The following is a 115,343-nucleotide window of genomic DNA, read 5'->3' as shown; positions in this document are numbered from 1 at the left end:
ACGATCCGTCGCTGTCGCCGATGCAGCTGTGGTGCAACGAGTCGCAGGAGCGCTACGTGCTGGGCGTGGCCCAGGAGCGCCTGGCCGAGTTCGCCGCGCTGTGTGCCCGCGAGCGCTGCCCGTTCGCCGCGGTTGGCGTGGCCACCGCCGAGGAACACCTGGTGGTGGCCTACGGCGCCGTGCCGGGCCACACCCCGGCCGATGCGCCGATCGACCTGCCGATGGACGTGCTGTTCGGCAAGCCGCCGAAGATGCACCGCGACACCGCGCACCCGCCGGCCCCGCGCTGGCCGGCGCTGAAGACCGGCGGCCTGGACCTGCAGGAAGCGGGCCTGCGCGTGCTCGCGCACCCGACCGTCGCCTCGAAGAACTTCCTGGTCACCATCGGTGACCGCAGCGTCGGCGGCCTGACCGCGCGCGAGCAGATGGTCGGCCCGTGGCAGCTGCCGGTGGCCGACGTGGCGATCACCCTGGCCGACTTCGATGGCGTGGCCGGTGAAGCGATGTCGATCGGCGAGCGCACCCCGCTGGCCCTGCTCGACGCCGCTGCGTCGGCACGCATGGCGGTGGGCGAAGCGCTGACCAACCTGTGCGCGGCCCCGGTCGATGCGCTGGATGAGATCAAGCTGTCGGCGAACTGGATGGCCGCGGCCGGCCACCCGGGCGAAGACGCGCTGCTGTACGACGCGGTGAAGGCGGTGGGCATGGAACTGTGCCCGCAGCTGGACATCAGCATCCCGGTCGGCAAGGACTCGCTGTCGATGCAGGCGCAGTGGCACGACCAGGGCGAAGCGCACAAGAGCGTGTCGCCGGTGTCGCTGGTGATCTCGGCGTTCGCGCCGGTGGCCGACGTGCGCCAGCAACTGACCCCGCTGCTCGACCGCGACGTGGACAGCGAGCTGTGGCTGATCGGCCTCGGCGCCGGCAAGCAGCGCCTGGGTGGTTCGATCCTGGCCCAGGTGCATGCCGACCACGGCGAGCTGCCAGCCTTCGCCGGTGCCGCTCCGGACCTGGACGACCCGCAGCGCCTGCGTGGCTTCTTCGAACTGATCCGCGATGCACGCCAGTCCGGCCTGCTGCTGGCCTACCACGACCGCAGCGACGGTGGTGCCTTCGCCGCCCTGTGCGAAATGGCGTTCACCTCGCGCCTGGGCCTGGACATCACCCTTGATGCCTGGGGCGATGATCCGTTCCGCAGCCTGTTCAATGAAGAACTGGGGGCGGTGGTGCAGATCGCGCGCGAAGACCGCGCTGCCTTCGCCGACCTGGTCGAGCGCCACGCACTGACCGAATGCGCACAGCGCATCGCCAAGCCGACCACCGCGCCGGTGGTGCGCGTGTCGCTGGGCGGCGAGAACCTGGCCGAATGGCGTTGGGACGCGCTGTTCGACGCCTGGTGGTCGGTCACCCACGCGATGCAGAAGCGCCGCGACAACCCGGCCAACGCCGATGCCGAGCGCGAGGTCGCCCGTGCCTTCACTGCGCCGGGCCTGAAGCCCAGGCTCAGCTTCGACCTCAACGAAGACGTGGCTGCACCCTTCATCAGCACCGGTGCGCGCCCGCGCGTGGCCGTGCTGCGCGAACAGGGCGTCAATGGCCAGATCGAAATGGCCAACGCCTTCGAACGTGCCGGCTTCCGCGCCTTCGACGTGCACATGAGCGACCTGATCGAAGGCCGCGTGGCGCTGCAGGAGTTCACTGGCCTGGTCGCCTGCGGCGGCTTCAGCTACGGCGACGTGCTCGGTGCCGGCCGTGGCTGGGCCACCTCGATCCTGGAGCGCAGCGCGCTGCGTGATGCCTTCGCCGCGTTCTTCGCGCGCGAAGACAGCTTTGCGCTGGGCGTGTGCAATGGCTGCCAGATGATGAGCCAGCTGAAGAACATCATCCCGGGTGCCGAGCACTGGCCGCAGTTCCGCCGCAACGCCAGCGAGCAGTTCGAAGCCCGCACCGCACTGCTGGAAGTGGTGGAATCGCCGTCGATCCTGCTGCGTGGCATGGCCGGCTCGCGCCTGCAGGTAGCGGTGGCGCACGGCGAAGGCCAGGCCGTGTTCGACAACGCCGTCGACCAGGCTGCCGCCCGCGTCTCGCTGCGCTACATCGATGGCCATGGCAACATCGCCAGCCAGTATCCGCTGAACCCGAACGGTTCGCCCGACGGCATCACCGGCCTGACCAGCAGCGACGGCCGCGTCACCATCATGATGCCGCACCCGGAGCGCACCCCGCGCGCGCTCAACCTGAGCTGGGCACCGGCTGAATGGCAGGGTGATTCGCCGTGGATGCGCATGTTCCGCAACGCGCGGGTGTGGTGCGGTTGATCGCATCGTTCCGCGCAGGCCGCAATGCCATCGCGTATGGAGAAACCCGCCGCTGTGTCGGCGGGTTTTTCTTTGCGTGCGTGAAATTCCTGTTCTGCCCGCTAGTTACATCCGTTTTCATGCGCCAACAGTTCGTCACGTATACCTAACAAAATACTTTTATAAACACGTGAAATAGTGAACTGCTTCACGGCAATAGGATTTGTCGTGTCAAAGTCTTGACGATCTGCAAAGTTGCCGTTAACACTTGAACCCCGTTTCAGAATCATTCATTTCGCAGTAACCGGTTGGCGCACGCGCTCGGTTTTCTGTCGCTGCGCGCCGTTCGGCAATACCCCGCAGTAAATCACGCGAATAAACGCCCCCAGGGGACGTTGGGCCGGAAAGCCCAGCGGTGGCGTTGCTTTGCCCAAAACCAGTCCAATCAGGAGCCGTACCGATGAATCGGATTTATCGCAAGGTCTGGAACAAAGCATTGGGTCAGTTGGTGGTGGCCTCGGAACTGGCCTCCTCCGACAGCAGCAGTGGCGGGGTCGTCGACCAGCGCCGCGATGCGACACAGGCCACGCCCGCACTGCTGGCGGTGGCACTGGGCCTGGTATTGGGATTGGGCATGAGCGGCAGCGCGACGGCACAGTCGGTGCAGATCGGCGGCAGCGCCACCTGCGTTGCATTCAGCGGCAAGCTGCTGGAAAAGTGCCTGATCGAAGGCTCGGCCACGGCCAAGGGCAGCAACGCGGTGGCGATCGGCAGCAACAGCAGTGCCAGCGCCGCCAACAGCGTGGCGCTGGGCGCTGGCTCCAAGGCCACGCGGGCCAACACCGTATCCGTCGGCGATGCCGGCAAGGAACGGCAGATCACCAACGTGGCCGCGGGTACCCAGGGCACTGATGCGGTCAACAAGGCGCAGCTGGATGCGCAGGCGCGCGCCACGCAGGCCGCGCTGGCGGATGTCGCCGCAGATGGAAACCGCTATTTCAAGGCCGACGGCGCAGGCGATGACAGCGACGCGGCGAAGATCGAGGGGCAGGGCGCAGTCGCGGCCGGCGCCGGTGCACAGTCGCTGGCCAACGCCACCACCGCCATTGGCACGCAGGCCATTGCCGCCGGTCTCGGTGCCAGTGCCTTCGGCCAGGGTGCCTTGGCCATCGGCGACGCCAGCGTGGTGGTCGGGCAGAGCGCGGCGGCATTCGGTCTCGGCGACACCGCGGTCGGCGCAAGCGCTACCGCAGCCAGCGAGAACGGCGCGGCCACCGCACTCGGTGCGCTGTCCGAAGCCACTGCTGATGGCGCGACGGCTGTCGGCGGCGGTGCCGTGGCGATGGGCCCGGGCAGCACCGCACTGGGTCGCGGCGCTACCGCCGCCAACGAAGCATCGATCGCGGTGGGTGCGTTCAGCACCGCCGTCGGTGAGTACACCACCGCGCTGGGTTCGAACTCGGCCGCGGTTGCTACCGGCAGCGTGGCGCTGGGCGCCGGCTCGCTGGCCGACCGCGTCGATACCGTCTCTGTCGGCGCCGCCGAATACGGCCTGACCCGGCAGATCACCAGCGTCGCTGCGGGTACTGAAGATACCGACGCGGTCAACGTCGGCCAGTTGAAGGGCGTCGCCGCCGTGGCCGATGCCACCGCCAAGCGTTTCCAGGCCAACGGCAGCAGCAACAGTGATGCGGGTGCACTGGCCGAGGGCGACGAGGCGCTGGCGGCCGGCGAGGCCGCCAATGCGATCGGCAAGGGCGCGACGGCCGTGGGCGCCGGTGCTACCGCCGTCGCGCAGAACGCCACCGCCGTTGGCAACAACGCGCTGGCCACGGGCCAGAACAGTGCCGCGTTCGGCAACAACGCGCAGGCCAACGGCCCGGGTAGTGTCGCCGTGGGTGGTGCTGCGGTGGATGCCAATGGCAATCCGCTGATCACCAGTGGCGGCGTGCCGGTGGAAACCGGCGCCACCAGTGCCGGTGTCGGCGGTACGGCCGTGGGTGCGAGTGCCGAGGCCGGTGGATTCGCCGCGTCGGCCTATGGCGTTGGTGCGTATGCCGCCGGCGCGCAGTCGTCCGCGTTCGGTGCGGTTGCCAATGCCATCGGTGATTACTCCACCGCGCTGGGCACGCAGAGCAACGCCACCGGCACCAGCAGCGTGGCCATCGGCGGCCCGGCCGATCTGATTCCGGGCCTGGGCTTCTTCGTGCAGACCCAGGCCAGCGGCGAAGCGGCCACCGCCGTCGGCGCCGGCGCCATCGCCAGCGGTGATCGCGCGGTGGCCAACGGCAGCCTGACCGAAGCGTCCGGTGCGGAATCCACCGCCGTCGGCTACTTCGCCTACGCGCCGGGTGAGAACGCCAGCGCGCTCGGCGCGCAGACCTGGGCCAGCGGCGCGCAGAGCACCGCCGTGGGCTACTACGCCACCGCACGCGGTGCCAACAGCGTTGCACTGGGCGCGAACTCCGAAGCCGTCCGCGCCAACAGCGTGGCGGTGGGCAGCGCCGGCAACGAACGGCAGATCACCAGCGTTGCCGCTGGCAGCGAAGCGACGGATGCAGTGAACAAGGCCCAGCTCGATGCCGTGGCCAGCACCGCCGACAGCACCGCGCGCTTCTTCCAGGCGCAGCCGGAAGCAGGCAGCGATGCCGGTGCATTGGCCGAGGGCGAAGGTGCGGTTGCGGCGGGTTCGTCGAGCAATGCGATCGGCGCCGGCGCGGTCGCGCATGGCGCAGCGGCCTCGGCCATCGGTGATGACGCCGTGGCGGTGGGTCGCAACAGCAACGCCACCGGCAATGGCGGGGTCGCCATCGGTGGCCTCGGCCAGGCCTACGACGAATACAACCAGCCGATCATCGGTGCCGACGGCACGGCGCAGCAGGTGGGTACCACCGCCGTTGCCGACGCCACGGCGGTCGGCAGCGGTGCGCAGGCGACCGGCGCTGCCAGTAGTGCGTTCGGCAATGCCGCCAAGGCCAGCGGAGACAACAGCTTCGCGGCCGGTGGCAAATCGCGTGCGACCGGGAGCTACGCGGTCGCGGTCGGCGACAGCGCTTTCGCCAGCAGTGACGACAGCACCGCCGTCGGCGGCTACAGCTGGGCCACCGCCAGCGGCGCGAGTGCGTTCGGTTCCGGCGCATGGGCGACGGCCACCAATGCCTCGGCATTCGGCAACGCGGCCTGGGCCAGTGGCAGTGGTGCGACCTCCATCGGTTACAACAGCTGGGCCAACGGCGCCAGCTCCACCGCCGTCGGTCGCGGCGCATTCGGTTATGGCGACAACAGCGTGGCGCTTGGCTTCCAGGCGCTGGGCAACAGCCTCAACAGCATCGCCATCGGCACCAACACGGTGGCTGGCGGTGAAAGCGCGATCGCACTCGGTGCCGGCAGCAACGCCAGCGCCAGCAACGCCGTCGCACTGGGCGCCGGCTCGGTCGCCAACCGTGCGCGCACGGTGTCGGTGGGCAGCACTGGCAACGAACGCCAGGTGACCAATGTCGCTGCCGGTACCCAGGCTACCGATGCGGTGAACAAGGCGCAGCTGGATGCCGTGGCAGGCGCAGCAGCCACCACCAGCCGCTTCTTCCAGGCCAGCGGCAACGGCGGTGATGTGGCCGGTGCACTGGTGGACGGTGATAACGCGCTGGCCGCCGGTGATGCAGCCAACGCCATCGGCAACGGGGCCACCGCACTCGGCAGCGGCGCCAACGCGCTGGCCAACAACGCGCAGGCATTGGGCTTCAACGCCCTGGCCAGCGGCGCCAACGCCAGCGCGGTCGGTGCCAACGCACAGGCGACCGGTGAATATGCGACCGCGCAGGGTGCGGAAAGCGAGGCCAGTGGCGAGCAGAGTGCGGCGTTCGGTGCGGCCAGCATCGCCAGCGGCGCAGGCAGCACCGCTACCGGCGTGCTGTCCGAAGCCTCCGGCGAGGAGGCCGTGGCGGTGGGTTACTTCAGCAACGCCAGTGGCAGTGGCGCCACTGCGGTCGGCAGCGAGAGCGTGGCCAGTGGCACCGCGTCGGCAGCGTTCGGCATCGGCGCCGAAGCGACCGGCGGCTACAGCACCGCCATCGGTGGCTATGCACAGGCATCGGCCTTCAACGCCACCGCCTTCGGCAACTTCGCCAATGCCTCCGGCTCCAACAGCGTGGCGCTGGGTGGCGACTCGGAAGCGTCGGGCGCCTACAGCACGGCCACCGGCCAGGGCAGCCTGGCCACCGGCACCAACAGCGTCGCCGTCGGTGGTTCGTTGTTCGGCGTGCTGGCCACCGAGGCATCGGGCAACTACTCCACTGCCGTCGGTGGCGGCGCCTGGTCCGGCGGCATCAACAGCACCGCGCTGGGCAACGCCGCTGAATCGCGCGGTGCCAACAGCGTGGCGCTGGGTGCGGATTCGATCGCCGACCGCGACAACACCGTATCGGTAGGCGGTGGTGGCAACACCCGCCAGATCACCAACGTGGCCGATGGCACGCAGGGCAACGACGCGGTCAACAAGAACCAGCTCGACGCGGTGGCCGCCACGGCGCAGAAGACCAGCAGGCAGTTCCAGGCCAGCGGCAATGCCGATGGCGAAACGGGAGCACTGGTCGAGGGTGACAACGCGCTGGCGGCCGGTGATGCGGCCAACGCCATCGGCAACGGTGCCACCGCACTTGGCAGCGGTGCCAACGCGCTGGCTGCCAACGCCACGGCCGTGGGCATCGATGCATTGGCCACCGGCAACAACGCGGCGGCGCTGGGCAGCACGGCACAGGCCACCGGTGAAGACAGCCTTGCGCTCGGCACTGGCGCCAGCGCCAGTGAACTGGGCGCAAGCGCGGTAGGTGCGCGTGCACAGGCCAGCGGTGCGTACAGCACGGCAACCGGCACCGAATCCAACGCCAGCGGCACGCAGGCACTGGCCAGCGGCTTCCGTAGTGCCGCCTCCGCCGATGGCACCACTGCCGTCGGTGGCTATGCCGAGGCCAGTGGACGCCTCGGCACCGCATTGGGCTACGGCTCGGCGGCCAGCGGTGCCAACACGACCGCCGTCGGCTTCGGTGCTGCTGCAGCCGGTACCGGTGCCGTGGCGGTGGGCCAGTCCAGCGAGGCCAGCGGCGAGGAGAGCGTGGCCATCGGTGGCAGCACCTTCTTCGGCCTGATCCCGTCGCGTGCCAGCGGCACCGGTGCCGCTGCCTTTGGTGCCGGCGCATGGGCGACCGAAGACTACGCCACGGCAATCGGCTGGAACTCGTGGGCCGCCGGCAGCAATGCCACGGCCCTGGGGGCCAATGCCACCGCCAACGGCAGCAACAGCGTCGCCCTCGGTGCCGGCTCCAAGGCCGACCGTGACAACACCGTGGCCGTCGGCAAAGCCGGTGGCGAACGCCAGGTAACTCATGTGGCAGCCGGTACCGACGCTACCGACGCGGTGAACAAGGGCCAGCTCGATGCCGTTGCCAGCGTCGCCGACAAGACCAGCCGCCAGTTCCAGGCCAGCGGCAACGCCGATGGCGAGGCCGGTGCCCTGGTGGACGGTGACAACGCACTGGCCGCCGGCAACGCGGCCAACGCCATCGGCAATGGCGCCACCGCGCTGGGCAGTGGTGCCAACGCGATGGCCGCCAACGCCACGGCGGTAGGCGTCGATGCCCTGGCGACCGGCAACAACGCGGCGGCACTGGGCACCAACGCACAGGCCAGTGGTGTCGACAGCGTGGCGGTGGGCAGCGGCGCCAGCGCCAGCGAACTCGGTTCCAGCGCCAGTGGTGCTGGCGCCCAGGCCAAGGGCGCCTACAGCACGGCAAGCGGTGCGCAGGCCACGGCCAGCGGCACGCAGTCGCAGGCCAGTGGTTTCCGCGCCACTGCCTCGGCCGATGGCGCTTCGGCGCTGGGCAGCTATGCCGAAGCCAGTGGCCGCCTCGGTACGGCGGTCGGCTACGGCAGCAAGGCCACCGGCGCGAATGCCACCGCAGTGGGTGTCAGTGCCAATGCGTCTGCGGCCGGCAGCATCGCACTGGGCGCTGGCTCGGTGGCCGACCGTGCCAATACCGTGTCGGTGGGCAGCAGCACCAGTGATCGTCAGATCACCCGTGTCGCCGCCGGTACCGAGCGCACCGATGCGGTCAACCGCGGCCAGCTTGATGCGGTTGCCGCAACGGCTGATGGCACGGCGCGTTACATCAAGGCCACCGGCAGTGGTACCGCCAGTGCCAGCGGCAGTGATGCCGCCGCGATCGGTTCGGCCGCGAGTGCCAGCGGCGCACGCAGCAATGCGCTGGGTGCCAACGCGATGGCCATCGGTAATGGTGCGCTTGCACTGGGCAACAGTGCCGGCGCGTCCGGTGCGAACTCGGTGGCGCTGGGTGCGGGCTCGCGAGCGCTCGATGCCAACGTGGTGTCGGTCGGTGGTGGCAACGGCACCGACGGCCCGGCCACGCGCCGCATCGTCAATGTGGCCGATGGCCGCATCGCCGCCGGCAGCAGCGATGCCATCACCGGTTCGCAGCTCAACGTCACCAACCAGCGCGTGGGCGCAGTGGAAACCCGCGTCGGTGATTTCGACTCGCGCATCGCCACGGTCGAGACCACGGCGGCCAGTGCAGTCGGCTATGACGACGCCAGCCGTGACCGCCTGACCCTGTCCGGCTTCCAGGGCACCACCATCGACAACGTCGGCGCGGGCAACATTGCCGCCGGCAGCCGCCAGGCGATCAATGGCGGGCAGCTGTTCCAGTCGCTCAGCGATGCCGCCAGCTTCCTCGGCGGTGGCGCCAGCGTCGGCATGCAGGGTGTGTTCGTGGCGCCGAACTACGTGATCCAGGGCGCCACCTACGGCAACGTCGGCGATGCGCTGGGGGCGCTGGACCGCAAGGTCAGCGAGATTGACCGTCGTACTGCGGGTGGCACCCGCGCAGGCGCGTCCAGCCTGCGTGCAATGAGTGCGTCGCTGGATGAAAGCCCGCTGGCCAGCGTGGCCGACGCACCGGCAACGGCCGATGCCGCACCGGCCAGTACCGCACGCGTGCAGGGCACGCCGACGGTGGCCGCGGCGGGGGCGGGCATTCCGGTTGGCACCCCGGCCACCGGCTTCAACGCCGTGGCCATGGGCGATGGCGCAGTGGCCAGCGGCGCTTCGTCCACGGCCATCGGCCAGGGCGCCAATGCGACTGCGGCAAATGCCGTTGCGCTGGGACAGGGCTCGGTTGCCGATCGTGCCAACACGGTCTCGGTGGGCAGCGAAGGCAACGAACGCCAGGTCACCAACGTCGCCGCTGGCACCACCGCCACCGACGCCGTCAACAAGGGCCAGCTGGACCGCGGCATGGCAACGGCGAACAGCTACACCGACAGCCGCGTCAAAGCCGTTGCTGACAGCTTCGATGTGTTCAAGGGCGAGATCGATGGACGCCTGCGCCACATGGACCGCCGCATCGACCGCCAGGGCGCGATGAGCGCAGCGATGCTCAACATGGCCACCAGTGCCGCCGGTATCCGCACCCAGAACCGTGTTGGTGTCGGCATCGGTTTCCAGGGCGGCGAATCGGCGCTGTCGCTGGGTTACCAGCGTGCGATCAGCGATCGCGCCACGGTCACCTTCGGCGGTGCCTTCAGCAGCGACGACAGTTCGGTCGGCGTCGGTGCTGGCTTCGGCTGGTAAGCCACTCCATTGCGCCGGCGGCCACCCACGCCGGCGCCGTACCTGCAGTGAGGGCCTGGGGGGAGGTCACGGCAATCCCGGCTGGGCCGGCCGGGAGTCGTCAAGGAATGATGGCCGCAGTGTTGGTTCGATCCATGACCCAGAAGAGGAATTCGACGTGATCAAGAAGCAGAACCTTCGCATCAATGTGCTTGCCGCCGCCGTGCTGTCGATGACGGCGGTCGGTGCCGTCCACGCCGCCGGGTTGCCGACCCGTGAACCGGTGCGCCAGGCCAGCACCGCCGAGCCGGGCACCCAGCGCATCATCGTCAAGTACCGGGCTGGTGCTGCTGCCGCCACCGACCGCTCGGCGAAGCTGTCCACCGTGCAGTCCGCACTGAGCCGTGCCAGCCTCTCCGGCGGTACGTCCCGCGCCAGCACGCTCGGCCCGCAGGTGGTCCGCAAGCTGTCTACCGGTGCGGACCTCATCCGTGTGCAGGGCCGCCTGGCGCCTGCCGAACTGCAGCGTGTGCTGAAGGAACTGAAGGCCGATCCGTCGGTGCAGTACGCCGAAGCCGACGTGAAGCTGCGCCGCACCGAACTGCGTGCCGGTGACGTGCAGCCGGCGCTGGTGCCGAACGACCCGCTGTACCAGCAGTACCAGTGGCACTACTACAACGCCACCGGTGGCATCAACGCGCCGTCGGCGTGGGATGTCTCCAAGGGCGAGGGCATCGTGGTGGCGGTGATCGACACCGGCATCCTGCCGCAGCACCCCGACCTGGTCGGCAACCTGCTGGAAGGCTACGACTTCATCAGCGATGCGGAGACCTCGCGGCGCCCGACCAACGATCGCGTGCCGGGCGCACAGGACTACGGTGACTGGGTCGAGAACGACAACGAGTGCTATGACGGCTCGCTGGCCGAGGAAAGCTCCTGGCACGGTACCCACGTGGCCGGCACTGTCGCCGAGCAGACCAACAACGGTGTCGGCATGGCCGGTGTCGCGCACAAGGCCAAGGTGTTGCCGGTCCGTGTGCTCGGCAAGTGCGGTGGCTACCTCTCCGACATCGCCGACGCCGTGACCTGGGCCTCCGGCGGCACCGTATCGGGCATCCCGGCCAACACCAATCCGGCCGAGATCATCAACATGAGCCTGGGTGGCGGTGGCGCCTGCGCCAGCACCTACCAGGATGCGATCAGCGGCGCGATCTCGCGCGGTACCACGGTGGTGGTGGCCGCCGGCAATGAAACCGACAACGCGTCCAAGTACCAGCCGGCCAGCTGCGACGGCGTGGTGACCGTCGGTGCCACCCGCATCACCGGCGGCATCACCTACTACTCCAACTACGGCACCCGCGTGGACCTGTCCGGTCCGGGCGGTGGCGGCAGCGTCGACGGCAATCCGGGCGGCTACATCTGGCAGGCTGGCTCCAACGCCGCCACCACGCCGGAGTCGGGTACGCCCAGCTACATGGGCCTGGGCGGCACCTCGATGGCGTCGCCGCATGTCGCGGCCGTCGCTTCACTGGTGCAGAGCGCGCTGATCGCCAAGGGCAAGGATCCGCTGACCCCGGCCGCGATGCGTACCCTGCTGAAGGAAACCGCGCGTCCGTTCCCGGTCGCGATCCCGGCCGCCACCCCGATCGGCACCGGTATCGTCGATGCCAAGGCCGCGCTGGCCAAGGCACTGGAAGAGCCCTGCACCGAGAACTGCGGGCCGGTGGCCACGCCGCTGACCAACAAGGCCGCGGTCGGTGGCCTGAACGGCGCCGCCGGCAGCAGCAAGCTGTACAGCTTCGAAGCCGTCGCCGGCAAGCAGCTCAGCGTGATCACCTACGGTGGTACCGGCAACGTGTCGGTGTATCTGGCCAAGGGCCGCGAGCCGAGCGCCACTGACAGCGACGCCCGCTCGACGCGTCCGGGCACCTCGGAAACGGTGCGGGTGACGGCACCGACCGCCGGCACCTACTACATCAAGGTGGTGGGCGAAGCCGCCTACAACGGTGTGAGCATTCTCGCCACGCAGTAAGTACCTTGTGTCGTAGTTGAATGGCCGAAGCCCGTCATCCTGTGTGACGGGCTTCGTCTTTTTACGAAAGGTGGCCGCAGGGCGGCGGAAATCACGGCTTAACTGCTAAAGTCGGGCCGATTGACAGGAGAGTCACGTGAACGCGCTCGCTGCAACCGTTACCGACGACGCCGAAGGCCGCATCCTGGATGCGCTGCTGGCGCGCGGCCGGCTCAAGGAAGGAGACCTGGCACGCGCGCGGCCGTTGCACGCCGAGGCCGGTGGCAGCCTGCTGGGCCTGCTGGTGCGCCTGGGCCTGGTGTCTGAACGCGACCAGGCACAGGCCAGCGCCGAGGTGCTGGGCCTGCCGCTGCTGGAAGGCAAGCAGGTGCCGGAGGCCCCGCCGCAGGCGCTGGCCGAGGGACTGCCGCTGTCGCTGCGCTTCCTGAAGCAGTTCCATGTGTGCCCGCTGGAGTTGGATGAACACGGGGTGCGGCTGTGGCTGGCCGATGCCCACGATGCCTATCCACAGCAGGCCGTGCAGTTGGCGCTTGGGGTTCCGGTGACGCCGGTGCTGGGCATGCGCGCGGAGATCGATGACCTGGTCGAGCGCTGGTTCGGCCAGGGCCGCAGCGCGATGGGCGCGATCGTGGAAACCGCGGATGGCGAGGGCGGTGCGGTCGACGATATCGAGCACCTGCGCGACCTTGCTTCGGAAGCGCCGGTGATCCGCCTGGTCAACCTGGTGATCCAGCGTGCGGTGGAGCTGCGCGCTTCGGATATCCATGTCGAACCGTTCGAGAGCCGGCTGAAGGTCCGTTACCGCGTCGATGGCGTGCTGGTGGAGGGCGAAAGCCCGCCGGCCAACCTCACCGCCGCGGTGATCAGCCGCATCAAGATCATGGCCAGGCTCAACATTGCCGAGCGCCGCCTGCCGCAGGACGGCCGCATCATGCTGCGCGTGCAGGGCAAGGAGCTGGACCTGCGCGTGAGTACCGTGCCGACCGCGCACGGCGAAAGCGTGGTGATGCGCCTGCTCGACCGCGAAACGGTGGTGTTCGATTTCCACCGGCTCGGCTTCACCGACGCTTTCCTGCCGCAGTTCCGCAAGGTGCTGGAGCAGCCGCACGGCATCCTGCTGGTGACCGGCCCGACCGGCTCGGGCAAGACCACCACGCTGTACACCGCGCTGAGCCAGCTCAACACCGCCGACGTCAAGATCATCACGGTCGAGGACCCGGTCGAGTACCAGATCGAGGGCATCAACCAGATCCAGGCGAAGCCGCAGATCGGCCTGGACTTCGCCAACGCGCTGCGCAGCATCGTCCGCCAGGATCCGGACATCATCATGATCGGCGAAATGCGCGACCTGGAAACCGCGCGCATCGCCATCCAGTCGGCGCTGACCGGCCACCTGGTGCTGTCCACCCTGCACACCAACAATGCCGCCGGTGGCATCACCCGCCTGCTCGACATGGGCGTGGAAGACTACCTGCTCACCTCCACCATCAACGGCATCCTGGCGCAGCGCCTGGTACGCCGGCTGGAACCGACCCACGCCGAGCGCTACGAAGCCTCGCCGGAAGAGATCGAGCGGTTCGAACTGCGCCGCCTGCAGCCGGAAGGGCCGATCCACCTGTACCGCCCGAAGCCGTCGGCACTGGCGCCGACCGGCTATCTGGGGCGTACCACCATCATGGAATTCCTGGTGATGAACGATGCGCTGCGCCGCGCGGTGATGCGTCGCGATGGCATGGGCGAGATCGAGCGCATCGCCCGCGAGGCTGGCATGCGCACCATGTACGAGGATGGCCTGTCCAAGGCGTTGAGCGGGCAGACCACCATCGAGGAAGTACTGCGCGTGACCGAGGAAAGCTGATGCGCGCAGGACGCCGGGGCTGACATGCCGAACTATCGCTACAAGGCGCTCAATCCGCATGGCGAGGTCTTCGATGGGCAGATGGAAGCGGCCAGCGAGGCCGAGCTGATCGCGCGCCTGCAGGACCAGGGCCACCTGCCGATGGAGACGCAGCTGGCCGATGCCGGCGCGATCGGTGGCAGCAGCTGGCGCAACCTGCTGCAGCAGCGCCCGCTGCAGGGTGCTGCGTTGCTGCAGTTCACCCAGCAGCTGGCGACCCTGCTCGGTGCCGGCCAGCCGCTGGATCGCGCGCTGTCGATCCTGCTGGGCCTGCCCGAGGACGAACGATCACGCCGCGCGATCACCGACATCCGCGACGTAGTGCGCGGCGGTGCACCGCTGTCCACCGCGCTGGAACGCCAGCATGGGCTGTTCTCGCGCCTGTACGTGAACATGGTGCGCGCCGGCGAGGCCGGTGGCAGCCTGCATGAAACCCTGCAGCGCCTGGCCGACTACCTCGAGCGCAGCCGCGCGCTGCAGGGCAAAGTCATCAACGCACTGGTCTACCCGGCGATCCTGCTGGTGGTGGTCGGTGGTGCGCTGTTGTTCCTGCTCGGCTATGTGGTGCCGCAGTTCGCGCAGATGTACGAGAGCCTGGACGTGGCGCTGCCGTGGTTCACCAACGCCGTGCTGCAGCTGGGCCTGTTCGTGCGCGACTGGTGGGTGCTGCTGCTGGTGGTGCCGGCGCTGGTGGTGTTGTTCTTCGAGCGCAAGGCGCGGCAACCCGCGTTCCGGCTGGCGCTGGATGGCTGGCTGCTGCAGCGGCGTGGCATCGGCCGCCTCGTCGGCGAGCTGGAAACCGCGCGGCTGGCGCGTACGCTGGGGACGCTGCTGCGCAATGGCGTGCCGCTGCTGGGTGCGCTGGGCATCGCCCGCAACGTGCTGGGCAACCGCGCACTCGCCGCCGACGTGGAAACGGCCGCCGATGAAGTGAAAAACGGTGCCGGCCTGTCGCTGGCACTGTCGCGCGGCAAGCGGTTCCCGCGCCTGGCCCTGCAGATGATCCAGGTCGGCGAGGAATCCGGCGCGCTCGATACCATGCTGCTGAAAGCCGCCGATACGTTCGAACAGGACAGCGCCCGGCGCATCGACCGCATGCTGGCGGCGATGGTGCCGGCGATCACCCTGGTGCTGGCCTCGGTGGTCGGCGCGGTGATCGTGGCCGTGCTGGTGCCGCTGTACGACCTGACCAACGCCATCGGTTGACGATGGCACTCCCTGCAACCCCGACACTCCGCAACTGAAAGGACCGTCCATGATTGCCCGTCGCCGACCGATCCGCCTTTCCTTCACCGCCGCGCGCAACCAGTCGGGCATGAGCCTGCTGGAAATCATCATCGTCATCGTGCTGATCGGCGCGGTACTGACCCTGGTCGCCAGCCGCGTGCTGGGCGGCGCCGACCGTGGCAAGGCCAACATCGCCAAGGCGCAGGTGCAGACCGTCGCGTCCAAGATCGACAACTACCAGATCGATACCGGCAAGCTGCCGGGCACGCTCAACGACCTGGTGACGGCGCCGGCCGGTGTCGGCGGCTGGCTCGGCCCGTACGCCAAGCCGGCCGACCTGAATGACCCGTGGGGCCACGCGCTGGAATACCGCGCGCCGGGCGAAGGCCAGCCGTATGAGCTGGTCAGCCTGGGCAAGGATGGCAAGGCCGGCGGCAGCAGCGTCGACGCTGACATCCGCTACCAGCCGTAACCACGCATGACGTATTTCCTGCCGCGCCGGTTGCCACGCCCGCGCCTGCACGGCAGGCGCGCGGCTGGACTGTCGCTGCTGGAAATGCTGCTGGTGATCGCCCTGATCGCGGCGATCGGCCTGATCACCGCCGCCGGCCTGTCGCGCGGGTTCGCCGGCATGCAGCTGCGCAGCGCCGGCAAGGACATCGCCAACCAGCTGCGCATGGTGCGCGCGCAGGCAATCGCCCGCGGCGAACCGCAGCGCTTCGTGATCGAACCGGCACGGCGGCGCTGGGAGGGTGCCAACCAGCGCCACGGTGAGGTGCCGGCACAGCTGCAGGTGCAGTTCGAAGGTGCCGCCCAGCTGGCCACCGCGCCGGGGCAGGGGGTGATCGAATTCCATCCCGATGGCGGCTCCAGCGGTGGCCGCATCCGGTTGCAGCGCGACGGTGCCGAATGGCGCGTCGACGTTGGCTGGCTCACCGGCGAGGTCCGCTCCGGCCCCTGGCGGGCGCAATGAAGCGGCGCGCGCGTGGCTTCACCCTGCTGGAAGTGATCATCGCCTTCGCCCTGCTGGGCCTGGCGTTGACCCTGCTGCTGGGCAGCCTGTCCGGCGGCGCAAAACAGGTACGTGATGCCGAGCTGCGCACGCGCGCGGTGCTGCATGCACAGTCGTTGCTGGCCGAGGCCGGCATCGACGCACCGCTGCAGGTGGGTAGCCAGCAGGGTGACTGGGAACAGGGGCGCTATCACTGGGAACTGCAGGTTCAGCCGTGGGTGGAGCCACGCGCCGGCAATGTCGTGCAGGCCACGTCACCGGGCACACCATGGCTGGCAGAGCTGCAATTGCAGGTGCGCTGGGGTGACAGCGAGCGCGAGCAGCTGCGCTGGCGCAGCCTGCGCCTGTTGCCGCCCGACCTGGAGAATGCTCGGTGAGGCGCCGCACCGCAGGTTTCACCCTGGTCGAAGTGATGCTGGCCACCGTGCTGCTGGCCGGCGGCCTGGCATTGGCCTTTGCCAGCGTGCGCTCGGCGATGGCGGTCAGCCAGCGCGGCGAGCAGATCGCCGCCGAGAGCGAACGCATGCGCGCGGTCGAGTCCTTGCTGCGCAGGCAGCTGGCGGGCGCGTTGCGCACCCCGCTGGAGGTTCCGGACCCCACCCGCGAACCGATCTTCTTCCAGGGGGAGGAGCAACGGATGTTGTTCGCCGCCGACCTGCCCGGATACCTCGGCCGTGGCGGCCCCTACCTGCACGCGCTGCAGGTCGACGGACGCGATGGCCAACAGCGCCTGCTGCTGGACCTGGTGCTGCTGCAGGAAGGCGAGCGCATCGCCGAGAATCCGCCGCGCCCGCCCGAGGTGCTGGTGGAGAACCTGAAGTCGGTGCAGCTGCGCTATCGCGGCATCGATGCCAGCACCGGGCAGGTGACCGACTGGCTGCCGCGCTGGGATGACACCCGCCGCCTGCCGATGCTGGTGGAAATCCAGATCGTGCCGTCCCGCGGCGCGCCGTGGCCGCCGCTGGTGGTAGCGCCGCGTGCCGGTGGCAGTGGAGGCGCACGATGAGCCGTCAGCGTGGGGCGGCCTTGGTGCTGGTGCTGTGGCTGATCGCGTTGATGACGGCGCTGGTCGGTGCGTTCGCGCTGAGTGCACGGGTCGAGCACCTGCAGCAGCGCGTGCTGGACGACGATGCACGCGGGCAGGAACGTGCGCGCGCCGGCCTCGAATACGCCCTCCTGCGTCTGTCAGCCGATCCGCAACGGGCGCCCTGGCGTGCCGATGGCCGTACCTACCGCTGGCAGTTCGACGACGCCAGCATCGAGATCAAGGTGCTGGACGAGAACGGCAAGATCAACCTGAACCTGGCCGATGCGGCGCTGCTGACCGCCTTTCTCAAGGCGCTTGGCGAAGACGATGCACAGGCCCGGCAGTTGGCCGGGGCCATCATCGACTGGCGCGACGAGGACAGCCTGCTGCAGCCGGGCGGTGGCGCCGAAGCGCAGGACTACGCCGCAGCCGGATTGCCCTACGGCCCGCGCAACAAGCGGTTCGAGACCCTGGGCGAGCTGCAGCGGGTACTGGGCATGCGCGGCCCGCTGTACCGGGCGATGCTGCCGCACCTGACCCTGTACAGCCGCCAGGCACGGCCGGATCCGCAGTTCGCCAGCGCGCCGGTGCTGACCGCGCTGGGCCTGGATGCGGACATGGTGATGGCGCAGCGCGCACAGCAGGAGCGTGATGCAGATTCCGCTGGTGGCACGACAACGCTTGCCAGCAGCAGCGGCACCTATAGTATCGAGTCCGGTGCCATCGACAGCAGTGGACGCAGGTCGGTGTTGCAGGCAGTGGTACGCAGTGGCTCGGGCGGGGTTCCCGGGCGGACCTACACAGTGCTTCGCTGGGAGCAGGGAATGACGGCAAGATGACGGCGTGGCAGGACAGTCTGCGGCAGGTGCAGGGCCGGATCGGCCCGGGCGCTGGCCGTTTCCTGCGCTGGTGGCGGCAGTCGCTGCTGGCCTGGGTGCCGGTGCGCTGGCAATGGGCATTGGGCTGGGGCCAGGCACGCCTGCTGCTGCAGCACGAGGGCGACCAGCTGCAGGTCTGGCGTGAAGCCGGCGAACGCCGCGAAGCGGTGGCGCGCCTGCCGTGGCCGCTGTCACCGGCGGACCTGGACCGCGTGCTGGAGCCTCGCCTGCGCACTCTGCCGCGGGTGTGGCTGCTGCCGGCGGCGGATGTCCTGCGGCGTAGCCTGCGCCTGCCCGCTGCAGCGGCCGACCGCCTGCGTGCCGTGGTCGGTTTCGAGATCGACCGGCAGACCCCGTTCGAATCGTCCCAGGTCAGTTATGACGTGCGTGAACTCGGCGCGGGCGGCGAAGGCCAGCTGCAGGTCGAACTGGTGGCGTGGCCATTGCGGCAACTGGAAGCATGGCGCACCGGCGTGGGCCCATGGGCCGATGCGCTGGCGGGCGTCGATGCCATCGATGCGCAGGGCAACGTGCTGCAGGTGAACCTGCTGCCGCCCCCGCAGCGCCAACTGCGGCCAGACCCGATGCGGCGCTGGAACCTGCTGCTGGCAGTGGCTGCCGTCGTGATGCTGGTACTGGCCGCGGTGCAGCTGCTCGACAACCGCCAGGCCGCGGCCGACGAGCTGCGTGCACAGGTCGAGCGCAGCGCGCGCAGTGCGCGTGGCGTGGCCAGCGAACGCGCGCAGCTGCAGGCGCTGATCGATGGCGCCGCATTCCTGGAGAAGCAGCGCAGCCAGCGCGCCGGTACCGTCGAGATCTGGAACGAACTGACCCGGCGCCTGCCGGAAGGTACCTACCTGGAAAAGCTGGCGATCGAGAACAACAACCTGCAGCTGATCGGCCTGAGCCGCGAGGCATCGCAGCTGGTGCAGCTGCTGCAGGACGCACCGCAGTGGCGAAAGGTCAACCTGACCGGGGTGCTGCAGGCCGATGGCGCCGCCAGTGGCCGCGACCGCTTCACCATGACCGCCGAACTGCAGCCGTTGCCGGCCGCCGCACCGACCCCGGAGGCGGCCGATGCCGATGCCAAGCGCACGCCGTGACCGCTGGCTGGCGCTGGCACTGCTGCTGGCAGTGCTGGGCCTGGCCTATCTGCTGCTGGTGCACCCCTGGTTCACCCAGCCGCTGCGTGCGATCGATGCCGATGTCGCCGCCCTGCGCGAACGCGAGTCGCGCGTGCAGGCGCAGCTGCAGCAGCAGCCGCAGATCGAACAGCGCCTTCGCGCTACCCGCGAGGCACTGCAGCAGCGGCCGGGCTTCCTGCGCGAAGCCACTGCCGAAGCTGCCGCCGCTGCATTGGGCGCCCGGCTGCAGGATGCGGTGGCGATGGCCAGCCCGGGCAACCGCAGCTGCACCATCAGCAACCGCACGCCGCTGACCGACAACCGGCGCGATGCCGAGTTCGTGCGCGTCGCCATGCAGGTGCGCCTGCGCTGTGGCGTGGCCGAACTGGCCACCGTGCTGCACAGCCTGGAAACCGGCAGCCCACGCCTGTTCGTCGACAACCTCAACCTGATCGCGCAGCGCTTCCAGCAATCGCCGAACGAATCGGGGCTGGGCCTGGACGTGTCCTTCGAGCTGGCCGGCTACCTGCTGCCAGGCGCCGCCGCCGATGGCACGGTACCGGCACCCGCTGCGGCACCGGTACCGGCACCGGCACCGCCTGCGTCGCCGGCCGAGGCCGCACCTGCGCCACACCCGGCGCCCCCGTCCGAAGGACAGGAGGTGGCCGATGAAGCTTGAGCAGATCAGCCTGCGTACCGGCTTCCTGCTGGCGCTGGCCGGTTGGGCGGCCGCCGTCTGGCTGGCGACCGGCTTCGGGCTGGGCAGCCATCTGCCGGGTGCCGGCGGTGATGCCGATGCCGCGCCATCGCTGCCATCGCTGCCGCCGCTGGCGGCCGAGCGCATGGCCAGCGCCGACAGCTACAGCGCCATCGGTGAGCGCCCGCTGTTCGCCGAAGACCGCAGGCCGCGGCCCTATCTGCTGGGTGGCAGCGAACCGGCGGCCAGCGCCGCGTTGCGCCTGACCGGTGTGCTGCTGACCGGCGATTTCGGCATGGCCACGTTCACCACCGAACAGAACCGCTCGCTGCGCCTGCGCCTCAACGGCGAAGCCGTGGATGGCTGGCAGCTGGTGGCGCTGCAGCCGCGCCAGGCCACGGTGATCGGCCCCGGTGGCAACCAGGTCCTCGAACTGGCGGTGTTCAACGGCCAGGGCGGTGAGCCGCCGACGGTGCTGCGCGGAGCAAATGGTGCACCGCCTGCAGGCGCGATTGTTGTGCCGCCCTCGGCGGGCGCTCCGCCGGCGCCGCCACCGGCCGCCGCAATCCCATCGCCGTCGCCCGCTGGCAATGCACCAGCGCCTGCGGCGGCCGCTGCAAAAACACCACCGGCCAACAACAACGGTCCCAGCGAAGCGCAGATGCAGGCCATCCGCGAACGCATCCAGGCCCGTCGCCGCCAGCTGCAGCAACAGCAGCAACAACCGTCGCCGCCCCCGGGCGATGGCACCAACCGATAGAGTGAATGCATGAACCTGCGTTTTCTTCCCTGGTCCTTTGCCCTCGCGCTGCTGGTCGGCTGCAGTACGGTGTCCGCGCCGCACGTGCAGCGCAACGGCAACCTGTCGCCCAGCGCCGACGCCGGCCAGGCGGCCGACGTCGCTGCCGATGCCGCCCGTGAAAGCCAGGGGGCACCGCAGGCGGTGATCCGTCGCGGTACCGGCACGATGATCAACCGCGAGGCCGCGCGTGCGCCGGCACCGGCGCTGCACGGTGCCAGTACCGGCGAGGCGACCTTCAACTTCGAAGGCGAATCGCTGCATGCGGTGGTCAAGGCCATCCTTGGTGACATGCTTGGCCAGAACTACGTGATCGCACCGGGCGTGCAGGGCACGGTCACCCTGGCCACGCCCAAGCCGGTCTCGCCGGCGCAGGCACTGAACCTGCTGGAGATGGTGCTGGGCTGGAACAACGCGCGCATGGTCTACAGCGGTGGGCGCTACAACATTGTCGCCGCCGACCAGGCGCTGGCCGGCACGGTCGCGCCGAGCACCGCGCCGGCAGCCAGCGCGCGCGGCTTCGAAGTCCGCGTGGTCCCGCTGCAGTTCATCTCCGCCACCGAAATGAAGAAGGTGCTGGAGCCGTACGCGCGTCCCAACGCCATCGTCAACGTGGACAGCGGCCGCAACGTGATCACCCTGGGTGGTACCCGCGCCGAACTGGAAAACTACCTGCGCACCGTCGAGATCTTCGATGTCGACTGGTTGTCCGGCATGTCGGTGGGCGTGTTCCCGATCCAGTCGGGCAAGGCCGAGCAGGTCGCGGCCGACCTGGAAAAGGTGTTCGGTGAAGAGAGCAAGACGCCCAGCGCCGGCATGTTCCGTTTCCTGCCGCTGGAGAATGCCAACGCCGTGTTGGTGATCACGCCGCAGGTGCGCTACCTGGACCAGATCCAGCAGTGGCTGGATCGCATCGACACCGCTGGTGGCAGCGCCCGCCTGTTCTCCTACGAGCTGCGCTACATCAAGGCACGTGACCTGGCCGAGCGCCTCAGCGAGGCCTTCGCCAGCAGTGGCAACCGCGGCGGCTCCAGCCCGGCCTCGCTGGCACCGGGCGCCATCCCGTCGCAGCTGGGCGGTGACAGCGATCGTGGAATGGACAACGCCAACAGCAACCTGGGGTCGACGCTGGGCGGAAGCAGTGGCAGTGGCAGCAGCAATGGCAGCCTGAACCTGCCGCAGCGCCAGCCCGGCAACGTCAGTGTCAGCCTGGAAGTGGAAGGTGACCGCGTCGGCGTGTCGGCGGTGGAGGAAACCAACACCCTGCTGGTGCGCTCGACGCCGCAGGCCTGGCGCTCGATCCGCGAGGTGATCGAGAAGCTGGACGTGATGCCGCTGCAGGTGCACATCGAGGCACAGGTGGCCGAAGTGGCGCTGACCGGTGACCTGAAGTACGGCGTGAACTGGTTCTTCGACAATGCCGTGGCCGGTCGCACACTGACCGGCGCGCTCAGCGGCCTGACCCTGCCGCCGGCCGCTGCGGGTGCCTGGAATACCTTCGCGGGTGGCGTGACCGGCAATGACGGTGTGGGCTGGGCATTCACCGGCCACAACGCCGCCGCCGTGGTCAGCGCACTGGACAAGGTGACCGACCTGCGCCTGCTGCAGACGCCATCGGTGTTCGTGCGCAACAATGCCGAAGCCACGCTCAACGTCGGCGACAAGGTGCCGATCAACACCACCACGGTGAACACCGGTGTGGGCACCAGCACCTACAGCTCGGTGCAGTACATCGACACCGGCGTGATCCTCAAGGTGCGCCCGCGCGTGACCCGCGACGGCACCGTGTTCCTGGACATCGTGCAGGAAGTCAGCAGCGCCTCGGACGTGCCGGAAGCCTGCAACCCGACCGAGCGCAACTGCAACCCGCGCATTTCGACCAAGAAGCTGTCCACCGAAGCGGCGGTGCAGAGCGGCGACACCATCATGCTGGCGGGCCTGATCACCGATTCGGCCACCGACGGCAGCAGCGGTATCCCGGGGCTGAGCAAGATTCCGGTGGTCGGTGCGTTGTTCGGTCAGAAGACCCGCACCAGCCGTCGTTCGGAAGTGATCGTGCTGCTGACCCCGACCATCGTCCGCAACAGCCAGGAATCGCGCAACCTGACCGACGAGTACAGCAAGCGCTTCCGCGCGATGGAGCCGCTGAACCAGCCGCGCGCGAAGAAGTAAGGGGTTTACGGCCGGGCTGCGCCCGGCACCCGCAGAGGCCCGAGCTGGAGCAACAGCAACAGCAACAGCGGGTTTACTGAGGGAGGGCAGGGCGGTGTGGGTTGTCAGGACACGCCGTAAACCCGTCTTTGGGGGCTCGATGGCGCCATCCATGGCGCCAACGGTCCTGCCAACCCACACCGCCCCGCCTCTGACAGATTCCCGCGGCTGTTGGTAGGTGTCGACCTTGGTCGACACGGTAGATCCACGCCATGCGTGGATGCTTTTCGATTCCAGTTCGAAATATTCGATTCCGATGGAGATTCATCCACGCATGGCGTGGATCTACTGCAGATCGCGGAGATCTGTCGAAGGCGGGGTGGGTCCGGTTGCGGGGGTGTCCGCGGCATGGATGCCGCGGCCAAGCCCCCAGGGATGGGTTTACGGCGTCCCCCGCAACCGGACCCACCCCGCCATTCCCCAGGAACCCGCTCTCGCTCTTGCTTCGGCTCTGGCCTCTGCAGGTGCCGGGTGCAACCCGGCCGATACCCTCCCGGTGCTACGCTGTGGCCACCGACAACCACGGAGGCGGGATGGGGGCGATCGTGTTGTTGCCGCTGTGCGTGGACGATGCCGCGCTCGACCGCTGCCTGGCCGCACTGGATGCCGGCACGGCGCCAGGGACCGCGGTCTGGTTGGCCGATGACGCGCAGACCGGGCCGCGCGCGCAGGCGGTGGTGGAACACTGGTTGGCGCATACGCCGCTGCAGGCCGAGTACACCCGGCGCGCGCGGCCACTGGGCGAAGTCGCCCATCTGGACGAGATGCTGCGCGCCTGCGATGGCCTGGACGTGGCCGTGCTGGCGCCGGACAGCGTGCCATCACCCGGCTGGTTGCAGCAGTTGCAGGATGCCTTCGCCCGCGATGCCGCGATCGCCACCGCAACCCCCTGGTGCAATGCCGGCGAGACCGCCGCGTGGCCACGGCTGGGCGAGATCAATCCCGAGCCCCAGGACCCGGCCCTGCTGGCGCACACCTGCGCCACGTTGCCGACGCTGCACCCGGAGCTGCCATCGGCGGTCACCCACGCGGTGCTGGTGCGCGGCAACGCGCGCCGTCGTGCCGGTGGCCTGGACGTGGACAGCTATGCCGGCTGGAACGCGGCACTGGTCGACCTCAGCCTGCGCATGGCCGGCCTGGGGTGGCGCAACGTGCTGTGCGAGACCGCCTTCGTCAGCCGGGCAGGGGAGGCGATCAGTCGCGATGGCGATCTGGAGGCCCTGGCCGCGCGCTGGCCGGCCTGGGTCCCGCGGCTGGCCGATTTCCTGATGCACGACCCGCTGCACGGGCTGCGCGCCGACCTGCAGCAGCGCATGCGGCAGGCGATAATGCCGAAGGAACAGGGCGACCTGTTCGTCCCGTCCGCGCCGGAGCCATCCGTTTGAATGTTGCCATTGCCGCCATCGTCGTCACCTACCAGAGTGGCAGCACCATCGATGCCTGCCTCTCGCGCCTGCGCCAGGCGCAGGATGTCGCCGAGATCCGGGTGATCGACAATGGTTCGCTGGATGGCACGCTGGACATCGTGCAGCGGCATGCCAGCCACGATCCACGCGTGCGCTTCGTCGGCAACCCGGACAATCCCGGCTTCGCCGCCGCCAACAACCAGGGCGTGGCCGACTCGCACAGCCCGTGGCTGGCCTTCATCAACCCGGACCTGATGGTCGAGCCGGACACACTGGCCGAACTGCGCTCCCGCGCCGAAGCGCTGGGCGACTGCCTGCTGGGCGTTGAACAGGTGGACGAGCATGGTCATGCCGACGAGGCGGTGCGCCGCCGCGACCCGGATTTCCTGATGATGCTGCGTTCGCCCGGAAAGGGCTCGAAGCTGGCGGTTCCGCGAGAACCGCACCAGCCGCTGCAGCGGGTCCCTGCGCTGTCCGGCGCACTGCTGATGATGCCGCGCGCGCTGTTCGACCGTATCGGTGGCTGGGACGCGGGCTATCGCCTGCACGCCGAGGACCTGGACCTGTGCCGGCGCGCACGCGAGGCCGGTGCGGTGGTGGCGATCGCCAACGACCTGCAGGTCACCCATGTGCGCGGTGTCTCCAGCCGCTCACGGCCGTTCTTCGTGGAATGGCACAAGCACAGGGGCCTGTGGCGTTACTTCCAGAAGTTCGAGGCCGGGCAGCGTTCGCTGCCGGTGCGCGCGGCGGTATGGGCTGCGATCTGGGCGCATGCGCTGATGCTGGTGCCGAGGCTGCTGCGCAGGTCGCTGTAGCGCCCAGGAGCATCCATGCATGGCGTGGATCTACCAATGCTGTTCCCCGTGAGCCGAGCGTGGCCGCAGCCACCCCGGTTCACCCTGCCGGGCGCATAATCCGCCCCATGCCTATCATCCAGTCCCTGCTCGACACCGACCTGTACAAGTTCACCATGATGCAGGCGGTGCTCCACCAGCACCCCGGCGCCCAGGTGCAGTACCGGTTCAAGTGCCGTACGCCCGGTATCGACCTGGCAAGCTACATCGACCAGATCGACGAAGAAATCGACCACCTGTGCAACCTGCGTTTCAGCGACGCAGAGCTGGACTACATGCGTGGCCTGCGCTTCGTGAAGCCGGACTTCGCCGATTTCCTCGGCCTGTTCCACCTCGACCGCAAGTACATCCAGCTGCGCGCGTCGAAGGCCGTGCCCGGTGAGATCGAACTGGACATCACCGGCCCCTGGCTGCACACCATCCTGTTCGAAGTGCCGCTGCTGGCGATCATCAACGAAGTCTGGTTCCGCAACACCACCACGGCCGATTTTGCCGAAGGCGAGCGCCGCCTGCAGGCCAAGGCTGCACTGCTGCGCGATACCCCCGGCTTCGAACAGTGCCGCATCGCCGACTACGGCAGCCGCCGCCGCTACTCGCGGGATTGGCATGCCCGTCTGCTGCCGCTGCTGCGCGACGCGCTCGGCCCGCAGCTGGTCGGTACCAGCAACGTTCACTTCGCGCGCCTGTACGGCATGACGCCGCACGGCACCATGGCCCATGAGTACCTGCAGGCGTTCCAGGCCCTCGGTCCGCGCCTGCGTGATTCGCAGGTGGCGGCACTGGAATCGTGGGCGCGCGAGTATCGCGGCGATCTGGGCATCGCGCTGTCCGACGTGGTCGGCCTGGACGCGTTCCTGCGCGACTTCGACATGTACTTCTGCAAGCTGTTCGACGGCGTGCGCCATGACTCCGGCGATCCGTTCGACTGGGGCGACCGCATGCTGGCGCATTTCCAGCAGCGCCGGGTCGATCCGCGCAGCAAGGTGCTGGTGTTCAGCGATGGGCTCGACATCGCCAAGGTGATGCGCCTGTACGACTACTTCCGCGGTCGCTGCCAGGTCGCGTTCGGCGTCGGCACCCACCTGACCAATGATCTGGGCCCGACGCCGCTCAACATCGTCATCAAGATGGTCCGCTGCAACGGCCAGCCGGTGGCCAAGCTCAGCGATTCGCCGGGCAAGAGCATGTGCGACGACCCGGGTTACCTGGCCTACCTGCGCCAGGTCTTCGAGTTGCCGCAGCCGGAGTAGGACCGGCCTGCAGGGCTTACAGGTAGTCGACGACCACCAGGTAAGCGCCCTGCAGCGGCTGCTGCTTCGAAGCCTGCACGCTGTAGCGCTCGGAGAAGGCGATATCGCCGGCACGCATCGCGCTGGCCGACACCGACAGCTTCTGGCCCTGGCGCTTGCCATCGCGCAGCGTCGCGGCCTGGCCATCGGCCAGCGCCGTTACGGCCACCGTCGAGCCCTTGGCCGACGGCGGGCAGGCCGCCAGGCTCAGCTCACCCTGGGACAGGTTCGTCGTGCAGCCCGGCTCGGCGATGCGGCCGCTGAAACGGATGCTGCCGCTGCTGGCCTGGGCCAGCGCACTGACGGACATCAGGGCCACGCACAGCAGAATGGAATTCCTCATGACACGTTCTCTGGTTCGGTGTGTCCTAGTTAGCGACAGGTTCGATCCGCCTTTAATAGGACAAATCCGAATCTGCTAGGGCCATCACCAAGAAAGAGTGATGCGCATCAAATAAGCTGATTTCCACCTGAAAAAGGCCTGTTTCCGCGCCTGCCGAACGCGCCGCTCAACGCGTCATCCACGGTCGTCTGTGACCTGGCCGCCCCGCCGTCAAATCGTCCACGCGCCTCTGACTCCGATTCCGCCTACCACGTCACATTTAGGGCGTCAATGAATTGGCGTTCAGAAAAATAATGAGACTTTCATCACAGTTGTGCATATACTTGCGTCACGGATTCAGGGGAAGGTATGTCCGAGTCCGGCCACAGGTGAGACGCAAGGATGGGTCTTGTTAGCCCGGCAGTGCTCCTTGCTTCCTCCTCTACTTCTCATCTCTTCAGTAGGGTTAGGTAAAAGCGAATGCACAAGATCAATCTCATTGCCGCTCTGATGCTGGCCGCCGCTCCGCTGGCCGCCAACGCCGCCGACGGCACCATCACCTTCAATGGCAAGGTGACCGACAAGACCTGCACCATCTCGACCCCGGGCGGCAAGGACTTCGCCGTCAACCTGCCGACCGTGTCCAAGAACACCCTGGCCACCGCCGGTGCCGTTGCGGGCCGTACCCCGTTCGCCATCAACCTGACCAAGTGCAGCGCCGGCAACGTCGCCACCTACTTCGAGCCGGGTTCGACCGTCGACTTCAACAGCGGCCGCCTGGTCAACCAGGCCTCGGCCAACGCTGCCACCAACGTGCAGCTGCAGCTGCTGGGCTCGAACAACCAGTTCCTGCCGATCAAGGCTGCCGGCGCTGGCCTGGCCCAGACCAACTCGCAGTGGGTCACCGTCGGCACCGACGGCTCGGCCGATCTGAACTACTACGCTGAGTACTACGCCACTGCCGCCGCCACCCCGGGCGACGTCACCAGCAGCGTCAAGTACACGATCATCTACAACTGATCGTCGTCGTACCCGCATTGGCCGGCGTACGCGCCGGCCAGTGCTTCGCGGCCCCTGGCCACACCCCTCGAGCGTAGTACTTCCGATGAAAGCAATCTTTCCCCGGGCGCTGCTGCTGGCAGCGTTCACGCTGCCCTTCTGCCAGAACGCTCTGGCCGGCGTGGTGGTCAACGGCACGCGAGTGATCTATCCGGCGCAGGCGCGCGAAGTCACCGTGCAGGTCGACAACGTGGGCGATTCGCCGGCGCTGGTCCAGGCCTGGATCGACAGTGGCGACGCCAACCAGACCGCCGACAACAGCGATGCCCCGTTCGTACTGACGCCGCCGATCGCGCGCGTCGAACCGGGCCGCAGCCAGGCGCTGCGCGTGATCTTCTCCGGTGCGCAGCTGCCGACCGACCGTGAGTCGGTGTTCTGGCTCAACGTGCTGGATGTGCCGCCGTCGCCCGACAACGCCGACAGCGGCGACCAGAATTACCTGCAGGTCGCGTTCCGTTCGCGCCTGAAACTGTTCTACCGGCCGCAGGGCCTGAAGGGCGTCGCCAACGACGCGCCGGCAGCGCTGCGCTGGACCCGCACTGGCGATCGCCTGCGGGTGGAAAACCCCAGCCCCTTCCACGTCACGCTGGCCGAAGTGCATGCCGTGACCGGCAGCAGTGAAAAGACCGTCGAGGACAAGGGCGCCATGGTCGCGCCGAAGCAGAGCCTGGAGTTCACCGCACCGGCGGGCTCAGACCAGGTGCGCTTCATCACCATCAACGATTACGGCGGTCGGGTGGAGCACAAGGTCCGCCTCGGCAGTACCGGGGGCTGAACGCGCCGCGCCGGCCATGGGCCTGCGCATCCCGCCACCGCCGCCGTGCGGCGAATTGAAGGAATGTCAGTGTGATCGGAAACAGATTGACATTGTCGATCCACCAGGCGATCTGCCTGCTGGTTGCTGGCGTGGCCTGCCCAGGATGGGCGCTGGCTGCGCCGGCCAATCTCGGCGAACAGGCGCTGATGGCGCAGAGCGGTGCGGCCAATGCGCGTGCACCCGAGTCGGCCCAGTTCAACTCCAGCTTCCTCTCCGGCCAGGCCAAGCAGGTCGATCTGGCGTCCTTCACCAATGGCAACCCGATGGTGGCCGGCACCTACCGCGTCGACGTCTACGTCAACGGTGGCTGGCAGGGCCGTCGCGATCTGCAGTTCAAGGCCGATGAGCAGGGCCGCGTCGACGCCTGCCTGCCGCTGCCGATGCTGGAAGAAATGGGTGTGGACAGCGAGGCCGTGCTGCTGCAGCAGGACCCGACGCTGCCGACCGACAAGACCAGCTGCGTGCCGGTGCAGCAGCGCATGGCCAATGCCTACGGCATCTATGACAGCGGCAACCTGCGCTACGACCTCAGCATCCCGCAGGTGTTCCTGCGCCGCGAGGCGCGCGGCTACGTCAATCCGTCGCTGTGGGACCGCGGCATCAATGCGGGCTTCGTCGGCTACAGCTTCAATGCCATCGACAGCGACAGCCGCGTCGAAGGTGGCCAGCGCAACCGCAGCGCCTACCTCGGCCTCAACGCCGGCCTCAACCTGGGGGGCTGGCAGTTCCGCCACGATTCCAACCTGACCTGGTCCGAAGGCAACGGCCGCCACTGGCAGAGCATTGCCACCTATGCGCAGCGCGGCATCCCGCAGGTGCGCGGCATGCTCACCATTGGTGAGGCCTACACCACTGGCGAACTGTTCGATTCGATCGGCTACCGTGGTGCCAGCCTGGCCAGCGACGACCGCATGCTGCCCGACTCGCTGCGCGGTTACGCGCCGGTCGTGCGCGGCATTGCCGAAACCAACGCGCGCATCGAAGTGCGCCAGAACCAGCAGCTGATCTACTCCTCCACCGTATCGCCGGGCAGCTTCGTCATCGACGACCTGTACCCGACCGGCTACGGCGGCGACCTGGAAGTGAGCGTGATCGAGGCCGACGGCCGCCGCCGCGAATTCAAGGTGCCGTTCGGTTCGGTGCCGCAGATGCTGCGCGAAGGCGTGTCGCGCTACTCGTTGACCGCCGGCCAGGTGCGCAACAAGCTGCTGGCCGATGAGCCGTGGCTGGTGCAGGGCACCTACCAGCGTGGCATCGGCAACCAGTTGACCCTGTACGGCGGCAGTGCGCTGAGCGAAGGCTACCTGTCGCTGCTGTACGGCGTGGGCCTGTCCACGCGCATCGGTGCTTTCGCCGCCGACGTCACCCACGCACGGACCTCGTTCGACCACTACGGCGACCATACCGGCGCCAGCGTGCGGTTGAGCTACAGCAACATGATCGGCGAGACCGGGACCAACCTGACCTTGGCCGCCTACCGCTATTCGACCGAAGGCTTCTACAGCCTGCAGGACGCGCTGTATGGCCGTGATTCGGACAAGCGCGGCATCGATCCGACCACCCGTGGCCGTCAGCGCAGCCAGTTCCAGGTGACCCTGAACCAGCCGCTGGGCCGCCGTGGCGGTGCGCTGTACGTGACCGGTTCGGTGCGTGACTTCTACGACCGTTCCGGCACCTCCAAGCAGTACCAGGTGGGCTACAACAACGCCTGGCGCTCGGTGAACTACGGCTTCTCGGCGCTGCGCACCGAAGAAGGCGTGCTCGGCCGTTCCGACACCCAGTACCTGCTGTCGATGAGCGTGCCGCTGGGCCGTGGCACCCACCCGGTGTCGTTCAGCGCCGACCTCGGCGCGCGCGACCGCGGTGGCTACGACAACAGCCGCGTCGGCATCACCGGTTCGGCCGGCATCGACAACAACTTCAGCTACGGCGCAGCCCTGTCCGATTCCCGCGAGGGTGGCACCACCGCGATCGCCAATGCCGAATACCGCAGCCGCTACTCCGCGCTGAACGCCACCTACAGCCACTCGCGTGATTTCCGCCAAGCGTCGGTCGGCGCCAACGGCAGCGTGGTGGTGCATCCGGGTGGCTTCACCTTCACCCCGCAGCGTGGCGACACCATGGTGCTGGTCGAAGCGCCGGGCGCGCGCGATGCGATCGTCAGCAACGCGCCGGGCCTGCGCGTCGATGGCCGCGGCTACGCCGTGGTGCCGTACGTGTCTCCGTACCGTCTCAACACCGTCACCCTCGATCCGCAGGGCATGGCCCACGACGTCGAACTGGAGAGCACCAGCCAGTCGATCGCGCCGTTCGCCGGTGCCATCAGCTACCTGCGCTTCGATACCCGCAAGGGCAACGCGCTGCTGATCCAGGTGCGCAACGCCGATGGCCGCAGCATGCCGTTCGGTGCGCAGGTCAAGGATGAGCAGGGCCAGCCGGTGGGCATGGTCAGCCAGGGCGGCCGCCTGTACGTGCGCAGCGAGCACACCCAGGGCCGCCTGCTGGTGGAGTGGGGCGCCGGTGCCGACCAGCGCTGCACCATCGATTACCAGGTTCCGGCGGGCGCTGATGCGTCCAAGACCGGCTTCATCCCGCTGGAGGCAGCATGCCGATGATTTCTTCCCGTGGCCGCAAGGCGCTGGCCGCGCTGGCCGTACTGGGCGGCGTGCTGCTGGCACAGCAGGCGAGCGCCGCCTGCCGCATCCAGAACAGCTGGTTCATCGCCCAGGACGTGACCATGGACATGGGCCAGATCGTGATCCTGCCCAGCACCCCGGTCGGTGGCGTGATCAAGGAAATCAGCGAACCGATCACCCAGCAGAACAGCGTTGCCCGCTGCGATTCCTGGACCGGCGGTCGTTCGATCGGTGAGTACGTCAATGCAGCGCAGAAGCGCCCGGTGGCCGGCTTCTCGAACGTCTATGAAACCGATGTGGCAGGCGTCGGCATCCGCCTGTACCGCGATTCGGGCGCGATCCAGACCTACTACCCGCACTCGATCAACTTCGGTGGCGGTTCCGTGGTCAGCCTCATCGGTGGCCAGTTCCGCATCCAGCTGATCAAGACGGCTGCGCAGACCGGCTCGGGCGTGATCGCGCCGAACGGCCGCTTCACTACGTACTACTTCGACGGCGATGGCCCCGGGCGCCCGGTCCTGACCTCGACCTTCAAGGGCTCGGGCACCACCGTGGTCAGCCCGACCTGTGAAGTGCAGGCCGGCAGCCGCAACATTGCCGTCGATTTCGGCAGCGTGCCCAACACCACCTTCACCGGTGTCGGCTCCAAGGCCGTTGATCGCGACTTCGAGATCCGCCTGAACTGCCAGGGCAGCAACGTCGCCGCCTATCAGAGCAAGATCGGCATCCGCCTCGATGCCGACCAGGACAGCTCGAACATGCCGGGCGTGCTGAAGCTTAGCGCGGCCAGCAACAGTGCCACCCGCATCGGTATCCAGATGGTCCAGCGCGATGGCAGCACCGAGCGTGAAGTGCGCTTCGGCCAGACCATCAACGTCGGCACCACGGCGCCGGGTACCAGCGTCATGGCGCTGCCGCTGCGCGCGCGCTACGTGCAGACCCAGGCCGGTACGGTCGGCGCCGGTGTCGCGAACGGCCAGGCCACGTTCACCATCCAGTACGAGTAAGCCGGCTCCAGGCCACGCCCCTGCTGCGTTCCACCGCAACGTCGCCCGTTCCACGGGCGGCGTTGACTGCGTCTTGATCCTGCAACGATGAAGATCGATGCCACGACGCGCATGCAGACGCCTTAGTGTGATGTATGTCGCGAATTTGGAGTTTCCTCATGAGGTGACCGTCTCCTGCCTGCGGGTATTGGACGGCAACGCCGAAAGGATCCAGACGTGGCTACTGCTGTTTGCCCCCTTCCGCGCCGGCCTTCGGAAGCGCTCCGGTGAAGGTCCTGTCGGTATTCGGCACGCGACCGGAAGCCATCAAGATGGGGCCCCTGGTGCGCGCCCTGGCACAGGCTGCGGATATCGAATCGGTGGTCTGCATCACCGGGCAGCACCGCGCGATGCTCGACCAGGTGATGTCGCTGTTCGAGATCACCGCCGACCATGACCTGGATGTCATGGTGCCCAACCAGACCCTCAATGGCCTGTGCTCCAGGCTGTTCGAGCGGCTTGACGCGCTCTACACGCAGGTCCGCCCCGACTACGTGCTGGTGCATGGCGATACCACCACGGCGATGACCGCGGCCCTGGCCGCGTTCCACCACCGCATCCCGATCGGCCATGTCGAGGCCGGCCTGCGCACCGGCGACATCAACCGGCCGTGGCCGGAGGAGATGAACCGGCGGGTGGTCGATGTGGTCGGCCATCAGCTGTATGCACCCACCCCAGGCTCGCGCGCCAACCTGGCCCGCGAGCATCTGGGCGGGCAGATCCTGGTCACCGGCAACACCGTCATCGATGCCCTGCAGCAGACCGTGCAGCGGCTGGATGCAGATGCGGCATTGCGCGCGCAGGCCGACCAACCCTTCCACATGCTCGACCCCGCGCGCCGCCTGCTGCTGGTCACCGGCCATCGCCGCGAGAGCTTCGGCCAGGGCTTCGAGGACATCTGCCGTGCGCTGGCTGAGCTGGCGCGGCGGCCGGACCTGCAGGTGCTGTACCCGGTGCACCTCAACCCGAACGTGCAGGGCCCGGTCAACGCCCACCTCGGCCACCTCGACAACGTGCACCTGGTGCCACCGCAGGATTACCTGCGCTTCGTGCGCCTGATGCAGCGCGCCGACGTCATCCTCACCGACTCCGGTGGCGTGCAGGAAGAAGCGCCGGCGCTGGCGAAACCGGTGCTGGTGATGCGCGATGTCACCGAACGGCCGGAGGCGGTCGAGGCCGGCGTGGTGACGCTGGTCGGCACCACGCCCTCGCGCATCATCGATGCGGTCAGCGCGGTATTGGCACAGCCCCCGCAGCCGACCCGCTTCGACCCCGATGCCAGCCCCTACGGCGATGGCCGCGCCAGCGCCCGCATCGTCGCCGCCCTGCGCGGTGCGCCCCTTCCCGAATTCTCGCCCGGTCTCCGCTGTGGCGGTGCCGCCCACCTCCATCCGCATGAAGTGATGCCATGACCCAGACCGGCCGCTCTTCCCTGTTTGCTTCCGCTGCCGCGTTCGTCCTGTCGGGCGCGGTCGGCACAGCCCATGCCGCCGACAGCGTCGCCGGCCAGTTCGCCGAATGGAGTGGCGACAGCACGGTGAACCGGCAGATGACCCTGCGCGAACTCGGCTTCCGCCAGCCGCTGGTGCTGAGCGGGCAGGAGAGCCAGCGCGAGATCTACCTGCCGGTGCCGGCCGGCGTGGCCACCCGCGATGCGCAGCTGCAACTGGACGGGCGCTATGTGCGCGGCCACGCCGGGCGCACCTCGGGCTTGTGGTCGGTCGATGGCGATCCGATCGCCGCGCGTTCGATCACCGACGCGCAGGGCGACGCCAGCCAGCTGCTGGCCATCGATGGCGAACCTCGCCAGAACGGTTTCGTGCGGGTCGGCGTCGGCTGGTGGTCGATCGTGTCCGACTATCAGTGTGCCGACCAGAGCGCACCGGCCAACGTGCTGCGGCTGTCGCCGGACTCGCGCTTCAGCTACCGCTTCGATGGGCGTGCCGTGGATACCGTGGCCAAGGCCTGGGGCGCCCTGCCACCGCAGGTGCGCCTGCTGGTGGATGGCAAGGCGCTGCAGGCGCCCGCCTACGACGCGGCCTGGCGCATCGGTACCGCGTTGCAGGCCGGCGGCAAGCAGGTGCAGGTGGTGGCGCTGCCCAAGGTCGGTGACAGCGTCGACCTGGCCGGCATCAGCATCCCGGCCAGCCTGCAGGGCGTGCCGGCCTACGCCGCGCTGGCTACGGGCGAGCGTGCGCATGCGATCAAGGACCTGGCCGAAGTCGGCGCGCTGCTGTCGCTGCGTGACAGTGGGCCGTTGGCGGCCGATGTGATGATCGGCAGTGACGCACTGCGTGCCGGCGTACGCGTGGCGCTGGATGCGCTGGCCGTACAGGTTGGCGCGGCGGGCGCTGATGCGGGCACGGCATTCGCCGCGTGGCGCGGTACCGACATGGGCGGCCTGGAAAAGCCCGCTGCCAACGCATCGGTCAGCGTGCTGGCCGTGGCCGGGCGTCCGACGCTGCTGGTCGACCCGGCGGCGGCGGGCAAGGTCGCCGGGCTGTTCGCCGAACAGTGGCGCAGCTATGCGCTGGGCCGCAGCCTGCAGGTCAGCGCAGCAGGCACGCCCAGACTGGACGGTGACCAGGTGCTGCTGAGCCGGCTCGGCAACATCGCCGGCACGATGGAGGTGGTGACCCGCGCCGATCGCAGCGCCAGCTTCGACCTCGGCGCGCTGTCGGCCGATGGGCGCCTGCCCGAGGAAGTGGTGATCGATGTCTCGGCGGCCCCCAACGCGGCCGGGCAGGGCGCGGTGGCGACGATCTACTTCAATGATTACCTGCTGGGCGGCAAGGTGTTGTCGGCCAACGGCCAGCCGCAACGGCTGGTGGCCAAGGTGCCGGCCTATGCCCTGTCGGCGCGCAACGAGATCCGCGTCAGCTTCCTGCGCCAGCCGGCACGGCCGTACTGCCACGATCCGGCCACCGGCTACCCGGTTTCGATCCTGCCCAGCAGCCACCTGACCCTGGCCAAGCGTTCGCTGGGCAGTGACTTCGTTGGTGCCAGCAGCCAGTTGTCGCGCGGCAACCAGGTGTTCGTGCCCGGCACCTGGCTGCAGGATGCGCCGGCCTCGCTGGGCAAGGTCATCGCGGTGGCCAGTGCAGTGGGCGCCTCGCCGGAAGCGTCGGAACTGAAGGTGGTCGACGCCGGTGCCGCGGTCAGCCCGGGCGCACCGTGGCTGGCCTTCGGCGTGGTACCGGCCGGTGTCGATGTGGCCGGCCTGAAGGATGGCCACCTGCTGATCGGCGGCACGTCGCAGCCGCTGCTGGATGTCAGCGGGCTGGATCGTGCTGCCGTGGTGCAGGTGGGGTCGTCCGGCGGCCAGTTGGGCGTGCTCTACAGCGACCTCGGTGCGCAGGCACCGTCGTTCGGCGCGCCGTTCCGGCTGCTGCGGGGCGATCTTGCCGTGCTCGACGGCAGTGATGCCGTGCGCGAATTCGACCGCCAGGATCCCTATGGCACGCGTATCGCGCAGGACGGCAATCCGCAATCGAAGTGGGAACGGCACATGGTGTGGTTGCTGCTGCTGGTCGGCGTGATCGTGTTCGCGCTGCTGGCCGCCCGCGTTACCCAGGTGCGCCGCCGCAAGTCCGCCAACGCAGGGCACTGATCCATCGTGGACGGTCTGTTCTGGAACATCCAGCTGGCCAACTACTACGCCGCCCTGGAAGCCACGGCGGCGGCGGTGGCCGTGCTGATCCTGATATCCAGCCTCGATGACCTGTTCATCGATGTCTGGTACTGGGTACGCGAGAGCTGGCGCGCGCTGACGATCAAGCGCCGCGATGCGTACCGGCCGCTGACCCAGGACGACCTGCTGCAGCGGCCGGAACAGCCGCTGGCGATCATGGTGCCGGCGTGGATGGAGTACGACGTCATCGCGCAGATGGTGGAGAACATGATCAACGTGCTCGACTACCGCGAGTACGTCGTGTTCGTCGGCACCTATCCCAACGACCAGCAGACCATCGACGAAGTCGAGCGCATGCGCCGCCGCTACAAGCGCCTGCGCCGCGTGGAGGTGCCGCACGACGGTCCGACCAGCAAGGCCGACTGCCTGAACTGGCTGATCCTGGCGATCTTCGATTACGAGAAGCGCCACGACATCGAGTTCGCCGGGGTGATCCTGCACGACAGCGAGGACGTGCTGCACCCGATGGAACTGCGCTTCTACAACTACCTGCTGCCGCGCAAGGACATGATCCAGCTGCCGGTCACCTCGCTGGACCGCGAGTGGTACGAGCTGGTGGCCGGTGTCTACATGGACGAATTCGCCGAATGGCACGCCAAGGATCTGGTAGTGCGTGAAAGTGTTTCCGGCATGGTGCCGTCGGCGGGCGTCGGCACCTGCTTCTCGCGGCGCGCGCTGCTGGCACTGAGCGCGCAGACCGACAACCAGCCCTTCAACACCGACAGCCTCACCGAGGATTACGACGTTGGTGCGCGGCTGGCGGCGATGGGCATGCAGTCGATCTTCGCGCGCTTCCCGGTGCAGTTCCGCGTGCGTCGCCCGTCATGGTTCGGCTGGGGGCCGGTACGCGAGCGCACCCAGCAGATGGCGCTGTGCGTGCGCGAATACTTCCCCGACAACTTCCGTGCCTCGTACCGGCAGAAGGCGCGCTGGGTGCTGGGCATCGGCCTGCAGAGCTGGGAGTCGCTGGGCTGGCGCGGCTCGCTGGCCACCAAGTACCTGCTGGCGCGCGACCGCAAGGGCATCATCACCTCGTTCGTCAGCATCATCGCCTACCTCATCTTCCTGCAGCTGCTGCTGTTCTGGGTGCTGAAGATGACCGGGGTATGGACGATGCAGTTCCCCAGCGTGTTCCAGGCCGGTACCTGGCAGATGAACGTGGCGCTGCTGACCACGGCGGCGCTGGCGACCCGGGTCGTGCAGCGCTTCTACTTCGTCAACCGGCTGTATGGCTGGGAGCATGCGTTGATGTCGATCCCGCGCATGGTGGTCGGCAACATGATCAATTTCATGGCCACGGCACGCGCGTGGAAGGTGTTCCTGGCCTACCTGCTGTTCGGCAAGCGCATGGTCTGGGACAAGACCATGCATGACTTCCCGGATGCCGCACAGCTGGTGCAGACCCGCAAGCAGCTGGGCGAGCTGTTGACCACCTGGCAGGCGGTGGAACCGGAACGGCTGCAGCAGGCGCTGGACCAGCAGCATGCCGGCCGGCAGCAGCCACTGGGCCGCATCCTGCTCACCCAGGGCTGGCTGGATGATGAAACGCTGGCCGAGGCGATCGCCTTCCAGGGCGACCTGCAACGCGCAGTGATCGACGTGGACTACCTGCGCGCGTGCCAGTTCGCGGTCAGTGCCGATGCCTGCGTGCAATGGCGCATGTTGCCGCTGCCACCGCGCCAGCAAGGCACCCTGCGGCTGGCCGTGGCCAGCCCATTGCCCGAAGAGGCGCTGGCACTGCTGAAGCAGGAAACCCGCAGCGAGCACATTGAGCAGAGCATCGCCCGCGAAAGCGAGATCAACGCGGGCCTGCGCATGATCGGTGGCGACCGGCAGTGGCACCTGGACAACGTGCCACTGCTGGGCGACCTGCTGGTGGAAATGCGCCTGATCGACCACGCGCGCTTCGAGATCGCGCTGGACGCGTACCAGCCGCAGCGCGATGGCCGCATTGGCGATTACCTGGTCAAGCAGGGCATCACCACCGAAGACGCGGTGGCCCAGGCCATGCAGGAACAGCGCCGGCGTGCGGCCGCGCTGCAGTCGCCGCCTCCCGGAGCCTTGCCGGCATGAAGACCACGCTGCTGTCCACCGTCATTGCCGTGGCACTGGCCAGCGCCGCCGCGCCGGTGCTGGCACAGGCCGATGCAGCACTGCCCTTGTCCGGTGCGGCCTACCGCATCGCCGAGCAGGCGTTTGCTGCCTATGAGCGCGGCGACTACCCGGCGGCTTACCAGCAGTCCACGGAAGCGATCCGGCTGCGCCCGGACGTGGTGCGGCTGCGCCTGCTGCAGATCTATGCGCTGCAGAAACTGGGGCGGGGTGCCGAGGCGCAGCGGCAGGCACGTCGTGCACTGGATGCGGGGTTGAAGGATCCGGCGTTGCCGGCGCTGGCGGCTGCCACCGCTGCACGCAGCGCGGCGACTGGCGGCGAAGGTGCGCGCACGACATCCCCATCGCGTCTGGTCGGCAGTGCCGCAGACCGCAGCAGGCAGCAGGCCTACGCGCTGGCCACCGAAGCCTACGCGGCCTATGACGCGGGGCGGATGGGAGAAGCGGCCGGCAAGGCCGAACAGGCCTTCCGGCAGCAGCCGACGCAGGGTGCCTGGGCGTTGCTGTGGGTGGCCGCGCTGGAGGCACAGCAGCAGCCCGAACAGGCCGACGCCGCCATTGCCACCGCACTTCAGCTGGGCGCGCCGAATGCCGAGGCACTGCTGGCCCGGCGCGTGGCGCTGGATCGCCAGCGCGCGCTGCTGCAGGCGCAGCAGGCGTATCGGTCGCTGTCCATGCAGGATGATGCCGCGGCCGTTGCGCAGGCACGTGCCGCCGTCGAGCTGGCACCGCAGGTGGCCACGTACCGGTTGCTGCTGATTACCGCGCAGCTGCAGCAGGGGCAGCTGGCCGACGCCGAGCGCAGTGCCGACCAGGCGTTGCAGGCCGACGGCCAGGATCTCAATGCACGGGTGATGCGCGGCTACCTGCGCCAGCGCCAGGGCAATACCGTGCTCGCCAATGAGGACTTCGACACCGCACTCGCTGCGCCGGGGTCAACAACGCAGCAGCGCAACGTGCGCCTGCTGGCGGTGGATGCGGCGCTGGCCAGTGCCGACCGCACGCGCGCCGCGGCGCTGCTGGCACCACTGCAGTCGGCATTGCCAACGGATGCGGGCGATGCACGCGCGCAGCAGCTGTTGCAGCAGGGCATCGAACAACGCGGCCGGGCGATCCGCTCCAGTCGCGCGCTCCCCCGCATCAGCGCACAGACCTACCCGGCGCCGTTCCAGCACTGCCAGTCAGGCGGCACAGGCAATGTCTGCGAGCTGATGCCGGCCGATCTGCAGGGCGATGGCGGTGCCGCGCAGCGTGCCTACGCTGCCTACGCGCGCCAGGACTATGCTGAGGCCATCGGTGAGGCGCGGCAGGCTGTGCAGCGCGCGCCGGACGACGCGAAGCTGCAGGGCCTGCTGACCACCACGCTGGCGTCGGGCAACCGCGCCCAGCAGGACGAAGCACGGCAGCGCCTGGATGCGGCGCTGGCACAGCGCCCTGACGATGCGGAGGCGCTGATGCAGCGCGGCTATCTCAACCAGAAGGCACACGAACCAGCGCAGGCACTGGCCGACTTCCGCGCCGCCGAGGCCACCGGCAAGGCACCGAAGAGCGTGGTGCTGGATCAGGCGTACGCGAGTGCGGCCAACGGCGATCATCCACAGGCGGTGTCACTGCTGCGCAGCGCCATCGATCGCGCCGACGCCGGTGAGCTGCCGCTGGATGAGCATCAACGCTACAACGTGCGCAATGCCATCGCCAACTATTCGCGCGAGTGGGGCGTGATCGCCTCGGCCGGTTTCCGGGGGGCGCGCCAGGCCGCGACCAATGTCGGCGGCGCGGCGATCAGCACGCCGGGTGATTCGGTGTTCAGTACGCTGGAGGCGTTCTGGCGGCCCCCGGCCTTCAACGACCAGCACGGCACGCTGGAACTCTATGCACGCCTGCTCAACACCCTGTACGACCAGGGCGGCACCTACGAATCGATCCGCGCGGTGGATCCGTGCACTGGTGAATCGACACCGGATGCACGCGCACGCGCTGAACGTCTCAGCCATTCGCGCTCCACCACCGGCTGGCCGTCCACCATCGCCTCGTTCGGCATGCGCTACGCCTTCGGCCAGACCGGCCTGAGCGCCGGCATCGAGCGCCGCCAGTTCCTCGGCAGCGCCACCCGCACGGGCGATGTCTATCCCGCATCGGCGGCCGTGCAATGCAGCCTGCAGCTGGCCCTGAACCCACCACTGGAAGCCAGCACACTGGCCCGCTACCGCTTGGCCAGCGGTTCCGGCGGCTGGATGTCCTACCTGACCTACGGCTATTACCACGGCACCGACCTGCGCACCGACGTGAACCAGTGGTGGATGGTCAGCGGTTACGCGCAGGGCGGCTACACCTGGGACGACAACAGCGCCCACTTCACCCTTGACGCGCTCGATGCCAACGGCACACCGGTGCGGCGGATCGGCGATGCCAACGGGCGCCTGCATCGCGAGCAGTGGTTCGCTGCCGGTGAACTGCGTGCTGGCCGCAGCTTCCGCTTTGGTGCCGGGCAGACCCACTGGGTGGTCACGCCGTACGTGGTGGTGGGGGCGGACTGGCTCGACCAGCGCTCGCGCGTGCGCGACATCCGTTACCCGCTGTTCCCGGCGCAGTCGTTCGCGCTCAACGATACGCAGCGCAGCTGGTCCCTTGGCGCGGGCCCGGGCGTGGGCGTGCGCTACTGGTTCCGCGAGGACCACTACAACACGCCGCGCTCCTACCTGGACCTGACCGTGCAGTACCGCTTCGCGATCGGTGGCGGTGATACGCAGCGCGCCAAGGGCCTGTTCGCCACCGCCATCCTCTACTACTGAGGCACGCCCCAACGTCGTCGCAGCGCCGCGGCCTGCGGCGTGTCCTGGGTCAGCCACGGCTCCAGTGCATAGACCAGCACGTGCTGCGCACCGCTGTCGCGTGCCCACGCCAGCTGCCGCTGGATGCGCGCGGCATCGGCGGTCTCGCCCTTGAACGCGCTGCCGTCGGCGGCGCTGCCGGGCAGTTCGCGGAACAGTTCGACGATCGCATCGAAGCCGATGCCGTGCGCGTGGAAATGATGGAGCAGCGGTTGCAGCTGCTGCACGTTGCCGGCGCCGGCAACCCCCACGCCGTCCTGCACCATTGGCCGCAGCGCGGCCTGTGCCAGCACTGCCTGCCACAGCGTGACCAGGTTGCCGTCGGTCTGCAGGCGGCTGAAGTAGCAGGACATCGCGCAGTCGCCCCCGCGTGCACTGGCGGCCTGCACCAGGCCGTGCAGCCACCGTGCCAGCCACTGCTGGCGTGCCGGATCGGCCCAGTGGTACTGCTCCAATTCGTAGGGCAGGTACCAGCCCCCGAAGGCGGGTTGCTGCGCCCAGGGCGCCTGTGCCAACCACTGGCGTGCCTGCGCCAGGCTGTCGGCCAGGAAGGCCTGCAGCGTGGCATCGTCGGCACCAATGGCCTGCCACCAGCGTTGCTGGAAGGGCAGGCCGACGCGGATGCGGAGGTTGTTCTCGCTGGCGGCGGTGAACAGCTGCTGCAGGCTGCTGTCCGGCAACGACCAGTCGCCGTCGCTGCCACCGACGATGCCGGTCCACTGCAGCACCAGCTGCCGGCAGCCCAGCGTATGGGCAAGCTTCAACGAACGTTGCCAGTCGGCCAGGCCCCATTGCAGGTGGCTGCGCCAGGGCTGCAGGAAGGTGCCATCCACCTGCACCGGCAGCGAACAGCCGGGCAGGGTGGCGAGCGTACCGGCGAGCGGTGCCAGCACTGCCGCGCGCAGCAACCGGCGGCGCAACGGCGAAGACGGATCAGCGGGAAGGACAGGCGGAACCATGCCTGCATCATCCCAGAGCACCGTGCGCGGCAGGTGAACCACACCGGCCGCAGGCCGAAGCGTGCTCTGGTAGTGCCGGCCGCTGGCCGGCATCGCCTACCGCTTATTCCAACGCGTAGCGCAGGGTGAACAGCACCGCCACCAGCCATACCGCCGGGTGCACTTCGCGCCAGCGGCCGGTGCCGGCCTTCAGCGCGGCATAGGCGATGAAGCCGAACGCCAGGCCGTTGGCGATGGAGTAAGTGAACGGCATCGCCAGCGCACACAGCGCGGCCGGCACCGATTCGGTCAGGTCGCTCCAGTCCACTTCCACCAGTTCGCGCAGCATCAGACCGGCCACGAACAGCAGCGCCGGCGCGGTGGCATAGCTGGGCACCATCGCCGCCAATGGCGAGAACAGCAACGCGGCCAGGAACAGCGCCGATACGACCAGCGCGGTCAGGCCGGTACGGCCGCCCACCTGCACGCCCGAGGCGCTTTCAGCGAAGGCCGTGGTGCTGCTGGTGCCGAGCATCGAGCCGGCCACGATCGCCGTGCTGTCGGCCAGCAGAGCGCGGCCGAAACGCTTCTGCGCGCCTGGCAGCTTCAGCAGGCCGGCGCGGCCGACCACGCCGTACAGGGTGCCGGTGGCATCGAACACTTCCACCAGCACGAACACCAGCACCACCTGCAGCAGCACCGCGATCGGCGCGCCGCCGTCATGGTGCAGCAGGCCTGGCAGGTCCAGCTGCAGGAAGGTGGGCGCCAGGCTCGGCGGCAGCGAGACCAGGCCCTGGTACTGCACGTCGCCCAGCGCCCAGCCGGCGCCGGTCACCGCCAGGATGCCGATCAGGATCGCACCGCGGATGCGGCGTGCTTCCAGTACCGCGATCAGCAGGAAACCAGCCAGCGCCAGCAGCGGCGGCGCGGTGTTCAACGGGCCCAGCGCCACCAGCGTGTCTTCATTGCCGACGATCACGCCGGACTTCTGCAGCGCGATGATCGCCAGGAACAGGCCGATGCCGGCCACGATCGCCGAGCGCAGCGACGAAGGAATGCCCGACACCAACCATGCCCGCACGCCGGTCAGCGACAGCACCAGGAACACCAGGCCGGAGATGAACACCGCCCCCAGAGCCTGCTGCCATGGCAGGCCGGCGGCACCGACCACGGTGAACGCGAAGAACGCGTTCAGGCCCATGCCCGGTGCCATGCCAACCGGGAAATTGGCGGCCAGCGCCATCACTGCCGAGCCCAACGCAGCGGCCAGGCAGGTGGCCACGAACACCGCACCCGCATCCATGCCGGTGGTGCCGAGGATCTCGGGGTTCACGAAGACGATGTAGGACATCGTCAGGAAGGTGGTGACACCGGCCAGCAGCTCGGTACGCACGGTGGTGCCGTGCTGCTGCAGCTGGAACAGGCGCTCGAACAGGGACATGGGGTCGCTCATGGGTAGATGCCGGCCGCTGGCCGGCATGCATGGTCGGTACACATTGCAAAAGGAGAAAGGCCGCGCGAGCGCGGCCTTTCCTGTTGCCTTACTTCAGCGCCTTGAAGCGCAGGCGCTTCGGCGCAGCGTCGTCGCCCATGCGGCGGCGCTTGTCTTCTTCGTACTCGCGGTAGTTGCCCTGGAAGAACTCCACGTGCGAGTCGCCTTCGAACGCCAGGATGTGGGTCGCGATGCGATCCAGGAACCAGCGGTCATGCGAAATGACGAAGGTGTTGCCCGGGAACTCCAGCAGCGCATCTTCCAGCGCACGCAGGGTTTCGATGTCCAGGTCGTTGGACGGTTCGTCGAGCAGTAGCACGTTGCCACCCTGCAGCAGGGTCTTGGCCATGTGCAGGCGGCCACGCTCACCACCGGACAGCGAACCGACCATCTTCTGCTGGTCCTGGCCCTTGAAGTTGAAGCGGCCGATGTAGGCGCGCGACTGGATCTCGATGCCGTTGATGTTGAGGATGTCCAGGCCGCCAGCGATTTCCTGGAAGACGTTGTGGTTGCCTTCCAGCGCGTCGCGGCTCTGGTCCACATAGGACAGCTTCACGGTCGGGCCGACCACGATCTCGCCGGTGTCCGGCTTTTCCTGGCCGGTGATCATCTTGAACAGGGTCGACTTACCGGCACCGTTCGGGCCGATGATGCCGACGATGGCGCCGGCCGGCACCAGGAAGTTCAGGTTGTCGAACAGCAGGCGGTCGCCGAACTTCTTGGAGACGTTCTTGAACTCCATCACCGCATTGCCCAGGCGCTCGCCCGGCGGGATGAAGATTTCATTGGTCTCGTTGCGCTTCTGGTAATCGACCGACTGCAGCTCTTCCAGGCGGGCCAGACGGGCCTTGCCCTTGGTGCGGCCGCCCTTGGCGTTCTGGCGCGACCACTCCAGTTCCTTCTGGATCGCCTTCTGGCGAGCCTTTTCCTGGTTGTCTTCCTGCTTCAGGCGCTCATCCTTCTGGGTCAGCCAGTCGGTGTAGTTGCCCTTCCACGGAATGCCGCGGCCGCGGTCCAGTTCCAGGATCCACTCGGCGGCGTTGTCCAGGAAGTAGCGATCGTGGGTGACCGCCACCACGGTGCCGGTGTAGCGCGCCAGGAACTGTTCCAGCCATTCCACCGACTCGGCGTCGAGGTGGTTGGTCGGTTCGTCGAGCAGCAGCATGTCCGGCTTCTGCAGCAGCAGGCGGCACAGCGCCACGCGGCGCTTCTCACCACCGGACAGCTTGCCGACGATGGCATCCCACGGCGGCAGGCGCAGCGCATCGGCGGCCACGTCCAGCTGGTTTTCCAGGGTGTGCGCGTCGCCAGCGGCCAGGATCGCCTCCAGGCGCTCCTGTTCCTTGGCCAGCGCGTCGAAGTCGGCACCTTCCTCGGCGTAGGCCAGGTACACCGCGTCCAGCGCGGCCTGGGCCTGCAGCACTTCGCCCACGCCTTCCTCGACCGCTTCACGCACGGTCTTGGTCGGGTCCAGTTCCGGCTCCTGCGCCAGATAGCCGACCTTGATGCCCGGCTGCGGGCGGGCTTCGCCCTCGAAATCGGTGTCCACGCCGGCCATGATCTTCAGCACGGTGGACTTGCCGGCGCCGTTCAGGCCCAGCAGGCCGATCTTCGCGCCCGGGAAGAAGGACAGCGAGATGTCCTTGATGATCTGCCGCTTGGGCGGGACCACCTTGGACACGCGGTTCATGGTGTAGATGTATTGCGAGGACATGAGGTCTCCGTAGGCGCGGCCCTGCGCCCGGCCCGTCACGGGAACATCCCGGTGCGGCAGCGGGCACAGACTGAAAAGGTGTACCCCCAATTATAGCCGGAACCGGTTCCGGGCCGCGCCTGGAAGGGGTGGCCGGGCTGGCCGCGGCCTGAATACCTCGTCACAGTCCTGCAGCGGGAAGCGTTTCCAGCCGGAAACGGTTCAGATCGGGTGCGCAATATGGGCTCACCACCCACCCGAGCAGAGGTCTGACATGCGCATCAATCGAGTAATGGCCGGCGCCGTGGCCTCTGTGCTGGCGTTCGGCGCCGTGGCCCCGGCCTTCGCCGACAACGACCACCGCCGCGACCATGATCGCCGCGAGTGGCGCGAGGACCGCCGCGAATGGCGCCAGGACCGCCGTGACTGGGAGCGCGACCGCCGCGAGGCCCGCCGCGACTATCGCCAGGACCGCCGTGAATGGCACCGTGACCATGACCGTTACTACCGCCCAGCGCCGCCGCGCGTGGTCTATCGCCCGGCACCGCCGCCGCCGCGCTACGGCAGCTACGGCTGGCGGGTCGGCTCCCCCTATCGCAATTACTACTCCGGCCCGGTCTACGTGGTGAACGACTACCCGCGCTACCACCTGCGTCGCCCGCCGTATGGCCACCACTGGATCCGCGATGACCGCGGCAACATGCTGCTGGTCGCCATCGCCACCGGCGTGATCGCCCAGTACGTGCTCAGCGGCCGCTGAGGATCGCGGCTGGGGCCGGATCCCTTTCCGACGGAAAGGGCTCTGACCCCACAGCATCAATCGAAACCATACGGGGCCGGATTCCTTCGGGGATGCCGGCCCCGTCTGTTTCGGCCCCAGCAGGCCGGTGCAGGGCTACAATCAAGGGCTGAGTCGTACCCCTTTTCCCTGCCTGCTGGAGTACCCGATGTTCCCGCGTGACGTCCGCATCGAATCCTACGATCCCGAACTGGCCAAGGCCATCGCCGCTGAGACCCAGCGCCAGGAAGACCACGTCGAGCTGATCGCCAGCGAGAACTACACCAGCCCGGCGGTGATGGAAGCCCAGGGCAGCCAGCTGACCAACAAGTACGCCGAAGGCTACCCGGGCAAGCGCTACTACGGCGGCTGCGAATACGTGGACATCGCCGAGCAGCTGGCGATCGACCGCCTGAAGCAGCTGTTCGGCGCGGACTACGCCAACGTGCAGCCGCACAGCGGCTCGCAGGCCAACCAGGCCGTGTACTTCGCCCTGCTGCAGCCGGGTGACACCATCCTCGGCATGAGCCTGGCCCACGGCGGCCACCTCACCCACGGCGCCAAGGTCAACGCCTCGGGCAAGCTGTTCAACGCCGTGCAGTACGGTGTGAACGACCAGGGCCTGATCGATTACGACGAAGTCGAGCGCCTGGCCCTGGAGCACAAGCCGAAGATGGTCGTGGCCGGCTTCTCGGCCTACTCGCAGGTGATCGACTGGGCACGCTTCCGCGCCATCGCCGACAAGGTCGGTGCCTACCTGTTCGTCGACATGGCCCACGTCGCCGGCCTGGTCGCCGCAGGCGTCTACCCGAGCCCGCTGGAACACGCCCACGTGGTCACCTCGACCACCCACAAGACCCTGCGCGGCCCGCGCGGCGGCATCATCGTCGCCAAGGGCGCCGACGAAGACCTGGTCAAGAAGCTGCAGTCGATCGTGTTCCCGGGCATCCAGGGCGGTCCGCTGATGCACGTCATCGCCGGCAAGGCCGTGGCCTTCAAGGAAGCGCTGGAACCGGGCTTCAAGGCCTACCAGCAGCAGGTGGTGAAGAACGCCCAGGCGATGGCCAACACGCTCATTGCGCGTGGTTACAAGATCGTCTCCGGTGGCACCCAGAACCACCTGATGCTGGTCGACATGATCGGCAAGGACGTGTCCGGCAAGGACGCGGAAGCCGCGCTGGGCAAGGCCCACATCACCGTCAACAAGAACTCGGTGCCGAACGACCCGCGTTCGCCGTTCGTGACCTCGGGCCTGCGCCTGGGTACCCCGGCGGTGACCACCCGTGGCTACGTCGAACAGGATTGCGTGGAACTGGCCAACTGGATCGCCGACGTGCTCGACGCACCGAACGATGACGCCGTCATCGCCCGCGTGCGCGATGCCGTCAGCGCGCAGTGCCGCAAGTATCCGGTCTACGGCTGATCGCAGCAGGGGTCAGAGCCCTTTCCTGACGGAAAGGGATCCGACCCCGAAGCCCGGATCGAAGCAGGGGTCGGATCCCTTCCCGCAGGGAAGGGCTCTGACCCCGCCATCAGGAATCCCGCGCATGGATGAGCGCCGCCTCAAGTACCTGTACACCGCGCTGGCGGTGCTGTTTGGCCTGCCCAGCCTGTTCTTCGGCGGCGCGGGCGCCTGCATCGCCCTGGTCATGGGCGTGATCGGACTGATCTCCCTGGACGCGGACAAACTCTGGTTTGCTGCCGGCATGTTCGCGTGGGGCGTGTCCGCGATTACCGGTCTGGTGGCCTGGGTTGCACTCAGCATCTTCTGGCTGCGCGATGGGGCACGGGGCCTGCGCATGGCATCGCGCCGTTGGTGGTGGCTGCTGGGCATGGGTGTGCTGGCGGCCCTGCCGTTGCTGGCGATGGCGCTGTACTACTTCACCGAGCTTGGTCCATCCGTGCTGAGCGGGCTGTTCGCCGGGCCGTCCCTGTGGGTGCCTGCTGGCATGCTGATGCTTCTGTGTCTGCGTGGGCGGCGCTCTGTCCAGGAGTCCTCTCACCGTGGATGAAGCCGTGCACAAGCGCCGGGTCGGGCTGTCCCTGCTGCTGGGCATCCCGATCATCGCCGCCGCAGGCACGTTGGCGGTGCTTGGGCTGGTGGTGGCTCCCGACTACCTGACCGCCATCGAGCTGCTGTGGGCAGGCGCTGGGCTCATCGGGCTGCTTGCCTGGGGGGTGTTGGCTGGCCTGTTCCTGTGGCGCGGTCAGGCCGCGCTGTGCGCGGCACCCTGGCCCCTTTGGGGAGGCCTCGGGCTGGGCGTGCTGGCCGCCGTGGGGATGGTCGCCGTCGCGGTGCATCGGGTGTTTACCGATCCGGACCTGATTGTGCTGGCCTATCTCTTCCTCGGCCCGCCGTTGCTGCTGCCGGCGGCACATCTGGCGTGGCTGCGCTGGGCACGCGCGGCCACGCTGCCGCCCGCACCTGGTTGAGCGGGTAGTCCAGATACCCCGGGATGCTCTGATTGGCCGAAATGCAGGCGCTTGCGCGCAGACAGCATTTGCTGCTGCGCCCCTTCTCAGGTACCTTTGCGACGCTGCCATGACCGTGGCAATAGGTACTTTCCTGAGCCAGGCGTTCCATGCACTGCCCCTTCTGCCAACATGCCGATACCCGGGTCATCGACTCGCGCGTCTCCGAAGACGGCGCGACGATTCGCCGTCGGCGTGAGTGCGAAGCCTGCGGCGAGCGCTTCAGCACCCTGGAAACGGTCGAGCTGAAACTGCCTGCCATCGTCAAGAGCGATGGCACCCGCGAGGCGTTCGACCAACGCAAGGTGCGTGCTGGCTTTGACCGCGCGCTGCAGAAGCGCGCGGTGCCCGAAGACAAGATCGAAGCGGCGGTGCGTGCGGTGGTTCACCAGCTGCGCATCAGCGGCGAGCGCGAAGTGCCCTCGATCAAGGTCGGCGAGTTCGTGATGAACGAACTGCGCAAGCTCGATCATGTGGGCTATGTGCGCTTCGCGTCGGTCTACCGCAGCTTCGAGGACGTCGCCGATTTCCGCGAGGAGATCGAGAAGCTCGAGCGCGACCTGCCGTCCAGTACCGAACAGCTGCAGCTGCTGGGCGATGTGATCGCCCTGACCAAGAAGAAAAAGGGCTGACCGCCCCGGTAGATGCCAACCTTGGTTGGCGCCGTACGCTTCATCCACGCATGGCGTGGATCTACACCGCGACCAACGGCGCTACCATGGCCGCATGACCACCCCGTTCTCCGTCCTCGACCACCTGCACATGGCCAACGCACTGCGCCTGGCCGAGCGCGCCGCTTACACCACCCGCCCCAACCCGATGGTCGGCTGCGTGATCGCCCACGGCGAACGCGTGGTCGGGCAGGGCTGGCACCAGCGCGCCGGTGGACCGCACGCTGAGGTGTTCGCGTTGCGCGAGGCCGGCAGCGAGGCCCGCGGTGCCACCGCATACGTCACCCTGGAACCCTGCGCGCACTATGGGCGCACGCCGCCGTGCGCGCTGGCCTTGATCGAAGCAGGCGTGTCGCGCGTGGTCGCGGCAATGCGCGATCCGTTCCCGAAGGTCGATGGGGGGGGCTTCGATCTGCTGCGCAATGCCGGCATCGAGGTCGCCGAAGACCTGATGGCGGCGCAGGCACGTGAGCTCAACAAGGGCTTCCTGTCGCGCGTGGAGCGCAATCGGCCGTGGTTGCGGGTGAAGCTGGCCGCCAGCCTCGATGGCCGTACCGCGATGGCCGATGGCAGCTCCAAGTGGATCACCGGCCCGGCCGCGCGCGAAGACGTGCAGCACTGGCGTGCGCGCGCGGGTGCGATCCTGACCGGCGCCGACACGGTGCTGGCCGACGACCCGATGCTGACCGTGCGCCTGGCCGATACCGAGGTGATGCCGCCACTGCGTGTGGTGCTGGATTCGCGCCTGCGCTCGCTGGAGTGCAGCCGCGTGCGCGAGGGTGGGGCACCGACGCTGTACCTGCACGATGCTGCAGTGAGTGCACCGGATGCGGCCGACGCCGAATTCGCCAGCGTGCCCTGCGTTGATGGGCGGCTGGACCTGGGCGCGGTGCTGGCGCTGCTGGCCGAGCGTGGCATCAACGAAGTGCATACCGAAGCCGGCGCGACGCTGGCCGGTGCCTTGCTGCGCGGCGGCTGGGTAGACGAACTGCTGCTGTATCAGGCGCCTACGCTGCTGGGCGACAACGGTCGCCCGCTGCTGGCTGGTCTTGGCATCGATGCCATGGACCAGCAGCGCCGCCTGCGCGTGGTCGATCAGCGCCAGGTCGGCGAGGACATCAGGCTGCTGCTGCGCCCGTGATGGAATGACGCGGAACAGGGGCGACGCCCTTGTCGTCAGGCGTCTTCGTCGTCTTCTTCGCCGACGGGACACTGGCCCTTCCACTGCTGCTTCCACAGCGCATGCAGGTTGCGGCAGTACGCGCCCAGTGCCTCGCCCGGCAGTTTCTTCGCCTTCAATCGCAGCTGGTGACGGGTAAAACCGTCGTCGTACTCATGGGGCAATACCAACACGGCGCACTGATCGTGGTACATCAGGAACGCGTGGCAGTCGTCGTCTTCGCTCATCCACGCATCCAGCTGCCTGTCGCTCAGCAGGGTTGACTCGAAGGCAACTGCTGGGCGGACCGAGAAGGTCGTAATCCTGGACTTGGGTACTTTGGCTTCCCCGCACGCCGTCAGCGCCATCAGCGTCAGCAGCGTCAGCAGCGCCATCAGTATGACCGTGGTCGACGTCGTACGATGTTTCATGCGGGTGCCCCGGTGGAAGAGGGCAACAGCATTGATCATGCAGGCCGCACAGGGCCATGCAACGGTTCTGAAAGTGCGGATGCAGTCGTCATCCGCGGCCGTGAGCCGAAATGCGGCCCAGCGCTACCCGGAATCATCCGGCAGGTGCTCGTTCCATTCGAAGAACGGCAGGAAGGCGTCGGCCACCAGCGCCATCAGCGGGCCCGGATCGCGCATGCGCCATTCGCGCCGGTCGCCGCTGCGCTGGAAGGTCAGCGTGCCGCTGTGCACGCGGTCTGGCGCGTTGTGCATCGCTGTCGTGTAAGCGGCCGCCAGGGGCGCGGACATCTGCGGCGGATGCGGCCCGTTGAAGGGCACACGGTGCTGGCTATAGAGCGGAAGCAGGCCCGACAGATCCGGAAGTCGGCAGTGATACGCCACTTCGGCAACGTCGCCGTCATGGCCCTTCGGCCAACGCACGCCATCGGCCTTGCACTGCGCCGAGGCCAGCCGCGTGCGCAGGGCCTGTGCAGCAGCGGGCCATTCCGCGAGCTCGGGTGCTTCATCCAGTTGGCTTGCAGCCGTCAACGCGGCAACGAAGGCCTTTGCGTCATCCGTCTCCAGCTGCGCGGCCAGCGCCCTTTGCGCAGCGGCATCGCCATGCACGATCACCTGTGCATGCAGATCGAACAATCGCGCCGGCGATGCCACTTCGGCACCGGCCAGCGCACTGCAAGGGGCCAGCAGCAGTGCGGCCAGCCCCAGGTGTTTCAGCGGAACCATCTCAGGCGCACGCGTCGGTCCACATCATCTCGGCGATCGGGCGCAGCGCCTTGCACTCCTGGGTCATCTCGTCGGCCGACTTTACCTGGGCCTTGGCCTTCAGTTCCTCGGCCATCGCATCCACGCCGCTGAGCTGGTCCGGCGCGATCTTCGTCACGCAGGCGCGGTGCTGCTGCAGCAGCAGGTCGCAGCCGGGTACGCCGGTCACCTTCGGTGCGTTGGCCGCCTGCGCGTCCTGCATCCAGTCCTCGAACGGTGCCAGTGCGCCGGCCACCGTGCCCACCAGGTCGTCGAAGTTGCCGCTGTACCAGTAGCCGTTGTCCTTGGCCGGGTACAGGGTGAAGGTGCCGCTGACCGGTATGCGCGCACCGCTCTGCAGCGCCTGGGTGTAGGCGTCGGTGAACTGCTTGCGCGAGGCCGGGCTGGCGTCGGATGCAAGGCTGGCGGCGAACAGCGGGCGCACGTTGCCCAGGTCGGGCACCTGGCAGCTGAAGGTGATGCGCGCCAGCTTCTGGTCTTCGACGTACTCGTTGTCTTCGATCACGCTCTTGGTCGCGCGGCACTTCGAATCACGCAGGGCCTTGGCATACAGCGCTTCGGTGGCGGCCGCGTCGGCCTTTGCGCCGCTGCTGGCAAGCACGACCTGCCACGGTTCGGCCAGCGCCTTGGCCAATGCGCCCGGGTTCGGGGTTACCGCATCCTGGCCGTCGAAGGCGGGCTTCAGCGCATCGTTGAGGGTGCGGGTCGCGGCGGCGTCGTCTTCCAGCAGGACGCGCGCATACAGGTCGAAGGCCTGTTCGGGCGTCAGCGTGGCCGGGGCGGCGCTGGCCAGCAGCGGGGCAGACAGCAGGGCGCTGGCCAGCAGGGTACGCAAGGGGGTCTTCATGACGGAGCTTTCCTGTTCCAGAGGCGCGCAAGCCTAGCGCATCCAGCGCTACTTTCGATGGCGACCAGAGGTCACATAGCGGTGTACCCCGGCCAAAAAACGGGCCCCTTGCGGGGCCCGTTCGATCGCACGACGAGGAGCGATCGTTGGATCAGAAGCTGGCGCGCACGCCGGCCGAGTACTGGGTGACGTCGCGGTAGCCCGAGATCTCGCCCACCAGACCCCAGGTCTTGGTGAAGTTGATCTGGCCGCCGACGGTGCCGACCCAGGTGCCCTTGAAGTTGTTGCCGCCATCCATGTAGCCGGCCTTGGCCCAGGCTTCGGTCATGCGCGACGGCTTGCCGCGGATACCCATGGTGACGCGGCCCACGTTGGTGTGATCCTTCAGGCGATCCACCTGGCGGCCGTCGAACGACATCTTGAACTCTTCGTCCAGACGCACCCAGGCAGCATCAGCGGTGAAATCCACGCGATCGGTCCAGGGCATGTGATAGCCGATGCCCAGTTCCGGCGACTGCACCTTCTGCTTGATGCGCACCGCAATGTCGTAATAGTTGTGGTTGTAGGTCTTGGTGACAGCGGTGTAGCCGCCAAACACGTGCACCTGCTCGGCAATGGCTACCGAACCACGAATGTAGCCGCCGTCCAGCCTGGGCTTCGAGCCACCACCATTGTCCAGCTGCAGCTGCGTCCAGCCGCCTTCAACGTAGGTGTAGCTCAGGGCGTCGGCCGAAGCCGCGAACGGGGCGGCGGCCAGCAGGGCGGCCACGATCAGGATCTTGCGCATGGGAATTCCTGTGAGTTTCAGTCCATTGGCGGGCTGCCCTCCGGGCGACCCGTGACGACCTCATGTCGTCCGATGGTCGAGTTTAATGAAAATTTCACGGAATGCGAGAGACGACCATCACAGGCCGGGGCAGGCCGGGGTTGGGGGTCGGAGCCGTTTCCCATCGGGAAACGGCTCCGACCCCAGTGCTGCTGCGCCACCCGTCCCGGGGGTCAGAGCCCTTTCCTGTGGAAAGGGATCGACCCCGGTCATCCACCCCGTTCAGCCCGGGCTGGTACACTAGCCGCGCCGGTTCGCCGGTACACAAACGTCTTCAGGGCGGGGTGCAATTCCCCACCGGCGGTAGGTGCGCAAGCACGAGCCCGCGAGCGCCCCGGCCCACGGCCGGGGGTCAGCAGATCCGGTCCAATGCCGGAGCCGACGGTCATAGTCCGGATGAAAGAAGACGGTGCCACAGGGCTCATGCCCTGCGTGCGCCTGTTTGCCTTGCGGCGTTTTTCGCTCACTTTTCGCGGAGAACGTTTCTTGTTTACTGGAATCATCGAAGGCGTCGGCCGTCTGGCCGCACGCGAATCCATCGGCGGCGATGTCCGCTTCACCTTCAATGTCGGGAATCTGCCGTTCGACAACGTGCAGATGGGCGAGAGCATTGCCATCAATGGCGTCTGCCTCACCGTCATCGCGTTCGACGCCAGCAGCTTCCAGGCCGATGCCTCTACCGAGACCCTGGGACTGACCACGCTGGGCCAGCTGGGCGAGGGCGCGGTCATCAACCTGGAGCGCGCCATGCGCCCGACCGACCGCCTCGGCGGCCATCTGGTCAGCGGCCACGTCGACGGCCTCGGCCAGGTGCTGTCCATCCACGAAGACGCACGTGCCCAGCGCTGGCGTTTCGCCGCGCCGGCCTCGCTGCGCCGCTACATCGCCAAGAAGGGCTCGATCTGCGTGGACGGCGTCAGCCTCACCGTCAACGAAGTGGACGACGAAGGCTTCGAAGTCGCCCTGATCCCGCACACCGTGGGCAACACCGCCTTCTCCGCCTCGGGCGTGGGCAGTGCGGTCAATCTTGAAATCGACCTGGTCGCCCGTTACGTCGAACGCCTGCTGGGCGAAGGAGCACGCGCATGAATTTCGCCCCCATTCCGGAAATCCTGGAAGACATCCGCCAGGGCCGCATGGTGGTCATCGTCGATGACGAAGACCGCGAGAACGAAGGCGACCTGATCATGGCCGCCGAGCTGGTCAAGCCGTCGGACATCAACTTCATGGTCACCCACGGCCGTGGCCTGGTGTGCCTGCCGCTGACCCGCACCCGCGCCGCCGACCTCGGCCTGGCGCCGATGGTGCAGGCCAATACCGCGCAGTTCCAGACCAACTTCACGGTCAGCATCGAGGCCGCCGAGGGCGTTACCACCGGCATCTCGGCGCACGACCGCGCCCACACCATCCGCACTGCGGTGAAGCCCAACGCCAAGCCGTCGGACCTGCACCAGCCGGGCCACATCTTCCCGCTGATCGCCCAGCCGGGCGGCGTGCTGACCCGCGCCGGCCACACCGAAGCCGGCGTCGACCTGGCCATGCTGGCCGGGCTGGAACCAGCCGGCGTGCTGGTGGAGATCCTGAACCCGGATGGCAGCATGGCGCGCCGCCCGGAACTGGAAGTGTTCGCCCGCGAGCACGGCCTGAAGATGGGCTCCATCGCCGACCTGATCGCCTACCGCCTGGCCACCGAGAAGACCGTTGAACGCGTCGACGAGCGCGAGATCGACACCGAATTCGGCCCGTTCAAGCTGGTGACCTACCGCGACCGCATCGCCCACGACCTGCATTTCGCTCTGGTCCGCGGCACCCCGGATGCGGACACCCCGACCCTGGTACGTGTGCAGGTGGAAAACCCGCTGGCCGACCTGCTGCACTGGCGCCGCGATGATTTCGGCGTGGCCGCCACCGATGCCCTGCGCGCGATCGACGCCGAGGGCGCCGGCGTAATGGTGGTGCTGTCGGCCCCGCGCGATGGCGAAGCCCTGCTGGCCCGCCTGCGCCAGCAGCCGGCGCCGGTGGTGCCGGGCAAGGACAAGGACGTGGGCCAGTGGCGCCGCAATGGTGCCGGCGCACAGATCCTGTCCGACCTGGGCCTGGGCAAGCTGCGCGTGCTGGGCACCCCGCGCCGCCAGATCGGCCTGGCCGGGTACGGCCTGGAAGTGGTGGAGACGGTCACCCTGTAATCGGTAGTGCCGGCCGCTGGCCGGCAACCGCATCCCCGGGATTGCCGGCCAGCGGCCGGCACTACCGGTGGGTGCCGACCCTGTGCCACCGGTGGGGGCCGACCGTTGGTCGGCACGCCCCCAGGCCCCCATCGGCCACGGCCGGGGCCCATCCACGCTAGAATTACCTCCTTATCGAGTCCCCCAAGCCGCATATGAGCCACTACGAAGGCGATCTTCGCACTCCCGAATCGGCGCGCTTCGCCATCCTGGCCAGCCGCTGGAACGCCCGCATCACCGACGCGCTGGTCGCAGGCGCCCGCCTGAGCCTGGCCGGCAACGGCATCACCGAAGCCAACATCGACGTGATCCGCGTACCGGGTGCCTGGGAACTGCCGCTGGTGGCCGCGCGCCTGGCCGCCGCCCACGAACACGCCGCCATCCTCACCCTGGGCTGCGTGATCCGTGGCGACACCCGCCACTACGAACACGTGGCCGACCGCTGCGCCGAAGGCCTGATGCGCGTGCAGCTGGACTTCGGCGTGCCGGTGCTGAACGGCGTACTGGCGGTCGAACGCGCTGAGGATGCCGAGGCACGTGCCGGCGGCAGCCACGGTAACAAGGGCGAGGAAGTCGCACTCGCCGCATTGGAAATGGTCAATCTTCTGGAGCAGCTGCCATGAACAAGAACACCCAGGGCAAGCCCTCCGGTAAACCCGTCCGCCGCGATGGCGTCGATCCGGTGCTGCGCTCGCGCGCCCGTCGTCGTGCCGTGCAGGCCATCTACGCCTGGCAGATCTCCGGCGGCAACGCACAGTCGCTGATCGCCCAGTTCGCCCACGAGCAGGCCCGCGAGATCGCTGACCTGGCGTACTTCGAGGCGCTGCTGCACGGCGTGCTCGACAACCGTCGTGACATCGACGAAGCGCTCGGCCCGTACCTGGACCGTGGCATCGAGGAAGTGGATGCGATCGAGCGCGCGGTGCTGCGCCTGGCCGCCTACGAACTGCGCTACCGCCTGGACGTGCCGTACCGCGTGGTGATCAACGAAGCCATCGAATCGGCCAAGCGCTTCGGTTCCGAACACGGCCACACCTATGTCAACGGCGTGCTGGATCGTGCCGCCGTGGAATGGCGCAAGGTCGAATCGGGTCACTGACCCACCTGTGGTAGTGCCGGCCGTTGGCCGGCAGCTGCAGGGATCCTGAGGTTGCCGGCCAGCGGCCGGCACTACCGCCCACCGCGCCTTGCGCGGCACGTACAACAGCGGGAACGCCCCATGTCCCTGGCCGAATTCGCCCTCATCGACCGCATCCGTGCCCGCACTCTCGAGCGCGACGACATCCTGCTCGGCATCGGTGACGATGCCGCGCTGCTGCAGCCGCGCGCCAACGAACAACTGGTGGTCACCGCCGATACGCTCAACAGCGGCGTGCACTTTCCGGTGGAGACCCCGGCCTTCGACATCGGCTGGAAGACCCTGGCGGTCAACCTGTCGGACCTCGCCGCGATGGGCGCGCGCCCGGCGTGGTGCACGCTGGCACTGTCACTGCCGGAGGCCTCTGAAGACTGGATCGAGGCCTTTGCCGATGGCTTCTTCGCACTGGCCGACCAGCACGACATCGCGCTGATCGGCGGCGACACCACGCGTGGCCCGCTGTCGCTGTCGGTGACCGCGATGGGTCAGGTCGGGCGTGGCCAGGCGCTGCGCCGCGATCGCGCGCAGGTGGGGGACGACCTCTGGGTCAGCGGCACGCTGGGTGACGCCGCCGGTGCGCTGCGCCTGTGGCAGCAGGGCGCGCTGAGCGTAACCACCGCCACGCTGCTGGCCGACTACGAAAGCCTGCGCCTGCGCCTGCTGCGGCCGACGCCGCGTGTAACGCTCGGCCTGCGCCTGCGTGCCTTCGCGCATGCGGCGGTGGACGTGTCCGATGGCCTGCTGGCCGACCTCGGTCATATCGCCACGCGCAGCAACGTGGCCGCACATGTCGATGCCGATTCGCTGCCGATCTCGCACGCGCTGCGTGAGCTGCTCGGCCGCGACGGTGCACGCGACTGCGCACTGCGCGGTGGCGACGATTACGAGCTGTGCTTCACCGCCGCCGCCGACCAGCGCGACGCGCTGCACTACCTGGCCGAATCGCTGGACGTGCCACTCACCCGCATCGGCCGCATCGCCGAAGGGCAGGGCGTGCATGTGGATGGCGAAGCCGCCGACGGCGGTTACCAGCACTTCGCGTAGCCGCAGCGGTACTGCCCTGGTGGGTGCCGACCTTCGGGGTGGGGTCAGATCGATGTTGCTCTGGTAGGTGCCAACCAAGGTTGGCACGAATATGTCAGCCGCGCGTGGCAACACCGTGTCGACCAAGGTCGACACCTACCAAAGCGGAGGCACATCGGTGCGCTCTGGTAGGTGCCAACCTTGGTTGGCACGAATGTGTCAGCCGCCCGTGGCAACACCGTGTCGACCAAGGTCGACACCTACCAACGCAGAGGCACCTCGGCATTGCTCTGGTAGGTGCCAACCTTGGTTGGCACGAATGCGTCGACCAAGGTCGACACCTACCGAAGCGGGGAGGTTACGCGTGCGGAACCGGCGCACCGAAGCGGTTGTCGCCCGGCGTGCTGGGCAGCAGCAGGAATACCAGCAGCACCAGGCTGACGAACGGCACGAATGCCAGCAGCATCCACCAGCCCGAGCGATCGGTGTCGTGCAGGCGGCGGATGGTCGCCGCAATACAAGGCAAGGCGAACACCAGCCACATCACCACGCTAAGACCGGTCGCGATGAGTGCCAGGCCCTGCGAATCGCTGTAACCGGCATAGAAGCTCAGGATGTACAACGGGATCGAAACGATCACGATGAACAACTGGAACCACCAGAACTCACTGCGGCTGGCGCGCCCGCTGAACTGCGCATAGCGGGAAAGCGGAATCATCATCTTGTGCATCTGGGCACTCCCTGAAAAGAAGGGCCCACTATTGGTGCGCCTGTAATGATGAACCATCGTAATCATTGCAATTGCGCGCAGCGTGCGACTGAAATGGGCGCTTGCCCGCAGTTCGCGTCGTTGGAAGCTCACGCCGCCCGCAACTGCACATCCACATACTCGGCCAGCCCTCGACAGGCCAGCAGCAGGCCCTCGCGCGCGCCATCGCCCATCTGCTGGTCAATATCACCGTCCACGCGGACGCGTTCGGTGGCGTGCAGTAGTTCCAGCAGGAAGCTCAGCCCCGCATTGGCGCGGTCGATGCGCGCCAGGGCCAGGCGTTGCCCGGGCGTGCGGTTGTTGCCGGGCCACGGCTGGCCATCGGCCGCATCGCCCTGGCGGATGTACTGCAGGCAGGCCTGCAAGGTGATGGCCCCGGCGCTATTGCCGCTCTGTAGTGCAACGAACGTGTCTTCCAGTGTGCGCGCCAGATCATCCGGCAGGCGCGTGGCGGCGTCGCCCAGGGTGGCGAACAGGTGCGGGTAGGGGGAGGCGGTCATGGCGGCGTCCTTGTGCAAGCGGCAAGGGGCCACCCCGCTTAACAGCGAGGGTGGCGGACGGTGCGTGGTTCCAATACCGGTGGTTAACGTCGTCAAATGCCGGCGGGCACGAGGCCCCCACGCACCGCCCGCCATAGATGCACGGACAGATTGCCTGCCGACGCCACCCAACAAGGAAAGAGCGACGCCGGCAGGCAAGCGTAAACAACATTAACCAAACGGGATTGGAAGCCCGTGCCACCCGTTGTCGGTGGCGCTACATGATTTGCATGAAGGGCCACGTATGCCAATGAGAAAGATTTGAAAATTCGAAAACGTTACAGATGTGCGGCGCGCGCTTCAGTGTGGCAATTGCGACATTCCTTTAGAGCCGAGCTGGGACAGGAACTGAACAATGTCCACGTCTGTCGCGATCATCCATTGAATGACTGCGGCAGCGGTGGTGATGCTGTTAGGTCGTTCTCCACCCGTTGCCCATATGTCCCCTCCCGAACGTTCCCACAACGCGGCCATCGATGGCCTGCGCGCATTGGCGGTGCTGGCTGTCGTCGTCTTCCACACCAATGCGACGTGGCTGCCCGGCGGCTTCACCGGTGTGGACCTGTTCTTTGTGGTGTCCGGCTTCGTGATCAGCCAGTCGCTGGCCTCGCGCACCCATGCATCGCTGGGTGCCATGCTGCTCGACTTCTACCGTCGCCGCGTGTTGCGCCTGTTGCCGGCGTTGCTGGTGATGCTGATGGCGACCTTCGTGCTGTCGGCACTGTTCATCCCCCGCGCGTGGCGCAATGAGCAGTTCGACCAGACCGGCTGGGCCGCGCTGGTCGGCTTCAGCAACATCGTGCTGGCCGGCCAGCAGGACGATTACTTCTCACCCGGCGCGGAACTGAACCCCTTCCTGCACACGTGGACGCTGGGCGTGGAGGAACAGTTCTATCTGATTTTCCCGCTGTTGTTCTTCGTGTGGATGCGCGGGCGTGAGCGTTGGCCGTGGTCGCGTTGGCTGTTGCCGGTGCTCACCGTGTTGTCGCTGGCGTGGGCGGGCTGGCAGGCGAAATCGGCACCGGCGGCAGCGTTCTATCTGCTGCCGGCGCGATTCTGGGAGCTGGCCGCGGGCGCGCTGCTGTACCAGTGGATGCGTACGCGTACGCCGGGCCAGAACGGTGGCATGGTTGCGGCGGCCGGCCTGGCGCTGCTGGCCGCAGGCGTGGTGATCGCACCGCAGCTGGCGATGCCGGTGCCGGGCGTGCTGGCGACCGTGGCCGGTACCCTGCTGCTGTTGACCAGCGTGACCGCACGCGGCACGTCCCGTATCGGCCGCGCGCTGGGGTGGGCGCCACTGGCCTATCTGGGGCGCCTTTCGTATTCGCTGTACCTGTGGCATTGGCCGTTGCTGGTGCTGCTGCGCTGGACGTACGGGCTGCAGGGCCCGGCGCTGTGGCTGTATCCGGTGCTGCTGCTGGCGGTATCCGCTGCGTCGTATCACTTCATCGAGCGCCCGCTGCGCAGTGCGGCGCCGCTGCTGCGCCTGGCACCGGGCAAGGTGCTGGCGACGGCGCTGCCGGTGGTGGCGCTATGCGGCGCAGGCGCCTGGGCCACGGTGGAGTACCACGAGCAGGTCTCGCTGAGCGTGACCCGCGACGGTTATGCATGGCAGGCGCGCCGCTATCCGGCCTGGCGACCGCTGGAGCCGGTGAGTGCGCCAGCGCTCGACGGGCGGCGCCTGTTCGTGGTGGGCGACTCGCACGCGGCGGCGTATCGCACGATGACCAGCATGGTCGCGCGGCAGACCGGCATGGGGGTGCAGCAGCAGGATCGTGGCGGCTGCAGCTTCGTCAACCTGCTGCGGGCCAGCCCGCCGGACTGCCAGGACTTCATTGAGTACGCGTTGTCGACCATCGAGAACGAGGCACGTGCCGGTGACATCGTGCTGCTGGCGGCACTGCGCATGCCGGAGCTGCGTGGGTTCGATTGGCAGCAGCAGGACGCACAGCAGATCTATCAGCAACTACTGGCCGAGCGTACGCCGGCCCATGCGCAGGCGGCACGCGATGAGGCTGATCGTGTTCTTGGGCGTTTGCAGAAGCTGGGCGTGCACGTGGTTGTGGATGCACCGCTGCCGTTGTTCAAGGCGGGTGCGTACCGCTGTTCGGATTGGTTCAATCGCCGCAATCCAGCGTGTGCCGGCGGTCTGAGCATGCCGCGTGCGGATCTGGAAATGCTGCGCGTGCCGCAGATGGCGTTGCTGGCGGAGCTGGCTGCGCGCTATCCCGCGTTGACTGTGTGGGACCCGTTGCCGTTGCTGTGCGGGCCGCAGACCTGCTCGGCAGTGGAAGACGGTGAGCCGTTGTTCTTCGACAATGACCATCTGAGCGGGCATGGCAACCGCGTGCTGTTGCCCAGCTTCCGTCAGACCCTGATCGATATCGCGAGCGACAAGCTGTTGTAGAGCCGAGCACGACTCGGCTCTACAGGTAGGTGCGCGGCCTAAACCGGCGGCAGCACCTTGCCCGGATTGAGGATGCCGTCCGGGTCCAGTGCGGCCTTGATCGCGCGCATCGTCGCCAGCGTTTCCGCAGTGAACGCCTGCACCATGAAATCGCGCTTGGCCAGGCCAATGCCGTGTTCGCCGGACAGCGTGCCACCCAGCGCCAGCGTCAGCTCGAAGATCTTCGGCAGCGCGGCATGCGCGCGTGCGTTCTCGTCGGCATCCTCCGGGTGATAGAGGATATTGACGTGCAGGTTGCCGTTGCCGGCATGGCCGAAGGTGACGATGGTCAGCGCGTAGTCGCGTGCCAATGCCTGCACGCCGCCCACCAGTTCCGGGATGCGCGATACCGGGACCACCACGTCTTCATTGATCTTTCCCGGTGCAACGCTGCGCAGCGCAGGCGACAGTGCCTTGCGTGCGGCCCACAGCTGGTCGCGTGCACGGCCTTCCATCGCCACGTCCAGCTCGATCATGCCGTCGCCTTCGGCGGCGCTGGCCAATGCCTGCAGCAGGTAGGGCAGGGTGTCGTGGTCACCATCGGCTTCGACCAGCAGCATCGCACCGGCCTCCGGCACGTCGGCACCATTCAGCCGCAGCAACTCCAGGCTGCGCGCGTCCATGAATTCCAGGCGGGTGGGTACCACCGGTTGCGACATCAACCGCGACACGGCAGCGGCGGCGGCATCGGCATCGCGGTACAACACGCGCAGCCCGGCCTGGCTGACCGGCAACGGGGTCAGCTTCAGCGTGGCTTCCACGATCAGTGCCAGCGTGCCTTCGCTGCCCACCAGCAGATGCGTGAGGTCATAGCCGGTGGCGTCCTTGGTGTAGGCGCCACCGCAGCGGATCACGTCGCCGGTGCCGGTCACCGCCACCAGGCCCAGCACGTTGTCGCGGCTGGTGCCGTACTTCACTGCGCGCGGGCCACCGGCATTGCAGGCAAGATTGCCACCGATGCTGCAGATCTCGGCGCTGGAAGGGTCCGGTGCCCAGAACAGGCCATGCGGGGCCAGCGCCTGCTGCAGGGTGCCGTTGAGCACGCCGGGTTGCACGACCGCGCAACGATCACCGGCGCGGATCTCGACGATGCGGTCCATGCGGGTGAACGACAGTACGATGCTGCCCGGCTGCGGGACCGCTGCGCCGGTGGTGCCGGTTCCGGCGCCACGTGCGACCAGGGCCACGCCATGCGCGCGGCAGGCACGCACCAATGCCTGCACCTGTTCGATGTCGGCTGGCAGCGCCACCGCCGCCGGGCGCTGGCGGCGCCATGAGTTGTCCTGCGCGTTGGCCTCCAGCGCGCTGTCATCCATGCGCCAGCCCTCCCGCGCCCAGCAGGGCGGACAGTTCGGCAACCAGGGTGGCGGGCAGGGCAGGACTCATGACGGATCTCGTGGGGCAGCGGGAGCGGGTTGGATAAGTTTCCAGGCGACAACGGCGCCGGCCAGCGGCAGCCACACCCAGCGCAGTTCGGAGAGCAGGGTAGCCACGCCGCGTGCGCTGAAGAACTGTGGGGCAAACGGTGAAACGCGGATCGGTCGCCACGGTGCGAAGAAGCGGTGTTCACTCCACGGCCAGGTCAGCGCGACGCCGAGGCCGCCGGAGGTCATCGCATCCAGCAGCGGATGGCTGGCGGCGCAGACGAAGACGAACACCGCCGCTTGTACGGTCGATGCCACCGTTGGCCCTGCCTTGGTAGGTGCCAATCTTGGTTGGCACGAAACCGCCGACCAAGGTCGGCGACTACCAAAGAACGCCAACACCGCGGCCAATGCCGCCAGCACGCCCGGCAAACAGCAGTGAATGACTGGCACCGCGATGGCCGAACGCATCGGCGTAGGGAATGTGCAGCGCGAAGGCCAGCACATCGGCATCCGGCAGCATCGCTGCAATCACGCCGGCAACCAGCAGGCGCGACGGGATGCGGCCACGATCAGCGGCGCACCAGAGCGCCAACGGCACAGCGGCATGGGTGATGATCGACGGCATCAGTCACGCACCGTGGTAGTGCCGGCCTGGCTGCGCTCTGGTAGGTGCCAACCTTGGTTGGCACAGAAGCGTCGACCAAGGTCGGCCTCTACCAGAGCGGACGGAAATCATCAGCAGTCATCCAGCCGGAATGCATCCCGCAGCCAGTGCAGCTGCGGTGGTTCGCCACTGGCTTCGACCACGTCGAAGCGGCAGGGCGCATTTGCCAGCGCCGGGTGGTCCTGCAGGTACAGCTGCGCGGCATGCACCAGGCGCCGGCATTTGCGCGCATCGACCGAAGCGGCGCCGCCACCGAAATCGGATCGCGCGCGATAGCGCACCTCCACGAACACCACGGTGCCGGCATCGTCCATCACCAGGTCCAGTTCACCGCCGCGATAACGCACGTTGCGCGCACGCGGCCGCAGTCCGGCCTGTTGCAGATGCTGCTCGGCGGCGGCTTCCACCGCCGAGCCACGTTGGCTGCGCTCAGCGACCACCGACGATCGGCATCGGCCGGCCGCCATTGAAGGTCGACCATGCCGGCTGGCGCAGGATGTTGCCGTTGCTGTCCAGGAACAGGGTGCCGGTGGCACGTCCAGGCCGCCTTCGTTGGACAGCTTGTCCAAATAGGCGGTGATCTTCCAGGCATCGGCGCCGAAGGCGAACAGGCGGCCGGCCGCACCGCGTGCGCTCGGCAGGGTGCTGGCCACCTGGCTGGCCGAAGGCAGTCCGGACACGCTGCGCACGTTCCAGGCTTCGTTCGGGTAGACGATGCCGTCCAGCGCCACGTCTTCTTCCACCTTGCCGCTGCCGACGGTCAGCTGCGAGGTGCCGACGCGGGTGGCGCCACCGGCACCGGCCAGCGCCAGCTGCGGTGCGAGCAGGCGGGCCTGCGGCGCACGCACGGCGAGGAACACCGCATCGACCTGGCCGGCATTGCGCACCTGGGCGCCGATGTCGCCCACCGCGTCGCTGACGCCGACGGTCGCTACCACCTGGCCACCGCGCTGCGCGAATCGCTGCGCGAAGGCGGCGGCGGAACGGCGGCCGGTGTCGTCATTGCTGCTGATCACCAGTGCGCGGTTGCGTTCGCGTCCACGCAGGTATTCGGCGGCGACGATGCCGTCGTCTTCCGGCGCCAGCGAGAAACCGGCGCTGCCGGCCGGCGGTGCGTCCTTGCCGCGGTTCAGGGCCAGCACCGGCACCTGCAGCTGCTGGCGGCCGTACACGGCGTCCACTTCGTCGCGGCCCAGCGGACCGACCACGAAGTCGGCACCGGAGGCGACGGCCTTGTCATAGGCAGCGAGGGCACCGGCCGGAGTGCCGGCGGTGTCGAAGAAGTTGATGTCCGGGCGGCGGCGGCTTTCACCGTAGTAAGCGCTCAACAGGCCATCGCGCACCGGCTGTGCGGCGGTGGCCAGGCGGCCGCTGAGCGGCAGCAGCACGGCCAGCTTGGCCGGCGGGCGGTAGCCGTCGCTCATCGCCGGCGGACGCTTGCTGGTGTCGAACTGGGCCGCGCCATCGCGGTCGAACGGGCGCGGCAGCGGCAGGCCGCGCGCGATCAGCGCACGACCGGCGAAGTTGTACAGCGGGTCGTTGGCCGGCAGGGCGGCGGCACGGCTGTGCAGGGTGGCGTCGTCGAGGGTGCCGAGCAGGCCGGAGATGGCGGCCTGGTTCTCGCTGCGCGCGCTGCCGGTCAGGCTGGCGTGAGCGCGGGCACGCTCGGTGGCGGCACCGAAGGCATCGCCGGTGCCCTGCAGGGCCTGGGCGCGGGCCAGCAGCCAGCGGGTGCGCAGGCCGACCGCAACGCTGTCGGCATGATCCTTCAGCAGGGCCAGCGCCTGCGCCGGCTGCTTGTCGGCCAGGGCCAGCTCGGCACCGGTCAGCTGGTAGCGCTGTAGGCTGGCGCCGGACAGCTGGCGCGCGGTGAGCTGGCCGAGCAGGCTGCGCGCGCGGGCACTGTCACCGGCGAGGTGCCAGGCCCAGGCCGCATCGGCCAGCGCGTTGCTGCGGGCGCCGCCGCGCAGGGTGGCGGCCAGGCCTTCCAGCTGCAGCGCGGCGTCGCGCGGCTTGCCCTGTTCGATCAGCGCCAGCGCCTGGCTCTGGGCCGGCGAATCGGGCGTGCTGGTCAGGCTGGTGGTGGCACAACCGGCCAGCAGCATCAGCGACAACGACAGGGCGGAGATCCGTGCGGCGGGCTTGTTCATGATCGGGTCCATGCGATGAGGGCAGCGGCCTTGGCCGGGTACACGCTACGATTCTACCCTTGCCCCGTGAGTACCGCTGAAATGAGTGTCCCAACCCTGTACGTCGTCGCCACCCCGATCGGCAACCTGGCCGATCTGAGCCCGCGCGCGCAGGAGGTGCTGCGTTCGGTGGCGGCCATCTGTGCCGAGGACACCCGCCGCAGCGGCCAGCTGCTGTCCCATTTCGGCATCCAGCAACCACTGGTGGCCCTGCACGAACACAATGAAGAGGCCCTGGCGCAGCGCCTGGTCTCGCGCCTGCAGGCCGGCGAGTCGCTGGCGCTGGTCAGCGATGCCGGCACCCCGCTGGTCAGCGATCCCGGTTTCCGGCTGGTGCGTGCCGCGCGCGCGGCGGGCATCAAGGTCAGCCCGGTTCCCGGTGCCTGCGCCGCCATCGCCGCGCTGAGCGTGGCCGGCCTGCCCAGCGACCGTTTCAGTTTCGAGGGTTTCCTGCCGGCCAAGGCCAGTGGTCGCCGCGACCGGCTGCAGACGCTGGCCGGCGAAGTGCGCACGATGGTGTTCTACGAATCCTCGCACCGCATTGCCGAATCGCTGGCCGACATGGCGGCGATCTTCGGTGGCGAACGCCCGGCGGTGCTCGCCCGCGAGCTGACCAAGCTGTTCGAGACCGTGCTCGATGGCGACCTGGCCGGCTTGTTGGCCAAGGTGGAAGCCGACGACAACCAGCGCAAGGGCGAGTTCGTGGTGATGGTGCAGGGCGCGGGTGATGATGAAGAAGCGCAGCTGGCCCATGGTCGCCGCGTGTACGCCAAACTGAGTGAGCACCTGCCGCCGTCGACCGCCGCCAAGCTGGCCGCCGAGTTGACCGGCGCACCGCGCAAGGCGTTGTACGGCAGTTGATCGATCGTGCGGACCAAGGTCCGCACCCACTAAAGCGGAATCCGCACCCACCAGAGCAGCGGAACCGGTAGATCCACGCCATGCATGGATGGATGAACCGGATGCCGCGATCAGCACGGCAGGAAAGGCGTGCGTACGCTAGAATACGCGCTGGCGGAGCCGGCCAGACAGTCGCGTCATCCCTTCGGGGGTGCCGAGGAAAGTCCGGGCTCCATAGGGCAAGGTGCCAGGTAACGCCTGGGCGGCGCAAGCCGACGGAAAGTGCAACAGAAAGATACCGCCTACGTCTTCTTCGGAAGGCCGGTAAGGGTGAAATGGTGCGGTAAGAGCGCACCGCGAGTCTGGCAACAGACCGGCACGGCAAACCCCACCTGGAGCAAGACCAAAATAGGGATCCTTTGGCGCGGCCCGCGTTGGATCCGGGTAGGTTGCTTGAGCGTTGCGGTGACGTAACGCCTAGAGGAATGACTGTCCACGACAGAACCCCGGCTTATCGGCCGGCTCCGCCTCTTTCTTCTTCCACGCATGGCGTGGATCTACCGTGATTGCGGGGTCGGATCCCTTTCCGGAGGAAAGGGATCCGACCCCATGCCCTGGTCAGCCCGGCGTGCGGTACTGCCCGGCGGAAATGAACTGCGAGAAGCGCTCGCACCACACCACCACCGTGGTGTAGTCATCCACGTCCACGTTCGCGGGCACGTCCACCAGGAAGCGGTTGAAGCTCTTCACCTCGCCGATGCGCTGGGCCTGCGCCTTGATCTTCAGGAAGTCGGCCTTGTTGTCGACGAAATCGCGGACCAGGTAGACCTTGTAGTCCGGGCCCGGCCCCATCTTGCCGTCGAAGGCGACCTGGGTGGCGCTGACGCTGACCTTGCCTTCGGCCCAGTGCACCGCGTCGCTGCCTTTGAGGTCGCGGCGGAAGGTGGTGCGGTAGGTGGCGTCGTTCATGGCGGCCTGCACCTGCGCGACCGGCGGGTCGTCGGGGGCGATCAGAACGGGCAGGAGGTAGACGCCCAGGCCGAAGCCAAGGCCGAGGGTGAGCAGGTGGGTGGCGAGCAGGATGAGGATGCGGCGCATGGGGCCTCCCGTGTGGTTGCGGTCGATCGCGCGGCGCGGTGCCGGGCGCGACCACCCTGGGAGGTCAGGGACGACATTTATAGACACAGTGCCGGATACGAAAAGGGCACAGTGCGCAGGTTGAGAGGCCGGAGCCCCTGTGGCGCGGGCGGATCGCGGTCGCGGTTGGAAGCTGAATGACGTTTCGAACCTGATGCGATGACGACTGCCGTCGCGTGGATCGCGACAACGCGATGCCCGCTAGTGCCGGCCGCTGGCCGGCAGCTTCATGGCGCATCCGAAGATCCAGAGGTTGCCGGCCAGCGGCCGGCACTACCCCGCTGGCAAGAGAATCCGCCCAGTGGCCGGCACGACCCGGTCAGAAAATGACGTGGCTCTGTCCGCTGGGTACACCCTGCGGGCCGAAGCGGCGTTCGTGGATCTCGCCGTGGCCGTCGGCGTCGATCAGCAGCACGGTGCTGGCGCGGGTGCCGTAGTCGTCGCCGCGGATGAAGGCCGGGCTCAGCCAGCGCTCGCGTTCCAGGCCGATGCCGGTGTCGGGCAGGTCGCTGTCGGCAGGGCGGTGTTCGTCGGCCAGCGCGGCCCAGAGCGGGGCCAGATCCGGGGTCAGATCCCTTTCGCGTTGCGAAAGGGATCTGACCCCGTCTTCTTCCAGCCATGCCGACAGCGCCGCCATCAGCCGCCGGGTCTTCGGCCAGGGCGCGTCCAGCGCGCCGTTGGACATGCCGTGCACGCCCGGGCCGAGGGTCTGCCGTTCGGCGGGATGGTTGCCCAGGTACTCCAGGCTGTCGCCATCGGCCAGCAACAGGTTGAACGGGGCGTAGGCGCCAGCCACGGTCGCCAAGCGGTCGATATGCACGGCGGCCGGGTCGCGGCCGCGCAGGAAGTCGGCCACCAGCGCGCCCCGCGACGGGCCGGTCTGGGCCGCCAGCGGGTCGCGGACGTTGGTGACCACCGCCATCCGGCCCGAGGCGCCGACGCCGGCCCAGCCACCGCCGGAGCGCAGGTCGCGCCCCCCGATGACGGACGTCTCATCCTGCCAGGGGGCCAGCGCCGCCGTCGGGCGGGCGTGGAACTCATCACGGTTGCCGGTCATCACCAGCCGCCAGCGCGGGTGGTGCATCCAGCCAAGAGCGAGCAGGCACATGGCTTCATTGTGCACGGTTTGCGCAGTCTGGCGCCGTTTCCGGCCCGTTCCGGATGAATGCGCGGCCGATGTTTCACGCCCTCTCCACGCCCCTGAACTTCCGTTCAATCTCAAAAATTGAGACGGATCAGCAACTTGTGGATAAGCCTTGAACAATTCTCTAAAGGTTGTTGCAAGCCATTGATGCGGCTGGCGATTTCCCTGCTGAAAAGTTGTTGACAACCCTCGGCCCGCTGCTAAGGTGGGCATCAGAGGGAAATCCGGGTGTTTTGTGGGTTTTCGTGGTTCAATGTTTCACCGGGCGAAGGACAAGGTGCAGGCGTCGTGTTCCAGGGCGAGACGGCCATCACAGTTGACGACAAAGGGCGCATGGCGGTTCCCACCGCTTACCGCGACCTCGTCGCGCGCGCCAGCAACAACCGTCTCGTGCTGACCTACAACCCGTTCGAAGCCGGCTGCCTGTGGCTGTACGCAGAGTCGGAATGGGAGCGGGTCCGCGACGATGTGATGTCCAAGCCCAACACCCAGCGCGTCGTGCGCCTGTTGCAGCAGAAGCTGGTCGGCTCGGCCGCCCATCTGGAGCTGGACGGCAACGGTCGCATCAGCATCCCCGCCAGCCACCGCGGTGCGGTGGGCAGTTGAGAAGAAGGCGGTATTGCTCGGTATGGGCGACAAGTTCGAATTGTGGAGCGAGCAGGCGCATCGGGCCCTGATCCAGCAGACGTTGTCTGACGAGGATCTGGGTGATGGGTTGCTCGACCTGAAGTTGTGAGCCGGGGTGCCCGGATGCGCCCAGAAGCGCAGGCCGGTCACCTTCCGGTGTCGCAGTCGCCGGCGGTGCACCTGCCGGTCCTGTACACCCAGGTCCTTGAAGGCCTGAGGGTGATCGAAAACGGACGTTATCTGGATGGCACGTTCGGTCGTGGCGGTCATGCACGTGGCGTGCTTACCCAGCTCGGTCCCGAGGGGCGCCTGCTGGTCATGGACAAGGATCCGGAAGCCATCGCCGTTGCCGAGCGCGATTTCGCGCCGGACCCGCGCGTGTCCATCTTCCGTGGCAGCTTCGCCCAGCTGCTGCAGTGGGAGGCGACGGCCGAAGGCCTGGACGGCGTGCTGTTCGACCTCGGCGTGTCGTCGCCGCAGCTGGATGTGGCCGAACGTGGCTTCAGCTTCGGCAAGGACGGCCCGCTGGACATGCGCATGGATCCGGACAGCGGTGAAAGCGCCGCGCAGTGGATCAACCGCGTCGAAGACCGCGAGATCGCCGATGTGCTGTGGACCTATGGCGAAGAGCGCCAGAGCCGCCGTATCGCCCGCGCCATCGTGGCCCGCCGCGAGAAGCAGCCGTTCACGCGTACCGCCGAACTGGCCGAGCTGATCGCCTCGGTGATGCCGCGCGGAAAAGACAAGATCCACCCGGCCACGCGCAGCTTCCAGGCCATCCGCATCCACATCAACCGCGAGCTGGCCGATCTGGAAGCCGGTCTCGATGCGGCGGTGGAACGGCTCAAGCCCGGTGGCCGCCTGGCGGTGATCAGCTTCCACTCGCTGGAAGACCGCATCGTCAAGCAGTACATGAACCGCCTGGCCAAGGCGCCGCCGGCCAACCGCCGCCTGCCCGAGGCCGTTTCGTTCGTGCCGACGCTGGACCTGATCGGGGGCGCCATCAAGGCCACCGACGAGGAGCTGGCCGCCAACCCGCGTGCCCGCAGCGCCGTGCTGCGCGTGGCACAGAAGCGGGAGGTCGATGCATGAGCCGCCTGCTGCTGATCATCCTGCTGGCCTGCACCGTGGCCTCGGCGATCGGCGTCGTGTTCGTGCGTCACCGTCATCGGCAGACGTTCATCGAACTGTCGCGTGCCGAGCGCACGCGCGATGACATCAACCTCGAATTCGGCCGCCTGCAGCTGGAGCAGGCGACCCTGGCCGAAGCCAACCGCGTGGACCGCATTGCCCGCGAGAAGCTGGGCATGAAGTTCCCCGAGGCCGGTGACATCGTCGTGGTGCGCCCATGAGCAAGACCGGCCGCAACCGCCCGCGCAACGCCTTCAACCTGCGCCAGCGCCTGCGCTGGGTCGCGCTGGCGCTTGGCCTGTGCTCGGTGTCGCTGGTGGGGCGTGCGGCCTACGTGCAGATCATCAACAGCGATTTCTACCAGCGCCAGGGCGAGGCCCGTTACCTGCGCGAGCTGCCGATCAAGACCTCGCGCGGCATGATCACCGACCGCAACGGCGAGCCGCTGGCGGTGTCCACGCCGGTTGCCTCGATCTGGGTCAACCCGCAGGACCTGCTGCGTTCGCCCGAGCGCATCCCGGAGCTGGCCCAGGCGGTCGGCATGTCGGTGGATGAGCTGAGCAGCCGCCTGTCGCAGAAGTCGGACAAGGAATTCATGTACCTGCGCCGCCGGATCAATCCGGACGAGGCAGAGAAGGTGGTTGCGCTGAAGATCCCGGGCGTGGCCGCGCAGCGCGAGTTCCGCCGCTTCTATCCGCAGGGGGAAGCGATGGCGCACGTGCTGGGCTTCACCAACATCGACGACCGCGGCCAGGAAGGCCTGGAACTGGCGTTCGACGAATGGCTGCGCGGCAAGGCCGGCGCCAAGCGGGTGATCCGCAACCGCAAGGGCGAGACGGTCGAGAGCGATCTGCTGCGCGCCGCCGAGCCGGGCAAGGACCTGACCCTCAGCATCGACCGCCGCATCCAGTACCTGGCCTTCAAGGAACTGCGCAACGCGCTGGTGGCCAACAAGGCGGCCGGCGGTTCGATGGTGATCATGGACGTGACCACCGGCGAGATCCTGGCCATGGTCAACCTGCCGACCTACAACCCGAATTCGCTGACCGGCGCGATCCCCGATACGCGCCGCAACCGCGCGGTGACCGACCTGGTCGAGCCGGGCTCGACGATGAAGCCGCTGACCATCGCCACCGCGCTGCAGGCCGGTGCGGTGACCAAGGACACCATCATCGACACCAACCCGGGCTACATGACCCTGGGCCGCTTCACCATCCGCGACGTGCCGCGCAACAACGGTGTGCTGAACGTGACCGGCGTGATCACCCGCAGCTCGAACGTGGGTGCAGCCAAGGTCGCGGCGAAGATGCCGGACCAGACCTTCTATGACGGCGTGCGCCGCTTCGGCTATGGCTCGGCGCCGCACAGCGGTTTTCCGGGTGAATCGGCCGGTGTGGTGATGCGCCCGGCACGCTGGTCGGGCACCACCAAGACCACCATGTCCTACGGCTACGGCCTGTCGGTCACGCCGCTGCAGATCGCCACTGCGTACTCGGCACTGGCCAACGGCGGCCGCCTGATCGCGCCGACCTTCGTCAAGGGCCAGCGCAACGAAGGCCAGCAGATCATCGACGAGAACGTCGCCCGGCAGGTGGTGGCGATGATGGAAACGGTGGTCACCCAGGGCGGCGCCAAGCAGGCGGCGGTGCTGGGTTACCGCGTGGCCGGCAAGACCGGCACCGCGCGCAAGGCCGGCCCGGGCGGTTATGAGCGCGGCCATTACAACGCGCTGTTTGCTGGCGTGGTGCCGGCCACCAACCCGCGTTTCGCCACCGTCATCGTCATCAACGACCCGCAGGCCGGCAAGTTCTACGGCGGCCTGGTGTCGGCGCCGGTCTACCACAACGTGATGGAAGGCACCCTGCGCCTGATGGACGTGCCGCTGGACGACCTGCAGTCGTGGCTGGCCGCACAGCAGTCGGGCAAGGTCGGCCATTCGGCGTCGATCCTGCCGGCGCCGCCGGCCGAGGCCGCGCTGCCGGTCGATGCCGCTGCCGAATTCGATGCTGCGCTGCCGAGCGCGCAAGCCCAGACGCCGCCCGCTACGGGAGGCACGCAATGAGTCCTTCGATGTTGCTTTCGCAGTTGCTTCCGGACGTGGCCCTGGCAGGGCACGATCCCGTTCTGACCGGCCTGGTGCTGGACAGCCGTGCCGTGCGCCCCGGCAATGCCTTCGTCGCCATCGCCGGTTTCGGCGCGCATGGCCTGGGCTTTGTCGAGCAGGCCCGCGCCGCCGGTGCCAGCGCCATCCTGTTCGAACCGCCGGCGCCTGCCGAACTGCCGGCACCGGCTGATGCGATCGCCGTGCCGGCCCTGCGCGCGCGTATGGGTGCGATGGCCGACCAGTTCCATGGCGCACCGTCGCGGGCGATGGCGATGGTGGGCGTGACCGGCACCAACGGCAAGACCTCCACCGTGCAGCTGCTGGCCCAGGCCTGGCATCTGCTCGGAACGCCCAGTGGCAGTATCGGCACGCTGGGCGCCGGACTTTATGGCGCGGTCGAACCGACCGGCTTCACCACGCCGCTGGTGCTGCAGATGCATGCGTTGCTGGCGCAGCTGCGCGACGCCGGTGCGCGCGCGGTGGCGATGGAAGTCAGCTCGCATGCGCTGGACCAGGGCCGCGTGGATGCCGTGCACTACGACGTGGCGGTGTTCACCAACCTCACCCGCGACCATCTGGACTACCACGGCGACATGGCCAGCTACGGCGCGGCCAAGGCGCGGCTGTTCCATCGCCCGGGCCTGAAGGCCGCGGTGATCAATCTTGACGACGCCTTCGGTCGCCAGCTGTTCGCTGGCCTGCCGGCCGGCGTGCAGCCGATCGGCCTGAGCTCGCGCGGTGCCAGCGACGCCAGCGTGCGCGCCGAGGCGCTGCAGCTGGACGGCCGTGGCATCGCCTTCGAACTGGTCATCGACGGCCAGCGTGCGGCGGTGCAGTCGCCGCTGCTGGGCCGCTTCAACGTGGACAACCTGCTGGCCGTGGCCGGCACCCTGCACGCGCAGGGCCAGCCGCTGCCGCGCATCGCCGAAGTGCTGTCGGCGCTGCAGCCGATCCGTGGCCGCATGAACCGCCTGGGCGGCGAAGACGGCCTGCCGACCGTGGTGGTCGACTACGCGCATACCCCGGACGCGCTGGAACAGGCACTGGACAGCCTGCATGGCCACCTGCACGGTGCGCTGTTCTGCGTATTCGGCTGCGGTGGCGAGCGCGATACCGGCAAGCGCCCGCAGATGGCGGCAATTGCCGAGCGCCTGGCCAACCAGGTCATCGTCACCGACGACAACCCGCGTGGCGAAGATGGCGACGTGATCGTCGCCGACATCCTGGCCGGCTTCCAGAATGCCGATGCCGTGACCGTGCAGCGCAGCCGCGCGCGCGCGATCGGCCTGGCGGTGAAGCGTGCCGGTGCGGGCGACATCATCCTGATCGCCGGCAAGGGCCACGAGCCGTACCAGGAAGTGAATGGCGTGCGCCATGACTTCGACGACACCGAAGTGGCTGCGGCCGCATTGGCGGCCAAGGCCGGTGTCCTGGCAGCCCAGGCCGGGGAGGGCATCGCATGAAGCGCACCCTGCTTTCGCTGATCGCACACTGGGCCGGCGGCGAGATCCATGGCGACGACGTGGCCATCGATGCGGTCAGCAATGACACCCGCAACCTGGGCCCGGGCAGCCTGTATGTGGCGCTGCGCGGCGAGCGTTTCGACGGCCATGACTTCGCTGCCGACGCGCAGGCGCGTGGTGCCAGTGCGCTGCTGGTCGAGCGCCTGCTGCCGATCGACTTGCCGCAGGTGCTGGTGGCCGACAGCGAACTGGCATTGGCGAAGATCGCCACCGGCATGCAGCGCGACCGCGATACCGAGGTGTTCGCGATCACCGGCAGCAATGGCAAGACCAGCGTGAAGAGCCTTCTGCTGTCGATCCTGCAGCAGGTGGCGCAGCACGCGCACAAGGTGGTCTACGCCAACCCGGGCAACCGCAACAACGAGATCGGCCTGCCGCTGGCGGTGATCGATGCCCCGGAAGATGCCGACTACGCCGTCTACGAGATGGGCGCCGGCAAGCCGGGCGACATTGCCTACCTGACCGACATCGCCCGCCCGCGCTATGCGCTGGTCAACAACATCGCCCCCGCCCACCTGGAGCGGATGGGCAGCCTGCTCGGCGTGGCGGTGACCAAGGGCGCGATCTATGCCGCGCTGCCGGCCGATGGCGTGGCGGTGATCAACGCTGACGATGCCTATGGCCGCTGGTTCGAACAGCATTTCATCAGCACCCCGGCGCGCTGCCGCGTGCTGCGCTACGGCCTGGAACACTCGGCGGACGTGACCGCGCGCGACATCCGCGCCGGTGCGCAGGGCAGCCAGTTCACCCTGGTCGCACCGACCGGCGAAGCCCGCGTGGTGCTGGGCCTGCCGGGTCGCCACAACGTCAGCAACGCGTTGGCCGCCGCCAGCCTGGCGCTGGCCGCCGGTATCGATCTGGCGCTGATTGCCACTGGCCTGGCCGAAGCGCAGCCGGTGCCGGGTCGCCAGATCGCCCATCAACTGCGCAACGGCGCGGTGTTGGTGGACGACAGCTACAACGCCAACCCGGGCTCGCTGGCCGCCGCCATCGATGCCCTGGCCGCCGCGCCGGAAGAGGGCTGGCTGGTGCTGGGCGACATGCGTGAGCTGGGCCCGGATGCCGAGGCGCTGCACGCGCAGGCCGGCCTGCGCGCACGTGCCGCTGGCCTGAAGCGCCTGTATGCGCTGGGTCCGCTCAGCGCCGCTGCTGCTGCCGCCTTCGGCGACGGCGGTCGTCATTTCGCTACCCATGACGCGCTGTCGCAGGCGCTGAAGGACGAGCTGCACGCTGGCGTGCGCTGCCTGGTCAAGGGGTCCCGTGGCAGCGCCATGGACACGATTGTCAAAGCGCTGCTGGCGCAAGGAGAGGAATCCCCGCATGTTGTATGAACTGGCTCGATGGTTGCAGCAGTTGGAGAGCCTGTTCGGGCTGTTCAACTACCAGACGTTCCGCGCCATCCTTGCCGCGTTGACGGCCCTGTTCCTGTCGCTGTGGCTCGGCCCGGCGATGATCCGCAAGCTTGCCCAGTTCAAGGGCGGCCAGCCGATCCGCAAGGACGGTCCGCAGACCCATTTCTCCAAGGCCGGCACGCCGACCATGGGCGGTTCGCTGATCCTGCTCACCATCACCCTGTCGGTGCTGATGTGGGCCGACCTGCGCAACCGCTACGTGTGGCTGGTGCTGGCGGTGATGCTGTGCTTCGGCGCCATCGGCTGGTATGACGACTGGATCAAGATCGTCCGCCGTGACCCGAATGGCCTGAAGTCGCGCTGGAAGTACCTGCTGCAGTCGATCTTCGGCCTGGCTGCGGGCCTGTTCCTGTTCTACACGGCCGACGTGCCGGCAGCGCTGACCTTCTACATCCCGATGTTCAAGTCGATCGCGCTGCCGCTGGCCGGCATCGGCTTCGTGGCCATCGCCTACTTCTGGATCGTCGGCTTCTCCAACGCGGTGAACCTCACCGACGGCCTGGACGGCCTGGCGATCATGCCGACCGTGCTGGTGGCCTGCGCGCTGGGCGTGTTCGCCTACGCCTCGGGCAACGTGGTGTTCGCCAACTACCTGCAGATCCCGCAGATCCCGGGCGCCGGCGAGCTGGTCATCATCTGCGCGGCCATCGCCGGTGCGGGCCTGGGCTTCCTGTGGTTCAACACCTATCCGGCCATGGTCTTCATGGGCGACATCGGCGCGCTGGCGCTGGGCGCGGTGCTGGGCACGATCGCGGTGATCACCCGCCAGGAGCTGGTGCTGGTGATCATGGGCGGCGTGTTCGTCATCGAAACGCTGTCGGTGATGATCCAGGTCGCTTCGTTCAAGCTGACCGGCAAGCGCGTGTTCCGCATGGCGCCGATCCACCACCATTTCGAACTGAAGGGCTGGCCGGAGCCGCGCGTGATCGTGCGCTTCTGGATCATCTCCGTCGTGCTCGTGCTGATCGGCCTGGCCACGTTGAAGGTGCGCTGAGATGAACGACCTGTCCCGCCAGGCAACACGCCTTGAAGCCATCGAAGGCAGCTACGACAAGTGGCTGCTGGGCGCGATCATCGCGCTCACCGGTGTCGGCGTGGTGATGGTGGCGTCCAGCTCGATCGCACTGATGAGCAGCCCGTTCTACTACCTCAACCGCCACCTGATCTTCCTGGCGGTGGGCATCGTGCTGGCGGTCATTGCCGCCCGCACCGAGCTGAAGTGGATCGAGCAGTACAACCAGATGCTGCTGCTGGGCTGCTTCGTGCTGCTGCTGGCGGTGTTCACGCCGGGCCTGGGCAGCACCGTCAACGGTGCGCGCCGCTGGATCAACCTGGGCATCTCCAAGTTCCAGACGGTCGAAGCGGTGAAGGTGCTCTACATCGTCTGGCTGTCCAGCTACCTGGTGCGCTTCCGCGACGAGGTCAATGCGACCTGGCCGGCGATGCTCAAGCCGCTGGGCGTGGCCGGTGCGCTGGTGGTGCTGCTGCTGCTGCAGCCGGACTTCGGTTCCTCGACCCTGCTGCTGGCGATCACTGCCGGCATGCTGGTGCTGGGTGGGGTGAACATGCCGCGCATGTCGATGCCGGTGATCATCGGCCTGGTCGGGATGAGCGCGCTGGCGATCATCGAGCCGTACCGCATGCGCCGCATCACCTCCTTCCTGGACCCGTGGGCCGACCAGCAGGGTGACGGCTACCAGCTGTCCAACGCGCTGATGGCGGTCGGCCGTGGCGAATGGACCGGCGTCGGCCTGGGCAACTCCGTGCAGAAGCTCTACTACCTGCCCGAAGCGCATACCGACTTCATCTTCTCGGTCACCGCCGAGGAATTCGGCTTCCTGGGTACCTGCGTGATCGTGGCGCTGTACGCGCTGCTGGTTGGCCGCACCTTCTGGCTGGGCATGCGCTGCGTGGAAATGAAGCGCCACTTCTCCGGCTACATCGCCTTCGGCATCGGCCTGTGGATCAGCATGCAGACCTTCGTCTCGATCGGCGTGAACCTGGGCATCCTGCCGACCAAGGGGCTGACCCTGCCGCTGATCTCCTCCGGCGGTTCGTCGGTGCTGATGACCTGCGTGGCGATGGGCCTGCTGCTGCGCGTGTCGTATGAACTCAAGCGCGCCGAGCGCCGCCAGGCCGTGCGCATCGGTGGCGCCGAAGACGCCGCTGCCGAGCCGATGGACGAGCCCGCCGCACCGGTGGCCGCCAGCGTGCCGATGAGTGCCGAGCCGGTCGCCTCCGCGTCAGCTGCAGCGAACGCCGCACGCGGCACCAGCCGCCTGCAGTCGCGCATCGAACCCACCTTCGGGAGGCTGTCATGACTGCAGCCACCGAGAGTGGGCGTCCGGTGATGATCCTGGCCGGTGGTACCGGCGGTCACATCTTCCCCGGCTTGGCCGTGGCCCGCGTGCTGCGCGAGCGCGGCGTGCCGGTGACCTGGATGGGCGCCGACGGTGCGATGGAAACCCGCCTGGTGCCGCAGCACGACATCGCCATCGACACGCTGGCCATCACCGGCCTGCGCGGCAAGGGCAAGCTGGCCCTGCTGGCTGCACCGTGGCGGCTGATGCGCGCGCTGCGCGCCGCCGGCCTGATCATCCGCCAGCGCCAGCCGCGCGCGGTGGTCGCCTTCGGTGGCTTCGCCTCCGGCCCCGGTGGCATGGCCACGCGCCTGCATGGCCTGCCGCTGATCGTGCATGAGCAGAACCGTGCACCGGGCCTGACCAACCGCATCCTGTCGCGCTATGCGCGTCGCCTGCTGACCGGTTTCCCGGGCACCTTCGCCAAGCGCGAGGAATTCGTCGGCAACCCGGTGCGCGCGGAAATCGCTGCCATTGCCCCGCCGGAACAGCGCTTCGCCGACCGCCAAGGCCCGCTGCGTGTGCTGGTGGTGGGCGGCAGCCAGGGCGCGCGTGCCCTCAATACCGGCGTGCCGCAGGCGATTGCCGCGCTGGGCGCCGGCGTGCCGGTGCAGGTGCGCCACCAGAGCGGCGAGAAGATGCATGCCGAAGCGGTCGAGGCTTACGCCAAGGCCGGCGTGCAGGCTGAAATCACCCCGTTCATCGCCGACATGGCCGAGGCCTTTGCCTGGGCCGACCTGGTCGTATGCCGCTCCGGCGCATCCACGCTGGCCGAGCTGTGCGCGGTCGGTGTCGGCAGCGTGCTGGTGCCATTCCCCGCCGCCGTCGACGATCACCAGACCCGCAACGCGGAGTACCTGGTCGAGCGCGGCGCGGCGGTTTTGCTGAAGCAGGACGGAACGCTGGCCGACGGCATTGCCGCACTGCTGCGCGATCTGTCCGAAAATCCCGCCCGCCGCATGCAGATGGCGCAAGCCGCGCGTGCCCTGGCCAAGGTCGATGCCGCCGAGCGCATCGCCGATATCATTCTCGAGGAAGCTGTATGAAGAAGGCATGCCACCGCGCCTGCCCTGCGCGAGGTCGCGCATGATCCGTCGCCTGCACGACACCAACGACCTGGTGCGCGCGTTCCCGCGCGTGCATTTCGTCGGCATCGGCGGCACCGGCATGAGCGGTATCGCCGAAGTGATGCTGACGCTGGGCTATGAAGTGTCCGGCTCGGACAACGCCGACAACGTGGCGACCCGCCGCCTGGCCAGCCTGGGTGCGCGCATCATGCGCGGCCACTCCGCGGCCAACGTGCTGGGCACCGACTGCGTGGTGGTCTCCAGCGCCATCCGCGAAGACAACCCGGAACTGATGGAAGCGCGCAGCCAGCGCATTCCGATCATGCCGCGTGCGGCGATGCTGGCCGAACTGATGCGCTTCCGCCGCGGCATCGCCGTGGCTGGTACCCATGGCAAGACCACCACCACCAGCCTCACCGCTGCGGTGCTGAGCGAAGGTGGCCTGGACCCGACCTTCGTGATCGGCGGCCAGCTGCTGGCCGCCGGTGCCAACGCCAAGCTGGGTGGCGGGCAGTGGCTGGTGGCCGAGGCCGATGAAAGCGATGGCAGCTTCCTGCGCCTGAACCCGCTGATGTCGATCATCACGAACATTGATGCGGATCATCTGGAGAACTACGGCAACGACTTCGCCCGCGTGCAGGCGGCGTTCGCCGAGTTCCTGCAGCGCCTGCCGTTCTACGGCCTGGCGGTGCTGTGCATCGACGATCCGGAAGTGGCGGCACTGGCTGCCAAGACCCCGCGCCACGTGATGAGCTACGGCATGAGCCCGCAGGCCGACGTGCGCGCCGAGAACGTGGTGCAGGAAGGGTCGCGCATGCGCTTCACCCTGCGCCTGCCGCAGGGCACCAGCCAGGAAGTGGTGCTGGCGCTGCCGGGCAAGCACAACGTACTCAACGCGCTGGCCGCCGCTGCGGTGGGCTGGCAGCTGGGCGTGGCACCGGACGCGATCGCACGCGCGCTGGAGGGCTTCGCCGGTGTCGGCCGTCGCTTCAACGATCTGGGCGAGGTGACCACCGCCAGCGGTGCCAAGGTCCGCATCATCGACGACTACGGCCATCACCCGAGCGAGCTGGAGGCGGTGTTCGCCGCCGCCCGTGGCGGCTGGGCTGACAAGCGCCTGGTGGTGGCCTTCCAGCCGCACCGCTACAGCCGTACCCGCGACCAGTTCGACAAGTTCGCCGCGGTGCTGTCGAGCGTTGATGCGCTGGTGCTGAGCGAGGTCTACCCGGCCGGCGAAGAACCGATTGCTGGCGCCGACTCGCACGCGCTGGCCCGTGCCATCCGTGCGCGCGGCCGCAGCGAGCCGGTGGTGGTGGGCAAGGCCGCCGAGCTGGCCAGCGTGCTGCCGGACGTGCTGCAGGACGGTGACCTGCTGCTGATGATGGGCGCCGGCGACATCGGTGCCGTGGCCACCCATATCGCGGTGGAAGGTTTCAAGGGGGAGGGCCAGGCGTGAGCACGCTGACCTTCCCGCCGCTGCGCGTGACCGACCCGGCCGGGTTCGGCCGCGTCGCCGTGCTGCTGGGCGGCAGTTCCAGCGAACGCGAGGTGTCGCTGGACTCCGGCCGCAACGTGCTCGAAGCCCTGCAGTCGCGTGGCGTCGATGCGTTCGCGGTGGATGGCATCCCGGCGCTGGCCACGGCGCTCGCCGCCGGTGGCATCGACCGCGTGTTCAACATCCTGCACGGCCACAACGGTGGCGGTGAGGACGGCATCGTGCAGGGCCTGATGGACGCCTTCGGCGTTCCGTACACCGGCTCTGACGTGCTGGGTTCTGCGCTGAGCATGGACAAGATCCGCACCAAGCAGGTGTGGTTGTCGCTGGGCCTGCCGACCCCGCAGTACCGCAAGGTCACTGCAGAAGACGTGCACGCCAATGCCGCCGAACTCGGTCTGCCGGTGGTGGTGAAGCCGGCCAACGAAGGCTCCAGCGTGGGCATCAGCCGGGTCACCGATGACGCCGGCCTGGATGAAGCGGTGGCCCTGGCCGCGCGCTACGACGGCCAGCTGCTGATGGAGCAGATGGTGGTCGGCGACGAACTGACCGTGGCCATCCTCGGCGACGTCGCACTGCCGTCGATCCGCATCGTGCCCAAGGGCCAGTGGTACGACTACAACGCCAAGTACATCGCCGAGGACACCCAGTACCTGTGCCCGGGCCTGGACGGTGACGACGAAGAAGAGATCCGCTGCATCGCGCTGGCCGCGTTCCGCGCTGCTGGCTGCCGTGGCTGGGGCCGCGTGGACGTGATGCGTGATCGTGCCAGCGGCCGTTTCTTCCTGCTGGAAGTGAACACCGCGCCGGGCATGACCAGCCATTCGCTGGTGCCCAAGGCGGCCCGCCAGGCCGGCATCGGTTTCGAGGAACTGGTGTGGCGCGTGCTGGAACAGACCCTGGAGGCCTCGCACGCATGAACGCAGTGCTGCGCATCTTCGTCTGGCTGTTGGCGCTGTCGGTGGTTGCACTGCCGGTGGTGGCCGTGGTCAATGGCTGGGTCGGCGCCGAGCGCTGGCCGCTGGCGAAGCTGCGCGTGCATGGTGAGTTCAAGCGGGTGCCGGCCGAACAGCTGCAGCAGGTGCTGCTGCCGTATGCGCGCGCCGGTTTCTTCGCGGTCAAGCTGCAGGACGCGCAGGACGCCCTGGAAAAGCTGCCGTGGGTGGAAAGCGCGCAGGTCCGCAAGCAGTGGCCGGACGTGCTGGAAGTGACCCTGGTCGAGCACAAGCCATTCGCACGCTGGGGCACCGACCGCCTGGTGTCCGAGCAGGGCAAGCTGTTCCCCACGCCGAAGAAACTGTCCGACCTGGCATTGCCCGAACTGGATGGCCCGGACAGCCAGACCGAAGAAGTGATGAAGCTGTACAGCGACTCGCGTGCATTGTTCGCACCGGCCGGCGTCGATGTGCGCCGGGTGACGATGGATGCACGCGGCAGCTGGTCGCTGGTGCTGAGCAACGGCACCGAAGTGGTGGTCGGCCGTGACGACGCGCGCTCGCGCATGCAGCGCTTCGTCAAGGTACTGCCGCAGCTCAACCGTCAGGACGCGCCGATCGAGCGCGCCGACCTCCGTTACACCAATGGTTTCACGCTGAGCTGGGGTACCCCGGCCACGCCGGCGAAAACGCCGGCGACCCCGGCCAGAAGCACGCAGGAAAGGACATGAATCGCAAGGGTGACAAATCGCTGATCGTTGGCCTGGACATCGGCACCTCCAAGGTGGTGGCGCTGGTGGGCGAGTATTCGCCGGGCAACCCGATCGAAGTGATCGGCATCGGCTCGCACGAATCGCGCGGGCTGAAGCGTGGCGTGGTGGTGGACATCGAATCGACCGTGCAGTCGATCCAGCGCGCGGTGGAAGAAGCCGAGCTGATGGCCGGCTGCGAGATCCGCTCGGTGTACGCCTCGATCTCCGGCAACCACGTGCAGTGCAAGAACTCGCCGGGCATCGTCCCGATCCGCGACGGTGAAGTGACCTGGGGCGACCTGGATCGCGTGCTCGACGCGGCCAAGGCGGTGGCGATCCCGGCCGACCAGAAGATCCTGCACGCGATCCCGCGCGAGTACGTGCTGGACGATTCGCAGGAAGGCATCCGCAACCCGGTCGGCATGACCGGCGTGCGCCTGGAAGTGCATGCGCACCTGGTGGTGTGCGCGCAGTCGGCCGCGGCCAACATCAGCAAGTGCGTGCAGCGCTGCGGCCTGCAGGTGGACGACCTGGTGCTGTCCTCGCTGGCCTCCAGCGTGGCGGTGCTGACCGCCGACGAGCGCGAGCTGGGCGTGGTGCTGGTCGACATGGGTGCCGGCACCACCGATATCGCCGTGTTCGTGCAGGGCGCGATCTGCCACACCGCCTCGCTGCCGATCGCCGGCGACCACGTGACCAACGACATCGCGCACATGCTGCGCACGCCGACCCCGGAAGCCGAGCAGATCAAGGTGCGCTATGCCTGCGCCCTGGCCCAGCTGGCCACGGCCGAGGAGAGCATCCAGGTGCCGTCGGTGGGCGACCGCCCGCCGCGCCGCATGCCGCGTCACTCGCTGGCGCAGGCCGTGCAGGGCCGCTACGAGGAAATCTTCGAGATGGTGCAGGCCGAACTGCGCCGCTCCGGCTTCGAGGAACTGGTGCGCGCCGGCATGGTGTTGACCGGCGGCGCTTCGAAGATGGAAGGCGTGGTCGAACTGGCCGAGGAAATGCTGCAGATGCCGGTGCGCGTGGGTATCCCGCAGCACGTCACCGGCCTGGGCGAAGTGGTCGGCAATCCGGTGCACGCCACTGGCGTGGGCCTGCTGCTGATGGGCAGCCAGATCGAGCATCCGCGGCGGCCGTCACTGCCGACCGGGCGCGCCGGAAGCATGTTCAAGAAACTCAAGACCTGGTTCCGCGGCGAGTTCTGACGCGGAACCCGTAAACCCGGGCCTCGCCCGGGCGCAACACCCGCAGTACCCGCATCACAACGCAATACCGGCAACACACAACCCACACAGCCGCAACGTCGGCATGCAGCAGGACGGCAGGACGCCCGAATGCCCATGCCAGCCAAAGCGGATACAACGAGGACACGGACATGGCGCATTTTGAACTGATCGAAAAGATGGCACCCAATGCGGTGATCAAGGTGGTTGGCGTGGGCGGCGGCGGCGGCAATGCCGTGGCGCACATGGTCAACTCGGCGGTGGATGGCGTGGAATTCATCACCGCCAACACCGACTCGCAGGCCATCAAGAATTGTGGTGCCAAGCTGCAGCTGCAGCTGGGTACCAACGTGACCAAGGGCCTGGGCGCAGGCGCGAACCCGGAAGTCGGCCGCCAGGCCGCGCTGGAAGACCGTGAGCGCATCATGGACGCGCTGCAGGGCGCTGACATGGTGTTCATCACCGCCGGCATGGGCGGCGGCACCGGCACCGGCGCCGCGCCGGTGGTGGCACAGCTGGCCAAGGAAATGGGCATCCTGACCGTGGCCGTGGTCACCAAGCCGTTCCCGTTCGAAGGCCGTCGCCGCATGCAGGTGGCGCTGAAGGGCATCGAGGAACTGAGCCAGCACTGCGACTCGCTGATCACCATCCCGAACGAGAAGCTGATCACCGTGCTGGGTCGCAACGCGACCATGATCCAGGCCTTCCGCGCTGCCAACGACGTGCTGCAGGGCGCCGTGCAGGGCATCGCCGACCTGATCGTGCGTCCGGGCCTGATCAACGTCGACTTCGCCGACGTGCGCACCGTCATGTCCGAAATGGGCCTGGCGATGATGGGTACCGGCACCGCCCGTGGCGATGACCGCGCCCAGGCCGCTGCCGAATCGGCGATCCAGAACCCGCTGCTGGACGATGTGAACCTGGCCGGCGCCAACGGCATCCTGGTCAACATCACCGCCGGTGCCGACTTCACCATGGCCGAGTTCGACGAGATCGGCCGCACCATCGATGGCTTCGCTTCCGAAGACGCCACCGTGGTGGTCGGCACCGTGCTGGACCCGGACATGCAGGACGAAGTGCGCGTGACCGTGGTGGCCACTGGCCTGAACCGCGTCTCGGCCAGCAAGACCCAGCGTCCGGGCGAGCGTGCGCCGATCAAGCTGGTCCGCAACGCCACCACCGGCCAGCCGGAGTTCGGCGAGTTCGACAACGGCGGCGATGCCGTCTCCAAGGCGGTGGGCGGCATGGGCCTGGGCCTGCGTCGCGCCAGCAGCGATACCGCAGCGGCCTCCGCACCGTCGGCCCCGGCCGCTTCGGCCCCGGCGGCGGCGGAGCTGCCGAACGATTACCTGGACATCCCGGCGTTCCTGCGCCGCCAGGCGGACTAAGCGGGGCGGCCCGGGGTTGTCCTCCCCGGGTTGCGTCACCATGTCCTGAAAACGCGGGCGCCGGGCCAGGATGGGCCCGGCCGCCCTGCTTCACGCGCGTCCCCGCGGCGTGCCGGTGCGTCCTGCCGGTGGCTGCATCTGACGTTTCAGCCAGGGTAGGGGAGTGCGCGTGTTAATCTAATGTGTCACTTCCGGTCCATCCCCCATGATCCAGCAACGCACCCTCAAGAACACGATCCGCGCCACCGGCGTTGGCCTGCACAGCGGTGACAAGGTCTACATGACCCTGCGCCCGGCACCGGTCAACCATGGCATCGTGTTCCGCCGCGTGGACCTGGACCCGGTCGTGGAAGTACCGGCCAAGGCCGAACTGGTCACCGAAGTGACCCTGTGCACCGGCCTGACCTGCAACGACGCCAAGATCCAGACCGTCGAGCACTTGATGTCGGCGCTGGCCGGCCTGGGTGTGGACAACATCATCGTTGAACTGTCCTCGGCCGAGCTGCCGATCATGGACGGTTCGGCCGGCCCGTTCGTGTTCCTGCTGCAGTCGGCAGGCATCGTGGAACAGGATGCGCCCAAGCGCTTCATCCGCGTGCTGAAGACCGTGGAAGTGACCGAGGGCGACAAGGTGGCCCGATTCACCCCGTACGAGGGCTACAAGCTGGGCTTCACCATCCAGTTCGACCACCCGATGATCCCGGCCAAGCAGTCGCGCCAGGAAATCGAGTTCTCGACGCTGGCCTACACCAAGGAAATTTCCCGCGCGCGCACCTTCGGCTTCATGCGCGACCTGGAATACATGCGCGAGCGCAACCTGGGCCTGGGCGGTTCGATGGACAACGCCATCGTGCTGGACGAGTTCCGCGTGCTCAACGAAGACGGCCTGCGCTACGCCGACGAATTCGTGCGCCACAAGATCCTTGATGCCATCGGCGACCTCTACCTGGCCGGTGGCCAGGTGCTGGGCGCCTACGAGGGCTTCAAGTCCGGTCACGCGCTCAACAACAAGCTGGTGCGGGCCCTGATGGCCGACGCCAGCGCCTGGGAATGGGTCAGCTTCGACTCGCCGGCCACCCCGGATCCGGTGGAATATGCCACCCCGGCCTACGCCTGATTCCGTAGATCGTTGAATTTCAAGATAAAAACGCCGCCTTCCAGGGCGGCGTTGTTGTTTCCGGCGCCGGCGACGCATTCAGCGTGCTTGAAAGGCGTCAAGGCCGGTTCAAGGTCACGGTTTTGTGAACCTGTTGGATCGGAAGCCTGAATTTAACGAAGTTTTAACTCCAATCTAACGACAGGCCCCCGGATGGCAGCTAGGATGCGACCCGGCCCCCGAAATGTTTCACGCCGTGGTGACACGCGCGACGGGGAGCGGAGCCGGATGCTCCGTTGCCATCAGGACCGTTTCTTCGGCTTCGAGGGAATGTCCTGCAGGCAAGCCAAGGCGTCGCGTAGCCCTTTGTGCGTGGCGGCTGAAACTGCGTGGGGGCCATTCCGGTTGTCGATCGCTGGGGAGCGTGAGGGAGTGGTGGACGCAGTCTTGATGGTCACCCTGGTGGCCTTCAGCCCGATGGAACGGGCCGCGTCGAGCAACTGGGCTTCGGCAAGCCGCAACTTGGCATGCCAGACCGGGGACTCGACGAGAAAAACGAGGTGTTCCCCGTCCACATTGGCCAGCCGGCAACGGCTGCGCAGAGGTGGCGGCAACTGGGGGCGCAACTGACGGTCCAGCGCGTCGAGCCACAAGGCACGCCGCAGCGGGTTCCCGCTTTTGTCCGCCATCACCGCATCCAGCGCCGGTTTCGGCACTGACGCGGGGCGAACGCTGGATTTCGGCTCAGACATGAAAACTCACTGATGGCATTCAAAAAGATCGTAATCAAAACGCGTGAAGGACAGGCCAAGGCGTCGCCGATCGCGCGTTTGCGGTTCTATTTCGAGGACCGCCCCCGTGCCCTGCTGGGCAGCGTGCTCGGGGTAGGCTGCATTATCGGCCTTGCCGGCGGCATTGGCGCCAGTGCGCTGAATGATTCGCGCCTGCAGGCCAAGGTCGACCGCCAGGATGCGGAGCTGGCCAAGGTCAAGCGCGATGCGCAGACCCAGGTCAACGCGCTGGCCGCCCGCCTCGGCGAGCTGCAGGCCCAGGCCACCCGCCTCAACGCCCTCGGCGAACGGCTGACCCAGATGGGCAAGCTGGAAGACGGCGAGTTCGACTTCAACGAGACCCCCGGCCTCGGTGACGGCGACGCAGGCGGCCCGACCAGTGACATCCCGGTCAAGGACGTCAACGCCGACTTACAGGTGCTGGAGCAGCGCTTTGCTGCTTCAGGCCGCCAGTTGTCGGTGATGGAATCGCTGATGTTCGACCACCAACTGCAGCAGAACGCCGTGCCCTCGCGCATGCCGATCCGCAACAGCTACGTGACCTCCGGCTTCGGCACCCGTGCCGACCCGTTCGGCCGCGGTGCCGCCACCCACAAGGGCATGGACTTCCACGCCAAGGTCGGTGACCCGGTGATGGCCGTCGCCGAAGGCGTGGTCAGCTTCGCCGGCGTGAAGGGCGGCTACGGCAACGTGGTCGATGTCGACCACGGTAACGGCTACGTCACCCGCTACGCGCACAATTCGCGCCTGGTGGTGAAGGCCGGTGACCTGGTCCGTGCCGGCCAGGAAGTGGCCAAGGCCGGTTCCACCGGGCGTTCGACCGGTGCCCACGTGCACTTCGAAGTGTGGGAAAACGGCAACGTGGTCAACCCGCGCAAGTTCCTCGGCGACGGCGGCAACACGCCGGTCGGCCGGATCAGCCGCGGCTGATGCCCGGGTCGGATCCCTTCCGCGCCGCGGACGGGCTCTGACCCGATGCGGTTGAGGGCTGGGGTCTGAGCCCTTTCGCCACGGCGAAAGGGATCCGACCCCGCATCCGTGTTTCTTTGCCGAATCCGGGGCGATTGCGACCGGATTGGCGCTTGAAACCTCAGCCGGCCGTCCCAAGCTACAATGGGTGTTGCCATCGACAGGGCGCCAGGCGCCCTGTTTCGTTTGCGGCGGACGGATCCCAAGGGGGAGGCCGGGCGTCGTGTCCATCCAACCCGGTTCCTTCAATGATCAACAGCCTGCTTACCCGCGTATTTGGCAGTCGTAACGAACGACAGCTGCGCCAGCTCAACCGCATCGTCGCCAAGATCAATGCGCTGGAGCCGGAGATCGAGAAGCTTTCCGACGAGCAGCTTCAGGCCAAGACGCCGGAGTTCAAGCAGCGCATCGCCGGCGGTGAAGCCCTGGACAAGGTGCTGCCGGAAGCGTTCGCGGTCTGCCGCGAAGCCGGTCGCCGCGTGCTGGGCATGCGCCACTACGACGTGCAGCTGATCGGCGGCATGGTGCTTCACCTGGGCAAGATCGCAGAAATGCGCACCGGTGAAGGCAAGACCCTGGTGGCGACCCTGCCGGTGTACCTCAACGCGCTGGAAGGCAAGGGCGTGCACGTGGTCACCGTGAACGACTACCTGGCCCGCCGCGACGCCGCGCAGATGGGCAAGCTGTACAACTGGCTGGGCCTGAGCGTGGGCGTGGTGTACCCGGGCATGCCGCACAGCGACAAGCGCGAAGCCTACGCGGCCGACATCACCTACGGCACCAACAACGAATTCGGTTTCGACTACCTGCGCGACAACATGGCGCTGTCCAAGGCCGACCGCTACCAGCGCGGCCTGCACTACGCCATCGTCGACGAAGTCGACTCCATCCTGATCGACGAAGCGCGTACCCCGCTGATCATCTCGGGCCCGGCCGATGATTCCCCGGAGCTGTACATCCGCGTCAACCGCGTCGTGCCGCACCTGGTCAAGCAGGAAGCGGAAGACGGCGAAGGCGATTTCTGGGTGGACGAGAAGGGCAAGCAGGTGCATCTGTCCGAAGCGGGCATGGAGCACGCCGAGCAGCTGCTGGTCGACGCCGGCATCCTCGACGGCGAGACCGAAGGCCTGTACGCGGCGCAGAACCTGACCGTGGTCCACCACCTCAATGCCGCCCTGCGCGCGCACGCGATCTACCAGCGTGACGTGGACTACATCGTGCGCGACGGCGAAGTGGTCATCGTCGACGAGTTCACCGGCCGTACCCTGGCCGGCCGCCGCTGGTCCGACGGCCTGCACCAGGCGGTGGAAGCGAAGGAAGGCGTGCCGGTCCAGCGCGAGAACCAGACGCTGGCGAGCATCACCTTCCAGAACCTGTTCCGCATGTACAAGAAGCTGTCCGGCATGACCGGTACGGCCGATACCGAAGCGTTCGAATTCCAGAGCATCTACGGCCTGGAAGTGGTGGTGATCCCGACCAACCGCCCGACCATCCGCAAGGACAGCCCGGACCAGGTGTTCCTCAACCGCAAGGGCAAGTTCAATGCGGTGCTGGCCGACATCGAAGAGTGCGCCAAGCGCGGCCAGCCGGTGCTGGTGGGTACCACCTCGATCGAAACCTCGGAAATGCTGTCCGAGCACCTGAGCAAGGCCGGCGTGAAGCACGAAGTGCTCAACGCCAAGCAGCATGACCGCGAAGCGACCATCGTCGCCAATGCCGGCCGTCCGGCCGCCGTGACCATCGCCACCAACATGGCCGGCCGTGGTACCGACATCGTGCTGGGCGGTTCGCTGGAAGCCGAGATCCACGCCCTGGGCGAGGACGCGACCGACGAGCAGAAGGCCGCAGTCAAGGCCGAATGGCAGAAGCGCCACGATGCAGTGAAGGCCGCGGGCGGCCTGCACATCGTCGGCACCGAGCGCCATGAATCGCGCCGTATCGACAACCAGCTGCGTGGCCGTTCGGGCCGCCAGGGTGACCCGGGTTCGTCCCGCTTCTACCTGTCGCTGGAAGACAACCTGATGCGCATCTTCGCCTCCGACTGGGTGCAGAAGGCCATGCGCATGATGGGCATGAAGGAAGACGACGTCATCGAGGACCGCCTGGTCAGCCGCCAGATCGAGAAGGCGCAGCGCAAGGTCGAGGCCCACAACTTCGACATCCGCAAGAACCTGCTGGACTTCGACGACGTCAACAACGACCAGCGCAAGGTGATCTACGCCCAGCGCGACGAGCTGCTGGATGCCGAGTCGGTGAAGGCGAATGTCGATGGCATCCGCGACGACGTGATCTTCGACATCGTTGCGCGCTTCGTGCCGCCGAACTCGATCGACGAGCAGTGGGACCTGCGCGGCCTGGAAGCGACCCTGGAGTCGGACTTCGGCCTGCAGATGTCGCTGACCGACCTGGTCAAGGAACACGAAGAGCTGGACGCAGAGGCCATCGCCACCAAGGTCCAGGAGCGCGTCAACCAGCACTTCGCCGAGAAGGAAGCCGGCCTGGGCGAAGAGACCATGCGCGCGCTGGAGAAGCACGTGATGCTGACCGTGCTGGACCAGAGCTGGAAGGAGCACCTGGCGCGCATGGATTACCTGCGCCAGGGCATCTACCTGCGTGGTTACGCGCAGAAGCAGCCGAAGCAGGAATACAAGAAGGAAGCCTTCGAGCTGTTCTCGGACATGCTGGAGAACGTCAAGCGCGAAGTGGTGACCCTGCTGGCCCGCGTGCGTATCCGCAGCGACGAGGAAGTGCAGGCCCTGGAAGCGGCCGAGCGCCAGCAGGTGCAGGCGCGCCTGAGCCAGTCGCAGTTCCAGCACCAGGATGCGGGCGGCTACAGCGCCGACGAGGAAGCCGCGCAGGTCGAAGCCGCCCAGCAGGGCGTGGCCACGCTGCAGCGCGACGAGCCGAAGATCGGCCGCAACGATCCGTGCCCGTGCGGCAGTGGCAAGAAGTACAAGCACTGCCACGGCCAGCTGAGCTGACCCCGAAAGGCCCCGCGCAAGCGGGGCTTTTCTTTCATGGCGGCTGTTTCGCGGGGCTGATCCGGCCGGATCCGAGATTGCGTGGCCCGCCCTGTTCTGGGCATGCTTCCCCCATGCCTTCCCCCACCCGATCGATCCATGTCGTGGCCGCCGTCATCACCGACGCCCGTGGCCGCGTGCTGCTCAACCGCCGTACCGAGAATCGCGACATGGCCGGTCTGTGGGAGTTCCCCGGCGGCAAGCGCGAATCCGGCGAGACCTCCGAACAGGCGCTGGTGCGTGAACTGCGCGAAGAGCTGGGCATCGAGGCCGATGTCGGGCCCTGGCTGATGGACGTGCCGCAGCGTTATCCAGACAAGCTCCTGACCCTGGAAGTGCGCCACGTGCGCAGCTGGAAGGGCACACCGCGCGGGCGCGAAGGCCAGGCGATCACCTGGGTGGCGCAGGACAAGCTGGGCCGCTATTCGATGCCGCCGGCCGACCTGCCGGTGGTGGCCGCACTGCGCCAACCGGACCGTTACCTGATCACGCCAGCGCCGGCCGACGATGCCGGCGGCGTGCAGCACTGGCATGACCGGCTGCAGCAGGCAGTGGCGGCGGGCCAGCAGCGCATCCAGCTGCGCCTGCCGCCGGAACATCCGCAGCGGCAGGCCATGATCGAACAGGCCGTGCGCGCGCATCGCCGCGGCGTGCAGTGGCTGCTGAACCGTGATATCGCGTTGGCACGCGCACTGGGCGTGGGCGTGCACCTGGGCAGCGAGCAATTGCTGGCCCTGCAGGAACGGCCCTTGCCGGAAGGGCAGCTGGTCGCCGCGTCCTGCCACGATCTGGAGCAGCTGCAGGCAGCGCAGCGGCTGGGCTGCGACTTCGCGGTGCTCGGCCCGGTGCAGGCCACGGCCAGCCATCCCGAAGCGGCGCCGCTGGGCTGGGAGGCCTTCGCCGCACTGCGCGCGCAGGTGTCGCTGCCGATCTACGCGTTGGGCGGCATGGCCGCTGGCCACATCGCCGAAGCGCGCCGGCATGGCGGGCAGGGCATCGCTGCGATTCGCGGGTTGTGGCCAGGGTAACGCCGCGCACGCGGGGTCAGATCCCTGCGCAGCAGGGCTCTGACCCCATGGCCGAGATCCGACCCCTCCCGATCACAACGTGATCCAGAAACACCCGTATTGCCGGCGCAACCCCAGCACGGTCGAAGCGCGCGACACGCTGCCGGGCAAGGTCTGCTCCAGGCGCAGGCCGACCGGATGCCGTGCCGCTGGCGGCTCAGGGTCGGATCCCTGCGCCGCAGGGCTCTGACCCTCCTCCTGCGAGGACGCCAGCCCCTGTGACGGATACACCGGCACCACGTCCACCAGCGGCCGTCGTGCCAGCGATTCGAGTTGACCGAGGATGCGCTGCGCGCCCGCATCGGAGACCGCACCCCACAGGTACAGCGAGGACAGCCGGTTCACATCGTGGCTGACGATACCGGTGCGCAGTGCCTCCACCAGCTCGCTCAGGCGCCGTGGGCAGCGCGCACCCAGGGTGTCGCGCGGTAGGGTGCTGCCTGTGGGCGCGGGCGGTGGTAGTCGCGATTGGGCGCCAACGCTGTCGCAGGGACGGTCGGTATACACGCTCTGTCCCTGCGCGTCGGTGCAGCGGTTCAAGCGTGGGGACTGCGCATGGACCACGCTCGATGCCGAACACAACGACAGCAGCAACAGCAGGAAGGAAAACCGTTTCATCGACGCAGGGTAGCGCCGATCGCGGTGGCATGGCGTGCTTTCAGCCGTGCAGCAGCTTCAACACCGACGTGGTCGGCTTGGCCAGGTTCAATGTGTAGAAGTGCAGGCCCGGCGCGCCGCCCTCGATCAGGCGCTGGCACAGTTTGGCCACCACTTCGGTACCGAACGCCCGCACCGATTCGGCATCATCGCCATAGGCCTGCATCTTGCGGCTGATCCAGCGCGGGATTTCCGCACCGCACTGCTCGGAGAAGCGGCGCAGCTGGCTGAAGTTGGCGATCGGCATGATGCCGGGCGTGATCGGTACCTGCACGCCGAGCCGGCGCACGGCATCGACGAAGTGGAAGTACGCATCGGGGTTGTAGAAATACTGGGTGATCGCCGCGTCGGCGCCGGCGTCGATCTTGGCCTTGAAGTGCTTCAGGTCGGCCAGTGCGTCGGAAGCCTGCGGGTGCGTTTCGGGGTACGCGCCCACTTCGATATGGAACGCATCGCCGTGCTCGTCGCGGATGAAGTCGATCAGTTCGGCGGCATAGCGCATGTCACCGGGGAAGCCCATGCCCGACGGCAGATCGCCGCGCAGCGCGACCAGGCGGCGGCAGCCGATGGCGCGGTACAGCTTGAGCAGCTCGCGGATTTCCTGGCGGGTGCCACCGACGCAGGACAGATGCGGTGCGGCATCGAAGCCATGGTGCTGGTTGAGGTGGCGCACGGTCTCGGAGGTGTAGCTCAGGGTCGAGCCACCGGCACCGAAGGTGCACGACACGTACTCGGGGCCGTAGTCCTTCAACCTGGCCGCGGCGCGGTCCAGCTGGCTGCGCTGTTCGTCGGTCTTGGGTGGATAGAACTCGAAGCTGATGGCGGTCATGGCACGGGCGGCAGCGGCGGGTGCGGATCAGTATATCGCTTCATCAAGATGGATGTGCGATTGAGGCGTGAGGGCAGGTCATCCGTGGAGCGCGACCGTTCGCCCTGCTGACCGGCCGCTGCTCCGGAATCGCAACCCGGATGCCGTGGCCGGCGGCACGCTGATCCCATCCCGGCACCACCCACCTGATGAAGGAGCAGACGATGAAGATCTTCCTGGCACTCTGGTACGCGATGAAGGCCCTGGCCCGGCTGGCAATGATCGGCATGGCGATGGCCGTGCTCGGCTCCGGTTCCGCGCATGCCGCCACCGGCTCGACCGCTGGCAGGGTGCAGGTCGAGGTGGTCGGCAAGGGCCGCCCGCTGCTGATGATCCCCGGCCTCAACAGCAGCGCCGAGGTCTGGCGCGAGACCTGCCTGGCCCTGAAGGATGTGCAGTGCCACCTGGTGCAGCTGCCGGGCTTTGCCGGCGCGGCAGCGGCCGATCCGCGCCCGGTCGACTTCCTGCCGGCGATGCGCGGGCAGCTGCTGGCCTACCTGCACGACCAGCACCTGGGCCCGGTGGTGGTGGTCGGCCACAGCCTCGGTGGCCTGCTGGGCCTGCAGATGGCGCAGGCCGAGCCGAACGCGGTCAGCGCGCTGGTGGTGGTCGACGCCCTGCCATTCCTGCCGGCTGCGCGTGACCCCAAGGCCACCGCTGACAGCGTGCGGCCGATGGCCGACCAGCTGCGCAGGGGCATGCTGGCCGCCGACGCCGCGCAATGGCAGGCGCAGCTGAAGGCGGGCCTGCCGGGCTTGACCCGCGATCCGCAGCGCCAGGCCGAACTGGGCCGCTGGGGCGAAGGCAGCGACCGCCAGACCACGGCCGATGCCATGCATGCGGTGATGACCACCGACCTGCGCGACAGCATCGCTTCGATCACCGCGCCGACGCTGGTGCTCGGCAGCTGGGCCGGCTACCAGCCGATGGGCGGCACCGAGGACGGCACCCGGGCGGTGTTCCAGGCCCAGTACGCGAAACTGCAGGGCGTGCAGATCGCGATGAGCGCGCAGGGTTTCCACTTCCTGATGTGGGATGATCCGCGCTGGTTGCAGGAACAGGTGCAGCGTTTCCTCGCCGCGCATCCCTGACCCTTGTCCGCCCTCCTGCCACCACCGAGAGCCCGCATGGACGCCACCACGCCTTCCCGCCGTTTCTGGACGCTCAATGCACTGGCATGGGCCGGCTATGCGATGTACGGGCTGTGGGTGGGAATGCGGATCGGTGGCGGCGTGGTGTTCAGCGGCATCGTGCTGATCACACTCAGCGTGGCGGTCTCACTCTGGCTGTGCAGCGGCGCGTTGCGTTCGGTTGCACTGCGCCAGCGCTGGTGGGAGGGAAGCCTGGGCTTCCTGGTGCTGAAACTGGCCGCCGGCGTGGTGGTCGGGGCCAGCGTCGCGCAGGCGGTAACGGCGGCGCTGCTGCTGCCGGCACTGGCGCTGGGCTGGGTGCAGCTGCCTGGTGGCCATGCCGATTACCAGTGGTCTTCGGTGCTGGTGTACTGGATGAACACCGCGCTGTTCCTGCTGATGTGGACCGGGTTGTGGGCGGGCCTGCACGGCCTGCGGCGGGCGCGCCACAGTGAGCTGGCCCGCCTGCGCGCCGAGGCCGAACGCAGCGCGCTGGAGCGCGATGCGTTGCGTGCGCGGCTCAACCCGCACTTCATGTTCAATGCGCTGAACAACCTGCGTGCGCTGATCCTGGAAGACCCGGAACGGGCCCGTGACATGGTCACCCGCTTGTCGCGCACGCTGCGCCAGGCGCTGGCCCACAACCGCAGCGAGCAGGTCACGCTGGCCGAGGAGCTGGCGGTGGTCGACGATTACCTGGCCATCGAGGCGGTCCATTTCGAACAGCGCCTGCAGGTGCGGCGGCAGATCGATGCCGATGCCACGCAGGCACAGCTGCCGGCGATGGCGTTGCAGTTGCTGGTGGAGAACGCGATCAAGCATGGCATCGCCAGTCGCCCCGGCGGCGGCGAGGTGCAGATCCGCGCCACGCTGGACAATGACGTGCTGCGGTTGCAGGTGGACAATCCACTTTCAACCGGCAGCGAACCCCACCCATGGCCATGGCGTCGGCCTGGCCTACCTGCGTGCACAGCTGGGCATGCGTGGCCGATTCGTGCTGCAACCGGTCGGTGACCGCATGCAGGCCCTGCTGGAGATTCCGCAATGAGTGGCATGCTGCGCGTGTTGATCGTTGATGACGCACGGCTGGCGCGGCAGGAGCTGCGCACGCTGTTGTCGGCGCTGCCCTGGGTGCAGTGCGTGGGCGAGGCCGACGATGTGCCGGCCGCACGCGAGGCGATCGCCACGCTGGCGCCGGACCTGGTGCTGCTGGATGTGCAGATGCCCTCCGGCAGCGGCTTCGATGTGCTGGATGGACTGGAGACGGTGCCGGCGGTGGTGTTCGTTACCGCTTATGACACCTATGCGGTACGCGCATTCCAGGCCAACGCGCTGGACTATCTGGTGAAGCCGGTGGAGGCACCGCGCCTGCTGGAAGCGCTGGAGCGGGCGCGTGAGCGCGACGTGGTGGCGAGCGGCGCGCCGGAACTGCGAAGCACGCTGGGTGCGCAGGATCAGGTGTTCGTGCGCGAGGGTGAACGCTGCTGGTTCGTGGCGGTCTCCGAGATCCGTCGGCTGGTGGTGGATGGCAACTACACGCGGCTGTGGTTCCGCGACCAGAACGCCCTGTTGACCCGCAGCCTGAGCGCGCTGGAAGCACGCCTGCCGCAGGATCTTTTCTTCCGCGCCAACCGCAACACGCTGGTCAACCTGCGCCGTATCCGTGGGGTGTCGCCCAGCGTCGGCGACGGCTACGACCTGGCGCTGGATGATGGCAGCGAGGTGGAGGTGTCGCGGCGGCAGGCGCGTGAACTGCGCGAGCGGATGGCGTTGTAGGCGCTGCCAGCGGTTACCCTGTGCAGCGGATTCCCAGATCACGCCGCGCCATGTCCATCGTCCTCACCGATTTCGCCCGTCCCCGCCTGTTCCCGCGCGTGCCGCGCGGCAACACCATCCAGGACTGCACTGCCGAGCAGTTCGAGGCACACCTCAATGCGCACGCGCCGCTGAAGGTGCTCGACGGCTACGCCCCGTTCTGCAAGTTGTTCGTCTATGAGAACTGGACCAGCACGCGCTGCCTGACGGTACCGGTCACCGAGGCCAACCGCCACCAGCTGCGCAGCGGCTACGAAGCGCGCAACCGCGAGGAACTGCCGGTACTGGTGCGCTGGTTCGAGGGCGTGGAATCACCGCGTGCGAACTACCTGGTGGTGATCCTGTACAGCGCCGGGCAGCTGGCGAAGGAAGGTTCACCGATCGAGGCCGACTGGGGCATCGTCGGCTGCATCTACACCGCCGAACCGGAAGAAGTGCCGATGGCGCCGATCACCATGATGCGCAATGCGCTGGGCGTGGAGGAGGGCGGTTCCGGCGTGCCACTGGATCGGGAAGCCTACCAGCGCTCGGTGGCGTTCTGGGAGAACAACGCCAACTGGCGGCCCTGAACCTGGAGGGGGATATAGCGGCCGATCATGCCTGGCTGCTCTATGATCGGGCCAGGCAAACCCATGGAGGGCAAGGCATGGCTTGGGCAAGGATGATCCTGGTGTTGCTGGCGGGCTCGTTGCCCGCCTCCCCTGTACTGGCAGCGAAGCCATCTGTCGACATTGCATGCTCGCCGTTGGCGGCCGTTCCCGCGCTGCGCGATGCGGAGGTGACCGCATTGTCGATGCAGTCCAAGGACGGTCGTTGCGTGGTGGAGGTGAAGGCGGCCAACGGCAGGGCGTTGCTTCGGCAGCAGCAGATGCTGGAGGTGCTCACGCAACACGCCTGCGCGGCGCCGGCGGAGGTGAGCGTGGACGATACGCGGCTATCCCTGCAGTTGCGCCTGCCGAAGCGCTGCGCGGCGCGCGGCAGCCGCGATCTGTTCGCGGGCGAAGGTGTTGCGTGGAAGCCGGCACGTGGCATGTCGCCGCACTATCCGCCGGCGGCCATGCAGCAGGGACTTTCCGGGCGCAGCCTGCTGAAGGCATTGATTGATGCGAAGGGGACGGTTGCCGCCGTGATCGTGGAGACATCCAGCGGCCATGCGCTGCTGGATGAAGCGGCGGTGGACGAGCTGCGTGGCTGGCCTTTCGTCCGTGCCGAAGCAGAGAGCACAGTGCCGGAGTTTACCATCGTGCGGGTGCCGATGCGGTACGCGCTGGTGGAGTGACCGCCATCCACGCGTGGCGTGGATCTACGTGTGGCAATGCGGTTGATGAAGGTGCGGTTCCGCGTGGTCATGCCATCCACGCGTGGCGTGGATCTACCGGGCCGCAGTAGAGCCACGCCATGCGTGGCTGCAGTCGCGTCAGACGGCTATCCACTCCCACCACGGGTAGTGGTACTCGCGGTCGATGGCCCGCCAATGCTGGCCGCACTGTTCGCACGTAACGATGTGGCAATCCCCCCAGCCGTCTTCGGCTTCTTCCACCGAGCGCAGCTGCATCTGGCCCTGTTCAACCAGACGACGCGGATCGAAGAACGGGTAGCCGGGATTGAGCGCGCACAGGCACCCCTCGCGTGTGTGCCAGTAATGCAGCCGACGCAGGGCCGCCTTCAGATGCGCCTGGTTGCTGATCAGCATGCCGCCGAGCGCGACGCCCTGGCAGCGCTGTTCAATCAATTCCGCGTATGCGGCCAATGCATCCAGCGAGGGCGCGCTGAACAGCCGTGCGACCGTGCGTGCGGCATCGGTGATGCGCGTGCCGTCGCGCGACAACAGGTCCTGCAGCAGCACGTCGGCCTGTGCATCGTCGAGCCGGGGTATCGGCGCTGCTGACCACGGCCAGCGCATCAGCGTGACTTGCCGATGGCAGCGTAGTGGCCGGCGGTGAGCCGCAGCAGATCGGCCGGTGCCAGTTCCACTTCGAGGCCGCGGCGCCCGGCGCTGACATGCAGCGCGGGCAGCGCTTCGGCGCTGGCGTCCAGGAAGGTGCGCAGGCGCTTCTTCTGCCCCAGCGGGCTGATGCCACCGACCAGATACCCGGTCGCGCGCTGTGCGGCATCAGCAGCGGCCATCTCGCACTTCTTGCAGCCGGCGGCTTCGGCCAGCGCCTTCAGGTCGAGCTGACCGGCGACCGGCACGATTGCCACCAGCAGTTCATGTGCTTCAGTGCTGGCCAGCAGGGTCTTGAACACCTGGGCGGGGTCGAGGCCGAGCTTGTCGACGGCTTCGCCGCCATAGGATTCGGCGTGGGCGTCGTGCACGTAGCTGCGCACGGTGTGGGCGATCTTCTCGCGCTTGAGCAGGTTGATGGCCGGGGTCATGGGTGCATCCTAGCGCGGGGCAGGGGTGTTGCCTTGACCGAGGCTATTGCGGGTGGAGCATCCACGCATGGCGTGGATCTACCGGGGGTTGGCCGGGGATATCCACGCATGGCGTGGATCTACTGGGGCCGGACGATCAGTAGATCCACGCCATGCGTGGATACGTGGTGTACGGCCACACGCAAACGCAGAACGGGCGCCCGAAGGCGCCCGTTCTTTCTACTTCCGTTGCTGGGGTCAGAGCCCTTTCCTGCGGAAAGGGATCCGACCCCGGCACGATCAGTAGCGGTAGTGGTCCGGCTTGAACGGGCCTTCCACCGGCACGCCGATGTAGTCGGCCTGTTCCTGGCTCAGGGTGGTCAGCTTCACGCCGATCTTTTCCAGGTGCAGGCGGGCCACTTCTTCGTCCAGCTTCTTCGGCAGCAGGTAGACCTTCTTCTCGTAGCTGTCCTTGTTCGCCCACAGGTCGATCTGTGCCAGGGTCTGGTTGGCGAAGCTGTTGGACATCACGAAGCTCGGGTGGCCGGTGGCGCAGCCCAGGTTCACCAGGCGGCCTTCGGCCAGCAGGAAGATCGCGTTGCCGTTCGGGAAGATGTACTTGTCCACCTGCGGCTTGATGTTGACGTGCTTGACGCCGGCGAACGACACCAGCGCGTCGACCTGGATCTCGTTGTCGAAGTGGCCGATGTTGCAGACGATGGCCTGGTCCTTCATCGCGCTCAGGTGCTCGATGCGGATGATGTCCTTGTTGCCGGTGGTGGTGACGTACAGGTCGGCACGGCCCAGGGTCGATTCGATGGTGTTGACTTCATAGCCTTCCATCGCCGCCTGCAGGGCGCAGATCGGGTCGATCTCGGTGACGATGACGCGCGCGCCGTAGGCACGCAGCGATGCAGCGCAGCCCTTGCCGACGTCGCCGTAGCCGCAGACCACGGCCACCTTGCCGGCCAGCATCACGTCCATCGCGCGCTTCAGGCCGTCGGCCAGCGACTCGCGGCAGCCGTACAGGTTGTCGAACTTGCTCTTGGTGACCGAGTCGTTGACGTTGATCGCCGGGATCAGCAGGGTGCCGGCCTGGGCCAGCTGGTACAGGCGGTGCACGCCGGTGGTGGTCTCTTCCGAGACGCCCTTCCAGTCCTTGACCACGCGGCCCCAGTAACCCGGGCGCTCCTTGGCGACGCGCTTGAGCAGGTTCTTGATGACCTGTTCTTCGTGCGAGGACGAGGCGGTGTTGACCCAGTCGCTGCCGTTTTCCAGCTCGTAGCCCTTGTGGATCAGCAGGGTCACGTCACCGCCGTCGTCGACCACCAGCTCCGGGCCGGTCAGGGTGCCGTCGGCCAGGGTGAAGGTCAGCGCGTCCAGGGTGCAGTCCCAGTACTCTTCCAGGGTCTCGCCCTTCCAGGCGAACACCGGGGTGCCGGTGGCGGCGATGGCGGCAGCCGCGTGGTCCTGGGTCGAGAAGATGTTGCACGAGGCCCAGCGCACGTCAGCGCCGATGTCCTTCAGGGTCTCGATCAGCACCGCGGTCTGGATGGTCATGTGCAGCGAGCCGGTCACGCGCACGCCCTTCAGCGGCAGCTCGGCCTGGTACTTGCGGCGGATCGACATCAGGCCCGGCATTTCGTGCTCGGCGATGTCCAGTTCCTTGCGGCCCCAGTCGGCCAGCGTGATGTCGCGGATCTTGTAATCACCTTCGGTGGAGAAGGTCTTGGCAACAGCATTCATTCGTGTGCTCCGGTTGTGGGCGAGAGGGTGCTCGCATCTAGCCGGGCGCCGTTGTTACAAAGCCACCTCACCGAGCCTGGCCGGGCCTCATGGGATCCGGTCGCAGCGCCCCTCGGCAGGGGAGAACCCCCATTATATCGCGGCCCCGGCGTGACATCCGGATGACCCAACCATCGGCAGATGGGCGGGCGTGCACGGCCTGTTAAGGTCGGTGTTTTCACGCATCACACAGGTGGAACGATGAGCATGCACGCGCGCCGTACGCGGCGCTGGACCGGCCTGGTCCTGTCGATGGGACTGCTGGCCGTGGCCCCGCTGGCCTGGGCGGTGGCCCCGCAGCCTGCGGCGACGCAGGCCCAGGGTGTCAATGGCTACGAACTGCCGTCGGCGGCGCTGCAGGCGGTGGTCGATGCACCGCGCGCGCCGTCGCTGTACCTGTCGCCACGCCGCGACGTGGCCGCGTTGATGCAGATGCCGTCGCTGCCGTCGATCCAGGTGGTGGCGCAGCCGGAACTGAAGCTGGCCGGCCTGCGCATCAACCCGCGCACGTTCTCCGACAGCCGCTTCAGCTTCGGCGAGAAGCTGTGGCTGATGAACGTGGCTGATGGCAAGGAACGGCCGATCGGCGGCCTGCCGGCCAAGCTGTCGATCGCCAGTGTGATGTGGTCGCCGGACCAGAAGTGGCTGGCCTTCAACCAGGTCGACGCCGCCAGCGGCGCCAACGAACTGTGGCTGGTGGACGTGGCCGGCGGCAGTGCCCGCCGCCTCGTTGCCGGCCTGAACACGGTGATCGGCAGCGGCTACCAGTGGCTGCCGGACAGCCGCGGGCTGGTGGTGTTCACCCGCCCGGCCAACCTCGGTGCGGCCCCGGCCGCCGACGGCATCCCGACCGGCCCCGCCGTACAGCAGACCCGCCAGGGCGATGGCGTGGTGTCGATCCGTACCTACCAGGACCTGCTGAAGAACGAAGCCGACGCGCGCCAGTTCGACTACTACGCCACCACCCAGCCGGTGGAAGTCAGCCTGGATGGCACCACCCGGGCGATCGGCGCGGCCGGCATCTTCATGGGCTTCTCGGTGTCGCCGGATGGCCGCTTCGTGCTGCGCCAACCGGTGCAGCGTCCGTATTCCTACGTGGTGCCGGTGAGCAGCTTCCCGCGCCGCATCGAAGTGATCGACCTTGCCAGCGGCAAGCTGGTGCATACCGTGGCCGTACGTCCGCTGGTGGAAGGCCTGCCGACCGGCAACGATGCCGAAGTGACCGGCGTGCGTGACATCGGCTGGCGTGGTGATGCCGAAGCGACCCTGGTCTGGGCCGAAGCGCAGGATGGAGGCGACCCGAACAAGGACGCCAAGGTGCGCGATGCGGTGCTGATGCAGGCCGCGCCGTTCGACACGCCGCCGGTGACGCTGGCCCAGCTTGGCAGCCGCCTGGCCGGCATCAGCTGGGGCCGCGGTGACCTGGCCCTGCTGACCGAATCGTGGTGGAAGACCCGCAAGACCAAGACCTGGCTGATCGCCCCGGACAATGCCAGCGCCGAACCGCGCCTGCTGTGGGACCGCGATGCGCAAGACCGCTATGCCGATCCGGGCCGGCCGCTGCTGGCCAGTAATGAGCGGGGCCGTTCGCTGCTGCAGACCAGCCCCGATGGCAGCAGCCTGTACCTGGCCGGTGCCGGCGCTTCGCCGGAAGGCGACCGTCCGTTCGTGGACCGCTTCGACATCGCCACGGGCAAGGCAACGCGCCTGTTCCACTCGCAGGCGCCGAGCTATTCGCTGCCGGTGGCATTGCTGGACAACCAGGGCAGTTCGCTGCTGCTGAGCCGCGAGAGCCCGGACGAGCCGGCCAACTTCTACGTGCAGTCGCTGGCCGATGCCGGTGCTGCGCCGCGTGCGCTGACCCACTTCGCGCATCCGCTGCCGCAGCTGAAGGGCGTGCAGAAGGAGCAGATCCGCTACAAGCGCAAGGACGGCGTCGACCTGACCGCAACCCTGCTGCTGCCGCCGGGCTACGACCCGAAGCGCGACGGCCCGCGCCCCCTGCTGATGTGGGCCTATCCGGGTGAGTTCAAGAGCGCGGCCGCGGCCAGCCAGGTGACCGATTCGCCGTACCGCTTCAATGCGGTCAGCTACTGGGGCCCGCAGGCGTTCCTGGCCAAGGGGTATGTGGTGCTGGCCAGCCCGTCGATGCCGATCATCGGCGAGGGTGACAAGGAGCCGAACGACACCTACATCGAACAGCTGGTGGCCAACGCGCAGGCCGCCGTGGATGAAGTGGTGCGCCGTGGCGTGACCGACCGCGATCACATCGCCATTGGTGGCCATTCCTACGGTGCGTTCATGACCGCCAACCTGCTGGCGCATACGCGCCTGTTCAAGGCGGGCATCGCGCGCAGCGGCGCCTACAACCGCACGCTCACCCCGTTCGGCTTCCAGGCCGAGGAGCGCAACTACTGGCAGGCGCAGGACGTCTACCAGAAGATGGCGCCGTTCAACTACGCCGACAGGATCAAGGATCCGATCCTGTTCATCCACGGCGTGGACGACAACAACTCCGGCACGTTCCCGATCCAGAGCGAGCGCATGTTCGCGGCGGTGAAGGGCCTGGGCGGCACCGCGCGTCTGGTGATGCTGCCGAATGAGTCGCATGCCTACCGCGCACGCGAATCGATCATGACCATGCTGGCCGAAAGCGAGCGCTGGCTGGAGCAGACCATCGGCCCGGCTGGGCAGGGCAAGGCGAAGAAGAAGCGCTGACCGGACCCGGTAGTGCCGGCCGCTGGCCGGCAACCTCATGGAGCCACACAACCTGAGGTTGCCGGCCAGCGGCCGGCACTACCAGATGAAACCATTTTTGCATCGCAGCACGACGCCCGTTCTGGTTTAGGCTTGGGGTCTGGATCCGTTGACCGAGGCCTGTGCGTCGCCGATGAACGAGTACCGCAGCAGCATCGAGTTTGCTTCCCCCGATCTTCCGCTTCGCGATGACGTGCGCCGGCTCGGCGCACTGGTCGGTGACCTGCTGGTCGAGCAGGTATCGGCAGCCTTCCTCGACGATGTCGAAGACGTGCGCACCCGCGCCATCGCCCGGCGCGAGAACCAGGCGCCACTGTCGGAGCTGGCCGAAGGCCTGGCCGGGCGCACGCCGCAGCAGGCCGAGACCATGGTGCGGGCCTTCAGCACCTACTTCCAGGTGGTCAACATCGCCGAGCGCGTGCATCGCATCCGCCGTCGCCGTGACTACCAGCGTGCCGGTACCGCCGGGGCGCAGCCCGACGGCCTGCAGGATGCGCTGCAGCACCTGAAGGCGCAGGGCGTGGGCCTGGACGAGCTGGCGCAGTGGCTGCCCCGCATCGATATCGAACCGGTGTTCACCGCGCACCCGACCGAAGCCGTGCGCCGCGCGCTGCTGGAGAAAGAGCAGCTGATGGTGGCCAGCCTGGTCGACAACCTCGACGGCCGGCGCACGCCGGGGGAAGCGGCCGCCGATGCCGCGCGCTTCCGCATGGCGCTGACCGCTTCGTGGCAGACCACCGATTCCTCGCCGGTGCGGCCCACCGTGGATGACGAGCGCGAGCACGTCGGTTTCTATCTGGTGCAGGTGCTGTACCGGGTGATCCCGGTGCTGTACGAATCGCTGCAGCAGGCGCTGCGCGATACCTACGGCGAGGAACTGCCGCTGCCACGCCTGCTGCGATTCGGCACCTGGGTGGGCGGTGACATGGACGGCAATCCGAACGTGGATGCCCACACCATCCGCAATACGCTGGATGCGCAGCGGCAGGCGGTACTCGGGCGCTACCAGAAGGAACTGCTGCAGCTGGCCAGCCTGCTCAGCCAGTCCACCGAGCGGGTGGGCGTGAGCGAGGTGCTGCAGGCGCGCGTGGCGCACTACCAGCAGCTGCTGCCGCAGGTGCAGTCGCGTCCGCGCCACGCCGACATGCCGTACCGCCTGCTCAACGACCGCATGCGCGCACGCCTGCAGGCCACGTTGGATGACGGCGAAGGCGCCTACGCCGGTCCTGACGAACTGATCGACGACCTGCAGCTGATCCTCGACAGCCTGCGCGCGAACCGCGGCGAACATGCCGGTGGCTTCGCCGTGCAGCGCCTGCTATGGCGGGTGAAGACCTTCGGCTACCACCTGGCGCGGTTGGACGTGCGCCAGGAATCGAGCGTGCACGCGCGCGCGCTGGCCACCGTGCTGGGCGGCGACGCAGCGTGGGACGGTCTGGATGCATTGGGTCGCGCGCGGCTGCTGGCGCCGCATGCCAGTGGTGACGCGCCGTTGCCGAAGGGCGACGACGAAGGCAACCGGCGACTGGATGCCGTGTTCGCCGCACTGGCCGATGCCCGTGCGCGCCATGGTGGCGATGCGCTGGGCAGCTACATCATTTCGATGGCGCATGACCGCAGCGATGTGCTGGCGGTACTGGCGCTGGCACGCCGTGGCGGCCTGGTGGAAGAGGGCGGTTCGGTGCCGCTGGATATTGCGCCATTGTTCGAAACCGTGGACGACCTCAAGCGCGGCACCGCGACCCTGCGCGACCTGCTGGCCGATCCGATCTATCGCGCACACCTGCACGCACGTGATGACGTGCAGATGGTGATGCTGGGCTATTCGGACAGCAGCAAGGACGGCGGCATCGCCGCTTCGCGGTGGGGCCTGCAGCGAGCGCAGGTGGAACTGCTGGAGGTGGCGGCCGAGGCCGGCATCCGCCTGACCTTCTTCCATGGCCGTGGTGGTTCGATCAGCCGCGGTGGCGGCAAGACCACGCACGCGGTGGATGCCTCGCCGCGCGGCAGCATCGATGGCCGCCTGCGGGTGACCGAGCAGGGCGAGGTGATCCATCGCAAATACGGCATCCGTGCACTGGCGCTGCGCTCGCTGGAACAGGCCACCGGTGCGGTGCTGCGCGCCAGCCTGCGGCCGCGCGCCGCCGAACCCCGCGAAGATGAGTGGCGCCCGGTGATGGACGCGGTGGCGTCTGCCAGCAGCGAGGTGTATCGCGCGTTCGTTGGCCAGGCCGGCTTCATGGACTACTTCCGCACCGCCACGCCGATCGACGTGATCGAGCGGATGACGCTGGGCTCGCGGCCATCGCGCCGGCTCGGCCAGGACGCTGCACTGGGCAACCTGCGTGCGATTCCGTGGGTGTTCGCCTGGAGCCAGGCACGCGCCGTGATTCCCGGCTGGTATGGCGTGGGCAGTGGCCTGCAAGCTGCGGTTGATGCCGGCCACGAACAGACCCTGCGCGACATGGCGCGAGACTGGCCGTTTTTCCGTACGTTCCTGGACGACATCGCGATGGTGTTGTCCAAGGGCGATATCACCATTGCCGAGCAGTTCTCGCTGTTGTCGGGCGACCTGCACGAGCGTTTCTTCCCGCAGGTGCAACGCGAACTGGAACTGACCCGGCACTGGCTGCTGGCGCTGATGGACCAAAAGACGCTGCTCGACCACGATGCGCGGCTGGCGCTGTCGATCCGCCTGCGCAATCCCTACGTCGATCCGATCAGCGTGCTGCAGGTGGACCTGTTGCAGCGATGGCGGGCCAGCGGGCGCGAGGATGACGAGTTGCTGCGCGCGCTGGTGGCCTGCGTGAACGGTGTTTCGCAGGGCGTGCAGAACACGGGTTGATCCGCATCCGCCGGGCATGGCCCGGCGCTATCTGCCTCGGTGGGTGCGGGGCTTGCCCCGCACGCCCTCATTCTTCCGGCGACGGCGGGTTCGACGCCAGCAGTTCCAGATGGCGCTGCTCCATTTCCTGGCGCAGCTGGCGGCGGATCAGTGCGGCTGCCTGGCGGCGCTTCTCGTCCGACGTGACCGGCTGCAGGGGCGGCACCGGCGTTGGCCGGCCTTCCTCATCCACGGCCACCATGGTGAAGAAGCAGCTGTTGGCGTGGCGCACGCTGCGCTTGAGGATGTCCTCGGCCACCACCTTGATGCCGATCTCCATCGACGAGGTGCCGGTATGGTTCACCGAGGCGAGGAAGGTGACCAGCTCGCCCACCGCGATCGGCTGGCGGAACATCACCTGGTCCACCGACAGGGTGACCACGTAGCTGCCGGCGTAACGGCTGGCACAGGCGTAGGCGACCTGGTCGAGCAGGCGCAGGATGGCGCCGCCGTGGACCTTGCCGGAGAAATTGGCCATCTCCGGCGACATCAGCACGGTCATGGACAGCTGGTGGGTTTTCAGTTCGGTCGACATGCGGCGATTGTATCGGCAACCGGTAGTGCCGGCCGCTGGCCGGCAACCACGCGATTGTTTCCGGAGGCCATGAAAAAGCCGGCCAGCGGCCGGCTCTACCAGAAAAGAGAAGGGCCGCTTGCGCGGCCCTTCGTGTTTCTTACTTCAGCTTCGCATCGGCGCGCAGGGGGGCGGCGCGGTCGGTCTTCTCCCAGGAGAAGGCCGTGGCGTTGACGGTCTCGCCTTCGCCGTTGAGGTAGCTGAACTCCTTCGGCTTGCGGCCGAAGTGGCCATAGGCCGCGGTCTGCTGGTACATCGGGTGCACCAGGTCCAGCATCTTGATGATGCCGTACGGGCGCAGGTCGAAGTGCTTGCGGATCAGCTTCTCGATCTTGTCGTCGCTGATCTTGCCGGTGCCGAAGGTGGTGACCGAGATCGAGGTCGGCTCAGCCACGCCGATGGCGTAGGAGACCTGCACTTCGCAACGGTCGGCCAGGCCGGCGGCAACCACGTTCTTGGCGACGTAGCGGGCCGCGTAGGCTGCCGAACGGTCGACCTTGGACGGGTCCTTGCCGGAGAAGGCGCCACCACCGTGACGGGCCCAGCCGCCGTAGGTGTCGACGATGATCTTGCGGCCGGTCAGGCCGCAGTCGCCCACCGGGCCGCCGATCTCGAACTTGCCGGTCGGGTTGATGTGGAACTTGGTGCCCTTGTGCAGCCACTTGGCCGGCAGCACCGGCTTGATGATCTCTTCGCGGACGGCCTCGATGAGGTCCTTCTGCTTGATGCCCGGGGCGTGCTGGGTCGACAGGACCACGGCGTCGATGGCCGAGACCACGCCGTTTTCATAGCGCAGGGTGACCTGGCTCTTGGCGTCCGGACGCAGCCACGACAGCGGCGAGTTCTTCTTCTTGCGGATCTTGGCCTGCTGCTCGACCAGGCGGTGCGACAGGTGGATCGCGGCCGGCATGTAGCTGTCGGTCTCGTTGGTGGCATAGCCGAACATCAGGCCCTGGTCGCCAGCGCCCATTTCTTCCGGCTTCTTGCGATCCACGCCCTGGGCGATGTGCGGCGACTGCTTGCCGATCAGGTTCAACACGCCGCAGGTGGCGCCGTCGAAGCCGACGTCGGAGCTGTCGTAGCCGATGTCCGTGATGACCTTGCGGGTCAGCGCTTCCAGGTCGATCCAGGCGCTGGTGGTGATTTCACCGGCCACAATGGCAACACCGGTCTTGACCATGGTCTCGCAGGCCACGCGGGCGCGCTGGTCCTGGGTCAGGATCGCGTCCAGCACCGCATCGGAGATCTGGTCGGCAACCTTGTCCGGATGGCCTTCGGAGACCGACTCGGAGGTGAAGAGATAGCTGGACATCAGGCGTAATATCCCTTGATTCGGATGGAAAGATGGGCGCGAATGATACACGGGGTGCGCCGCCTGTGCATTGTGAACCTGTACCGGTTGCCGGTGGTTAAGCCCGCGTAGGCCCGGCAGGGGCCGTCCGGCCGGGATTGGGGCCCAGCCTCGAGGCCCAGTGTTCCACCAGCGTGACAACGCACCGGGCTGCTACCGGCCCCGACTGCGCGGGCCGGTAGCAGCCCGGCAGCGGCTGTTCGGCCGTCATCGTTCTGCCCCAAAACCGCCATCTGGCTGCCGCCTGGCGGGCGCAGGCTGTCGGCCAATCCGGCCGCCGGGCATGAGTGGATCTGCCATGCAGGAACTTGAACAGCGTCTCCAGCAACGCTTCCCCGATTGGTTCCATGGCCGTCGTGGCCAACTGGCGCGGCCGCTGCTGCGCAGCGTCGGTCGCTGGTCGCGGCTGGACCAGATCGAAGCCTTCCTGCAGCGCAGCTCAGGCCTGCGTGGCTTCGGTTTCGTCGCCGCCGGCCTGGAGTTCATCGACGGCCAGTACCAGGTGGACCCGGCCGCGCTGGCGAAGATCCCGGCCACCGGCCGCCTGCTGATCGTCGCCAACCACCCCTCCGGTGCCCTGGACGCGCTGGCCTTGCTGGACGCGGTCGGCCGCATCCGCCGCGACGTACGCATCGTGGCCAACGACCTGCTGGGGGCGATCGCGCCACTGCAGGACCTGCTGCTGCCGGTGCGCATCCTCGGTGGCAAGGCCCAGCGCGGCAGCCTGCATGCCGTCGAGGAGGCGTTGGCCGCCGAGCAGTGCGTGATCGTGTTCCCGGCCGGCGAGGTCTCGCGGCTGTCGCTGCGCGGCATCCGCGACGGCCGCTGGCAGCGCGGTTTCGTCCGCTTTGCCCGCGCGGCCGGTGCACCGGTGCTGCCGGTGCGGGTGGAGGCGCGCAACTCGGCACTGTTCTACGGCGCCTCGACCCTGTTCAAGCCGGCGGGCACCGCGCTGCTGGCGCGCGAGATGTTCACCCGTCGTGGCCGTCCGCTGCGGCTGAGCATCGGCGAGCCGATGCAGCTGGGCAAGGGCGGTGATCCGGGCGCCCAACTGCTGGCGGTACGCCGCGCGCTCTATGCGCTGGGCCGTAATGGGGCGGCGGGCGATGCCGCTGCTGTTGCGGGCCCCGAGCCGCTGGCGTCCCCGGTGCCACCTTCGCAGGTCGCCGCCGGCATCGCTGCCGCCACCCAGCTGGGCCAGACCGCCGACGGCAAGCAGATCCTGCTGGCGACCTGTACCGCCGATTCACCGCTGCTGCTGGAACTGGGCCGCCTGCGCGAGCTGACCTTCCGGCAGGTGGGCGAGGGCACCGGGCGCAGCCGTGACCTGGACGATTACGATCCGCAGTACGAGCACATCGTGATCTGGGACGCCGCCGCGCAGCGCATCGCCGGTGCCTACCGCATCATGCGCGGTGCGCAGGCCCTGGCCCGGCACGGCCTGTCCGGGCTCTACAGCGCGTCGCTGTTCCGCTATTCCGACGATGCCATCACCCACATTGCCGAAGGCCTGGAACTGGGTCGCAGCTTCGTGGTACCCGACTACTGGGGCAGCCGCAGCCTGGACTACCTGTGGCAGGGCATTGGTGCCTACCTGCAGTGCCGGCCGGGCATCCGCTACCTGTTCGGCGCAGTGTCGATCAGCGCGGCGCTGCCGCGTGATGCACGCGAGCAGCTGGTGGCGTACTACCAGCGCTACTTCAGCGGTACCGCGGGACTGGCCGAATCGAACCGCCCCTTCCAGTATTTCGCCGCACCGCCAAGTTTCGGCGAGCTGGATGCAGGTGCCGCGTTCGATGTGCTCAAGGCCAACCTGGCTGCACTGGGTACCGGCGTGCCGACGCTGTACCGCCAGTACACCGATCTGTGCGAACCCGGCGGCGCGCGTTTCCTCGCCTTCGGCGTCGACCCTGACTTCAGTGATTCGATCGACGGCCTGATCGAAGTGGACCTGTGCGCGATACGGCCAAACAAGCGCAAACGCTACCTGCGCGACGCGGGGACGCCGGCATGAGCACGCTGGCGAACCTGTCGCCACACCGGCGCGCAGTGTTCGTCTCCGACGTGCACCTGGGCTCACGTCATTGCCATGCCACCGAGCTGGCGCGGTTCCTCTCGCAGCTGCGCTGCGAACGGTTGTACCTGGTCGGCGACATCATCGACCTGTGGTGGATGGCGCATCGCCGCGCCAACTGGCGGCAGTCGCACAGCGAAGTCATCCAGGCCCTGCACGCGCTGCGCCGTGCAGGGACCGAGATCATCTACATTCCCGGCAATCACGACGCATCGTTGCGCCACGTATGTGGGCTGATGCTGCCTGCCATGCAGGTGCGCCGCCGCGCCATCCACGTGACCGCCGATGGCCGTCGGCTGCTGGTCGCGCACGGCGACGACTACGACGGCGTGACCCACTTCGGCGGCCTGCAGGAAAAGTTCGGCGACTGGCTGTACTACCGCATCCTGACCGGCAACCAGGCGCTGAACGCCGTGCGGCGCCGGCTGGGCATGCGCTACTGGTCGCTGTCGGAGTTCCTGAAGAAGCGCAGCGGCGCCGCCGAACGCTACATCGAGCGTTTCGTGCAGGCCGGGCTGGATGACGTGCGTCGGCGCGGCCTGGACGGCATCGTCTGCGGCCACATCCACCGCGCGGCGCTGGTCGAACGCGATGGTCTGGTCTACGCCAACGATGGCGACTGGGTGGAGAGCCTGACCGCACTGGCCGAAGACCATGATGGTGCGCTGCGCCTGCTTGATCACAACGGCCAGACCCTGGTGGAACTACCGGGCGCGCGGATCAAGCAAGCGGCCTGACCTACTCTTGTAGCGTCGAGCCATGCTCGACTGCTCTTCTCAGACTGCCGCAGTCGAGCATGGCTCGACGCTACAAAAAACGCGAGCGGCGCTCTTCAGCAGGTGTGCCATCGAGACGGCGTGCCCGCAAGCCGCTAGCATCGGCCAATGGATTCCCTGACCCAGATCGTGCTCGGTGGCGCCGTCGCCGCTGCCATCGCCCCGCCCGGCCATCGCCGTGCGGCCCTGCTGGCCGGTGCCGCGCTTGGCACCCTGCCGGACCTCGACGCCCTGTGGCTCGGCTTCACCGCCGCCGACCCGGTGGCGAACATGATCGAGCACCGCAGTTTCAGTCACTCGTTGCTGGTGCTGCCCTGGGTGGCTGCACTGATCTGGTGGTTGTTCAAGCGCTTCGGCAATGGCCGCGTCGCGCAGTCACCGGTGCGCTGGTTCTGGGCGATCCAGTTGGCACTGGTCACCCATCCCGTGCTGGATGCGTTCACTGTGTATGGCACGCAGTTGTGGTGGCCGCTGCGCCCACACCCGACCATGGGTTCCAGTGTCTTCATCATCGACCCGGGTTACACGGTGTGGCTGTTGCTGGGCTGCGTGCTGGCCTGGTTCGGTCGCGCCCGGCCCTGGGCGGGTAAGGTGCTGGGCATGGCCCTGCTGCTCAGCAGTGGCTATCTGGGTTGGGGGCTGATCGCCAAGGCGCAGGTCGACCGTGCCGCGCAGCAGGGCCTGGCCGCGATGGGCCTGGGTGATGCGCCGCGCTTCTCGGTGCCGATGCCGTTCAACACCCTGCTGTGGCGGGTGGTGGCGATGACGCCCAGCGGCTACGTGGTGGGCGACCGCTCGCTGGTGGCCGACCACGGGCCGATGCGGTTCGAAGGCCATGCGTCCAACGTGCAGGCCTTGCGCGAAGCGACGGCCATCCCGGCGGTGCAGCAGCTGCAGTGGTTCAACCGCGGCTTCATGCGTGCGCAGGTGGTTGACGGCCGGTTGGTGCTGAGTGACCTGCGCATGGGCCTGGAACCGGACTACACCTTCAATTTCGTCGTGGCCGAACAGGCTGATGGGCAGTGGCGGGCGATCACGCCCGAGCAGGTGCGGGTGGATTACAGCAGTCCTGCCGCCCGTGCTGACGCCGGTCGCCGGTTGGCCGCGATGTGGCAGCGGATCTGGCAGGAGCCGGCAGCCTCCGCGACGGGTGCCGCGCACCCGTAGATCCACGCCATGCGTGGATGGCGTAGGCATCGGCGAAGGCAGCCACGCATGGCGTGGCTCTACTGCCTCCAACGGTAGCGCAGTGTCGCACCCGTAGATCCACGCCATGCGTGGATGGCGTGGGCATCGGCGAAGGCAGCCACGCATGGCGTGGCTCTACTGCCTCCAACGGTAGCGCAGTGTCGCACCCGTAGATCCACGCCATGCGTGGATGGCGGGGACATCGGCGAAGGCAGCCACGCATGGCGTGGCGCTACTGCCTCCATCGGCAGTGCAGTGTCGCACCCGTAGATCCACGCCATGCGGGGATGGCGTAGGCATCGGCGAAGGCAGCCACGCATGGCGTGGCGCTACTGCCTCCATCGGCAGCGCAGTGTCGCACCCGTAGATCCACGCCATGCGTGGATGGCGTGGGCATCGGCGAAGGCAGCCACGCATGGCGTGGCTCTACTGCCTCCATCGGCAGCGCAGTGTCGCACCCGTAGATCCACGCCATGCAGGGATGGCGGGGACATTGGCGAAAGCAGCCACGAATGGCGTGGCTCTACCGAATCAACACCGTACGGCTCAATACACCGTGGCGCGGCCCTGCACGAACGAATAGAAGAACACCGCGTTCGGGTCGTTCTGCACCAGGCGGAACTCGCGGCGCATGCCTTCCACGGTTTCCTCGTCCACCGAGCCGGCCTGCAGCAGCTGGTCGGCGGCTGACAGCAGCAGCTGCTCCCAGAACGCGATCATCGTCTTGCGACGGGCTGGTTCGCGGTTGTCCAGGTGGATGGTCTTGATCTCGGTATGCACGTCGCGGAAGCCGCCGGCCAGCAGCAGGTTGCCCAGCTTTGCGCCGACGAACGGGTCGCCCCCGTGGTCGTACTGGAAATCGTTGAAGGCCATCCAGTAGCGCCAGATATGCGGCGAATACGGGTCGAGCAGGAACGAGGCATTCATCACCTCGGTGATGTAGACCGGCGAACCTGGTGCCAGCACCCGGCGCACTTCGCTCAGCACGCGCGCCGGTGACGGCACGTGCTCCAGCACCCAGCACAGGAACGCCGCGTCGAAGCTGCGTGCTTCGAACGGCAGCTCACCGGCGTCGGCCTGCTGCAGGGTGTAGCGGTCGCTGCACCACGGCGTGCGCGCCAGGTTCTCGCGGGCGGTGGCCAGCTGCGTTTCGCTCAGGTCCACGCCGGTGACGTGCAGCTCCGGGAAGCGGCGCAGCAGGATCTCGGTCTGCGCGCCGACGCCGCTGCCGACTTCCAGCAGGCGCCGCGCGCCGCTGTAGTCGATCTGGCCGAAGATGCTCGATTCCAGCAGCCGGGCCTGGGTCATCAGGCGCTGCTGTTCGGTGCCGGAGAATCCGTGCAGGTAGGTCGGGGAGGAGATCGGCGGGGTCATGGGGGCGGGCTCTTGTAGCGTCGAGCGTGCTCGACGGCTCTGGAAATCCGGGTGTGAGGCAGTCGAGCAGGCTCGACCATGGATTGGGGGCGATCAGGCGGCCGACGGCAGCGCGGGGTCCCCGGCGATCAGGCGGTCGAAGTATTCGGTGGTCAATGCGATCTGGCTGGCGGGATCTTCGGCACGGTTGACCACCGCGCGGAAGGCGGCGTTCTCCGGCCGGTCCTTGGCGTACCAGCCCAGGTGCTTGCGCGCGATGCGCACCCCCTGCGGCTCGCCGTAGAACGCATGCAGGGCGTGCAGGTGGCCAAGCAGGATGTCGCGCACTTCCGCCAGCGACGGCGGTGGCAGTTCCTGGCCGGTGGCAAGGTAGTGCGCCACCTCGCGGAAGATCCACGGCCGACCCTGCGCGGAGCGACCGATCATCACCGCATCCACGCCGGTTTCCTTCAGGACATACGCGGCTTTCTGCGGCGAATCGATGTCACCGTTGGCGATCACCGGGATGCGCAGCGCGGCCTTGATCTCACCGATGGTGCCGTACTCGGCCTGGCCGGTGTAATGCTGGTCGCGGGTGCGCCCATGCACGGCCAGCGCAGCGATGCCGCTGGCCTCGGCGATGCGGGCGATCACCGGGCCATTGCGGTGGTCGCAATCCCAACCGGTGCGGATCTTCAGCGTGACCGGCACGTCCACCGCGTTGACCACGGCTTCGAGGATGCGCGCCACCAGCTGTTCGTCGCGCATCAGTGCCGAGCCGGCCCAGGCGTTGCACACCTTCTTGGCCGGGCAGCCCATGTTGATGTCGATGATCTGCGCGCCGTGGTCCACGTTGTAGCGCGCGGCCTCCGCCAGCTGCTGCGGCTCGGTGCCGGCGATCTGCACGCTGATCGGTGCCGGTTCGCCCTCATGGTCCATGCGATGGATGGACTTGCGCGTGTTCCAGAAGCGCGGGTCGCTGATGGTCATTTCCGAGGCGGCCAGTCCCGCACCCAGCCGTTTGCACAGCAGGCGGAAGGGCTTGTCGGTGACGCCGGCCATGGGCGCCAGCACGACGTTGGGGGCAATGGTGTACGGGCCGATCTGCATGCGCCCATTGTAGGGCGCGGGCGGCGGTACGGCCGTGTCGGGCACGGTCCGGTTCAGGCCGATCGGCACCGACCTCATGCCGTACCGGCATCAGCAGATGCTTGACGGTTGCTTCCGCCGCCCCCAGGGGCGGGCGATGGTGGGCGGCTACCCCAGGCTCTGCCAGGCCTGGCGGGTCCCCACGGCGAAGGCCAGCCCCAGGCCCAGGCAGACCAGCGAGCTGGCTGCCCAGAAGCGCACGCCGTTGTAGCCGGGGCGGAACAGCGCCAGGCCGAAGCCCATTGCCGCGCGCAGCAACAGCAAGGCAGCGATGGCGGGCAGGACCAGGCGGCTGGCCGGCAGCGGTGAATGCCAACCCGCGGCGGCCAGTGCATACAGGGTCCAGGCCACCAGCACGGCCGTGATGCCGGCGGTCATCAGCGGCGGCCACCAATGCCCGGCCTGTGCCAGCTGGACCATGCGCGGGCCGGCACCGAAGTACCCGTACCAGGGGGCACCAAAAGCGATGCAGCCGATATGCAGCAGGGCCGCGATGGCACTGCCGGCGGCCGCGACCAGCAACCAGGGGAATCCGTCCATGTCCTGCCCGTGCAAGGAAGCTGCGCGGATGGTGGGCGAGGGGCAGGGTATGGGCAATGCGACCGGCAGTCGCAGCCGCTGGGAACTGGCCAAAAGAAAGGCCCGGGTGCCTGCACATCCGGGCCCTCTCATCCACGCATGGCGTGAATCTACTTTGCTTCGGAATCGGCCGGGGTGAAGCGCGGCATTGCCGCAGCGGCGCCTTCCTTCTCGGTCGAACGGCCGGCGAACTGGTTGGCGAAGCGCACGTGGCGGGCGAACGGGGCGTCGGCCACCTGTGCCAGCGATGCGGCCAGCGCACCGTTGAAGGCATCACCGGCACCGGTGGTGTCGATCGCCTGCACCTGTTCGGCACCCACGCGGTAGTACGGCTGGGTATCGCCGCGCAGGTTCTCGTCGGCATGCGACACGAACACGCCCACCGAACCCAGGGTCACCACCACGGTACCGTTGCCGACCAGCTTGCGGCACAGCGCGTGCAGGCTGGCGCCATCCAGCGCGGCGACGTCGTTGGCTTCCACGCGCTCGCCGACATGGCGGCCGAGCAGGGCGGCGAACTCGGTCTCGTTCGGGGTGATCACATCGGCCAGCTTGAGCAGGCCGATGGTCGAGGGTGCGTCGGCCGGTGCGGTGTTGAGCACCGTGGT

General features: G+C 67.8%; 88 protein-coding genes, 1 other RNA gene, 6 pseudogenes and 2 riboswitches (2 of these 97 only partly in view). Of the genes and pseudogenes, 67 read left to right on the top strand and 28 right to left on the bottom strand.

Annotation, left to right across the window (positions count from 1 at the left end; translation table 11 throughout):
• The 17 genes from purL to pncB all read left to right on the top strand — a co-directional run.
• A protein-coding gene (purL, locus tag ACXI0D_RS09110) for a phosphoribosylformylglycinamidine synthase (protein WP_479642504.1) crosses the window boundary here: on the top strand, nt 1–2,318 show its 3' portion. It extends 1,567 nt beyond the left edge of the window; the window shows 2,318 of its 3,885 coding nt (coding positions 1,568–3,885); its start codon lies beyond the left edge, outside the window; its stop codon occupies nt 2,316–2,318.
• Between the two features lie 439 nt (nt 2,319–2,757).
• Nucleotides 2,758–9,939 carry an ESPR-type extended signal peptide-containing protein gene (locus tag ACXI0D_RS09105; RefSeq protein ID WP_479642503.1) on the top strand — a complete coding sequence of 2,394 codons (7,182 nt, stop codon included), beginning with the start codon at nt 2,758–2,760 and terminating at the stop codon, nt 9,937–9,939.
• Between the two features lie 157 nt (nt 9,940–10,096).
• Nucleotides 10,097–11,950, top strand: coding sequence for a S8 family serine peptidase (locus tag ACXI0D_RS09100; RefSeq protein WP_479642502.1), 1,854 nt, complete (start codon nt 10,097–10,099; stop codon nt 11,948–11,950).
• Nucleotides 11,951–12,086: 136 nt separating this feature from the next.
• The gene (gspE, locus tag ACXI0D_RS09095) at nt 12,087–13,808 is read left to right on the top strand and encodes a type II secretion system ATPase GspE (RefSeq protein WP_014035931.1); all 1,722 of its coding nucleotides are present in this window, start codon (nt 12,087–12,089) and stop codon (nt 13,806–13,808) included.
• Between the two features lie 24 nt (nt 13,809–13,832).
• Nucleotides 13,833–15,053: a type II secretion system protein XpsF gene (gene xpsF / locus ACXI0D_RS09090; protein ID WP_014035932.1), complete on the top strand. Its 1,221-nt coding sequence runs from the start codon at nt 13,833–13,835 to the stop codon at nt 15,051–15,053.
• A gap of 49 nt (nt 15,054–15,102) precedes the next feature.
• Complete coding sequence (gene gspG, locus ACXI0D_RS09085; RefSeq protein WP_014035933.1) at nt 15,103–15,546, top strand: type II secretion system major pseudopilin GspG; 444 nt, start codon at nt 15,103–15,105, stop codon at nt 15,544–15,546.
• 6 nt (nt 15,547–15,552) lie between these two features.
• Entirely contained in the window at nt 15,553–16,047 is a 495-nt protein-coding gene (gene xpsH, locus ACXI0D_RS09080; protein ID WP_119007459.1) for a type II secretion system protein XpsH, read from the top strand.
• Complete coding sequence (xpsI, locus tag ACXI0D_RS09075) at nt 16,044–16,463, top strand: type II secretion system protein XpsI (RefSeq protein WP_049443107.1); 420 nt, start codon at nt 16,044–16,046, stop codon at nt 16,461–16,463. Before xpsH ends, xpsI begins: the two co-directional genes overlap by 4 nt.
• Nucleotides 16,460–17,092: a type II secretion system protein J gene (locus ACXI0D_RS09070; RefSeq protein ID WP_049443108.1), complete on the top strand. Its 633-nt coding sequence runs from the start codon at nt 16,460–16,462 to the stop codon at nt 17,090–17,092. Before xpsI ends, ACXI0D_RS09070 begins: the two co-directional genes overlap by 4 nt.
• Entirely contained in the window at nt 17,089–17,952 is an 864-nt protein-coding gene (locus ACXI0D_RS09065) for a type II secretion system minor pseudopilin (RefSeq protein ID WP_014035936.1), read from the top strand. Before ACXI0D_RS09070 ends, ACXI0D_RS09065 begins: the two co-directional genes overlap by 4 nt.
• Complete coding sequence (locus ACXI0D_RS09060; RefSeq protein WP_049443109.1) at nt 17,949–19,094, top strand: PilN domain-containing protein; 1,146 nt, start codon at nt 17,949–17,951, stop codon at nt 19,092–19,094. The genes ACXI0D_RS09065 and ACXI0D_RS09060 overlap by 4 nt, the downstream gene beginning before the upstream one ends.
• The gene (gspM, locus tag ACXI0D_RS09055) at nt 19,069–19,794 is read left to right on the top strand and encodes a type II secretion system protein GspM (protein ID WP_049443110.1); all 726 of its coding nucleotides are present in this window, start codon (nt 19,069–19,071) and stop codon (nt 19,792–19,794) included. Before ACXI0D_RS09060 ends, gspM begins: the two co-directional genes overlap by 26 nt.
• A complete protein-coding gene (locus ACXI0D_RS09050; protein ID WP_049443111.1) occupies nt 19,784–20,572 on the top strand; it encodes a hypothetical protein in 789 nt (262 codons plus the stop codon). The genes gspM and ACXI0D_RS09050 overlap by 11 nt, the downstream gene beginning before the upstream one ends.
• Before the next feature lie 9 nt (nt 20,573–20,581).
• Nucleotides 20,582–22,783, top strand: coding sequence for a type II secretion system secretin GspD (gene gspD, locus ACXI0D_RS09045; protein WP_049443112.1), 2,202 nt, complete (start codon nt 20,582–20,584; stop codon nt 22,781–22,783).
• Nucleotides 22,784–23,355: 572 nt separating this feature from the next.
• Nucleotides 23,356–24,207, top strand: coding sequence for a glycosyltransferase family 2 protein (locus tag ACXI0D_RS09040; RefSeq protein WP_049443113.1), 852 nt, complete (start codon nt 23,356–23,358; stop codon nt 24,205–24,207).
• Nucleotides 24,204–25,043: a glycosyltransferase family 2 protein gene (locus ACXI0D_RS09035; RefSeq protein ID WP_049443114.1), complete on the top strand. Its 840-nt coding sequence runs from the start codon at nt 24,204–24,206 to the stop codon at nt 25,041–25,043. Before ACXI0D_RS09040 ends, ACXI0D_RS09035 begins: the two co-directional genes overlap by 4 nt.
• A gap of 107 nt (nt 25,044–25,150) precedes the next feature.
• A complete protein-coding gene (pncB, locus tag ACXI0D_RS09030) occupies nt 25,151–26,332 on the top strand; it encodes a nicotinate phosphoribosyltransferase (RefSeq protein ID WP_049443115.1) in 1,182 nt (393 codons plus the stop codon).
• Between the two features lie 16 nt (nt 26,333–26,348).
• On the opposite strand, the gene ACXI0D_RS09025 is transcribed toward pncB, so the two are convergent.
• The gene (locus ACXI0D_RS09025; protein ID WP_014645902.1) at nt 26,349–26,714 is read right to left on the bottom strand and encodes a hypothetical protein; all 366 of its coding nucleotides are present in this window, start codon (nt 26,712–26,714) and stop codon (nt 26,349–26,351) included.
• Nucleotides 26,715–27,173: 459 nt separating this feature from the next.
• On the opposite strand from ACXI0D_RS09025, the gene ACXI0D_RS09020 reads away from it, so the two are divergent.
• From ACXI0D_RS09020 to ACXI0D_RS08985, 8 genes are all read left to right on the top strand, one after another.
• Nucleotides 27,174–27,713, top strand: coding sequence for a fimbrial protein (locus ACXI0D_RS09020; RefSeq protein ID WP_049443116.1), 540 nt, complete (start codon nt 27,174–27,176; stop codon nt 27,711–27,713).
• A gap of 85 nt (nt 27,714–27,798) precedes the next feature.
• Nucleotides 27,799–28,527 (top strand): fimbrial biogenesis chaperone, encoded by a 729-nt coding sequence (locus ACXI0D_RS09015; RefSeq protein WP_014035946.1) that lies wholly within the window; start codon nt 27,799–27,801, stop codon nt 28,525–28,527.
• Between the two features lie 92 nt (nt 28,528–28,619).
• Nucleotides 28,620–31,184 carry a fimbria/pilus outer membrane usher protein gene (locus ACXI0D_RS09010; protein WP_049443117.1) on the top strand — a complete coding sequence of 855 codons (2,565 nt, stop codon included), beginning with the start codon at nt 28,620–28,622 and terminating at the stop codon, nt 31,182–31,184.
• On the top strand, nt 31,175–32,212 hold the full coding sequence (locus ACXI0D_RS09005; RefSeq protein WP_014035948.1) for a fimbrial protein: 1,038 nt from the start codon (nt 31,175–31,177) through the stop codon (nt 32,210–32,212). The genes ACXI0D_RS09010 and ACXI0D_RS09005 overlap by 10 nt, the downstream gene beginning before the upstream one ends.
• Nucleotides 32,213–32,478: 266 nt before the next feature.
• A complete protein-coding gene (gene wecB, locus ACXI0D_RS09000; RefSeq protein ID WP_049443118.1) occupies nt 32,479–33,663 on the top strand; it encodes a non-hydrolyzing UDP-N-acetylglucosamine 2-epimerase in 1,185 nt (394 codons plus the stop codon).
• Nucleotides 33,660–35,861: a hypothetical protein gene (locus tag ACXI0D_RS08995; RefSeq protein ID WP_479642501.1), complete on the top strand. Its 2,202-nt coding sequence runs from the start codon at nt 33,660–33,662 to the stop codon at nt 35,859–35,861. Before wecB ends, ACXI0D_RS08995 begins: the two co-directional genes overlap by 4 nt.
• Nucleotides 35,862–35,867: 6 nt before the next feature.
• Nucleotides 35,868–38,015, top strand: coding sequence for a glycosyl transferase family protein (locus ACXI0D_RS08990; protein ID WP_479642500.1), 2,148 nt, complete (start codon nt 35,868–35,870; stop codon nt 38,013–38,015).
• The gene (locus ACXI0D_RS08985; RefSeq protein WP_479642499.1) at nt 38,012–40,846 is read left to right on the top strand and encodes an NfrA family protein; all 2,835 of its coding nucleotides are present in this window, start codon (nt 38,012–38,014) and stop codon (nt 40,844–40,846) included. Before ACXI0D_RS08990 ends, ACXI0D_RS08985 begins: the two co-directional genes overlap by 4 nt.
• Here ACXI0D_RS08985 and ACXI0D_RS08980 read toward each other — a convergent pair.
• The 3 genes from ACXI0D_RS08980 to ettA all read right to left on the bottom strand — a co-directional run bounded on the left by ACXI0D_RS08980 (nt 40,840) and on the right by ettA (nt 45,029).
• Nucleotides 40,840–41,844, bottom strand: a complete 1,005-nt coding sequence (locus tag ACXI0D_RS08980; protein ID WP_233490832.1) for a DUF4434 domain-containing protein — start codon at nt 41,842–41,844, stop codon at nt 40,840–40,842. The two genes, ACXI0D_RS08985 and ACXI0D_RS08980, sit on opposite strands and share 7 nt — an antisense overlap.
• Before the next feature lie 103 nt (nt 41,845–41,947).
• Nucleotides 41,948–43,264 (bottom strand): NCS2 family permease, encoded by a 1,317-nt coding sequence (locus tag ACXI0D_RS08975; protein ID WP_005408048.1) that lies wholly within the window; start codon nt 43,262–43,264, stop codon nt 41,948–41,950.
• A 100-nt stretch (nt 43,265–43,364) separates the two neighbouring features.
• Nucleotides 43,365–45,029 (bottom strand): energy-dependent translational throttle protein EttA, encoded by a 1,665-nt coding sequence (gene ettA, locus ACXI0D_RS08970; RefSeq protein WP_014035954.1) that lies wholly within the window; start codon nt 45,027–45,029, stop codon nt 43,365–43,367.
• 253 nt (nt 45,030–45,282) lie between these two features.
• Between ettA and ACXI0D_RS08965 the strand changes: the two genes are divergently transcribed.
• The 6 genes from ACXI0D_RS08965 to ribD all read left to right on the top strand — a co-directional run bounded on the left by ACXI0D_RS08965 (nt 45,283) and on the right by ribD (nt 50,070).
• A complete protein-coding gene (locus tag ACXI0D_RS08965; protein ID WP_119007443.1) occupies nt 45,283–45,768 on the top strand; it encodes an RcnB family protein in 486 nt (161 codons plus the stop codon).
• Between the two features lie 187 nt (nt 45,769–45,955).
• Nucleotides 45,956–47,209, top strand: coding sequence for a serine hydroxymethyltransferase (glyA, locus tag ACXI0D_RS08960; protein ID WP_049443124.1), 1,254 nt, complete (start codon nt 45,956–45,958; stop codon nt 47,207–47,209).
• Between the two features lie 124 nt (nt 47,210–47,333).
• Nucleotides 47,334–47,798, top strand: a complete 465-nt coding sequence (locus tag ACXI0D_RS08955) for a hypothetical protein (protein ID WP_049443125.1) — start codon at nt 47,334–47,336, stop codon at nt 47,796–47,798.
• Nucleotides 47,791–48,219 carry a hypothetical protein gene (locus ACXI0D_RS08950; RefSeq protein ID WP_119007442.1) on the top strand — a complete coding sequence of 143 codons (429 nt, stop codon included), beginning with the start codon at nt 47,791–47,793 and terminating at the stop codon, nt 48,217–48,219. Before ACXI0D_RS08955 ends, ACXI0D_RS08950 begins: the two co-directional genes overlap by 8 nt.
• A 149-nt stretch (nt 48,220–48,368) precedes the next feature.
• Nucleotides 48,369–48,890, top strand: a complete 522-nt coding sequence (gene nrdR / locus ACXI0D_RS08945) for a transcriptional regulator NrdR (RefSeq protein ID WP_005415256.1) — start codon at nt 48,369–48,371, stop codon at nt 48,888–48,890.
• 94 nt (nt 48,891–48,984) lie between these two features.
• On the top strand, nt 48,985–50,070 hold the full coding sequence (gene ribD, locus ACXI0D_RS08940) for a bifunctional diaminohydroxyphosphoribosylaminopyrimidine deaminase/5-amino-6-(5-phosphoribosylamino)uracil reductase RibD (RefSeq protein WP_479642498.1): 1,086 nt from the start codon (nt 48,985–48,987) through the stop codon (nt 50,068–50,070).
• A 35-nt stretch (nt 50,071–50,105) separates the two neighbouring features.
• Here ribD and ACXI0D_RS08935 read toward each other — a convergent pair whose 3' ends face one another.
• The 4 genes from ACXI0D_RS08935 to ACXI0D_RS08920 all read right to left on the bottom strand — a co-directional run bounded on the left by ACXI0D_RS08935 (nt 50,106) and on the right by ACXI0D_RS08920 (nt 52,954).
• A complete protein-coding gene (locus ACXI0D_RS08935; RefSeq protein ID WP_479642497.1) occupies nt 50,106–50,558 on the bottom strand; it encodes a hypothetical protein in 453 nt (150 codons plus the stop codon).
• Between the two features lie 84 nt (nt 50,559–50,642).
• Complete coding sequence (locus tag ACXI0D_RS08930) at nt 50,643–51,281, bottom strand: hypothetical protein (protein WP_479642496.1); 639 nt, start codon at nt 51,279–51,281, stop codon at nt 50,643–50,645.
• A gap of 1 nt (nt 51,282) precedes the next feature.
• Entirely contained in the window at nt 51,283–52,167 is an 885-nt protein-coding gene (locus tag ACXI0D_RS08925; RefSeq protein ID WP_479642495.1) for a hypothetical protein, read from the bottom strand.
• A gap of 151 nt (nt 52,168–52,318) precedes the next feature.
• Complete coding sequence (locus ACXI0D_RS08920) at nt 52,319–52,954, bottom strand: hypothetical protein (RefSeq protein ID WP_049443130.1); 636 nt, start codon at nt 52,952–52,954, stop codon at nt 52,319–52,321.
• 305 nt (nt 52,955–53,259) lie between these two features.
• Nucleotides 53,260–53,405: riboswitch (FMN riboswitch) on the top strand.
• A 74-nt stretch (nt 53,406–53,479) separates the two neighbouring features.
• Between ACXI0D_RS08920 and ACXI0D_RS08915 the strand changes: the two genes are divergently transcribed.
• The 5 genes from ACXI0D_RS08915 (at nt 53,480) to thiL (ending at nt 57,400) form a co-directional block, all read left to right on the top strand.
• The gene (locus ACXI0D_RS08915) at nt 53,480–54,082 is read left to right on the top strand and encodes a riboflavin synthase (RefSeq protein WP_049443131.1); all 603 of its coding nucleotides are present in this window, start codon (nt 53,480–53,482) and stop codon (nt 54,080–54,082) included.
• The gene (gene ribB, locus ACXI0D_RS08910; protein ID WP_119007436.1) at nt 54,079–55,179 is read left to right on the top strand and encodes a 3,4-dihydroxy-2-butanone-4-phosphate synthase; all 1,101 of its coding nucleotides are present in this window, start codon (nt 54,079–54,081) and stop codon (nt 55,177–55,179) included. Before ACXI0D_RS08915 ends, ribB begins: the two co-directional genes overlap by 4 nt.
• A 194-nt stretch (nt 55,180–55,373) precedes the next feature.
• Nucleotides 55,374–55,841 (top strand): 6,7-dimethyl-8-ribityllumazine synthase, encoded by a 468-nt coding sequence (ribH, locus tag ACXI0D_RS08905; protein WP_049443133.1) that lies wholly within the window; start codon nt 55,374–55,376, stop codon nt 55,839–55,841.
• Complete coding sequence (gene nusB, locus ACXI0D_RS08900; protein WP_005408062.1) at nt 55,838–56,317, top strand: transcription antitermination factor NusB; 480 nt, start codon at nt 55,838–55,840, stop codon at nt 56,315–56,317. Before ribH ends, nusB begins: the two co-directional genes overlap by 4 nt.
• Before the next feature lie 120 nt (nt 56,318–56,437).
• Complete coding sequence (gene thiL / locus ACXI0D_RS08895; RefSeq protein WP_197587093.1) at nt 56,438–57,400, top strand: thiamine-phosphate kinase; 963 nt, start codon at nt 56,438–56,440, stop codon at nt 57,398–57,400.
• Nucleotides 57,401–57,737: 337 nt separating this feature from the next.
• Here thiL and ACXI0D_RS08890 read toward each other — a convergent pair whose 3' ends face one another.
• Together ACXI0D_RS08890 and ACXI0D_RS08885 are read right to left on the bottom strand one after the other, a co-directional pair.
• On the bottom strand, nt 57,738–58,109 hold the full coding sequence (locus ACXI0D_RS08890) for a DUF805 domain-containing protein (protein WP_049443135.1): 372 nt from the start codon (nt 58,107–58,109) through the stop codon (nt 57,738–57,740).
• Between the two features lie 128 nt (nt 58,110–58,237).
• On the bottom strand, nt 58,238–58,648 hold the full coding sequence (locus tag ACXI0D_RS08885) for a hypothetical protein (RefSeq protein WP_049438571.1): 411 nt from the start codon (nt 58,646–58,648) through the stop codon (nt 58,238–58,240).
• A gap of 424 nt (nt 58,649–59,072) precedes the next feature.
• Between ACXI0D_RS08885 and ACXI0D_RS08880 the strand changes: the two genes are divergently transcribed.
• A complete protein-coding gene (locus ACXI0D_RS08880; RefSeq protein ID WP_479642494.1) occupies nt 59,073–61,094 on the top strand; it encodes an acyltransferase family protein in 2,022 nt (673 codons plus the stop codon).
• Between the two features lie 38 nt (nt 61,095–61,132).
• Here the strand turns inward: ACXI0D_RS08880 and ACXI0D_RS08875 are convergent.
• The 4 genes and pseudogenes from ACXI0D_RS08875 to ACXI0D_RS08860 form a co-directional block, all read right to left on the bottom strand.
• Nucleotides 61,133–62,519 (bottom strand): annotated as a pseudogene (locus ACXI0D_RS08875) (FAD-binding oxidoreductase).
• Nucleotides 62,516–63,125 (bottom strand): annotated as a pseudogene (locus tag ACXI0D_RS08870) (metal-dependent hydrolase). The pseudogenes ACXI0D_RS08875 and ACXI0D_RS08870 overlap by 4 nt, the downstream one beginning before the upstream one ends.
• Before the next feature lie 110 nt (nt 63,126–63,235).
• Nucleotides 63,236–63,604, bottom strand: a complete 369-nt coding sequence (locus tag ACXI0D_RS08865; protein ID WP_479642493.1) for a YraN family protein — start codon at nt 63,602–63,604, stop codon at nt 63,236–63,238.
• Nucleotides 63,594–65,314: pseudogene (locus ACXI0D_RS08860) on the bottom strand (penicillin-binding protein activator). Before ACXI0D_RS08860 ends, ACXI0D_RS08865 begins: the two are co-directional and overlap by 11 nt.
• An 81-nt stretch (nt 65,315–65,395) precedes the next feature.
• Here ACXI0D_RS08860 and rsmI point away from each other — a divergent pair.
• Nucleotides 65,396–66,214, top strand: a complete 819-nt coding sequence (gene rsmI / locus ACXI0D_RS08855; protein ID WP_014035976.1) for a 16S rRNA (cytidine(1402)-2'-O)-methyltransferase — start codon at nt 65,396–65,398, stop codon at nt 66,212–66,214.
• 155 nt (nt 66,215–66,369) lie between these two features.
• An RNA gene (gene rnpB / locus ACXI0D_RS08850) (RNase P RNA component class A) lies at nt 66,370–66,723 on the top strand.
• Nucleotides 66,724–66,811: 88 nt separating this feature from the next.
• On the opposite strand, the gene ACXI0D_RS08845 is transcribed toward rnpB, so the two are convergent.
• Both ACXI0D_RS08845 and ACXI0D_RS08840 read right to left on the bottom strand, forming a co-directional pair.
• Nucleotides 66,812–67,291: a DM13 domain-containing protein gene (locus tag ACXI0D_RS08845; RefSeq protein WP_049443140.1), complete on the bottom strand. Its 480-nt coding sequence runs from the start codon at nt 67,289–67,291 to the stop codon at nt 66,812–66,814.
• 358 nt (nt 67,292–67,649) lie between these two features.
• Nucleotides 67,650–68,438: an NRDE family protein gene (locus tag ACXI0D_RS08840; RefSeq protein WP_479642492.1), complete on the bottom strand. Its 789-nt coding sequence runs from the start codon at nt 68,436–68,438 to the stop codon at nt 67,650–67,652.
• Between the two features lie 369 nt (nt 68,439–68,807).
• On the opposite strand from ACXI0D_RS08840, the pseudogene ACXI0D_RS08835 reads away from it, so the two are divergent.
• The 15 genes and pseudogenes from ACXI0D_RS08835 to lpxC all read left to right on the top strand — a co-directional run bounded on the left by ACXI0D_RS08835 (nt 68,808) and on the right by lpxC (nt 85,614).
• Nucleotides 68,808–69,210, top strand: a pseudogene (locus ACXI0D_RS08835) (division/cell wall cluster transcriptional repressor MraZ).
• Nucleotides 69,211–69,224: 14 nt separating this feature from the next.
• Complete coding sequence (rsmH, locus tag ACXI0D_RS08830; protein WP_049443142.1) at nt 69,225–70,193, top strand: 16S rRNA (cytosine(1402)-N(4))-methyltransferase RsmH; 969 nt, start codon at nt 69,225–69,227, stop codon at nt 70,191–70,193.
• Nucleotides 70,190–70,453 carry a cell division protein FtsL gene (gene ftsL / locus ACXI0D_RS08825; protein ID WP_014035980.1) on the top strand — a complete coding sequence of 88 codons (264 nt, stop codon included), beginning with the start codon at nt 70,190–70,192 and terminating at the stop codon, nt 70,451–70,453. The genes rsmH and ftsL overlap by 4 nt, the downstream gene beginning before the upstream one ends.
• On the top strand, nt 70,450–72,294 hold the full coding sequence (locus ACXI0D_RS08820; protein WP_014035981.1) for a peptidoglycan D,D-transpeptidase FtsI family protein: 1,845 nt from the start codon (nt 70,450–70,452) through the stop codon (nt 72,292–72,294). Before ftsL ends, ACXI0D_RS08820 begins: the two co-directional genes overlap by 4 nt.
• Nucleotides 72,291–73,799: a UDP-N-acetylmuramoyl-L-alanyl-D-glutamate--2,6-diaminopimelate ligase gene (locus ACXI0D_RS08815; RefSeq protein WP_049443143.1), complete on the top strand. Its 1,509-nt coding sequence runs from the start codon at nt 72,291–72,293 to the stop codon at nt 73,797–73,799. Before ACXI0D_RS08820 ends, ACXI0D_RS08815 begins: the two co-directional genes overlap by 4 nt.
• Entirely contained in the window at nt 73,796–75,190 is a 1,395-nt protein-coding gene (locus tag ACXI0D_RS08810) for a UDP-N-acetylmuramoyl-tripeptide--D-alanyl-D-alanine ligase (protein WP_101764934.1), read from the top strand. The genes ACXI0D_RS08815 and ACXI0D_RS08810 overlap by 4 nt, the downstream gene beginning before the upstream one ends.
• Complete coding sequence (gene mraY, locus ACXI0D_RS08805; protein WP_010481929.1) at nt 75,180–76,265, top strand: phospho-N-acetylmuramoyl-pentapeptide-transferase; 1,086 nt, start codon at nt 75,180–75,182, stop codon at nt 76,263–76,265. The genes ACXI0D_RS08810 and mraY overlap by 11 nt, the downstream gene beginning before the upstream one ends.
• Before the next feature lies 1 nt (nt 76,266).
• Nucleotides 76,267–77,592: a putative lipid II flippase FtsW gene (ftsW, locus tag ACXI0D_RS08800; protein ID WP_479642491.1), complete on the top strand. Its 1,326-nt coding sequence runs from the start codon at nt 76,267–76,269 to the stop codon at nt 77,590–77,592.
• Nucleotides 77,589–78,677 carry an undecaprenyldiphospho-muramoylpentapeptide beta-N-acetylglucosaminyltransferase gene (murG, locus tag ACXI0D_RS08795; RefSeq protein WP_049443146.1) on the top strand — a complete coding sequence of 363 codons (1,089 nt, stop codon included), beginning with the start codon at nt 77,589–77,591 and terminating at the stop codon, nt 78,675–78,677. Before ftsW ends, murG begins: the two co-directional genes overlap by 4 nt.
• Before the next feature lie 40 nt (nt 78,678–78,717).
• Nucleotides 78,718–80,154 carry a UDP-N-acetylmuramate--L-alanine ligase gene (gene murC, locus ACXI0D_RS08790; protein ID WP_014035986.1) on the top strand — a complete coding sequence of 479 codons (1,437 nt, stop codon included), beginning with the start codon at nt 78,718–78,720 and terminating at the stop codon, nt 80,152–80,154.
• Nucleotides 80,151–81,113, top strand: a complete 963-nt coding sequence (locus ACXI0D_RS08785) for a D-alanine--D-alanine ligase (protein WP_049443147.1) — start codon at nt 80,151–80,153, stop codon at nt 81,111–81,113. Before murC ends, ACXI0D_RS08785 begins: the two co-directional genes overlap by 4 nt.
• Nucleotides 81,110–81,787, top strand: a pseudogene (locus ACXI0D_RS08780) (cell division protein FtsQ/DivIB); the annotation flags it as partial. The gene ACXI0D_RS08785 and the pseudogene ACXI0D_RS08780, both read left to right, overlap by 4 nt.
• A gap of 68 nt (nt 81,788–81,855) precedes the next feature.
• A complete protein-coding gene (gene ftsA / locus ACXI0D_RS08775; RefSeq protein WP_005408083.1) occupies nt 81,856–83,091 on the top strand; it encodes a cell division protein FtsA in 1,236 nt (411 codons plus the stop codon).
• Nucleotides 83,092–83,261: 170 nt separating this feature from the next.
• Nucleotides 83,262–84,497, top strand: a complete 1,236-nt coding sequence (ftsZ, locus tag ACXI0D_RS08770) for a cell division protein FtsZ (protein WP_005415297.1) — start codon at nt 83,262–83,264, stop codon at nt 84,495–84,497.
• Between the two features lie 205 nt (nt 84,498–84,702).
• Nucleotides 84,703–85,614: a UDP-3-O-acyl-N-acetylglucosamine deacetylase gene (lpxC, locus tag ACXI0D_RS08765; protein ID WP_008267619.1), complete on the top strand. Its 912-nt coding sequence runs from the start codon at nt 84,703–84,705 to the stop codon at nt 85,612–85,614.
• 281 nt (nt 85,615–85,895) lie between these two features.
• On the opposite strand, the gene ACXI0D_RS08760 is transcribed toward lpxC, so the two are convergent.
• The gene (locus ACXI0D_RS08760; protein ID WP_014035989.1) at nt 85,896–86,345 is read right to left on the bottom strand and encodes a DciA family protein; all 450 of its coding nucleotides are present in this window, start codon (nt 86,343–86,345) and stop codon (nt 85,896–85,898) included.
• Nucleotides 86,346–86,357: 12 nt separating this feature from the next.
• Between ACXI0D_RS08760 and ACXI0D_RS08755 the strand changes: the two genes are divergently transcribed.
• The 3 genes from ACXI0D_RS08755 (at nt 86,358) to ACXI0D_RS08745 (ending at nt 91,401) form a co-directional block, all read left to right on the top strand.
• Entirely contained in the window at nt 86,358–87,314 is a 957-nt protein-coding gene (locus ACXI0D_RS08755) for a M23 family metallopeptidase (protein ID WP_049443148.1), read from the top strand.
• A 287-nt stretch (nt 87,315–87,601) separates the two neighbouring features.
• Nucleotides 87,602–90,334, top strand: a complete 2,733-nt coding sequence (gene secA / locus ACXI0D_RS08750) for a preprotein translocase subunit SecA (protein ID WP_014035991.1) — start codon at nt 87,602–87,604, stop codon at nt 90,332–90,334.
• A gap of 113 nt (nt 90,335–90,447) precedes the next feature.
• Nucleotides 90,448–91,401 carry a Nudix family hydrolase gene (locus ACXI0D_RS08745; RefSeq protein WP_049444805.1) on the top strand — a complete coding sequence of 318 codons (954 nt, stop codon included), beginning with the start codon at nt 90,448–90,450 and terminating at the stop codon, nt 91,399–91,401.
• Nucleotides 91,402–91,473: 72 nt separating this feature from the next.
• Here the strand turns inward: ACXI0D_RS08745 and ACXI0D_RS08740 are convergent, their stop codons facing one another.
• Complete coding sequence (locus ACXI0D_RS08740; protein ID WP_049444804.1) at nt 91,474–92,058, bottom strand: DUF4124 domain-containing protein; 585 nt, start codon at nt 92,056–92,058, stop codon at nt 91,474–91,476.
• Between the two features lie 40 nt (nt 92,059–92,098).
• Nucleotides 92,099–92,926: a methylenetetrahydrofolate reductase [NAD(P)H] gene (gene metF, locus ACXI0D_RS08735; protein WP_049444801.1), complete on the bottom strand. Its 828-nt coding sequence runs from the start codon at nt 92,924–92,926 to the stop codon at nt 92,099–92,101.
• Between the two features lie 203 nt (nt 92,927–93,129).
• On the opposite strand from metF, the gene ACXI0D_RS08730 reads away from it, so the two are divergent.
• From ACXI0D_RS08730 to ACXI0D_RS08710, 5 genes and pseudogenes are all read left to right on the top strand, one after another.
• Complete coding sequence (locus tag ACXI0D_RS08730; protein WP_479642490.1) at nt 93,130–94,056, top strand: alpha/beta fold hydrolase; 927 nt, start codon at nt 93,130–93,132, stop codon at nt 94,054–94,056.
• 36 nt (nt 94,057–94,092) lie between these two features.
• Nucleotides 94,093–95,143, top strand: a pseudogene (locus tag ACXI0D_RS08725) (sensor histidine kinase).
• Entirely contained in the window at nt 95,140–95,871 is a 732-nt protein-coding gene (locus ACXI0D_RS08720) for a LytR/AlgR family response regulator transcription factor (RefSeq protein WP_479642489.1), read from the top strand. The pseudogene ACXI0D_RS08725 and the gene ACXI0D_RS08720 overlap by 4 nt, the downstream one beginning before the upstream one ends.
• Nucleotides 95,872–95,921: 50 nt before the next feature.
• Nucleotides 95,922–96,479: a DUF3228 family protein gene (locus tag ACXI0D_RS08715; RefSeq protein WP_049425078.1), complete on the top strand. Its 558-nt coding sequence runs from the start codon at nt 95,922–95,924 to the stop codon at nt 96,477–96,479.
• Nucleotides 96,480–96,571: 92 nt separating this feature from the next.
• The gene (locus tag ACXI0D_RS08710; RefSeq protein WP_479642488.1) at nt 96,572–97,189 is read left to right on the top strand and encodes an energy transducer TonB; all 618 of its coding nucleotides are present in this window, start codon (nt 96,572–96,574) and stop codon (nt 97,187–97,189) included.
• 138 nt (nt 97,190–97,327) lie between these two features.
• Here the strand turns inward: ACXI0D_RS08710 and ACXI0D_RS08705 are convergent, their stop codons facing one another.
• The 3 genes from ACXI0D_RS08705 to ahcY all read right to left on the bottom strand — a co-directional run bounded on the left by ACXI0D_RS08705 (nt 97,328) and on the right by ahcY (nt 100,011).
• Entirely contained in the window at nt 97,328–97,813 is a 486-nt protein-coding gene (locus ACXI0D_RS08705) for a hypothetical protein (RefSeq protein ID WP_479642487.1), read from the bottom strand.
• Nucleotides 97,813–98,286, bottom strand: a complete 474-nt coding sequence (gene ybaK / locus ACXI0D_RS08700) for a Cys-tRNA(Pro) deacylase (protein WP_014645957.1) — start codon at nt 98,284–98,286, stop codon at nt 97,813–97,815. The genes ACXI0D_RS08705 and ybaK overlap by 1 nt, the downstream gene beginning before the upstream one ends.
• Nucleotides 98,287–98,565: 279 nt before the next feature.
• Nucleotides 98,566–100,011 (bottom strand): adenosylhomocysteinase, encoded by a 1,446-nt coding sequence (gene ahcY, locus ACXI0D_RS08695; RefSeq protein ID WP_075675352.1) that lies wholly within the window; start codon nt 100,009–100,011, stop codon nt 98,566–98,568.
• A gap of 36 nt (nt 100,012–100,047) precedes the next feature.
• Nucleotides 100,048–100,131, bottom strand: a riboswitch (S-adenosyl-L-homocysteine riboswitch).
• Between the two features lie 120 nt (nt 100,132–100,251).
• Between ahcY and ACXI0D_RS08690 the strand changes: the two genes are divergently transcribed.
• Together ACXI0D_RS08690 and ppc are read left to right on the top strand one after the other, a co-directional pair.
• Nucleotides 100,252–102,768, top strand: a complete 2,517-nt coding sequence (locus tag ACXI0D_RS08690; protein ID WP_479642486.1) for a S9 family peptidase — start codon at nt 100,252–100,254, stop codon at nt 102,766–102,768.
• Between the two features lie 172 nt (nt 102,769–102,940).
• The gene (gene ppc / locus ACXI0D_RS08685; RefSeq protein WP_479642743.1) at nt 102,941–105,652 is read left to right on the top strand and encodes a phosphoenolpyruvate carboxylase; all 2,712 of its coding nucleotides are present in this window, start codon (nt 102,941–102,943) and stop codon (nt 105,650–105,652) included.
• 67 nt (nt 105,653–105,719) lie between these two features.
• On the opposite strand, the gene ACXI0D_RS08680 is transcribed toward ppc, so the two are convergent.
• Both ACXI0D_RS08680 and metK read right to left on the bottom strand, forming a co-directional pair.
• Nucleotides 105,720–106,226, bottom strand: a complete 507-nt coding sequence (locus ACXI0D_RS08680; RefSeq protein WP_014036006.1) for an acyl-CoA thioesterase — start codon at nt 106,224–106,226, stop codon at nt 105,720–105,722.
• A gap of 139 nt (nt 106,227–106,365) precedes the next feature.
• Complete coding sequence (metK, locus tag ACXI0D_RS08675) at nt 106,366–107,577, bottom strand: methionine adenosyltransferase (RefSeq protein ID WP_479642485.1); 1,212 nt, start codon at nt 107,575–107,577, stop codon at nt 106,366–106,368.
• Between the two features lie 337 nt (nt 107,578–107,914).
• On the opposite strand from metK, the gene olsF reads away from it, so the two are divergent.
• The 3 genes from olsF to ACXI0D_RS08660 all read left to right on the top strand — a co-directional run bounded on the left by olsF (nt 107,915) and on the right by ACXI0D_RS08660 (nt 111,633).
• Entirely contained in the window at nt 107,915–109,630 is a 1,716-nt protein-coding gene (olsF, locus tag ACXI0D_RS08670; protein WP_049444388.1) for a bifunctional ornithine lipid synthase OlsF, read from the top strand.
• Nucleotides 109,627–110,427 (top strand): UDP-2,3-diacylglucosamine diphosphatase, encoded by an 801-nt coding sequence (locus tag ACXI0D_RS08665; protein WP_014036008.1) that lies wholly within the window; start codon nt 109,627–109,629, stop codon nt 110,425–110,427. Before olsF ends, ACXI0D_RS08665 begins: the two co-directional genes overlap by 4 nt.
• Nucleotides 110,428–110,574: 147 nt before the next feature.
• On the top strand, nt 110,575–111,633 hold the full coding sequence (locus ACXI0D_RS08660) for a metal-dependent hydrolase (RefSeq protein ID WP_049444392.1): 1,059 nt from the start codon (nt 110,575–110,577) through the stop codon (nt 111,631–111,633).
• A gap of 567 nt (nt 111,634–112,200) precedes the next feature.
• Here ACXI0D_RS08660 and ACXI0D_RS08655 read toward each other — a convergent pair.
• From ACXI0D_RS08655 to ACXI0D_RS08640, 4 genes are all read right to left on the bottom strand, one after another.
• Nucleotides 112,201–113,028, bottom strand: a complete 828-nt coding sequence (locus tag ACXI0D_RS08655) for a class I SAM-dependent methyltransferase (RefSeq protein ID WP_005408109.1) — start codon at nt 113,026–113,028, stop codon at nt 112,201–112,203.
• 93 nt (nt 113,029–113,121) lie between these two features.
• Nucleotides 113,122–114,117: a tRNA dihydrouridine synthase DusB gene (dusB, locus tag ACXI0D_RS08650; RefSeq protein ID WP_479642484.1), complete on the bottom strand. Its 996-nt coding sequence runs from the start codon at nt 114,115–114,117 to the stop codon at nt 113,122–113,124.
• Between the two features lie 147 nt (nt 114,118–114,264).
• Nucleotides 114,265–114,696: a hypothetical protein gene (locus tag ACXI0D_RS08645; protein WP_049444394.1), complete on the bottom strand. Its 432-nt coding sequence runs from the start codon at nt 114,694–114,696 to the stop codon at nt 114,265–114,267.
• Nucleotides 114,697–114,845: 149 nt separating this feature from the next.
• On the bottom strand, nt 114,846–115,343 hold the 3' portion of the coding sequence (locus tag ACXI0D_RS08640) for a ribokinase (RefSeq protein ID WP_014036012.1). The gene runs 468 nt beyond the window's last position; the window shows 498 of its 966 coding nt (coding positions 469–966); its start codon lies beyond the right edge, outside the window; its stop codon occupies nt 114,846–114,848.

Source organism: Stenotrophomonas sp. C9D9, assembly GCF_056491205.1.
The sequence above is the reverse complement of the archived record's forward strand: the minus strand, read 5'-3'. Positions and strand labels throughout refer to the sequence as shown.

Coding starts and splice junctions, on each gene's coding strand:
- ftsL (WP_014035980.1), top strand. CDS start 70,190: ATGAGCCGCCTGCTGCTGATCATCCTGCTGGCCTGCACCGTGGCCTCG.
- ACXI0D_RS08720 (WP_479642489.1), top strand. CDS start 95,140: ATGAGTGGCATGCTGCGCGTGTTGATCGTTGATGACGCACGGCTGGCG.
- xpsF (WP_014035932.1), top strand. CDS start 13,833: ATGCCGAACTATCGCTACAAGGCGCTCAATCCGCATGGCGAGGTCTTC.
- ACXI0D_RS08965 (WP_119007443.1), top strand. CDS start 45,283: ATGCGCATCAATCGAGTAATGGCCGGCGCCGTGGCCTCTGTGCTGGCG.
- ribH (WP_049443133.1), top strand. CDS start 55,374: ATGAGCCACTACGAAGGCGATCTTCGCACTCCCGAATCGGCGCGCTTC.
- ACXI0D_RS08810 (WP_101764934.1), top strand. CDS start 73,796: ATGAAGCGCACCCTGCTTTCGCTGATCGCACACTGGGCCGGCGGCGAG.
- ettA (WP_014035954.1), bottom strand. CDS start 45,029: ATGTCCTCGCAATACATCTACACCATGAACCGCGTGTCCAAGGTGGTC.
- ACXI0D_RS08740 (WP_049444804.1), bottom strand. CDS start 92,058: ATGAAACGGTTTTCCTTCCTGCTGTTGCTGCTGTCGTTGTGTTCGGCA.
- ACXI0D_RS08975 (WP_005408048.1), bottom strand. CDS start 43,264: ATGTCCCTGTTCGAGCGCCTGTTCCAGCTGCAGCAGCACGGCACCACC.
- gspD (WP_049443112.1), top strand. CDS start 20,582: ATGAACCTGCGTTTTCTTCCCTGGTCCTTTGCCCTCGCGCTGCTGGTC.
- xpsI (WP_049443107.1), top strand. CDS start 16,044: ATGAAGCGGCGCGCGCGTGGCTTCACCCTGCTGGAAGTGATCATCGCC.
- ACXI0D_RS08935 (WP_479642497.1), bottom strand. CDS start 50,558: ATGATCAATGCTGTTGCCCTCTTCCACCGGGGCACCCGCATGAAACAT.
- ACXI0D_RS08665 (WP_014036008.1), top strand. CDS start 109,627: ATGAGCACGCTGGCGAACCTGTCGCCACACCGGCGCGCAGTGTTCGTC.
- ACXI0D_RS08995 (WP_479642501.1), top strand. CDS start 33,660: ATGACCCAGACCGGCCGCTCTTCCCTGTTTGCTTCCGCTGCCGCGTTC.
- pncB (WP_049443115.1), top strand. CDS start 25,151: ATGCCTATCATCCAGTCCCTGCTCGACACCGACCTGTACAAGTTCACC.
- ACXI0D_RS08930 (WP_479642496.1), bottom strand. CDS start 51,281: ATGGTTCCGCTGAAACACCTGGGGCTGGCCGCACTGCTGCTGGCCCCT.
- ACXI0D_RS08755 (WP_049443148.1), top strand. CDS start 86,358: ATGGCATTCAAAAAGATCGTAATCAAAACGCGTGAAGGACAGGCCAAG.
- ftsW (WP_479642491.1), top strand. CDS start 76,267: ATGAACGACCTGTCCCGCCAGGCAACACGCCTTGAAGCCATCGAAGGC.
- ybaK (WP_014645957.1), bottom strand. CDS start 98,286: ATGACCCCGGCCATCAACCTGCTCAAGCGCGAGAAGATCGCCCACACC.
- mraY (WP_010481929.1), top strand. CDS start 75,180: ATGTTGTATGAACTGGCTCGATGGTTGCAGCAGTTGGAGAGCCTGTTC.
- nrdR (WP_005415256.1), top strand. CDS start 48,369: ATGCACTGCCCCTTCTGCCAACATGCCGATACCCGGGTCATCGACTCG.
- ppc (WP_479642743.1), top strand. CDS start 102,941: ATGAACGAGTACCGCAGCAGCATCGAGTTTGCTTCCCCCGATCTTCCG.
- ACXI0D_RS08925 (WP_479642495.1), bottom strand. CDS start 52,167: ATGAAGACCCCCTTGCGTACCCTGCTGGCCAGCGCCCTGCTGTCTGCC.
- secA (WP_014035991.1), top strand. CDS start 87,602: ATGATCAACAGCCTGCTTACCCGCGTATTTGGCAGTCGTAACGAACGA.
- rsmH (WP_049443142.1), top strand. CDS start 69,225: ATGCGCCCAGAAGCGCAGGCCGGTCACCTTCCGGTGTCGCAGTCGCCG.
- ACXI0D_RS08710 (WP_479642488.1), top strand. CDS start 96,572: ATGATCCTGGTGTTGCTGGCGGGCTCGTTGCCCGCCTCCCCTGTACTG.
- ACXI0D_RS08885 (WP_049438571.1), bottom strand. CDS start 58,648: ATGACCGCCTCCCCCTACCCGCACCTGTTCGCCACCCTGGGCGACGCC.
- ftsZ (WP_005415297.1), top strand. CDS start 83,262: ATGGCGCATTTTGAACTGATCGAAAAGATGGCACCCAATGCGGTGATC.
- ACXI0D_RS08690 (WP_479642486.1), top strand. CDS start 100,252: ATGAGCATGCACGCGCGCCGTACGCGGCGCTGGACCGGCCTGGTCCTG.
- metF (WP_049444801.1), bottom strand. CDS start 92,926: ATGACCGCCATCAGCTTCGAGTTCTATCCACCCAAGACCGACGAACAG.
- ACXI0D_RS08980 (WP_233490832.1), bottom strand. CDS start 41,844: ATGGTTCCGCCTGTCCTTCCCGCTGATCCGTCTTCGCCGTTGCGCCGC.
- ribD (WP_479642498.1), top strand. CDS start 48,985: ATGACCACCCCGTTCTCCGTCCTCGACCACCTGCACATGGCCAACGCA.
- murG (WP_049443146.1), top strand. CDS start 77,589: ATGACTGCAGCCACCGAGAGTGGGCGTCCGGTGATGATCCTGGCCGGT.
- ACXI0D_RS08730 (WP_479642490.1), top strand. CDS start 93,130: ATGAAGATCTTCCTGGCACTCTGGTACGCGATGAAGGCCCTGGCCCGG.
- murC (WP_014035986.1), top strand. CDS start 78,718: ATGATCCGTCGCCTGCACGACACCAACGACCTGGTGCGCGCGTTCCCG.
- ACXI0D_RS09105 (WP_479642503.1), top strand. CDS start 2,758: ATGAATCGGATTTATCGCAAGGTCTGGAACAAAGCATTGGGTCAGTTG.
- ACXI0D_RS08660 (WP_049444392.1), top strand. CDS start 110,575: ATGGATTCCCTGACCCAGATCGTGCTCGGTGGCGCCGTCGCCGCTGCC.
- ACXI0D_RS08760 (WP_014035989.1), bottom strand. CDS start 86,345: ATGTCTGAGCCGAAATCCAGCGTTCGCCCCGCGTCAGTGCCGAAACCG.
- ACXI0D_RS08705 (WP_479642487.1), bottom strand. CDS start 97,813: ATGCGCTGGCCGTGGTCAGCAGCGCCGATACCCCGGCTCGACGATGCA.
- glyA (WP_049443124.1), top strand. CDS start 45,956: ATGTTCCCGCGTGACGTCCGCATCGAATCCTACGATCCCGAACTGGCC.
- ahcY (WP_075675352.1), bottom strand. CDS start 100,011: ATGAATGCTGTTGCCAAGACCTTCTCCACCGAAGGTGATTACAAGATC.
- ACXI0D_RS09025 (WP_014645902.1), bottom strand. CDS start 26,714: ATGAGGAATTCCATTCTGCTGTGCGTGGCCCTGATGTCCGTCAGTGCG.
- xpsH (WP_119007459.1), top strand. CDS start 15,553: ATGACGTATTTCCTGCCGCGCCGGTTGCCACGCCCGCGCCTGCACGGC.
- ribB (WP_119007436.1), top strand. CDS start 54,079: ATGAATTTCGCCCCCATTCCGGAAATCCTGGAAGACATCCGCCAGGGC.
- ACXI0D_RS09060 (WP_049443109.1), top strand. CDS start 17,949: ATGACGGCGTGGCAGGACAGTCTGCGGCAGGTGCAGGGCCGGATCGGC.
- ACXI0D_RS09050 (WP_049443111.1), top strand. CDS start 19,784: ATGAAGCTTGAGCAGATCAGCCTGCGTACCGGCTTCCTGCTGGCGCTG.
- lpxC (WP_008267619.1), top strand. CDS start 84,703: ATGATCCAGCAACGCACCCTCAAGAACACGATCCGCGCCACCGGCGTT.
- ACXI0D_RS08890 (WP_049443135.1), bottom strand. CDS start 58,109: ATGCACAAGATGATGATTCCGCTTTCCCGCTATGCGCAGTTCAGCGGG.
- gspM (WP_049443110.1), top strand. CDS start 19,069: ATGCCGATGCCAAGCGCACGCCGTGACCGCTGGCTGGCGCTGGCACTG.
- ACXI0D_RS09005 (WP_014035948.1), top strand. CDS start 31,175: ATGCCGATGATTTCTTCCCGTGGCCGCAAGGCGCTGGCCGCGCTGGCC.
- ACXI0D_RS09015 (WP_014035946.1), top strand. CDS start 27,799: ATGAAAGCAATCTTTCCCCGGGCGCTGCTGCTGGCAGCGTTCACGCTG.
- ftsA (WP_005408083.1), top strand. CDS start 81,856: ATGAATCGCAAGGGTGACAAATCGCTGATCGTTGGCCTGGACATCGGC.
- ACXI0D_RS08655 (WP_005408109.1), bottom strand. CDS start 113,028: ATGACCCCGCCGATCTCCTCCCCGACCTACCTGCACGGATTCTCCGGC.
- ACXI0D_RS08955 (WP_049443125.1), top strand. CDS start 47,334: ATGGATGAGCGCCGCCTCAAGTACCTGTACACCGCGCTGGCGGTGCTG.
- ACXI0D_RS08715 (WP_049425078.1), top strand. CDS start 95,922: ATGTCCATCGTCCTCACCGATTTCGCCCGTCCCCGCCTGTTCCCGCGC.
- ACXI0D_RS09020 (WP_049443116.1), top strand. CDS start 27,174: ATGCACAAGATCAATCTCATTGCCGCTCTGATGCTGGCCGCCGCTCCG.
- ACXI0D_RS09040 (WP_049443113.1), top strand. CDS start 23,356: ATGGGGGCGATCGTGTTGTTGCCGCTGTGCGTGGACGATGCCGCGCTC.
- ACXI0D_RS08845 (WP_049443140.1), bottom strand. CDS start 67,291: ATGCGCCGCATCCTCATCCTGCTCGCCACCCACCTGCTCACCCTCGGC.
- ACXI0D_RS08745 (WP_049444805.1), top strand. CDS start 90,448: ATGCCTTCCCCCACCCGATCGATCCATGTCGTGGCCGCCGTCATCACC.
- ACXI0D_RS08820 (WP_014035981.1), top strand. CDS start 70,450: ATGAGCAAGACCGGCCGCAACCGCCCGCGCAACGCCTTCAACCTGCGC.
- ACXI0D_RS08815 (WP_049443143.1), top strand. CDS start 72,291: ATGAGTCCTTCGATGTTGCTTTCGCAGTTGCTTCCGGACGTGGCCCTG.
- ACXI0D_RS08985 (WP_479642499.1), top strand. CDS start 38,012: ATGAAGACCACGCTGCTGTCCACCGTCATTGCCGTGGCACTGGCCAGC.
- ACXI0D_RS08645 (WP_049444394.1), bottom strand. CDS start 114,696: ATGGACGGATTCCCCTGGTTGCTGGTCGCGGCCGCCGGCAGTGCCATC.
- ACXI0D_RS08920 (WP_049443130.1), bottom strand. CDS start 52,954: ATGCGCAAGATCCTGATCGTGGCCGCCCTGCTGGCCGCCGCCCCGTTC.
- rsmI (WP_014035976.1), top strand. CDS start 65,396: ATGAGTGTCCCAACCCTGTACGTCGTCGCCACCCCGATCGGCAACCTG.
- metK (WP_479642485.1), bottom strand. CDS start 107,577: ATGTCCAGCTATCTCTTCACCTCCGAGTCGGTCTCCGAAGGCCATCCG.
- ACXI0D_RS08840 (WP_479642492.1), bottom strand. CDS start 68,438: ATGTGCCTGCTCGCTCTTGGCTGGATGCACCACCCGCGCTGGCGGCTG.
- olsF (WP_049444388.1), top strand. CDS start 107,915: ATGCAGGAACTTGAACAGCGTCTCCAGCAACGCTTCCCCGATTGGTTC.
- dusB (WP_479642484.1), bottom strand. CDS start 114,117: ATGCAGATCGGCCCGTACACCATTGCCCCCAACGTCGTGCTGGCGCCC.
- nusB (WP_005408062.1), top strand. CDS start 55,838: ATGAACAAGAACACCCAGGGCAAGCCCTCCGGTAAACCCGTCCGCCGC.
- ACXI0D_RS08680 (WP_014036006.1), bottom strand. CDS start 106,226: ATGTCGACCGAACTGAAAACCCACCAGCTGTCCATGACCGTGCTGATG.
- ACXI0D_RS09065 (WP_014035936.1), top strand. CDS start 17,089: ATGAGCCGTCAGCGTGGGGCGGCCTTGGTGCTGGTGCTGTGGCTGATC.
- ACXI0D_RS08880 (WP_479642494.1), top strand. CDS start 59,073: ATGACTGCGGCAGCGGTGGTGATGCTGTTAGGTCGTTCTCCACCCGTT.
- gspG (WP_014035933.1), top strand. CDS start 15,103: ATGATTGCCCGTCGCCGACCGATCCGCCTTTCCTTCACCGCCGCGCGC.
- thiL (WP_197587093.1), top strand. CDS start 56,438: ATGTCCCTGGCCGAATTCGCCCTCATCGACCGCATCCGTGCCCGCACT.